Source organism: Winogradskyella psychrotolerans RS-3 (assembly GCF_000427335.1).
GTDB lineage: Bacteria > Bacteroidota > Bacteroidia > Flavobacteriales > Flavobacteriaceae > Winogradskyella > Winogradskyella psychrotolerans.
Map to the genome: position 1 here is coordinate 57,672 of NZ_ATMR01000176.1, position 89,321 is coordinate 146,992.

Annotated in this window: 70 protein-coding genes, 3 tRNA genes and 1 pseudogene (1 of these 74 only partly in view); 23 read left to right on the plus strand and 51 right to left on the minus strand. The window is 33.2% G+C overall.

Features of this window, described 5'->3' with window-relative positions:
- The 10 genes from ADIWIN_RS15960 to dnaK form a co-directional block, all read right to left on the minus strand.
- On the minus strand, positions 1–464 hold the 5' end (the start) of the coding sequence (locus ADIWIN_RS15960; protein WP_040757614.1) for a PAS domain-containing sensor histidine kinase. 5,638 nt of this gene lie to the left of the window's left edge; the window shows 464 of its 6,102 coding nt (coding positions 1–464); it begins with the start codon at positions 462–464; its stop codon lies off the left edge, out of view.
- A 385-nt stretch (positions 465–849) separates the two neighbouring features.
- Entirely contained in the window at positions 850–1,170 is a 321-nt protein-coding gene (locus ADIWIN_RS15965; protein WP_020894558.1) for a YtxH domain-containing protein, read from the minus strand.
- Between the two features lie 124 nt (positions 1,171–1,294).
- Positions 1,295–1,669 carry a VOC family protein gene (locus tag ADIWIN_RS15970; RefSeq protein ID WP_020894559.1) on the minus strand — a complete coding sequence of 125 codons (375 nt, stop codon included), beginning with the start codon at positions 1,667–1,669 and terminating at the stop codon, positions 1,295–1,297.
- A 46-nt stretch (positions 1,670–1,715) separates the two neighbouring features.
- Positions 1,716–2,468, minus strand: a complete 753-nt coding sequence (locus ADIWIN_RS15975) for a DNA alkylation repair protein (RefSeq protein ID WP_200859823.1) — start codon at positions 2,466–2,468, stop codon at positions 1,716–1,718.
- On the minus strand, positions 2,434–3,693 hold the full coding sequence (locus tag ADIWIN_RS15980) for an RNA polymerase sigma factor (protein ID WP_051155485.1): 1,260 nt from the start codon (positions 3,691–3,693) through the stop codon (positions 2,434–2,436). Before ADIWIN_RS15980 ends, ADIWIN_RS15975 begins: the two co-directional genes overlap by 35 nt.
- A gap of 6 nt (positions 3,694–3,699) precedes the next feature.
- A complete protein-coding gene (locus ADIWIN_RS15985; protein WP_020894562.1) occupies positions 3,700–4,047 on the minus strand; it encodes a YciI family protein in 348 nt (115 codons plus the stop codon).
- A 117-nt stretch (positions 4,048–4,164) separates the two neighbouring features.
- On the minus strand, positions 4,165–4,599 hold the full coding sequence (locus ADIWIN_RS15990; protein ID WP_020894563.1) for a hypothetical protein: 435 nt from the start codon (positions 4,597–4,599) through the stop codon (positions 4,165–4,167).
- Positions 4,599–5,546: an NAD(P)H-dependent flavin oxidoreductase gene (locus ADIWIN_RS15995; protein WP_020894564.1), complete on the minus strand. Its 948-nt coding sequence runs from the start codon at positions 5,544–5,546 to the stop codon at positions 4,599–4,601. The genes ADIWIN_RS15990 and ADIWIN_RS15995 overlap by 1 nt, the downstream gene beginning before the upstream one ends.
- A 203-nt stretch (positions 5,547–5,749) precedes the next feature.
- Entirely contained in the window at positions 5,750–6,979 is a 1,230-nt protein-coding gene (locus ADIWIN_RS16000) for a class I SAM-dependent rRNA methyltransferase (protein WP_020894565.1), read from the minus strand.
- 215 nt (positions 6,980–7,194) lie between these two features.
- A complete protein-coding gene (dnaK, locus tag ADIWIN_RS16005; protein WP_020894566.1) occupies positions 7,195–9,108 on the minus strand; it encodes a molecular chaperone DnaK in 1,914 nt (637 codons plus the stop codon).
- 249 nt (positions 9,109–9,357) lie between these two features.
- On the opposite strand from dnaK, the gene ADIWIN_RS19755 reads away from it, so the two are divergent.
- From ADIWIN_RS19755 to ADIWIN_RS16035, 6 genes are all read left to right on the plus strand, one after another.
- Positions 9,358–12,897, plus strand: a complete 3,540-nt coding sequence (locus tag ADIWIN_RS19755) for a choice-of-anchor I family protein (RefSeq protein ID WP_020894567.1) — start codon at positions 9,358–9,360, stop codon at positions 12,895–12,897.
- Positions 12,898–13,065: 168 nt separating this feature from the next.
- Entirely contained in the window at positions 13,066–13,602 is a 537-nt protein-coding gene (locus ADIWIN_RS16015; protein ID WP_020894568.1) for a hypothetical protein, read from the plus strand.
- A gap of 123 nt (positions 13,603–13,725) precedes the next feature.
- On the plus strand, positions 13,726–15,150 hold the full coding sequence (locus ADIWIN_RS16020) for an L-serine ammonia-lyase (protein WP_020894569.1): 1,425 nt from the start codon (positions 13,726–13,728) through the stop codon (positions 15,148–15,150).
- 4 nt (positions 15,151–15,154) lie between these two features.
- Positions 15,155–16,330: an SH3 domain-containing protein gene (locus tag ADIWIN_RS16025; protein ID WP_020894570.1), complete on the plus strand. Its 1,176-nt coding sequence runs from the start codon at positions 15,155–15,157 to the stop codon at positions 16,328–16,330.
- A gap of 247 nt (positions 16,331–16,577) precedes the next feature.
- Positions 16,578–17,396, plus strand: coding sequence for a 3-methyl-2-oxobutanoate hydroxymethyltransferase (gene panB / locus ADIWIN_RS16030; protein ID WP_040757616.1), 819 nt, complete (start codon positions 16,578–16,580; stop codon positions 17,394–17,396).
- Between the two features lie 83 nt (positions 17,397–17,479).
- Positions 17,480–18,190, plus strand: a complete 711-nt coding sequence (locus tag ADIWIN_RS16035; RefSeq protein ID WP_020894572.1) for an RluA family pseudouridine synthase — start codon at positions 17,480–17,482, stop codon at positions 18,188–18,190.
- Here the strand turns inward: ADIWIN_RS16035 and ADIWIN_RS16040 are convergent.
- From ADIWIN_RS16040 to tilS, 17 genes are all read right to left on the minus strand, one after another.
- Positions 18,187–18,993 (minus strand): sensor histidine kinase, encoded by an 807-nt coding sequence (locus ADIWIN_RS16040; protein WP_020894573.1) that lies wholly within the window; start codon positions 18,991–18,993, stop codon positions 18,187–18,189. The two genes, ADIWIN_RS16035 and ADIWIN_RS16040, sit on opposite strands and share 4 nt — an antisense overlap.
- Entirely contained in the window at positions 18,969–19,673 is a 705-nt protein-coding gene (locus tag ADIWIN_RS16045) for a hypothetical protein (RefSeq protein WP_020894574.1), read from the minus strand. The genes ADIWIN_RS16040 and ADIWIN_RS16045 overlap by 25 nt, the downstream gene beginning before the upstream one ends.
- Before the next feature lie 10 nt (positions 19,674–19,683).
- Positions 19,684–20,196, minus strand: coding sequence for a hypothetical protein (locus tag ADIWIN_RS16050; RefSeq protein WP_020894575.1), 513 nt, complete (start codon positions 20,194–20,196; stop codon positions 19,684–19,686).
- 85 nt (positions 20,197–20,281) lie between these two features.
- Positions 20,282–21,130 (minus strand): 5-oxoprolinase subunit C family protein, encoded by an 849-nt coding sequence (locus tag ADIWIN_RS16055; protein WP_040757617.1) that lies wholly within the window; start codon positions 21,128–21,130, stop codon positions 20,282–20,284.
- On the minus strand, positions 21,123–21,746 hold the full coding sequence (gene pxpB, locus ADIWIN_RS16060; RefSeq protein ID WP_051155486.1) for a 5-oxoprolinase subunit PxpB: 624 nt from the start codon (positions 21,744–21,746) through the stop codon (positions 21,123–21,125). Before pxpB ends, ADIWIN_RS16055 begins: the two co-directional genes overlap by 8 nt.
- A gap of 112 nt (positions 21,747–21,858) precedes the next feature.
- Positions 21,859–22,602, minus strand: coding sequence for a 5-oxoprolinase subunit PxpA (gene pxpA / locus ADIWIN_RS16065; RefSeq protein ID WP_020894578.1), 744 nt, complete (start codon positions 22,600–22,602; stop codon positions 21,859–21,861).
- A 1-nt stretch (position 22,603) separates the two neighbouring features.
- Positions 22,604–23,827 (minus strand): Nramp family divalent metal transporter, encoded by a 1,224-nt coding sequence (locus ADIWIN_RS16070; protein ID WP_020894579.1) that lies wholly within the window; start codon positions 23,825–23,827, stop codon positions 22,604–22,606.
- A complete protein-coding gene (locus tag ADIWIN_RS16075; protein WP_020894580.1) occupies positions 23,824–24,942 on the minus strand; it encodes a DUF2891 domain-containing protein in 1,119 nt (372 codons plus the stop codon). Before ADIWIN_RS16075 ends, ADIWIN_RS16070 begins: the two co-directional genes overlap by 4 nt.
- A gap of 89 nt (positions 24,943–25,031) precedes the next feature.
- Complete coding sequence (locus ADIWIN_RS16080) at positions 25,032–26,570, minus strand: YifB family Mg chelatase-like AAA ATPase (protein ID WP_020894581.1); 1,539 nt, start codon at positions 26,568–26,570, stop codon at positions 25,032–25,034.
- Between the two features lie 96 nt (positions 26,571–26,666).
- Positions 26,667–34,457: a T9SS-dependent choice-of-anchor J family protein gene (locus tag ADIWIN_RS16085; protein WP_040757618.1), complete on the minus strand. Its 7,791-nt coding sequence runs from the start codon at positions 34,455–34,457 to the stop codon at positions 26,667–26,669.
- A 228-nt stretch (positions 34,458–34,685) separates the two neighbouring features.
- Positions 34,686–35,540, minus strand: coding sequence for a T9SS type A sorting domain-containing protein (locus ADIWIN_RS16090; RefSeq protein WP_020894583.1), 855 nt, complete (start codon positions 35,538–35,540; stop codon positions 34,686–34,688).
- Positions 35,540–37,936: a leucine-rich repeat domain-containing protein gene (locus ADIWIN_RS16095; protein WP_020894584.1), complete on the minus strand. Its 2,397-nt coding sequence runs from the start codon at positions 37,934–37,936 to the stop codon at positions 35,540–35,542. The genes ADIWIN_RS16090 and ADIWIN_RS16095 overlap by 1 nt, the downstream gene beginning before the upstream one ends.
- Before the next feature lie 282 nt (positions 37,937–38,218).
- Positions 38,219–41,740, minus strand: coding sequence for a T9SS type A sorting domain-containing protein (locus ADIWIN_RS19760; RefSeq protein WP_020894585.1), 3,522 nt, complete (start codon positions 41,738–41,740; stop codon positions 38,219–38,221).
- Between the two features lie 24 nt (positions 41,741–41,764).
- Positions 41,765–42,733, minus strand: a complete 969-nt coding sequence (locus ADIWIN_RS16105) for a YheT family hydrolase (protein ID WP_020894586.1) — start codon at positions 42,731–42,733, stop codon at positions 41,765–41,767.
- Between the two features lie 182 nt (positions 42,734–42,915).
- Entirely contained in the window at positions 42,916–44,805 is a 1,890-nt protein-coding gene (locus tag ADIWIN_RS16110; RefSeq protein WP_020894587.1) for a CocE/NonD family hydrolase, read from the minus strand.
- A gap of 87 nt (positions 44,806–44,892) precedes the next feature.
- Entirely contained in the window at positions 44,893–46,515 is a 1,623-nt protein-coding gene (gene ade / locus ADIWIN_RS16115) for an adenine deaminase (protein WP_020894588.1), read from the minus strand.
- A gap of 87 nt (positions 46,516–46,602) precedes the next feature.
- Positions 46,603–47,919 carry a tRNA lysidine(34) synthetase TilS gene (tilS, locus tag ADIWIN_RS16120; RefSeq protein ID WP_020894589.1) on the minus strand — a complete coding sequence of 439 codons (1,317 nt, stop codon included), beginning with the start codon at positions 47,917–47,919 and terminating at the stop codon, positions 46,603–46,605.
- 183 nt (positions 47,920–48,102) lie between these two features.
- Between tilS and ADIWIN_RS16125 the strand changes: the two genes are divergently transcribed.
- Positions 48,103–48,792, plus strand: a complete 690-nt coding sequence (locus ADIWIN_RS16125) for a hypothetical protein (RefSeq protein ID WP_020894590.1) — start codon at positions 48,103–48,105, stop codon at positions 48,790–48,792.
- 136 nt (positions 48,793–48,928) lie between these two features.
- Here the strand turns inward: ADIWIN_RS16125 and ADIWIN_RS16130 are convergent, their stop codons facing one another.
- A complete protein-coding gene (locus tag ADIWIN_RS16130; protein WP_020894592.1) occupies positions 48,929–50,254 on the minus strand; it encodes an anthranilate synthase component I family protein in 1,326 nt (441 codons plus the stop codon).
- Between the two features lie 114 nt (positions 50,255–50,368).
- Between ADIWIN_RS16130 and ADIWIN_RS16135 the strand changes: the two genes are divergently transcribed.
- From ADIWIN_RS16135 to ADIWIN_RS16145, 3 genes are all read left to right on the plus strand, one after another.
- On the plus strand, positions 50,369–51,259 hold the full coding sequence (locus ADIWIN_RS16135; protein ID WP_040757631.1) for an aldose 1-epimerase family protein: 891 nt from the start codon (positions 50,369–50,371) through the stop codon (positions 51,257–51,259).
- A gap of 117 nt (positions 51,260–51,376) precedes the next feature.
- Complete coding sequence (locus tag ADIWIN_RS16140; protein WP_020894594.1) at positions 51,377–54,916, plus strand: TraB/GumN family protein; 3,540 nt, start codon at positions 51,377–51,379, stop codon at positions 54,914–54,916.
- Between the two features lie 40 nt (positions 54,917–54,956).
- Positions 54,957–56,306, plus strand: a complete 1,350-nt coding sequence (locus ADIWIN_RS16145) for a DEAD/DEAH box helicase (RefSeq protein ID WP_020894595.1) — start codon at positions 54,957–54,959, stop codon at positions 56,304–56,306.
- 6 nt (positions 56,307–56,312) lie between these two features.
- Here the strand turns inward: ADIWIN_RS16145 and ADIWIN_RS16150 are convergent, their stop codons facing one another.
- From ADIWIN_RS16150 to ADIWIN_RS16185, 9 genes are all read right to left on the minus strand, one after another.
- A complete protein-coding gene (locus ADIWIN_RS16150; RefSeq protein WP_040757619.1) occupies positions 56,313–56,783 on the minus strand; it encodes a hypothetical protein in 471 nt (156 codons plus the stop codon).
- 199 nt (positions 56,784–56,982) lie between these two features.
- Positions 56,983–58,680: a hypothetical protein gene (locus tag ADIWIN_RS16155; protein WP_020894597.1), complete on the minus strand. Its 1,698-nt coding sequence runs from the start codon at positions 58,678–58,680 to the stop codon at positions 56,983–56,985.
- A gap of 121 nt (positions 58,681–58,801) precedes the next feature.
- Positions 58,802–59,338, minus strand: coding sequence for a hypothetical protein (locus ADIWIN_RS16160; protein WP_020894598.1), 537 nt, complete (start codon positions 59,336–59,338; stop codon positions 58,802–58,804).
- Positions 59,339–59,477: 139 nt separating this feature from the next.
- Positions 59,478–60,536: a DUF6638 family protein gene (locus tag ADIWIN_RS16165; protein WP_020894599.1), complete on the minus strand. Its 1,059-nt coding sequence runs from the start codon at positions 60,534–60,536 to the stop codon at positions 59,478–59,480.
- Positions 60,491–60,712 carry a DUF6638 family protein gene (locus ADIWIN_RS21535; RefSeq protein WP_020894600.1) on the minus strand — a complete coding sequence of 74 codons (222 nt, stop codon included), beginning with the start codon at positions 60,710–60,712 and terminating at the stop codon, positions 60,491–60,493. The genes ADIWIN_RS16165 and ADIWIN_RS21535 overlap by 46 nt, the downstream gene beginning before the upstream one ends.
- Positions 60,713–60,860: 148 nt before the next feature.
- Positions 60,861–61,460 (minus strand): NUDIX domain-containing protein, encoded by a 600-nt coding sequence (locus tag ADIWIN_RS16170; protein WP_020894601.1) that lies wholly within the window; start codon positions 61,458–61,460, stop codon positions 60,861–60,863.
- Positions 61,461–61,535: 75 nt separating this feature from the next.
- Positions 61,536–63,491, minus strand: a complete 1,956-nt coding sequence (locus ADIWIN_RS16175; RefSeq protein WP_020894602.1) for an AAA family ATPase — start codon at positions 63,489–63,491, stop codon at positions 61,536–61,538.
- An 80-nt stretch (positions 63,492–63,571) separates the two neighbouring features.
- Complete coding sequence (locus ADIWIN_RS16180) at positions 63,572–64,618, minus strand: hypothetical protein (RefSeq protein WP_040757620.1); 1,047 nt, start codon at positions 64,616–64,618, stop codon at positions 63,572–63,574.
- Positions 64,619–64,761: 143 nt separating this feature from the next.
- Positions 64,762–66,111 (minus strand): coiled-coil domain-containing protein, encoded by a 1,350-nt coding sequence (locus ADIWIN_RS16185; RefSeq protein ID WP_020894604.1) that lies wholly within the window; start codon positions 66,109–66,111, stop codon positions 64,762–64,764.
- A gap of 318 nt (positions 66,112–66,429) precedes the next feature.
- On the opposite strand from ADIWIN_RS16185, the gene ADIWIN_RS20405 reads away from it, so the two are divergent.
- Complete coding sequence (locus ADIWIN_RS20405; protein ID WP_147298365.1) at positions 66,430–66,654, plus strand: hypothetical protein; 225 nt, start codon at positions 66,430–66,432, stop codon at positions 66,652–66,654.
- A gap of 230 nt (positions 66,655–66,884) precedes the next feature.
- Here the strand turns inward: ADIWIN_RS20405 and ettA are convergent, their stop codons facing one another.
- The 7 genes from ettA to ADIWIN_RS16220 all read right to left on the minus strand — a co-directional run bounded on the left by ettA (position 66,885) and on the right by ADIWIN_RS16220 (position 71,249).
- Positions 66,885–68,576: an energy-dependent translational throttle protein EttA gene (gene ettA / locus ADIWIN_RS16190; RefSeq protein ID WP_020894607.1), complete on the minus strand. Its 1,692-nt coding sequence runs from the start codon at positions 68,574–68,576 to the stop codon at positions 66,885–66,887.
- 50 nt (positions 68,577–68,626) lie between these two features.
- Positions 68,627–68,809 (minus strand): CAL67264 family membrane protein, encoded by a 183-nt coding sequence (locus ADIWIN_RS16195; protein WP_040757621.1) that lies wholly within the window; start codon positions 68,807–68,809, stop codon positions 68,627–68,629.
- 102 nt (positions 68,810–68,911) lie between these two features.
- Positions 68,912–69,637: a pirin family protein gene (locus ADIWIN_RS16200; RefSeq protein ID WP_020894609.1), complete on the minus strand. Its 726-nt coding sequence runs from the start codon at positions 69,635–69,637 to the stop codon at positions 68,912–68,914.
- 25 nt (positions 69,638–69,662) lie between these two features.
- A complete protein-coding gene (locus ADIWIN_RS16205; protein ID WP_020894610.1) occupies positions 69,663–70,100 on the minus strand; it encodes a MarR family winged helix-turn-helix transcriptional regulator in 438 nt (145 codons plus the stop codon).
- Between the two features lie 24 nt (positions 70,101–70,124).
- Positions 70,125–70,400, minus strand: coding sequence for a GNAT family N-acetyltransferase (locus ADIWIN_RS16210; RefSeq protein ID WP_020894611.1), 276 nt, complete (start codon positions 70,398–70,400; stop codon positions 70,125–70,127).
- Between the two features lie 2 nt (positions 70,401–70,402).
- Positions 70,403–70,933 (minus strand): NADPH-dependent FMN reductase, encoded by a 531-nt coding sequence (locus ADIWIN_RS16215; protein ID WP_020894612.1) that lies wholly within the window; start codon positions 70,931–70,933, stop codon positions 70,403–70,405.
- A 16-nt stretch (positions 70,934–70,949) separates the two neighbouring features.
- The gene (locus ADIWIN_RS16220) at positions 70,950–71,249 is read right to left on the minus strand and encodes a DoxX family protein (protein ID WP_051155487.1); all 300 of its coding nucleotides are present in this window, start codon (positions 71,247–71,249) and stop codon (positions 70,950–70,952) included.
- A 234-nt stretch (positions 71,250–71,483) separates the two neighbouring features.
- Between ADIWIN_RS16220 and ADIWIN_RS16225 the strand changes: the two genes are divergently transcribed.
- The gene (locus ADIWIN_RS16225; RefSeq protein ID WP_020894614.1) at positions 71,484–73,112 is read left to right on the plus strand and encodes an acyl-CoA carboxylase subunit beta; all 1,629 of its coding nucleotides are present in this window, start codon (positions 71,484–71,486) and stop codon (positions 73,110–73,112) included.
- A 71-nt stretch (positions 73,113–73,183) separates the two neighbouring features.
- On the opposite strand, the gene ADIWIN_RS16230 is transcribed toward ADIWIN_RS16225, so the two are convergent.
- The 6 genes from ADIWIN_RS16230 to ADIWIN_RS16255 form a co-directional block, all read right to left on the minus strand.
- Entirely contained in the window at positions 73,184–73,366 is a 183-nt protein-coding gene (locus ADIWIN_RS16230) for a hypothetical protein (RefSeq protein WP_020894615.1), read from the minus strand.
- Between the two features lie 101 nt (positions 73,367–73,467).
- Positions 73,468–73,830, minus strand: coding sequence for a methylglyoxal synthase (locus ADIWIN_RS16235; RefSeq protein ID WP_020894616.1), 363 nt, complete (start codon positions 73,828–73,830; stop codon positions 73,468–73,470).
- A gap of 1 nt (position 73,831) precedes the next feature.
- Positions 73,832–74,695, minus strand: coding sequence for a hypothetical protein (locus ADIWIN_RS16240; RefSeq protein ID WP_020894617.1), 864 nt, complete (start codon positions 74,693–74,695; stop codon positions 73,832–73,834).
- Between the two features lie 78 nt (positions 74,696–74,773).
- On the minus strand, positions 74,774–75,775 hold the full coding sequence (gene gap / locus ADIWIN_RS16245; RefSeq protein ID WP_020894618.1) for a type I glyceraldehyde-3-phosphate dehydrogenase: 1,002 nt from the start codon (positions 75,773–75,775) through the stop codon (positions 74,774–74,776).
- 26 nt (positions 75,776–75,801) lie between these two features.
- Positions 75,802–76,788, minus strand: coding sequence for a 6-phosphofructokinase (gene pfkA / locus ADIWIN_RS16250; protein WP_020894619.1), 987 nt, complete (start codon positions 76,786–76,788; stop codon positions 75,802–75,804).
- Between the two features lie 136 nt (positions 76,789–76,924).
- Positions 76,925–81,334: a translocation/assembly module TamB domain-containing protein gene (locus tag ADIWIN_RS16255; RefSeq protein ID WP_020894620.1), complete on the minus strand. Its 4,410-nt coding sequence runs from the start codon at positions 81,332–81,334 to the stop codon at positions 76,925–76,927.
- A gap of 165 nt (positions 81,335–81,499) precedes the next feature.
- Here ADIWIN_RS16255 and tsaD point away from each other — a divergent pair, with 165 nt between their 5' ends.
- The 8 genes and pseudogenes from tsaD to ADIWIN_RS16290 all read left to right on the plus strand — a co-directional run bounded on the left by tsaD (position 81,500) and on the right by ADIWIN_RS16290 (position 88,019).
- On the plus strand, positions 81,500–82,522 hold the full coding sequence (tsaD, locus tag ADIWIN_RS16260) for a tRNA (adenosine(37)-N6)-threonylcarbamoyltransferase complex transferase subunit TsaD (protein WP_020894621.1): 1,023 nt from the start codon (positions 81,500–81,502) through the stop codon (positions 82,520–82,522).
- 303 nt (positions 82,523–82,825) lie between these two features.
- Positions 82,826–83,458: a peptidylprolyl isomerase gene (locus tag ADIWIN_RS16265; protein WP_020894622.1), complete on the plus strand. Its 633-nt coding sequence runs from the start codon at positions 82,826–82,828 to the stop codon at positions 83,456–83,458.
- Complete coding sequence (locus ADIWIN_RS16270; RefSeq protein WP_020894623.1) at positions 83,458–84,165, plus strand: 16S rRNA (uracil(1498)-N(3))-methyltransferase; 708 nt, start codon at positions 83,458–83,460, stop codon at positions 84,163–84,165. Before ADIWIN_RS16265 ends, ADIWIN_RS16270 begins: the two co-directional genes overlap by 1 nt.
- On the plus strand, positions 84,165–84,806 hold the full coding sequence (locus ADIWIN_RS16275) for a DUF4159 domain-containing protein (protein ID WP_020894624.1): 642 nt from the start codon (positions 84,165–84,167) through the stop codon (positions 84,804–84,806). The genes ADIWIN_RS16270 and ADIWIN_RS16275 overlap by 1 nt, the downstream gene beginning before the upstream one ends.
- Positions 84,807–84,855: 49 nt before the next feature.
- A complete protein-coding gene (locus ADIWIN_RS20410; protein ID WP_152487282.1) occupies positions 84,856–85,056 on the plus strand; it encodes a hypothetical protein in 201 nt (66 codons plus the stop codon).
- A gap of 48 nt (positions 85,057–85,104) precedes the next feature.
- Positions 85,105–85,611, plus strand: a complete 507-nt coding sequence (locus ADIWIN_RS16280; protein ID WP_040757623.1) for a TrmH family RNA methyltransferase — start codon at positions 85,105–85,107, stop codon at positions 85,609–85,611.
- A gap of 131 nt (positions 85,612–85,742) precedes the next feature.
- Entirely contained in the window at positions 85,743–86,831 is a 1,089-nt protein-coding gene (locus ADIWIN_RS16285) for an AI-2E family transporter (protein WP_020894627.1), read from the plus strand.
- 7 nt (positions 86,832–86,838) lie between these two features.
- Positions 86,839–88,019, plus strand: a pseudogene (locus ADIWIN_RS16290) (THUMP-like domain-containing protein).
- 46 nt (positions 88,020–88,065) lie between these two features.
- On the opposite strand, the gene ADIWIN_RS16295 reads toward ADIWIN_RS16290, so the two are convergent.
- A complete protein-coding gene (locus ADIWIN_RS16295) occupies positions 88,066–88,662 on the minus strand; it encodes a hypothetical protein (RefSeq protein ID WP_020894630.1) in 597 nt (198 codons plus the stop codon).
- 223 nt (positions 88,663–88,885) lie between these two features.
- On the opposite strand from ADIWIN_RS16295, the gene ADIWIN_RS16300 reads away from it, so the two are divergent.
- From ADIWIN_RS16300 to ADIWIN_RS16310, 3 genes are all read left to right on the plus strand, one after another.
- Positions 88,886–88,974, plus strand: a tRNA-Ser gene (locus ADIWIN_RS16300).
- Positions 88,975–89,027: 53 nt separating this feature from the next.
- Positions 89,028–89,102: transfer RNA gene (locus tag ADIWIN_RS16305), tRNA-Pro, on the plus strand.
- Positions 89,103–89,136: 34 nt separating this feature from the next.
- A tRNA-Arg gene (locus tag ADIWIN_RS16310) sits at positions 89,137–89,210 on the plus strand.
- Positions 89,211–89,321: the final 111 nt, after the last annotated feature.

The window sequence follows — 89,321 nt, forward strand, 5'->3', positions numbered from 1 at the left end:
ATCGTTAAGAAATAAGGCAATTCTGCGTCTGCTATACTATTTACATCTTCGGCAATTAAATTTTTATTAGGATTATTTATAATATTCCTACTAGACGAAACTATTTTTTGTGATTGTCTACCCGTAACTTTAAGCAACGAGTCTAGTGCTTCACTTCCTTCTTGTTGTTTATTTACAGAATCTAAATAATGATGTGTGTTTTCAAATTCATCAACATAGTCTTTAAACGACCCTATTATTTCTGAACTGATCGTATCTCCATTAATACTTTCAAAAGAATAAACTAAGCTGTTCATACGTTCATTTAACATACACTGCTCAGATGCTTTATTAATTAATAAAGCTTCTCCTTTTTGATCATTAACGCTACTTTGAAGAATAAATAATATGGCTATAATGATTAATATAAATGTAGATATAAATAGTAAATACCTTTTTTTGATTGAATGTTCTAGTCTCTTCACAGTTTTTTAATAAATAAAATACGCCTGTCAAAATAAACAGAAACGTTTAAATACATTTGCTATAAAAAATATTTTAACTATAATATTTCCCGCATATATATTTAGACACATTCAATTCATTAAGAGTCACTTATAATAAAAAAAAGATGAATATGACTTGGGGTAATACAAATAGATAAAACGTTAAAATACAAAAATATTGTTAATTTATTTAAATGTCACACTTTAGTTAAGGTGAATTTATAAAAAAAGAACACCCTGAATAATGTTCTTAATTAATCCATTTTATAAAAGGGCAATAATAAATTTTCCCAAACCATTACATGAAAGATAATTGGAAGAGGATTAAATTTACACACAACCTAATGCTATTGAAATCAACACATTATATCGTCTTCTGTAGTGTTTTATTCTTTTCTTTTAAAATGGCTAATTGTTTTTCTAAAAATGAAATAGCCTGTTCTGTTTTATAACTCGATTTTGATGCAAAGTCTTCTAAATCTTGTTTAAATTTTTCTTTACCGGAAGCTGCAGCTTTAGACAAATCTTCTTTTACTTCTGTAAAATCACTAGTAATTTGATCTTTAATCTCTTTACCTTCTTTTTTAAGCTTATCTCTTGTAACACTTCCTTTTTCTGGTGCTAATAAAACTCCTGCCGCTGCTCCAATTAATGCTCCTAATACTATCGCTCCTTTATGAATCATAACTTTTTTATTTTAATTAAACGTGTTTAACTATATGTCTTAAAACCTACTAGTATGTTACAAACAAATTTAGTACCAAGTGTTTAGAGTAATAATAAAGATCTAAAATTTTAGTTTTTATTGATTATTTGACTTCAGTATTAAATTCGCCAAAATGCCAAAGTATGCCTGAAGGGTCGTGTAGGAAAAATTCATTTCCCCAATCATTACATACAATTTCTGAACATCTTACAGTAGCATACGTCTCAGTTATACCGCTTTTCTTTAGCTTTCCTAAATGATCTTGAACATTATCAACTTCAAGAAAAACCATGGTGTTATCTACCCAATCTTTTGCGTAATAATCTTGTAAATAAAAGGCGAACTCTCTAGTTTTAAAGACAGACATATTATGAGTAATGACAAATTCGTCAAATCCTAGATCGCGATAAAATTCTCTTGAAAGGTTGTAATCTTTAGAACCTATGAATGGTCTTATGGATTTTGGTTTTAATTTCATATATCTAAATTATAATTAATTTGATGATATTTAAATTTCATTAACCTTAGCCAACCGGAATTCTATAAATAGCTCGCGGATAATCAGACATTCTAACACCTTCTTTTTGCAATTCGGTTAAGGCATTTTTTGCAATCCATTGAGCTGATTTACTTTCTGATTTTAGAATTTCATTCGCGACTTCTATGGCTCTACGATTAAGATCAATATTTCGTTTACCTATATTTCTTAAAGTCCAATTAACTGCTTTTTTCACGTATACTCTGTCGTCATTGGCTTCGCGTTTTATAATTGCGAAAAACTGTTCAAACAAGTCGTTATCTGAAGTTTTATCTGCCATACAATAGGATGCTAAAGTGGCAAATGCTGCTCTTTTTTCAAATTCGGGCTCTCTCTGTGACCATTCTAATATTTTAGCTAATGCAAAATTGCTTTTTGAAAATAGCCCCATACAAAAGCTGTCGCAAATTTCCCAATTCTCAAAAGTCTTCACCCATTTTTCCATGAGGTCTTCTGTAACATCTTTGGGCTTAAATAGTTTGCTACATAATAGACGAGCTTCATAAATTCCGCTATCAAAAAGTTGTAAGGCCAATTTGTTATCCGTTCCAATTTCTTTGGCTATCACTTTTAAATCTTTGTGATATATACCTAACGAATTATTTGAGATAATCCCGAATTTCTTTGCCTTAAACTCCACTTTATCTTTGTCTTGCAAGTCATATAAGCATTCTATGATGTCATTATAGGTCATATAATCAATTTTATTTTTTAAAGTAATTGTAACTAAAGTATCCAAGTTGATTTTTTTTCAATAAATACGCTTTTTCTAAGGTATTAGTTACAGTATTTAAAGCCAAATCAAGTTGTAGAATAGCTTCATCAACATTATCGGTTTCTGCATAATAATCTGCTTTTGCAGCGTAATATAAATAGGCACGTTGCTCTAAATCTTCGGGTTCTAATTGTTTTAAATACGCATTTGCTATTTTATAATCCTTTGTCTGTATAGCAATAACGGCCATGGTTAGTAAGTGTGAAGGCATAGGTTGTAACGTATATAAAGCGTCGTACCAGTGTGAAATTTTATTCCAATTGGTGTCTTCAAATGTTTTAGCCTTTAGGTGTTCGGCAGCAATGGCAGCTTCATAATGATAACATGAAAAATATTCAGTTTCCACAGCTTTAAACATCATAGAATTGCCAAGTTCAATTAATGGCATATGCCATAAGGCTCTGTCTTGTTGTTTTAAATCTAGTACTTCATTATTGAGGTTTGTTTTGGCTTCTAATCTTGCCGAATGAAAACATAGTAAAGAAAAAAGCGCATAACACTCTGGCAGTTGAGTTTCTTTATGATTGAGCAATAATTGACATAAACGTAAGGATTCACCACATAAATCTTCTCGAATTAATTGGTCTTTACTATTTGAGTGAAACCCTTCATTAAAAATAAGGTATAACACTTCTAATACACTATCTAAGCGCTCTTGTAAGTTTTTACCTTGTGGTATATTGAATTGTAAATCGGCGTTTTTAATCGCCTTGCGAGCACGTAACAAACGTTTTTTAATCGTTTCTTCTTTGGTAAGTAATGCGGAAGCGATTTCTTTAATACTAAATCCGGAAACGGTTTTTAAGGCAAAAGAAATTCGGTCGCGAGGATCTAATTTAGGATGGCAAGCCGTAAATATCATTCTAAGTTGTGCATCTTCTATTTCTGAATCTAAAAACAACTCATTAATAGCAATAGCATCAGTACCTTGTGTAATATTGGGACTATTATTTTTTTGAGCTTTTAAAGTTCTAAAAATATCTAAAACTCTATTTTTAGCCGCTTTAGTTAACCAAGCTTCAGGATACTCTGGTTGTTCTTTTCTCCAGGACAAACTCGCTTTTATAAAGGTATCTTGCACAGCATCTTCAATAATATCGAGATGTTGCAATCCAAATATTCGTGTTAAAACAGAGACCATCTTTCCACTGTGATGGCGAAAAAGATGGTCTAATAGTTTTGGTTCCATTAACGATTATTGATCGAATACCATAATTTCACGAATTTCTACTGTATTCCCTAAATCATAATCCGGAAAATCTTTAGCAATCTCTTCAACCGCATCAAAATCCTTCGCTTTTATCAAATAAAAACCACCGACAATTTCTTTCACTTCCGCAGAAGTTAAATCGGTAACGGTTCTGTCTTTACCTGTAACACGTCTAATTTGAGGTGTTAATGCTTCACCTCCTTTTAAAATACCTGCTTTTTCCATTTTTGCTCCCCAAGCAAACCATTTTTCCATTCTGCTTTGTAAGTCTTCTGGTGACATGCCTAAATCAACATACTCTTTACCAACGAAAATCATCATAAAATCTTTCATAATTTTTTAAATTTAATAGTTATATCCTTATGACGTTTACCAAAAGATAAAAGAGGACAATTATTGAATAAAAAATTTAAAATAAAGATATAGACTTTTTTCTAAAATAGAAAAGTATTAATCGAAAGGTAAGGTATTAGGTGTGTAATAATATTGAAATTCTATAATTTCACCTGTATCTAAAGTATCGCGAGCCATAAGATAATAGCTTTCTCCAACATGATTACTAAAATACGATTTTGCGGCATGAAACGTAATAATATCACCCGGTTGGTAGTGCTTTACAGACTTAAAATCTTCGTCATTGTGGTAAGAGTCATCATTAACCTCCAAACTATAAGGACTAAAACGTAAGTTATCTTTATGCCAACGAACGGTACTAACCGCTTTTAATTTTTGTGGTATATTTAAAAACAACACATAAGGTTCTTCATTAGAAATGTCTTTTTTAGATTCATATAAAATGGAAAAAAGTATGCTTCCTATAAAAAGACAACCTAAAATCCCAATAATAATTATACTATATTTAAAGGTCTTTGAAGTTAGAGCCATTAATTAACTAATTTCTCTACAATAGCTTTTACTGGAAGAATCTCTGTGGTATGCTCTATACTTGGGCCAGCTACCCAAACCGTTTTGTAAGTCGCTTTTTTCGCTGCTTTCTCTGTCGCTTTCATCCCTATTGAAAAACGAATCATTTTCACCCATTTTTTTAAGCTCTTGTTTTTATTTAAAAGATTTTCAATCCACGTCGCTTTTGTGCCTATTTTTTGAACATAAGGTGTATTGATTACGGTACAAGGAGTGCCAGATATACGTTCTGTCATTATAATGTCTTTGGCACCATAATTTACACAAGCTTGTTTATAATCGTCCGTTACACCACCTTCTATTGATGCAATAAACGGACTACCAACGGAAACTCCTGCGGCACCATAGCTTAACATTTTATCGATGTCGGCTTTGCAGCCTACTCCACCTGCAGAAATTACAGGAATTGATAATTCTTTATTTAATAAACTCGTTAATTCTTCTGGTGATAAATTTCCTCTGTGTCCACCAGCTTCATTATTAACAGCTATTGCAGCATCAGCGCCTAATTGTTCTACTTTTTTGGCAAATCTCAAATCGGTAACATCACAAAACACTTTTATACCTACAGCATGTGCTTGTTTAATTGTTTCTTCAGGACTTCCTAAAGATGTAATTATAAAGTCACAACCTTCTTCGCAAATTACTTCTAATTGTCCTTTATATTTAACGTTAGATTTATTCACAATTAGATTAAATCCAAACGAACCACCTTCAACTTTATTAGCCTTAAGCGCTTTTAGAGCAGCTCTTAACTCGTCTAAAGTTCTGTAATTTAATGCTGGAATACAACCTGCAATTCCCGCTTTCATAGCTTCTGTTACCATAGCAACATTAGAGACTAAAAACATTGGTGCTTGAATAATTGGGTGCTTAATATCGAGTAATTCAGTTAGTTTGGTTTGCATAGTTTTTTGCTAATAAAATGAAAAACGTATTAATATAACTTGATTATATGATTACAAATATAAAGTAATTTATTATGCGTGCATAATAGTTGATTGCGAATTATAAAAAAGAACTGACTATTATTAAGATAACAATAAAATTAGCGCTATAAATTACAAAATCACAATCTGGAAGTCATACTATTAATTTACAAAGACTTGAATTATTCTAAAAATCGATAATAGCCACACTTTAAATAGGCTCCTTCAGGGAATGCTATAGGGTGATCACTATCGTGTTTGGTTTTTAGTTCTGTTTCAAAAAGTCTTGATTGAGAATTTAAGACTTGAGAGTTTAAGTCGAAAAAAGCTTGCGCCAATACTCTAGAGGAACACGATGCTAAAACTAAAAGGCCGTTTTTAGCCGTAAGCTTCTCACCTAGTTCGGCTAGTTGCGCATATTTCTTTTTCGCTAAATCAATCTCAGATTGTTGCTTAGCAAAACTTGGAGGATCGATTACTACAACATCAAAGGTTTTACCTTTTGCTATTAACGCTTTCATTTCTGCAAATGCATCACCTGAGATGGTTTTATGCTGACCTGTATAAGCATTTAACTTTCCATTTTCGCGAGCCATATCTAATGCTTGCTTACTTATATCTAAACTTGTAACATCGGTTGCACCCTTTGCTAAAGCGTGAACTGAAAATCCACCAGCATAAGAAAACACATCTAAAACTGATTTGCCTTTGCTTAATTCGCCTACTCGTCTTCTATTATCTCTATGATCTAAAAAATAGCCTGTTTTATGACCTTTTATAACGTTGGCAGAAAAATTGACACCATGCTCTACAAATTTCACGACTTCATTATCTAACGTACCGTAAATGACTTCTCCATCTTTTAAAGCATGTTTATCACTATGTTGTAAACTTCTACTTAAACGCATTACCATGGTTTCAGCCTTTGAAATTTGTTGTAAACTCTCTAGAATAGGTTTTAAATAAGGCAACCATATTTCAGAATATACTTTTACAACTAATACGGAATCATAAACATCAGCAATTAACCCAGGGAAACCATCATTTTCACCAAATAATAAGCGATAACTATTGGTGTTGGTTAGAAGTAATTCTGAACGTTTCTTAAAAGCCAATACAATTTTATGATGAAAAAAAGCAGCATTAACCTCAACTTTAATGTCAGCATTGTGGATAATTTTAATACGGATTGGAGAATCAGCATCATATAACCCTAAACCAACGACTTTGTTTTTATTCTTGCTAAAAATTATGGCTAAATCACCTGTTTCTGCTTCATCGTTTATTTTTACAATACTATTAGAAAACACCCAAGGATGTCCTTTTACAACGAATTGTTCTCCTTTAGCATTGAGTTTTACAGCTAATCGTTTAGGTACGTAATTAGAATGTATGTAATCTGAAAAAGACATGTTTATATTTTTGGCTTCGAAAGTACGAAACTAAATGACAATGTTTTTAATGAGAACTCAGGAATCTGACATTTTAAAACAAAAAAACGCAATCAAATTAATGATTGCGTTTTTTACTCTATAATATTAGTCTTTAGCTTCTTCAAGCTTCTGACTTTAATTTTTGTTGAGATCCCAAAACAACTTTTGCAAAAAAGCGAAAGTTGGTTCTCTGCTTACTTAACTTCTTCGAAGTCTACATCTTCAACATCACTACTATCATCAGCAGCTTGTCCTTTTGCACCTGCACCTGCGTCAGTTGGTCCACCTTCTGGTGCTCCACCTTCTGCTTGTGCTTTATACATTTCTTCACTTGCTACTTTCCATGCTTCGTTGATTTTATCTAAAGCTGGAGTGATCACTGCGATATCTTTTGTTTCGTATGCTGTTTTCAATTCTTCAAGCGCTGATTCAATTGGTGCTTTTTTATCATCAGATAATTTATCACCGAATTCTTTCAACTGACTTTCTGTTTGAAAAATCATTGCATCCGCTTCATTCAATTTATCAGCAGTTTCTTTTGCTTTCGCATCAGATTCAGCATTTGCCTCTGCATCAGCTTTCATCTTTTGAATTTCCTCTTCTGTTAATCCAGATGACGCTTCAATTCTGATATCTTGAGTTTTGTTTGTTGCTTTATCTGTAGCAGATACTTTAATGATACCATTGGCATCAATATCAAACGTTACTTCAATCTGAGGTGTTCCTCTTCTTGATGGTGGAATTCCGTCTAAGTGGAAACGACCAATCGTTTTGTTATCTGCTGCCATTGGACGTTCACCTTGTAATACGTGAATTTCTACTGATGGCTGATTGTCTGCTGCTGTTGAGAATACTTGCGATTTCTTAGTAGGAATCGTAGTGTTAGACTCAATTAACTTTGTCATTACATTACCCATAGTTTCAATACCTAATGATAATGGAGTAACGTCTAATAAAAGAACATCCTTTACATCACCAGATAAAACACCACCTTGGATCGCTGCACCTAAAGATACAACCTCATCAGGGTTAACACCTTTACTTGGAGCTTTTCCGAAGAACGTTTCAACTGCATTTACAACCGCAGGAATACGTGTAGAACCACCAACTAAAATAACTTGGTCAATATCGGATTTTGATAAACCTGCTGCTTTTAAAGCAGAAGCACATGGCTCAATAGTACGTTTGATTAAATCGTCAATTAACTGCTCAAATTTAGAACGTGTTAACGTACGTACTAAGTGTTTTGGTCCACTAGCTGTAGCTGTAACGTAAGGTAAGTTGATTTCTGTTTGTGCAGAAGAAGATAATTCAATCTTCGCTTTTTCAGCTGCTTCTTTTAAACGTTGTAAAGCCATTGGGTCTTTACGTAAATCCATAGACTCGTCAGCGATAAACTCTTCAGCTAACCAATCGATAATACGTTGATCAACATCATCACCACCTAAGTGTGTATCACCATCTGTAGATAATACTTCAAATACACCATCACCTAATTCTAAAATAGATACATCATGTGTTCCACCACCAAAATCAAATACTACGATTTTTTGGTCTACACCTTTTTTGTCCATTCCGTATGCTAATGCTGCAGCTGTTGGTTCGTTGATAATTCTACGAACTTTAAGACCTGCAATCTCACCAGCTTCCTTTGTAGCCTGACGTTGTGCATCGTTAAAATATGCTGGTACTGTAATTACAGCTTCTGTAACATCAGTTCCTAAATAATCTTCAGCAGTTTTCTTCATTTTCTGAAGCACCATTGCAGATAATTCTTGAGGTGTATATAAACGACCATCGATATCTACTCTTGGAGTATCGTTGTCACCTTTTACCACTTTATATGGTACACGCTCTGCTTCTTTTTTAGATTCAGAATACTTATTACCCATAAAACGCTTAATAGAATAAACCGTTTTTGTTGGGTTAGTAACTGCTTGTCTTTTTGCTGGATCTCCAACTTTAATTTCACCACCTTCTACGAAAGCGATAACAGAAGGTGTTGTTCTTTTACCTTCAGCGTTTGGGATTACAACTGGCTCATTCCCTTCCATTACAGAAACACAAGAGTTGGTTGTACCTAAATCAATTCCAATAATCTTACTCATAATAAATATATATGTTTTGTTGTGTTATAATTTTTTAGACTCGATAAGTATTAGTCAATGATTATGCCATGGCAAAAAATATGACATGATGTCACTTTAATAAATGGTTATCAGTTACAATGTCTCATAATACTTAAAAAATCTAGGGATAACATTCATAATAGTTTCTTCATCCTATCATAATACTGAGTATATAATAAAGAAACCTACGCTTGATAACTTTACAAGAACTAAAAACAACCAAAAATTATGAAACACATTTTACAATTATTTTTTATCTTTTTTACATGTATTGCTAGTGCTCAACTGAATACTGGCGACATGGCATTTACGGCTTTTCATGCCAATGATGATGACGATTTTGCTATGGTGACATTCGTTGACATACCAGCAAACAGTAGTATTTATTTTTCTGACAAAGAATGGACAGGCACCGCTTTTAATTCTGGTGAAGCTAATTATGAATGGCAAACAGGTACTGATATCATTACTGCTGGCTCAATTATTACCTTTTATACTATTAGTGCAACACCAAGCGTATCTCAAGGAACTATTGTTGGTTCTCCTGGAGGTATTTCTGCTTCATCGGAAGCTATCTTTGTATATCAAGGTACCGATATAGATACACCTATTACATTTATTACTGCTGTAGCAAATTCATCTTCTGCTTACGATGATGGTGTTGGCACTGGCTTAACTGGTACCGGACTCACAGAAGGCTCTACTGCCATAACATATGCTAACGGAACTTCATTAGCCCTTTACAATGGACCAAGAACCGGTTACACTGCTAATGGATATAGTGTTGCTTTAAATAATATGAGTAACTATAATTTTGAAGAGGCTGCTAGTTTACCTTTTAACACGACGCCGTTTGTAATCTCGACGACAGACACCAATCCTCCAAGTGTTGCTAACGTTTACTCAATAGACCAAACGACTGTAGAAATTATCTTTACAGAAGACGTAACTCAGGCTACAGCAGAAGCAATGGCTAATTATACTTTCAGTCCTGCATTAAGTGTGTCTTCAGTTGTTTATGACAATGTTACGCTAACAGCAACTGTGACACATTCAGGTTTAACTGAAGGTTTAGCTTATAATGTTACTATTAATAATCTTGAAGATGTATTTTCCAACACACAAACTACGGCTTATGTGAGTGACGATTTTTATTATAATGCATTAACTTCTGGTTTAATCATTACTGAAATCATGTATAATGCTCCTTCTGACGACTCTGATGCTTTAGAGTTTATAGAAATCTATAATAACAGTACAGCTTCTATTGATTTAGGTGGCATAACAGTTAACGATGAAGGTAATTTCAGTTTTACATTTCCTGAAATGTCAGTTGCTGCTAGTGAGATCGTATTGTTAGCTACTGACAAAATCACTGCTGATGCTTTTTATGGTGTGACGTTCTTAGACATGCCACAAGCTATTTCTAACGCCTTAGGAAATGGTGGTGAATTACTTGAAATTAAAAATTCTAATGGAGATGTCATATCTCAAGTAGAATATAGCGACGATGCTCCTTGGCCAACTTCTGCTGATGGCGACGGCCCTTCTTTAGAGTTATTAAATCCCGATGCGGACTTTAATGAAGGAACCAATTGGGCAGCTGCCACAAATTTAGTCGGTCAATCTATAGGGGACAATGTATTCGCTTCTCCTGGAAGCTATACTCCTGTGACTACTGTAACACCTCAAATTAGTTTTACTCAAAGTACGTATAGTATTAGTGAGGATGGAGTTTCTATTGATATCTCAATTGAATTATCTGGACCTACATCAGAAATTGTTTCTGTTGATATTAGTTTAGTCACTGAATTACTTACAGCTACTGAAACTGATGATTTCACTTTTGTAAACCAAACCATTAGTTTTCCTGCAAATTCAACAGAAGCTATTACACTTACTATTCCTGTTACAGATGATATACTTGCCGAAATGGATGAACTTTTTATTTTAAAGCTTTCAAATCCTAATAATGGAACGCTTGGCGCTTATGAAACTGTTGGTATTTATATTTTAGATAATGACACTACGGTTCCTGTTGCAACTGATTTACTAAATATTGAATATGTCACCAGTTATTTAGTAGATGCTGATGGATCTGCAGAAATTGTAGCGCATGACCCTGTTTCAGAACGTTTATTTGTATTGAACTCAACAGGACAAAAATTAGAGATTATAGATTTTACGGATATCAATGCTATATCTACTATTAGTACTATTGATTTATCTACTTATGGTGATCCAACAAGTGTTGCTTATATGAATAATATAGTCGCTCTTGGTATTTCAAAAGGGCCTTTAGAAGATGGTGTGGTTATTTTTTGTGATATTGATGGCACAATTACTTCTACTGTGACCGCAGGAAATCTTCCAGATATGGTTGGATTTACTCCAGATGGGATAAAACTTTTAGTCGCTAATGAAGGGCAACCAAATGATGATTATTCTGTAGATCCTGAAGGTAGTATTTCTGTTATTGATGTTACAGGTGGATTGGGTAATATTTCTCAAACTAACGTTACGCAAATAAACTTTAATTCTTTTGATACCCAAATTGAAACATTAAAAACTAATGGTGTTAGAATCTTTGGACCAAATGCTTCAGTGTCTCAAGATTTAGAACCAGAATACATTACATTCTCTGATGATTCTCAAACGGCTTATGTAACGCTTCAAGAAAACAATGCCGTTGGAGTTATTGATTTAGCAACAAACACAATTACCGCTATTCTTCCTTTAGGCTTAAAAGATCATGCTTTAGCAGGAAATACATTGGACACATCAGATAAAACAGATTTTGTATTCTTATCTAATTGGCCAGTAAAAGGGATGTACATGCCAGATGCTATGGCCTCTTATGAAGTTGCAGGAACGACTTATTTAGTAACCGCAAATGAAGGTGACGCTAGAGAGTATGATACTTTTGAAGAAGAAGTGAATGTGAGTGATTTAAACTTAGATCCAATTGTATTTCCGAACGCGGAATTCTTACAACTAGAAAGCAACTTAGGTCGTTTAACCGCTACAAATGCCAATGGCGATTTAGATAATGATGGAGATTTTGATGAAATTCATGTGTTTGGTTCTCGTTCTTTTAGCATTTGGAATGCAACTACAGGTGCTTTAGTTTATGATAGCGCTGATGATTTTGAACGCATCACAGCAAACGATCCTGTTTACGGATCACTTTTCAACGTAAGCAATAGCAATAATAACTTTAAAAACAGAAGTGACAATAAAGGTCCTGAGCCAGAAGGTGTCACGGTCACAGAAATTGATGGTCAATTTTATGCGTTTATAACTTTAGAACGTGTTGGTGGGTTTATGACTTATAATATTACCGACCCAGCAAATCCGGTATTTGAAAAATACATGAATAATAGAGATTTAGGCGACGATGAAGGTGGTGATTTAGCACCAGAAGGTATTATTTATGTGACGCCAGAAAACAGTCCTAATGATACAGGTTTAGTAATTATGGCTAATGAAGTCAGTTCTACATTAAGTTTCTATGCGCTTAATGCCACAGCCTTAAGTACATATGAATTTACGTTGCAATCTGAATCCTTAAAAATGTATCCTAATCCTTCAAAATCGAATCAAATGGTATATTTTAATAAAACGGTTTCAGTGACTTTATTTGATCTTCAAGGTCGTGAAATAGCATCTGAGGAAAATACAATGGATTTCAAACTACCAAGCTTAACTTCTGGCACTTATATTTTGAAAACAAAAAATGGAGAAAGCTTCAAGCTTTTAATTAAATAAATCTGCTAATTTATGTCCATGAAAAGCACCTTCAATTGAAGGTGCTTTTTTTGTTGTAATAATTTAGTCATTTATCATTTAGAAGTTAAATCTTAATAATATCTAAAAGGGCATGTTGTTTGATAACAAATAGCAATACATTAGTAATTAATTAAATTTTATATCATCATGAAAAAAATAACCTCTTTATTATTTGCACTTACTTTTTTATTAACCTCTTGTACTGGCGACCAAGGTCCTCCTGGTTTTGATGGTGCACCAGGTATACCAGCAGATGAATATGCTGCTCAGTCATTTGAGGTATCGCCAATTAATTTTCAATACGATAACGATACGGGTTTACAGGAAGCTATTGTAGCTTTGCCTTATGATATACTAGACAGCGATGTCGTTTTAGTTTATAGATTAGATGAAGTAGTAACTATTGATGGACAAGACACTGATGCATGGTCGCCGCTTCCTCAGAACTTCTTTCTTAACGACACTGATATAATTCAATACGTATTTAATCATACTTTTGCTGATGTTAAATTGTTAATAGATGGAAACTTTAATCTTTCAACTTTAGATGCTGGTTTTACTCAAAACCAAGTTTTTAGAATCGTTATTTTACCTGCAGATCCTGTTAATAGCCTTGATATTGATTTTACAAACTTAGACAGTGTCATAGAAGCATTTCATATAACAGAGTTTGAAACACTATAAACTTACTTTCAAAGAAAAACACAAAGCCTGAAGATTCAATTTTCAGGCTTTTTTATTTCGGAAATTGCCACCATTGAATTAACATCTACCTATATTTGTAATATAATTAAAACGATTTCGTAGATGGAGTGTATTTCAGTTTTCGACATGCTAAAAATTGGTGTAGGACCTTCAAGTTCTCACACTTTAGGACCTTGGAGAGCAGCCGAACGTTGGGTAAAAGAATTAAAAGATAAAAAGCGTTTTGATAAGGTCGAAAAAATTACTGTAGATCTCTACGGTTCTTTATCTTTAACAGGAAAAGGACATGCTACCGATTTCGCCGTCGTATTAGGCTTAACAGGCGCGGATCCTGAACGTATGCCAATTGAAGACATCAACACAATTATTGATGAGGTTAAAACTACCAATGTTCTAATGTTAAATAATGAAAGAGCGATTCCTTTCGACTTTAAAACCAATATCGTTTTTAACCGAAAATCGCTACCATTTCATTCCAACGGAATGATTTTTACAGCACTAATCAACGGTAGAAATTATAAGTACACCTACTACTCTATTGGTGGCGGTTTTGTGGTGCAAGAAGAACGGAAAGTCTCTAAAGCAAACAAGATAATATTCTACTGTACTTTTCCTTATCCTGTTGCTTATGGAACAGAATTACTGAAATTTTGCGAGCAATTACAGCTACCAATTTCTGGTGTGGTTCTAGAAAATGAAAAATCGATACGCGATGAAGCCTCTATTGATTTTGAATTAAAACGTATTTGGAATACCATGTTAGAATGTATGTACACAGGCTGTCACACTGAGGGTAATTTACCTGGAGGTCTTAATGTAAGACGACGTGCTTTTGATATGCATAAAAATATCATAGGTGATAATACTTATGAAAACCCACAAGAATGGCTAGAAACTATTAGAAAAACTGAAGTTAAATTCCGTCAGATTTTAAAATGGGTGAGTTGTTTTGCTTTGGCTGTCAATGAAGTTAATGCGTCTTTGGGTCGTGTGGTTACTGCTCCAACAAACGGAAGTGCAGGCGTTATTCCATCTGTATTAATGTATTATTTAGTGATTGAAAATCATGAAGCGGATTTTGAACATATTAAAAAGTTCCTTTTAGTCGCAAGTGAAATAGGAAGCATATTTAAAAAGAATGCCACTATTAGTGCTGCAATGGGAGGTTGCCAAGCCGAAATTGGAGTGTCCTCAGCCATGGCTGCAGGCGCATTAACAGAACTATTAGGCGGAACACCTGAACAAGTTTTAGTTGCTGCAGAAATTGCGATGGAACATCACTTAGGTTTAACTTGTGATCCTATTGGCGGTTTAGTTCAAATACCCTGTATAGAACGTAATTCTATGGGAGCGATAAAAGCTATTAATGCTGCAGAGTTAGCTTTAGATACAGATCCTAAAAATGTAAAAGTCCCTCTTGATAAAGTGGTACAAACGATGTGGGAAACTGCAAAAGATATGAGTTCTAAATATAAAGAAACCTCTGAAGGTGGTTTGGCCGTTGGAGTTCATTTAACGGATTGTTAACCTAATGAATTTAAAAATACTTTTTATATGTCTTTTTGTTTCAACTGTGATTCAAGCTCAAAATCACAAATATTTAAACGCTGATACACGCCTTTACAATGAAACTGACGAAAACGAAGGTTTCAAAGGATATTTTAAAGTCAATGCCCAGGTTGAAGTACTTTCTGCACAAATAACTGATTGGACTTTTGTAAGAGCCGATAATGATACTAAAGGTTATGTACAATCAAAATATCTTTCCGACAAGCCCATTTCAAGTCAAAATACAGTAGAAGACAATGATAATCCCATTTTAAATGGTGATAAGTATTACGGTGGACATCATTTATTTGTAACTGTAGCCTCTTTAAGGGCAAGAGGAAAACCAAGTTTGTCTGGTGAAATTAAAACCATCTTAACCATGGGTGAAGCTGTGCCAGTAAAATATATACCGATTGAAAAAGATGCATGGGTAAATATATCTAACAGCAGATATATTCAAAGAAAATATCTTAATGAGCGTCCAGATTATGATGCTTTAGCATTGACTTACGCCAATATAGAAAAACATAATTTTGATGAACGCTTAAAGATTGCTGAACGTTTAGTAGAGTTAGCTTGGAATAGCGGCTACGCCTATCTAAAATCCGCTTATCTTGTTTTACTCGATGTCGCTAAGGAGACTCATAATACAGCATTGATTAAATCTACACAAATGTACTTGACTTTAGCTGACGGTTTAGAACATCCATTACCTCCTGAAATTGTCACCGAATTTATAAAAAACGCCAATTTTAAAATAAAAGGCGTACAAATTAACAAGCTAATGGTTGACTTAAATACTGTTATTGACACTTACGGTCAACCTTTAAAAATAGAAAATATAAGTGATGAATGTGGAGTTAATTATAGCAATACATTTTACAATTATAAAAACATGACGTTATCTGTTAATCTTGAAGAAAACTTAGGCGAAATTGTCGAAATCATCTTAGATGAAAACAGCGCTTTTATAATGAATGAAAATTCTATTTTAGATCATACTATGACTGAAACTCGATTTATAGAATTATATTCTAAGTATATACACACTGACATACAAAATCTTCATACGTATGCTATTTCAAATGGTTACGGCGACTATAGTGTAGCTTTTAAAAATGGTAAAATCTATAGCGTTGCTATTTTTAATCTTTGCTAATTATTACTGTTGTCACATTTCCTGATGTTCACCAAGTAAATAATTTTTATATCGTCTTCAACTTTCAATAACTGAAAAGAATAGCTTCAAAATGATTTATTTTCTCAAGGTACTCATACTAAAAAAGTGTACAAGTGCTTACCATGTTATGTTTGTGACAAATTATGATTATGATATTATTTATAGCTTCAATTAATCAAAAGCTTAACAAATCTCATTATTTTTACCAACAACTAATATAAATACAATGTCAGTAGCTAAAAAAGAATATAAAAGGATCACAGTAAAGACTTTAGTCGATATGAAGTCGAAAGGAGAAAAGATATCAATGCTTACAGCCTATGATTACACCATGGCTAAAATCGTTGACGGTGCTGGTATTGATGTTATTTTAGTTGGTGATTCTGCTAGTAATGTTATGGCAGGACATGAAACAACGCTACCAATAACGTTAGATCAAATGATTTATCATGCCTCTTCTGTTGTTAGGGCTATTGAACGCGCTTTAGTTGTTGTTGATTTACCTTTTGGAAGTTACCAAAGTGATCCAAAAGAAGCTTTACGTTCTGCTATTAGAATAATGAAAGAATCTGGAGGCCATGCGGTAAAAATGGAAGGCGGTAAAGAAGTAAAAGAATCTATAAAGCGTATTCTAAATGCTGGAATTCCGGTAATGGGACATTTAGGCTTAACACCTCAATCCATATATAAATTTGGAACTTACACCGTAAGAGCGAAAGAAGACCAAGAGGCACAGCAATTAAAAGAAGATGCTTTAATGCTAGAAAAAGCAGGTTGTTTTGGAATTGTATTAGAGAAAATACCTGCTGCATTGGCAAAAGAAGTTGCCGAAAGTGTATCCATTCCTGTCATTGGCATTGGTGCTGGTGCTGGTGTTGACGGTCAGGTTTTAGTATTACACGATATGCTTGGTATGACACACGAATTTAATCCGCGATTTTTACGTCGTTATATGAATCTTTATGAAGAAATGACTAATGCTATAGGTCAATATGTTGCAGATGTAAAGTCTGAGGATTTCCCGAATGATGAGGAACAATACTAGTAAGCAGTAAGCAGTAAGCAGTAAGCAGTAAGCAGTAAGCAGTAAGCAGTAAGCAGTAAGCAAAATTAATTTTCCGTGAATTCGTGAGTCATAATTCTAACAAAATCCTTTCCAACAAAAACAACCTACAGGTTATCCACGAAGACAATCATATCATCATTGTTAACAAGCGTGCTGGTGATATTGTACAAGGTGATAAAACAGGTGATAAACCATTGAGCGAAGTGGTTAAATCACATTTAAAAGATAAATACAATAAGGATGGCAATGTTTACTTAGGAGTCGTTCACAGATTAGACAGACCTACCACTGGCATTGTAATGTTTGCAAAAACTAGTAAAGCATTACCTCGACTTAATAAATTGTTCGCAGAAAAAACAGCTAAAAAAACATATTGGGCTTTGGTGAAGAATCAACCACCTAAAACGAATGACACCTTAATTCATTGGTTAAAGAAGAATCCAAAAAACAATAAATCAACGGCGTATATTAAAGAAATTGAAGGTAGTAAAAAAGCTATTTTACATTATAAAATAATCCAAAAACTCGATAATTTCTTTTTATTGGAAATTGATTTAGAAACCGGACGACATCACCAAATTCGTGTGCAATTGGCTTCAATTGGTTGCCCTATAAAAGGGGATTTAAAATACGGCTTTGATCGCAGTAACAAAGATGCTAGTATTAGTTTACATGCTAGAACCTTAACATTTATGCATCCTGTAAAAAAAGAAAAAGTTTTCGTCACTGCACCTTTGCCCAATGATCCTCTTTGGGATGCTTGCAACACTTAAATTTCTCTATATGGATATTTCAAATTAAGGATGGTACCTTGTTTTAGTTGAGATTCTAATTGAAATTTAGCATTCAACAACTCAGCTCTTTTTTCCATATTAATAAGTCCTGAACCCTTCTCAGCATTCTCAATATCAAAACCACTTCCATTATCTTCTACTTTAATATTCAGAAATTGTGATTCATAATTTAATGACACTACTATGGTTTCAGCCTGCGCGTATTTTAAGGTATTTGAAAAAAATTCTTGAAGTATTCTAAATAAAATAATTTCATCTTTTTTGTTTTCAAAATCAACTTTCTCGCCTGTAATTGATAAACGTGTTGCTATCAGTCCTGATTTATTCAAGCGTGCCACCTCATTTTTAACCGTAGCATCAAAACCTAGATTAAAAATAACGTCACTATTCAGAGACTTAGATAAGGCTCTAACTTCCTCTAAAGAATCTTTTAAAGCACTTGCAGCATTCTCTACCTTGGATTTCGCTTCGTCTTTAACGACACTTGCAGCAGCATTCATTTGCATTGTTGCCAAAACCAACATTTGTCCGACATTATCATGCAGTTCTCTACCCAAATGTTTTAAGGTTTCTTCTTGTATTTCTTGTTGCGTTTTAACCAGTTCTTCTTCAAACTGCTGTTTTTGTTTCACTTTGTCTATAAGAAGTTGGTTTTTTCGTTTTTGAAACACCACAAAGAAAATAAAAACAACTGCAGATATTACAACTAATACACTAATCATATAAACCAACAGATAGCGTTCTGCATCTGAAGTTACTATTTGGTTTCTGGCTCGCAACATATTAAGGCTATAGTAAGGGTTAGGTAAAAAATAACATTAACAGATAAATAAATTTGATATTTTAAAATGATATAACTCCAATCTGCCGTTGAAAAATATATTTCATAAAACACCATTGGACCTAATAGTAAAATCCAAAATAAAAATGCGGCATTTATATAAAAGTAAATAGATTTATAAAAGTAAATAATCTTATCACTTTGAAGTATTTCTACTAAATACACACACACGCATACAAAAATAGCCCATAGACTTAAAGTCATTAAAAAAGGATCTAACATTAAAAATACCTTTTCAAAATTTATAACACTGTAGATAATAAACAAACTGGTGTAACTATAAAAAGCATATTTCACAGTTTTTTTATAAATTTTCTTTTTTACTATGTTGTAATTTATAAATGAAGTAAAAGCGACAATACCAAAAAACCAAAATATGGTAAACCACCAATAATTATTTTTAATGAGTGTACCTTCAATTAAATAATATAAATCCATATCGTATAGATACTCTGGATAACTCCCTAGTAAATCGACGAAAAAAGCATAAATCAAAAAAAAGATTAAATATTTAGCTACTGTTAATTTGAATTTTTTATAAAACAAAACACCCGTCAAGGCGGCTAAAAACTCTATTGAATGTGTAATTATGGAATAGTTTTCCTTTAGAAACTCATGCATTTATTCCTACCTATTGAGGATAATTAGCTCCGGGTGGTCTTCCATTTTTACCCATGTCCAATCCATCAGAATCTGGTAAATCAACAGCTCCCTTTTGCACAGAGACGAAACTCCCTTCTGAAGTATTCTCGTGACCTGTAGGCACAAAAAATAACGTGGTTAAGCCTTTTCCTTTAACTGTATCCGGATGAGCACCTAGGTACAAACGTAAACCGTCTAAGGTATAGCCATTGTCATTAGCTTGTTGTTTTGCATGAGCTAAATAATTTTCAATATCTTCTAAATTATACCAAGACGATCTGTTGTCTCCCGTTTCAGCCCCTTTAAATAACGAATCGTTAATAATCCTATAGCGCTCATTATAAGCTTGATCTAAAGTCTTAATTTCATCTGGCGAAATGACACCTACTGGTGGCTTAATTGTTGGTGGGTGTGTTGACATATCCTGGTTTTTCTTAGAATAAAAATACATGGCTAATACTCCCAGTAAAACACCTAGGATAAGTAATCCGAAATTTTTCATAATAAATGGTTGGTTAATTAATTATGACCGTAAATTATTGATTTTATTTAACATATAAAATTTAATCAATCGTTTTCGTAAGTCATTAATATTTTAATCTGATTTTCAAATGATTACCAGTGGTCTTTTGACTTAGAATATTTATTGATTTTTCAGTTAATTGTAGTACTCTAGGATAACCGCCTGTGGTTTGGCAATCGCGCATTAAAACAATGAGTTGACCTGACGGAGTAAGCTGCACAGTTCCCGGTAAGACTGGAGAGGTTAATATAGATTTTAAATCATTCTGAATTAAAGGTTGAAGCTGATAAGCCATACGATTGTTATATTTTGAAACTTCAAACGTGGTATTTAAAAGTAAATCCCTCTGGTCTTTAGAGAGTTTATTAAATTCCGGACCTTTCATAACACGCAAAGTATCCTCATCCAAATAGGACGCATCAAACTTTAACTTTGCATTTTTAGGAAGTATTAATTTTGAAGATTTCATTGTGTCTAAACAGTCATCCTTCTGGATTCGGAAATCATCCGTAATTCCTTTCAGCATACTTCTACTTCCTAAAACCATATCGGTTAAAAAGCCACCTTTTACTGCCATATAAGCTCTAAATCCTGTTTCTAAACGCCCAAAAGCAAGTGTGTCACCCTTATGCACAATAATAGATTTAAACATCGCAATCGCTTCACTATTTAACTTCGGACTCATATCAGCACCAGTAATAGCAATTGTAGTAGGTTCTAGAAATAACAAATCAGCTCCAGTCATCGTCATTTCCAAAACCGCAGCCGCTTTATCATTTCCAACAAGCTTATTTGCAAATTGACTAGAATATGAATCCATAGCACCAGATACAGGTACACCGAAACTGCGATGGCCTAATCTCCCTTGATCTTGAATCATGGAATAGAATCCTGGTTTTATTACCTTAATCATTTAATAATAACGTTTTGAAATCAAACTTTGGATTATTGATTTCGGACTTCATTTTTTGATGTTCTAATTTTGAAATTGGATGAAATTTCACACTATCACCTGCCTTAATAAAACATGGTGGATTGTGTTTAGGATTGAATAATTCGATGGGTGAATTTCCAATAATATGCCAACCCCCAGGACTGTCTTGTGGATAGATTCCGGTTTGTTTTCCACCGATACCAACGGACCCTTTTTTTATGTTGAGGTTTGGAGTTGTTTTCCTATCCAAATGTAACTCCGGAACGAGTCCTCCTAAGTATAAAAACCCAGGTAAAAATCCAATAAAAAAAACAGTATAAATAGTATTAAAATGCATCGTAATAATATCCTCTTTTGATCGATCTATCTCTTCAGAATAACTATCTAAATCCATAGCGAATTCATCCTCATAACAAACAGGAATCCTAAAGATTTTGGATTCTGTTTGTTTCGTGTTTTTCTGACTTGAGTATAGTTCTTCTAAGTCTAAAAACACATCATTGACATAATCAATATCTTTACTGTAAATAATTAAAATTGAGCTATATGAAGAAATCACATAAACTGATTGTTTAACATATTTAATTTCTATCATTTCTTTAAAAAAAGAAGATCTTCAAGTATATTTTCATCAATAACCGCCGGCCATTCCACCAAAATAGAATACTCATTATATTGCGAATACTGAAGCTGAAAACTCATAATTATTATTGAATTTTAATATTATTTTTCACCAAGTTATCGGACAAATATTTCAAAATTTCAAGCGCATTTCCAGTATCTCCATGCACACAAACTGTCGCTACTTTTATAGGCACTTCTACTCCATTTACGGACGTCACTTTTTGATGTTTTACCATGCTCAGAACATGGCTCAAAACAGCTTCTTTTTCATGTAAAATGGCATTACTATTTACCCTAGAAACTAGAGATAAATCACCGTTGTAATTTCGATCTGCAAAGGCTTCAAACTTCACTGTAATATTTTCACTTTTTGCCACTTCAGCTAATACTGAATTAAAAGGAGCATATAATTTAATTGGAGACGAAAGGCTCTTTATGACTTCAATAATAACTCGTGCTGTTTTTTCATCTTTAGCAGCCAAATTATATAATGCGCCATGAGGTTTTACATGATACAAATAAGCACCTTCATCATGCAAAACCGTCTGCAAAGTACTCAACTGATGCCTTAAGCTCACATACAAATCTGACGCAGAGAGCTGCATAATTTCTCTTCCAAAATTCAACGTATCAGGAAATGAAGGATGTGCTCCAATTTTCACATTATACTTTTTTGCCAGCCTAACGACTGCTTTCATGCTTTCTAAATCACCCGCATGTCCACCACAAGCTATATTACACGAGGACAATAAAGGCATTAAATCCAATTCATTACCGATGCCCTCACCAACATCTGCGTTAATATCTACACTAAATACCTCTTCCATTTTATATCACATTAAAAACGCTTAAAATTCCTTTGACCCCTAAGAAGATTGTAATAATTAAAATTATGACACCTAAAACATTCTGAAACTTCGAATTTACATAAGAGCCTAAGACAGAAGATTTATTCATTACCCAGAGTAAAAACCCTGCTATAATAGGCAATAGCAATCCATTAGATACTTGCGCAAATTTTATAATTTCAATAGATTTAAACCCAATACTCGAAAACACAACGCCCAATACCACAATCACCATCCAAACCGATTTAAACTTTTTAGATTTTAAATCCGCTTCCCAACCCAAACAGCCACTAGTTACAAATGCCGCAGCCAGCGGTGCTGTAATCGCACTTGTAATCCCTGCAGCGAACAAACCAATAGCCAAAAAGTATTTTGCAAAACTCCCGAATAATGGCTCTAAGCCCAACGCCAAGTCTGATGTATTTGTAATGGATTGTTTTTGAATAGCAGATGCCGCAATAATGATACACATGGATACCGTTCCTCCTAAAATCACAGCGACCAAAGTATCTTTCTTTGCTATTGGCAAATCACTCTTTGACTTCCATTTGGTTTTAGCTAAAGACGCATGTAGAAAGAGATTGTAAGGCACAACGGTTGTGCCGATTAAGGCTATAATTGTTAAAATACTACCTTCTGGTGCGACTGGAATCACTATTGCTTTTAAAATTTCTAAAAGATTGGGTTTTGTGAGAATCGCTGTAGTTATAAAAGCAAAACTCATCAGAATCACTAAGAACACAAAGGCTTTTTCTAATACTTTATAATTTCCGATATAAAGCAGAACAAAAGCAATTACACCAATAATTAAACTCATAATGTTGAGCTTAAGTTGACCTATTTCCCAAATCACATTCCCGACAATCGCTTCCATCCCTAAAGCGCCACCACTAATGTTCCCTGCTTCATAGGCCGCGTTCCCAATAACGATTGCACTGATAATTAGAAGAACAGCTATTCCTTTTACAATTGGATGTTTAATTTCTTCTCTAATAATTTCAGACAAGCCTTTTTGCGATACGATTCCTAATCGCGCCGCCATCTCTTGCAATATAACAGTCGCAAAAATAGACAACACCATTGCCCACAATAACGTGAAACCAAAATTGACTCCTGCCAATGTGCTAACCGTTACGGTTCCCGGACCAATAAATGCGGCTGCAACTAAAGGTCCTGGCCCAATATTTTTAAAAAATTTCTTCATTCGTTATCTATCGAATTCAACGCATAAATAGCGAAACTCCCTAACCAATGTCCTCCTTCGTAGCTATCTCCTACAATGCTTAGTAGTGAATAATCAATATGTTTATTAGCTACATTTTGAAGGTGCTTATACTCTGGCAAATCCTTAACGATATAATTAAGACTCCATGCTCTAGAAAAGTTAACCCCATCAAGATGCACCAGTTTTCCATCGGTTCTATCTGACACTTCACCAACAGCGATATCAAAATCTTCATTAATAAGCTCTGGCATAAAATCGTTTATCCAAACTTTAAACTCCTCCATAGACAATACACGTTTCATTAAAGCAGCCTCTTCCAAACATGGTGATAAAAAATCGAAACCGCTTGGTTCCCATTCTATAGGACAATCTTGATCATCTTCATAAAAATCCCTCGCTCTTTTTTCTATTAATACTTTTAACTCTATATGTTCAACAGCAACCGCATAATCATAAGCGAAACTCAACCCAAAAGCCGTGTTAGGGTGCTCACCAACTCTAATTGGATAATTTAACTTCGGTAAAAACTCCACGTATTTATCAACTATCAAATTCGTTAACGGCAGAAGATTAGCTTCTAATCGTCTCGCTACATCACTATCCCAAGTGTGTAATTCTTCTGCTAACTTTAACAACCAAGCCCAACCATAGGTCCGCTCAAAAGATTCATTATACTGACTATTAAAGTATAACAACTCTTGCGCTATGTTTTCTTTCGATATATTATGAAGCAATTTCTGCCCAATCTCAGCTCTATTTTCCAGATCAGGAAATTGCTTTAATAATGACACCAAACTCCAATGCCCATGAACCGCAGAATGCCAATCGAAACAGCCATAAAATGCTGGATGCAATTCTTTCGGCTCTTTTAAATCAGAAGCATTTGCTATGGTTTGATTCAGCTTATTTGGATACTCCGTATCCATACAATGTAGTGGTAATTTCGCTAATCTATTAGCTTGCTCTAAATTTAGAATTGACACATTAACCACCTCAACCTTTGTTACATCTTTTTCAGACGCAATCTGCTTATCTTCGCTATTTCTGCAATTAAAAACCAGCAGTAATACAATTAGAATGTATTGTTTTTTCATTTATATTATAAACTATTATTCTAAACTATTAAACTAAGTAAAGAGCCTTATACTGCTAAAAATCAAATAACAATAATTATTAAATAAAATCAACCTAACCAACCTTCTCTATCTAAACTTCGATACTGAATAGCCTCGCTAATATGAACACCCAAAACATCATCAGCACCTTCTAAATCAGCGATCGTTCTCCCTACTTTCAAAATTCTATCATAAGCTCTAGCTGATAAATTTAAACGCTCCATTGCTGATTTTAATAACTGCATGGAAGCCTCATCTAGTTTACAATACTTCCGGATTTGCTTGGTGTTCATCTGTGCATTGTAATGAATATTCGGTAAATCTTTAAAACGCTCCGTTTGGCGTTCTCTAGCTTTAGTCACGCGTTTTCTAATGTCTACTGAAGACTCACCATTACGCTCGTCTGCTAATTTTTCAAAAGGCACCGGAGTGACTTCAATATGAATATCGATACGATCTAATAAAGGTCCAGAGATTTTTCCCATATAACGTTGCATTTCTGCAGGAGATGATGTTATTGGAGAATCCGGATCATTAAAATAACCGCTCGGACTCGGGTTCATACTGGCCACTAGCATAAATGATGATGGATACGTGACTGTAAATTTCGCTCTGGAAATCGTCACTTCTCGATCCTCCAATGGTTGACGCATGACTTCTAATACTTCGCGCTTAAACTCTGGTAATTCGTCTAAGAATAGAACACCATTATGAGATAAGGAGATTTCACCCGGTTGTGGGTAACTTCCGCCGCCTACGAGCGCAACATTCGATATCGTGTGGTGAGGACTTCTAAAAGGCCGTTGTGCCATTAAACCCGTATGTTCTTTTACGCGACCAACAACCGAATGAATTTTAGTAGTCTCCAAAGCTTCGTGCAATGTCATTGGAGGCAAAATGCTTGGTAAACGCTTTGCTAACATGGTTTTCCCCGAACCTGGCGGACCAATTAAAATAATATTATGACCTCCTGCTGCGGCAATTTCCATACAACGCTTAATTGACTCTTGGCCTTTTACGTCTGAAAAATCGAATTCAGGGAAATCTAAATTTTTATAAAATTCTTCTCTTGTATTTATTATGGTTTGCTCTAAAGGCTCACCTTTATCGAAATGATTAATGACCTGCATTATGTTTTCGACACCAAAAACTTGTAAACCATCAACGATTGCGGCTTCTTTAGCATTCTGAATTGGCAATATAAACCCCTTAACCCCTTCTTCTCTTGCTTTTACAGCCATTGGTAAAGCCCCTTTAAAAGGCTGCAAACTTCCATCTAAGGACAGTTCTCCCATAATCAGATAATCCTCTAAATTTTCTGCTTTAATTTGATTTGTTGCCGCTAAAATTCCTAATGCCAAGGTTAAATCATAAGCAGATCCTTCCTTTCGTAAATCAGCAGGAGCCATGTTAATCGTAATTTTTTTACCTGGAATTCGGAAACCATTATTCTGAAGCGCAGCTGCAATACGATAATTACTTTCTTTAATGGCATTATCTGGAAGTCCAACTAAATGATAACCAACTCCTATATCTACGTTTACCTCAACTGTTATAACAGAAGCCTCAACACCAAAAACAGCACTTGCGAAAACTTTTTTAAGCATGAATGATTAGTTTTCTTAAATGTAAGAAAACCAACGCAATAAAAAAACCTTTCAAAATTTAATCTTGAAAGGTTTTCCTGCTGTAGATAATAAAATCTATTCTTTTAAAACCTTAATAATTCTTATAGCCTCACCAATTTTAACCTCAACAAAGTACATTGCAGATGGCAAATACGCCATATCTATTGTCGTATTTTCACTATTAACAAGTATAGTTTGCAACTGTCTTCCTGTGACATCCATTATTGATACATGATCTATTATTGTTGTGTTACTTAAAAATAACTGATCATTCACTGGGTTTGGACGGAATGAAAATTCAGAAAATAAATAATCGTTAGCGCTAAGCGTGCTTTCTTCTCCAAACGTAAGATTATCTAAATAAGCTTTATCATCACTATTTTTACCAAGTTGCTGTAAGGACACTCTTAAAGTATTTCCTGCATAAGACGAAAGATCTACTTCTACATTCTGATAATCATCTGCATTATTAGCGTTAAAGCTTTCTAGTTCATCTCCATTAATAACAACTCGAAATACAGATTCTGTATTTGAATTTAAGAACGTTTGTCTTAAATCGAAATTCATAAATAATTCTGAAACATTAGTTGCATCAATTTCAAAATTCACTTTAGAGATAAAGTTCTGATTTTCTAGCCAATTTGAATTTGCATCACCCGTGTTATACCATTCGGTATTATCCAAACCACCAGTCATCATAATCACATTTTCACCATTATCATTCGCAGGTCTACATAGTGTGTTTTCTGTTTCTTCCAAAATTAACCCTACAAGATTATCACCATCAAAATCATAACTTGTAACAGTACCATTTACCACCTCAACTCGTTCTTCATATTCACCTTCTAAACTAAAGGAATCAACTGAGATCGTACGAACTATAGAAGAATACCCAAAATCTAATAAAAATGAATAATCGCCATTTACGATTGGTGTAAATGTTGTTTCTATGGTGTAATAATTATAGAAACCATAACTAAATTCTGAAAAATAATTAATATAATTATCTAAAGCCTCCGTTGTATTTCCTTGACCTGTCCAAATTTTAACACTCTGAGAACTATAATCCCCTTGCTCTTTTCTTATTTTAAATGAAAGCGTATACGTTGTACCAGCTTGCATATTAAACATTGGAGTTATCATGTAAGCCTCAATACCATATTGGTCAAAAATAGCGTATAGATAATCTGTATCTCCATCACCAACTTGATAAGCACTTAAATTGGAATTACTAGACACCCAAACATCATCTCCCTGAAAACACTCTGGCAAGATACCTTGACCATAAGCATCCATGGTATCAAAATTTTCTACCCATGGCACACTTTCTACATTACAGGCTGTGGTGGCATTAATTGGCCCAACCCAGTCACTTGCTCCTGACGAATCACAATTTGTTCTGATATAAAACTCATAAGTGGTTTCAACATCTAAACCAGTAATCGTTATGTCATTGGTATTTGTACTCGCAATTGATCCTGTACCTGGCGAGAATCCTTCTATTCCATATTCAACATCGAATGTTGCTCCTAAATCTAAATTTTCCCAAGATATCGCAACACTTGTATCTGAAACCGATAAGAAATCTACACTTATAGGTTCTAAACACGCCGGTCTTTCTTTATATTCAATATCATCAAACATAACCATTGAATAATCGTTTTCTTCATTATGCTTTATAGCAATGTGATGTGCATCTCCTGTATATGACGCAAAATCGATTAAAAACTCTTTTCCAAATAGCGGAACCTCATCTGCCCAAATAGTCGTAAAAGACACAAATGTTTCACTATCTAATGGATTAGTCATAGTACCAATAATGATTCCCGATTGATTATAAGCTGATCCTGTAGTTTCATTTCTAACCCAAATTTTAAGAATTTTATTCGCATCTAAATCTGACAAAAACGGTGAAACTAAAACACCAGCTAAAGGTGGATCACTTGTACCACTCAAATTCACGAAACCTACATTTGGTGACGAGCTAGGACTAACAACAAGCCCCTCTGAATTATAAATTCCCGAAGCTTGCTTATCATTCCTTGTCCAACAAAAATTTGGAATAGGCTCATATATCGCATATTGATATGAAGCATCATATTGATCAAAATTTTCGTAAAACGGTGCTTGCTTTTCGCACGTAATCGTAAATGCATACGGCACACTCCAATCGCTATAACCTTGCTCTGTACTACAAAAAGCTCTAACACGATAATCGTAATTAGTTAACGAACTTAAACCACTAATTACAAATGGATTTGAATCTGCCTGTACAATCGTACCATCACCTATACTGAAATCTATAGGTCCATATTCAATTTCCCAATTTTGAGGTCCTTGCTGCGTGTTATTATCTTGCCATGTTAAAGTGATTTCGCCAGAATCGGTTTGTGTAGCTTCTAAATCAGTTGGTGTAACACATCCGATTTCGGTATACTCAAAATCATCAAAAAGAATAACTTGACGCTCATTTATTCCTGCCTGTCTAATTCCTATATATTCATCCTCTAAATAGAAATTTGCTAGATCGATCTCAAACTTTGTCCAAGTATCTTCGTTCTCATAAGCGTTTGTGATTGTATAATACGGTGTAAACGTTGTATAATCATCAGGATCTGACATCGTACCAATAATAACCTCTGAAGGAGTTGCATAAGCGCTAGAAAGTGGATACATCCAAAACGATATTCTTTTGTAATTATCTAAATCAATTAATCTTGGCGAGACTAAAATTGTCTGTTCTGAAACTTCTTCATGTAATGGATTATTGGTTTCATTTAAAAACCATATCGCCTGTTCTCCTGTATGCGCATCTGGTGTAGAAATTGCACTATTATTATAAACCCTTATCTGAGCTATTTCATCCCAATATGGTGATCCTACTTGCGGTAACAAACCTGTCCAACAATGTTCTAAATAGCCTAATGGATGATTTTCAAAACCTTCTTGATAACCAACCTCATAACCTTCACACTTTGTTTTAAAAGTTTGCTTTACGGACCACCCACTAAATGCACTTCCACAATTTACTCTTATATAGAAGTCATATTCCGTATCTTCTAAAAGATTAGAAATCGTTAAGAATGAACTATCATTAGCTGTAATAGTTGTCCCGTTTCCAATTTCAAAATCCGAAAAACCATATTCAATTTCCCAATCTGTAGGATTTGAATTTTCATAAGTCTCCCAACGCACATCTACAGCATCATAACGTTCATCTAAAACAACTGGATAAAGTGGCTCTGTACAGTCTGGAACGCTTTCAAATATAAAATCATCTAAGAAAAAATCGCTATTTGAACTCTCATTCTCTAGCCTAATTGCGATGTATGTATCACTTCCTGTAAAATTATCAAAATAAATAGTGTGTTCTTTCCATTGCGCTTGCGGTCTTCCGTCGTTTTTAAGCTCACTCATTTCTTCAGGTAGAACATCTCCAACTAAAGTAAATGTAGAAATGTCAGTTGGGTCTGTCATTGTACCGACCTCAATAGCTAATTGATTATAAGTTGACGCACTAAAACTAGCATCCGAAATAAGATTAAATCGTAATCGCTTAGTATTATCGATATTTAATATTTGTCTTGAAACAAGATATAAATCAGTTTCTCCTGTGTTATTATTGAATCTTAAAAACTGATTTCCGCTTACAGGTAATATTCCATATGTTTCAATTGGACTAATAAATGCATAACTATCACTAGAAATAACACTCCAACATGGACTTAATTCTCCTTCAAATTCAAAAGATTCAAAATAATCCCCTTCAATAGGAAGACATGCTGTAAAGAACGTCAGAACTTCTGTCCACTCTGAATACAACTCGTCATCATCACATTTAGCTCTTACTCTAATACCGTATTCAGTGCCTTCAAGAAGATTTTCTAACACATAACTATTAGACGTTACCACTATAAATTGTTCAGAATTATATGCATTTAATTGCTCAAACTCAAGTTCGTATTCTATATCTGATTCACCTGCCGTCCAACTGATTTCTGCACTATTGTCATAAATATTATCTAAAGTTAGCGCTGTAGGAACATTACATACAACAGATTGTAGATAAGCAAAATCATCAATAAGCACCTGATCACCGGAATAATAATTAGCTCGGCTTTGTCTAAAAGCTATAAATTGATCTGTACCATTATAATCCGTTAAGTATACGGTTCTCTTTTCCCAAACATCAGGTTCAACTTCTCCTGTAATGGTTTGCAACGCTTCAAAGGTCGAAGCATCATCAGGGTTACTCATGGTTCCAACAGTTAAACCTTCGTCGTAATTACTAATATAAAACTCAATCTTTTTATCGTTTGATAAATCTGTAAATAATGGTGACACCATCATAACTCCATAACTAGAATATGAACTGGTATCTCCCAAGTAAGCCGAGTAACCATCATCACCAAAGTTATTATCAATAACCATTTCGAAAGATGTTGTATAATGGTTTGAAGAAAACTCATAAGCTGTCCAACACTCATCTAACGATGAGCTATTAAAATCGTAAGTATACCCTGTAAAATAAGATTGACCACAACCTACATCTACTGTTACTTTATCTGACCAATCACTCGTACTATTTGCATCACAAATAGATCTCACATAAAAATCATACACAATATCTAATGGTAAATCTGTAACACTAAAAGGATTTGAATTTGCCTGAATCAATGTACCATCATCAAACCAAAACCCTTCTTCTCCATATAATATTTCCCATTGCGTAGCGGCACTTTCGTCACTCCAAGATAATTCAATTTCACCGTTAGAAATTGATGTATTCGCAAAATCACTTGGTGTTAGACAGGTTGGAATATCTGAATATTCAAAACGATCTAAATAAATAATAGAAGTCCCTCCTATTGGCTCATCTGCGATTTGCATTTTAAATGCTACATAATTATCTGTTCCAGAATAATCATCAAAATTGATTGTGAATTGCTTCCACTCTCTGTAAAGCATATCGGCACTTAAAATAGTTTCTTTTGCCGTAAAAGTGTTTTCATCTGCAGGATCAGTCATAGTACCTACAACAATATCAGCATTGCTATATCTTGGATGCAACCAAAACTTAACACGTTTAGTACCATTACTTAAATCACTAAACTCTGGTGACACTAAATACAGATTATCTGTCTGCTCATAGTTATTGAATTTAATAGTATTCCCACTTCCTCCAAGTGGATATTGATTAGAACCATCTACAATATTTGTATCATTTATTTCTGGATCTACAACCGGTAATCGCGACCAACAATTTGCAAACTCATTGCTATCAAAATCTTGACTATAATATCCTGAAAACAGACCACAATCAGTATGTAAATTGTAAATCTTAAACCAATCACTATAACTTCCACCACCACAATCTGATCTGATATAAATATCGTAAGTAGAATCTGGGTATAAATTATTAACGGTTGTATTTTCTCCTGTTCCACTAAGCATAGTACCTGAACCTAATTCAAAATCTACTAAACCATATTGAATCTCCCAATCTGTTACTCCCACAGTATTTGACCATTCTAAATCTACTGTAGTATCTGTTATTGCTATAACTTCTACATCAACAGGCTCTAAACAATTTGGAGTGTTTTGATATACAAATTCATCTATATAAAATTCAGCATAACTATCTACCTGAACCTGATTAAACGCTATAAAACGATCATTCCCTGTATAGTTTTCGAAATTTATAATAATTTGTTGCCATTCCCCTTCTATCAAATCTAATGATGAAATGGTTTGATAAGGTGTAAACGTAGACATATCGTTTTGGATCGATAAAGTACCAATAACCAAATTAGACTCTCCATCTACATTCTTTAACCAAAATTTGATACGCTTAGAACTATTTAATTCAGATAACTCAGGAGTAACAATAGCGCCGTCAACCGAATTTTCTATTTTAAGAGCACCAACAGATGCAGCTGTATTTCCATCTTGAGTTATATATCCACTTCCTAATACTTCCCAGCAATTATAGAATTCACCACCATAACCATCTTCAAAATCATAAGCGTAATCTGCAACAAGTGCTGGACATGCCGTTGTAAATTGACTTGAATACGACCACTCACTATTTTCATCATTACTACACTGCGATCTTATATAGAAATCATAAGTTGTCTCACTATCTAATCCTTGTAGTAAAAACGGTTTTGAGGTTGTATTAACTACCATACCCATACCTTGAGCAAACCCTTCAATACCATATTCAATGTCCCAACTTTCGGCATTACCTAAACTTGTCCAATCTATTAATGCTTCAGTAGCATAAGTTATTGTTTCAGAATCTAAAGGTGTTATACAACTTGGTGAATCTTGGTACGTAAAATCATCGATTAAAGATAATGCATAGCCTCCGCTTACTCTAAATGCAACATGATTTGCAGCACCTGTGTAATTTTCGAAATCAACATGAATTTCCCTCCATTGAGAACCAATACCTCCACTCATAGTAACATTTCGGTAAGGTTCGAACGTTGTTATATCATCAGGATCTAAAATTGTTCCTACGTTAAGCCCACTCGCTATTGGTGAATTCAACCAAAAAGACACACGCTTAGAACTATTAAAATCTGATAACTCTGGTGTGATTAAAAAAGCTTCATTATTAGATGAAACACGCATACCAACCGAATTATTACCTGTATTTGCTGTACCAACCGTTTTTACATAATAGTAATTTGATGAATAAAGTGGCGATTTCCTCCAGCAATCATCTATAAAAGGCTGTGTTGTTGTTTCAAAACTTTGTGTATAACCTATGACTGCAGCATCACAATCGTCAGGACTACAGGTTTCCGTAAAATAACTTGTTGATGGTTTTATGAAATTATCATTTGCATAAATGACATCATCTACACAAATGCCACCCAAAGACGATGCATTATTGATATTGAAATATGTAAAAATTGAATTATTACCATTCTTAGCATTTACCGATGCTATTTGAGAACCACTCAAATCTAACCATACTAAATTAGGGTTATTAGAAACATCTACTGTATTGACGTATAAATCATCAAGAGATAAATAGGCTAAATTTATATTATTACTGACATCTAGTTCCGTAATAAAATTATTAGTGACATAAAGATTAAATAAGTTAATATTATTTGAAACATCTACACTTGTAAGGTTTAAGTTTCTAAGATATAGTAGGCCTAAATCTGGCATGTTAGACACATTAATTTCAGATTGATTGGTATACCACAAAGAAATTTGTTGTAATAAATTATTATTTGAAAAATCTATAGTGTTTAGGCTATAACAATAAGTGGCGCTAAAGACCTCTAGATTAACATTATTAGTAATATCTAGATCTACAATAGAGGTGAAATTTAATTTAAGATTTTTCAGGGCAATATTAGCTGACAAATCGAGCTCGTAAACCGAATTTGCTGCAACATTTAAAATCTGAAGGTTAGGATTTAAACTTGTATTTAGTTCTGTAATATTATTACCATTACAAGCCAATTCTTGTAAATTAATATTCTGAGAAACATCTAAAATACTCAACTCATTAGCTGCAATATCTATTTTCTGTAAAGCAATATTATTTGATAAATCAACTGCTATTATTTCATTGTTATTACATAGCAACTCTACAATAGATACAAAACTCTCAATACCTGTAAGATCAGAAATTTCTAAAAAACCGAGATTAAGACTTCCGGCATAAGCTTCTGCTTCTGAAACCTGAATTTCTTGATCTCCATTGGTATCAATAACTGGATCGTGATTTAAAAGGGCGGTTTTAAAATTTACATCTGGAATATTTACATTCTGAGAAAAGGAGAATTGAGCAACTACAATACAGAAAAGCATTGACGTTGACAGCTTAAGTAGATTCATTAGGGTTGGTTTAAAATGGTATATTTAATTAATTTAAAGACTATTACAAGTTTTTTAGATTTGTAATATTTGATAATTCTCTTTATACATGAGTTTTAATTAGTGCTCTAACCTAAGTGTTTCGAACGATTGGATTCGGGATAATGTTAAATAAATGCCAAAATATAAAACAAAAAAACCTTTCAAAGTATTATTTTGAAAGGTTTTAATTATAACACATTAGATAATCTAGCTTTTAATAAATCTTCTAACCGTTTTATTTGTGCCAGATTTAATTTCTAAAAAGTAAACGCCTTTGGTTAAACTTGAAACATCTACGATGTATTCTAAATTAGATAATTCAATTGCTTTTAGCACTCTACCATTAATATCAACTATTGTTAATTGATCAATAATTTGATTCGACACAACCTCTAACACATTTTGTGCAGGATTAGGAAACAACCTTACAGATTGCTTATGGAATTGATTAATACTTAAAGGCGCTACAATTTCAGTACTTACCATATTGGTTATAATTGGCGCATTAAAATCAAAATAAATAGCCGCTTCACCTTCAATAATATCACCAACAACGACATCGTTTTTAGGCTTTATTCTAAACGCAATGTAGCCTTGCGACAGCTCTTCATCATCAGATTGTGCCAATAAATTAATGTTATCGTAAATAAACGCTACTTTATTTTCATTTGTGACTTCAACCGTATAATCGTGACTAGAAGCCAAAGGCTGTAATGTTTTCCAATCGAGTTTAGCGTCTAAGACATCTTCAATTCTTACATTGATTGCACTTGCTGTTCCTGTATTTTGAAAACGAATAATATAATCTAAGTAATTCCCTTTTTCTTCTTCAAAAATAGTTGAACCTTGTAACACACGTTTGTCATTAGGATCATACGAATTCACCACAATTTGTTCTAAAGTATAACTATTATCTTCTGGCGTGATATCTGAATTTACAGGAAGAATTTCTGATGTAAATACCAACACGTCATCACTATTTACAGTAGGTGGCATAAAGACATTAAACTCCAACTTGATTGTTCTTGACTCAAAAGGCGTTAAATCCGTAAAATCAAACATTATACTGTTTGTTGTTTGCGACGCAATAGTTTCATTAGCCGATAAAAACTAAGCATGGTGTCATCAAAAGCTACAGCTACTGAACCATCTAATTGCGTTGTTCCGATGTTACTAAAGATTAATTCATATGTAGCATCAAAGCCTGGTCTTGCAGGATTAACAGGCAACAACATCACATTAAGATCATCAACAATTTCATTGGCTTGAATACAAAAATCTATCAACTCTGTATTATTAAAATCCGTAAAGACCGTAGTTTGCGATTGAGGTCCAACGGTAAAATAATCTGGAAGACTAGATTCTAACGATGTGACATACGTATTAGACGATACATAATTAACGTACCCACCTTCAACACTTGTAAATGTTGCCGTAGTATCTACAACACTCTGAGACTGTATCATTAGATTTTTAATTTTAAAATCTGCTGCGTCACAACCATCATTATCAATGTCGTATTGCAATGTTCCTGTAACTTGATTTAAACAATCTTCTGTAAGAGTTATGTCTTGGTCTGTAAGTGCCTGAATTCTCAATGCTAATAAATTACCAACATCATCTACACATATAGTTTCTAAATTAGGAAGCCCTGGAAATGTTGTTGAATAGATCTGATCAATATTATCATTTCCTCCACTCTTAAAATTTACGTAAGTTAAGTTTGGATTATTACCGATAGAAAATATATTCATATTGGTACTATTACTTAAATCTAAATGTTCTATTAGTGTATTAGTACAGTTTAAAGTTCTAATATTAATATTTCTTAAATCTAATACCGTAAGAGGATTACCATAAACCGTTAATGCAGATAACGCTAAATTATTAGTAACATCTAACGCTGTTAAATCATTATTTCCAAGCCCTATCCCTGTTAATGCTGGCAAACCAGAAACATCTAATGAGACCAGATTATTACTTGTTAAACTAACTGATGTTAGATTTGGGTTATCACCCAAAATAACTTGTTCAGCACCAGCATAATTTGCACTCAAACGCTTTAAAGTCGAAACACTTGAAACATCAATAAGATCAATATTATTATAAGCGCAACTTAAGATTTCTAAGGCCGCAAAATCGGCAATACCTGTTAAGTCCGTAATATTAGAGCTTTCAATGTCCAATTCCGTAATAGTGTTTATTTTTGAAGTCGGAATTTCTCCATTTGAAGGACTTGTATCGTAACCCTGACTAATTAATTCTATTTCAAATTTTAGATCTGGTATTAATGTTACCTCTGATGCTGCAGCACATTCTGCTTCCGTTTCCACTAAAGTCACTGCACCACCTCTGTACCAGTTACCATAGTTTATATTGGCATTATCCACAAAAACGCAGTACAACTCCGGATTGTATTGAAGTCTCAAGGTCGTAAGAAGGTTATTATTTCCATTTCTCAAATAAGCGGTCTGCAATTGGTTGGCTTGAACTTTTAATGTGTTTAATTGCTGATTACTTTCAATATCTATAGTGGCTAGCTGATTATCATCTAGCTCTAAAATTTCTAAATTTGAATTTTGAGAAACATCAATTGTCGTAAATTGATTATCATTAAGTATTAAATCTGTTAAACCAGAAAGCAATGATGTGTCAATCGTTGATATTGGTGATTGCTGACATTCCAAATATGTAAGTGCTGTATTATTAGAACCAAAGACAAGGTTTGATACCAAGCCATAAGAACATCGCAATTCCGTTAATGCTATATTATTGGAAACATCTAAGGTAGAAAAACCACCACTTCCGCAATCTATAGTTTCTAACAATACATTATTAGAAAGGTCTAAACTGGTAAGTTGAGAAAGTGAATGCGCAACTATTGTTTTTAAAGCTGTGTTAGAACTTAAAACTAAAGTTGTAAATTGATTGATAGCACAGTTTAACTCTTCAAGTTGCGTGCAATTATTAACATTAAGAGTGGTCATCTGCATATTTGTACAGCTCAATATTCTAAGATTCACATTGCTCGATACATCTAAGCTAGCTAGATTATTACTACCTACATCAATAACCTCTAACGCTGTATTATTAGAAAAATCAACGGCAGTTAAATCATTGCTATTTAAATTAATATTCACCAAAGCAACATTGTTACTTAAATCCACTGTGGTTAACTCATTATCCTCCGCTTCTAATATTGTGGCATTTATAAAGAACTCAATCCCTGTAAGGTCAGAAATTCGTCCTGTACTTCCGCCATAACCACGTATTTTTAATCTCCCAGTTACAGCAGCTGCTTCAGATACAGAGATTTCATCATCGTTATTAGTATCTATAGTTGGCTGGTTCTGACTTACCAATTTAGCCTTGAAATTAGCATCAGGGAAATCGATTATCTGACTGAAGGCGGTTTGTGTAAAAAGCACACATAATAGAATTGTAGTTAGTTGTTTCATAGTAGGGATTTTGGGCGAAAATAGGAAAATATTAGTAAACTAAGTTTGGTTGACAAAATCTAAAGCACGTTGCTCATTACAATACGCCTTCCTTTTATTGATAAACATAACAAATCCTCCATGTTTTTGCACTTCTAAATAGAGATTAGAATGTTGCTTAGTCCACTCTACAGAAAACTAATGCCATAAAAAAAACCTTTCAAAATATAATCTTGAAAGGTTTTCTTTTTAGGTATAAGCTTCTTCTACTCTGAATATATTCGGAATGCTCTGAATAATTACTTAATTCTTTATAAACTTATTAGTAGATTTTGAATCACCAGATTGAATTTCCAAGAAATAAACTCCTTTGGTTAAGTTTGAAACATCTAAGCTGTATTCCAAATTAGACAATTTAATTTCTTTCAAAACTCTACCATTAATATCTACGACAGTCATAAAATCAATGATTTGGCTAGATGTGATTTCTAATTTATTTTTAACAGGATTAGGAAACACTTGAATCGTTTGCACATTAAACTCATTGACACTTAAAGATTCTACAATTTCCGTACTTACTGTATTTGTTATTATGGCAGGATTAAAATCGAAAAATATATCTGCTATTCCACTTATAATGTCCCCAACTTCTACATCACTTTTAGGCTTTATTTTGTAAGCGATGTAACCGTGAGAATTAGGCTCATCATTAGTGCTGTCTGCTAAGTTGATATTATTGAATATAAAACTCACATCGGTTTCGTCAATTATTTCCACACGACCTGTATGACTTAAACTTTCCAATTTGATGGTGGCCCAATCTAATTTATCATCTAAAATAGTTTCTACTCTTACATTTATCGCACTTGCTGTACCTGTATTTTGAAAACGGATTAAATAGTGTAAATATTTATCCGCATCATTAATAGAAATTTGGTCTCCTTCTAAAACTGTAATATCGTTTGGATCATAAGAACCTATAAGCGTTTGCTGTAAAGAGAATGTATTATCTTCTTCTGTTTCATCACCTGCAACAGGGCTTATTGTTGCCGTTGCAACTAGTTCATCTCCAATGTTTGTTGTTGGTGGTGCAAATACGTTGAACTCTAAATCTATTGTTCTTGTTTCAAAAGGATTTAGGTCTGTAAAATCGAAGGTTAATGTGTTTGCAGTTTGAGAAGCTACCGTTTCGCTTGCGTTTAAGAAATTTAATTTTGAATCGTCGAACTCAAAGGAGACTGAACCGCTTAGTTGGGTTGTGCCGATGTTGCTGTATACTATTTGGTAAGTAGTATTGAAGCCTGGTCTTGGGTCATCTTGCGATGGATATATACTAATGTTTAAATCATTATGAATACCTGAAGGTTCAATACAAAAATCTATAATCTCTGTATTCCCTATACCAACAAAATTTGAAGTTTGAGATATTGGGTTTGAGGTATAATAATAGGGGGTATTTTGAATTTCAGTTATATAATTGCCTTGTCCTGTAAACAATCTATAATCACCATTAATAGTTGTATACGTACCAATTGTTTCAGAATCACTTTCTGTGATTACCAATACATTGTTTAATAAAATAGAACCACAATCATTACCATTTACACTCAAACCAATGTTACCTTCTATTACATTTACTTCTGGGTTTAAATTATTTTTATACAAAATCACTTCATATTGTGATGTGGAAACCAAATCTAAATCGCCATCAGCATCAATATCTACAGTTATAATGGATGTAGGATTTGTAAGGTTACTGTCTATAATTTGTTTAGGACTAAAAGTTCCTAAACCATCTAAATTTTCATTCCAAGTAATTTCATTAACGTAATTACCACAAGAAACAATATCAAAATCGCCGTCTAAATCTAAATCACCACCACTAATAACTGCTCCTTGTGAATTATTAGTATCTATATTTTGTTCTAAATAATAATCATTATCATTATCTAAAGAATACCAGCCTTCGGCAAAAATAAGGTCTGATTGATTATCATTATCGAGATCATTTACAATGACGTTCTTTGAATCATAATCATTATATCTGTGACGACTTGTACCATTAGAAGAAAACCCACCGCTTCCATTATTATACATTACAGTTTCACCACTACTAACAGCATCCATATCCCCATCATCATCTAAATCTACCAAAAGCAACGAACTTGCATAATCGGAAATAAAAATATTAGTATCAGTATTTGCAAAATTACCTGCACCATCTAAATTCTCAAACCATCCTCCTTCGTTAAAAGATGTATATGCAATATCTAAGTCCCCATCACCATCTATATCACTTAGATTTACTGAACTATTTGTATTAGTCATAGCAGGTGAAACAAGGTGTTCAACTTCAAAACTCCCTAAACCATCTATATTTTCTATCCAAAAAATTTGAGAATAGGCAGTATTACTTTGTAAAGTTGACACCAAAACTAGATCATTATCACCATCACCATCAATATCGCCAGCAGAAATGATAGAAGATTGATTGATTGAGGTAGAGCCCCTTGAGGTAATAAATTTTTGGGTAGCAAAATCACCTAATCCATCTTGATTTTCATACCAACCAGTAATTCTATAGCTTGTAGATACTAAATCTAAATCAAAATCGCCATCAATATCAACGGCAATAACTGAATTAACATCTTGACCAGCGGACTTTGTAATATACTTAGCCTCACTAAAAGAGCCCTGAGAATCGGTGTTTTCATACCACTCAACCGAATTTAAACTTATATTAAAAGAACCTAAAAGTACATCAATATCTGAATCACCGTCAAAATCATCTGCAAAGACAGAGATTGGCTTAGATACGTTTGAAGAAATGATTTGCTCCACACCGAAATCACCTAATCCATCTAGGTTTTCGAACCAAATTAATTTATTATCATCATAAGCAGCAACAAGTAAATCTAAGTCATTATCAGAATCAAAATCAACTGTATATATAGATTTTACCATATTCAAATTATCGGATATAATATTTTCTTGACTAAAATTTCCGAAGCCTAGATTTTCTTGCCAAACCACAGAGGTATTAGTCGATGAAAAGATATCTTCATCCCCATCCCCATCAATATCAGAAATATGCAATTCGTTACGTGATGTACTATTAATAACTGTACCTGCTGAGAAACTGGATCCATTATTTATATTCTCATACCATACTACGTGATCTGATAAAGAAATCGATAAAACATCTAAATCTCCATCGTTATCTATATCAGATACCTCAACTCCTTTTGCATAATCAGCATAAGAATCTATTAATTGTTCGTTACCGAAACTTCCTAATCCATCAGTATTTTCATACCAAGCGATATCATCGTCATCAAAAGAAGACGACAATACATCTAAATCTCCATCATTATCTATATCAGCGGAAATAATTTTATTAACACCACTAGCAGAATTACTTATTAAAATTTCAGGTCCAAAATTCCCTAGTCCATCAAGGTTTTTAAACCAAACAATTTTATCTGTATAGGTGACACTTGGATCTGAAGCAGCAAGTATATCTAAATCCCCATCACCATCAATATCAGCAACATTCACAAATGTGGCATCATAAACAGTATGACTTATCTTATGAGGAAAAAATTCACCTAATCCATTTACATTTTCAAACCAAAGAATTTGATTGTCTTCTGAAGACGATAAAACATCAATATCACCATCACCATCTATATCAGCTGATAAAACAGAGGTAACTCGCCTTCCTTTATGGCTTTTATCAATAACTACATTTCTTTCAAACCCAATCTGCCCAAAACCAAACTGCAAGCAAAAAACTAAAATAACCGTACTGTAAAACTGTTTCATATAATTAATTTAAAAAATTACAAATTAACCCTTTCCAACTTCAATAACAAACTCCAAAGCACGCTGTTCATTATAATAAGCCTTTCCTTTTTGAATAAATCCAACATGCCCTCCATATTTAGGCATTTCTAAAAGGACATTAGAATTCTGTTTCGCTTCTTTTACGGGATAACATTCTGCAGATAAAAAGGAATCGTTAAGCGCATTAATTATTAAAGACGGTACTTTTATATTTGGCAAGAATTGCAAGCAACTGGCTTTCTCATAATAATCAAAAGCGTCCTTAAAACCATGCGCTTTTGACGTATAGACATCGTCAAAATCTATTAAAGTTTTAATTGAATCAAAATCCGCAACTGATATGTTATTAGGGAATTGCTCTAATTTTGGTTTCAACTTATCCTTTAAATGCGCTAAGAATCGAATCGCGTAATGTTTATTTTTCAAACTTAATAATTCTCCACAAGAGCCTTTTAAATCACAAGGTGTAGACACCGCAATAACCGCCTTTAGTTCCGTTGGAAGTTCCCTTCCTTCACCCACATATTTCAAAACCATATTAGCACCTAAGCTAATCCCTTTTATATAGATTTCATCATATTGCCCTTTTGACAATACATGCTTTACCGTAGCATCTAAATCTTCAGTTGCACCAGAATGGTAACTCCGAAACAAGAGATTAGGTTCACCACCACAACCTCTAAAATTAACCGCAACAGCATCGACACCATTGTTATTAAAGTGTTTTGCTGTTCCTGTAATATATGGACGTTGCGCATTACCCTCTAAACCATGTAAGAGAATAATGATTCTATTCGATTTTTGTTGCGCATAACTCCAATCTAAATCTAAGAAGTCGGTATCCGGAAGTGTTATACGTTCTCTAGTCTGATCTACTCCTTCAACTTTTCGAGCTAGTCCAGAAAAAACAGTTGATACAAAGCTTTTCTTAGCCCAGAATGGTGGTTTGTAGGTTGATTCTAATATTGGCATTTTCGGTATTCTGTATTTAGTTTTTTAATCGGATGATTATGTTAAACGTCAGTTCGAGTGTTCCGACTTTTTAGTCGGGATGTATCGAGAACTTTTTAAAGCATTAATTACTAACGACTTCTCGATACAATTTTTCATGCTTCGAAATCACTCGAAGTGACCACTGCAATGTAATTGTTATATTATTTAAACACAGTAAACTCTATAGACGAATCATTAAAGACTTTATGTGTTTGCTTTTGAAAATCCGCTTCCTTGGCTTCAAATATGTTATCGACATACGTCTGTGGATTCGCATCTATGTAAGGAAAGAACGTACTCTGAACTTGCACCTGAATCTTGTGTCCTTTTTTAAAGGTATGAAACACATCTTGCAACTTTAGATTTACCTTTGTTTTTTCATTTGGCACAAAAGGTTCTGGCTCAGACATACTATTTCTAAAACGTCCTCTTAGGACTTCACTGCGCACCATCATATGATAATTACTTAGTTTTAAATGATCTTGAACATCCTCTGTGTTTTTAGTATCTGCAGGAAACACATCAACCACTTTTACAATCCAATCTGCTGCTGTTCCTGTTGTAGACACGTATAACTTTGTTAAAATATCTCCAGCAAGTGTAACGTCATCTTCTAAGACTTCAGTTTCAAACGTGAGCACATCTGGTCGTCTTGAGGCGAAACGCTGATCGTCTGTCATGAATTTTCTTGGCGTAAACCCGACCTTAATATCTTCCGTGTATGGTACAGGTTTTTTAGGATCACTTATAAATTCTGACGCTCCATACATTTTATTAGGTCGTTGCGTTAAACGCTCATAAGGCTGCATGTAATAACTTTCCTTCGTTGCATTTTCAGGAGGCCAAACGTTAAAGGACTGCCATTCTTTGGTTCCTGTATTAAACATTTGAGCTTCAGCTAAATTAGTTTGTCCATTAGCTTCACCTTTTAAGAAATGATTAAAGAATTTGGTTTCAATATTTTTCTGAAAATGATCTGAAATGCTATCTCCAAAATGAATATTACCAACAACTTGTCTTTCGCTATTTCTAGCCCAATCTCCATGACTCCAAGGTCCAAAAACAACAGTATTATAATTATCGCTATTTTCTTCAATGCTTTTATACGTATTAAAAGGCCCATATAAATCTTCCGCATCAAACAAACCACCAACAATCATCGTCGCTGGTTTGATATCTTTTAAATGTTGAATAATCCCTCTACTCTTCCAGAACTCATCATAAGTAACATGGGTTTTTATTTGCTCCATAAACACATTAGTACTATCATAAAATTTATTCAATTTACTTAAAGGTGTATGATCTAAGAAAAATTGATGTTGATCTTCTGTTCCCATATCTGGAAATGCATACCAAGCTTCAGTTGTTGGCTCTTGTTTCATAGCACCAAATAAAGCTGTTGCTCTCCAATAACTTAACAAAAACGCACCATTATGAATAAAATCATCGAAAAAGAAATCTCCAATACAAGCTTGTGGAGACACTGCTTTTAAAGCCGGATGAGAATCTAACAAAGAATACGTGGCATAAAAACCAGGATATGAAATGCCGTAAGTCCCAACATTACCATTATTATTTTCAACATTATTTACCAACCACTCGATAGTATCATAAGTATCACTTGCTTCATCAGTTTGAGTTCCTGTTTTATTAGGAATATAAGCACGCATATTATCATAGATACCTTCACTGTTCCAACGTCCACGCACATCTTGATAGACCATAATATTACCTTCTTCCATAAGGTATTTATTTGGGCCAATTTTAGATTTGAATTCATCTTCCCCATACGGTTGGCAACTGTAAGGAGTACGCATCATTAGCATCGGATAAGTCTTAGACGTATCCTTTGGCGAATAAATAGTGGTATGCAACTTTATTCCGTCGCGCATTGCTATCACCACTTCTTTCTTTGTATAATGGTCTTGCGGATTATAAACCGCCTCAACTGCAAGTTCCGAAATCGCTTTAACAGAAGATGTTTCAGCGGGCTTGCAACTTGAAAGTGTTATAAAAATTAATAGGAAAAGCGTAATTCTTTGGAATATCATTGTCGTTAAATTTTGAAAAGTTTAAAGATAAGCAGTTAAAATTTTATACCTACAAGGTTTTTAAAACCTCGCAGGATAGATTGGATTTTAAGCGACTTCAACTGAAGTAAACTCGAACTTCCCTCCATCAAAAAGTCCTTTATCACTTAATTTTAATGCCGGAATCACCAATAAGGCCATAAACGACAAACTCATATAAGGAGCATGAAGCTTGCTTCCTAATTGCTTCGCCATTTTATCTAATTCGGAATACTGCTTTCCTATAACATCAGCGCTTTTATCACTCATAATTCCTGCCACAGGAAGTGCTACTACTTTCTCTTCTGAATCTGAAACTGCACAAATACCACCTTCATTTTCTATTAACAAATTGACAGCTTTACAAATAGCCTCATCTGAAACACCAACAGCAATAATATTGTGTGAATCGTGACCAACAGAACTCGCAATTGCACCTTCCTTTAGTCCATAGTTTTTAATAAATGCAATAGCTGGTGTATCATTTTGATAACGATTAACAACAACCATTTTTAAAATATCGGTTTCGGTATTAGATACTAGATTACCATCCTCAATCGTTGAACCTTCAATAATTTCATTGGTTACTAACTCTCCATCTAAACATTCAATAACTCTAATTTGTTTTGAATTTGATTCGAATCTAAAATCTGAAACTTCCTTTTTATCGGTATTAAAATTGTTTAAATTTTCAAAATCAACATGTTTGATTTTTGACACTCCATTATCATAAACCAGCTCACCATTGATATACGTTTGAAGCGTTTTAAAGTCTTTTAAATCGTCGACAACAATACAATCGGCATTATCACCGACATTCAGCAATCCTACATCTAAATTGTAGTGCTTCACCGGATTCACACAAGCAGCTTGTAATACTTTAAAGACATCATTACCTTTAGCAACAGCTCTTGCACAAACTTCGTTTATATGTCCTAATAGTAAATCATCTGGATGCTTATCATCACTACAAAACATCATGTTTTCGTAATGCTCGTCTAATAAATCGATAAGCGCATTAAAATTTTTAGCAGCACTACCCTCACGGATAATAACCTTCATGCCTTTTTGAAGCTTTTCTAAACCTTCATCATAGGTGAAACATTCATGATCTGTAGAAATCCCTGCTGAAATATATTTAGTTAAATCGTCACCTCGCAATCCTGGTGCATGGCCATCAACTGGTTTATTGTAATGTTTTGCCCATTCGATTTTCTTCAACACTTCTGCATCATCATAAATGACTCCGGGATAATTCATCATTTCAGCCAAATACTTAATATCATGATTCGCCATTAAGGTTTTAATATCATCAGAATCAATCACTGCTCCTGCCGATTCAAAACTCGTCGCGGGCACACAAGAAGGTGCTCCGAAATTGAATTTAAAAGGGGTTTTCTTTCCGTTTTCAATCATAAATTCCACACCTTTTACACCAAGTACATTGGCAATTTCGTGTGGATCTGAAACCGTAGAAACGGTACCATGATTTACAGCAATCTTCGCAAATTCACTTGGCACCAACATTGAACTTTCAATATGAATATGCGCATCTACAAAACCGGGTAAGATGAAATGATTTTCTTCGCAATCCTTTTCTACGATAGATTCAATTTTACCATTTTTAATAGTCACTTCCCCTTTGTAGATGTTTCGATTTTGAATATCTACGATGTTTCCTTTTAATATCAAATTGTCTATTTTATTTTATTATAAAATCACTTAAAATTAAAAAATATAAAACTATTAAACAATTAATTGTTAATTGTTTACATCAATTTACCGAATCTCAACTTTAAGTCTGTTTTTTGTATTGTTTGTCACTTTAAATCGTTCGTCAGCACGTTTACCTACGACCCAAACGACCTTATTATCGGATGTTAATAACCATGTGTTTTCTTTTTCAACCAAAGACTGTTTTTCATCTTTAAGGTATTTACTCAGCTTCTTTTTACCGGTCATTCCAGAGGGTTGAAAAACATCTCCTTCTTTCCATAATCTTAATTCTAATGGAAATTTTAAGAGGTCTCTATCAATGAAAATTGTGTTTTTTGAAACCTCAAAAAGGCCTTCAACGTTATCAAAAGAAAGCTTACCTATCGGTGTTTCTATTTCTTTATTATTTTCATTGATTAATAGAGATTCTTCACTTCGCTCAGAATGACAAAAATCTGTTAGGATTAAAAACTCGCGATGCTTAATCAAACGATGTGAATTCGATTTTACTAATTTACCGGATTGTGCATCTAATAAATCAACAATATCATCCCATTCTGTAAAACCATAGCCCTTAAACAGTTCAAACAAATACGCTTTAGGGTTAGTAACTGACTTGAATTCTGAAATTTTATAGGTTATTCCCGACTCATCATTACTTACAATAGCTCTCTTTGCAAAATCATTTAAATTATCTTCAATGAGACCTGCTGTATCATTAAGATTAGAGATGGTACTTTGAAAGCTGTCTAATAATTGCGGGTTGATTTCTTTTAGAATCGGAACAACTTCGTGTCTCAATTTATTTCTTAAATACTTTCTTGAAGCATTACTTGCATCTTCTCTCCACAAAATGTTTTCCTGATTTACAAAGGCTTCAATTTGTACTCTTGAGAACGGCAACAAGGGTCTTACAACATTATCATTAATCATCGGGATTCCGGTTAAACCGTTTAATCCTGTTCCTCTTGTAAAGTTGATAAGAAAGGTTTCCAAATTGTCATCTGCATGATGCGCTGTTAAAATATAATCGAATTTTAACTGTTCTGCTAATTCTTTAAACCAATCGTAACGCAATTCGCGCGCAGCCATTTGAATAGACCGTTTATGCTCTTTTGCATAGGCTTCTGTATCAAAATTCTGAATAAAAACTTCGGCATCTAATTCTTCGGCCAACTCTAGAACGAAGTCTTCATCCTTATTGCTTTCCTCTGCTCTTAAGTTGAAATTACAATGGGCTAGCGAAAAATTAAGATTAAGACGCTTACATAAATGCGCTAATACAACGCTATCTATTCCACCAGAAATAGCAATTATAAACTTTCCTTCTTTTAAAAATGAAAGATTCCTATGGATATGTATTTGAAAATCGTTTTGCACATTTCAAAGGTATTGAAATTTATGGTTTCTAAAACCGACTCTTTAATGTTGTTGTAGGAAGATTCAAAAAGCGATATTGCCTTAATGATAATCTACATATTTAAACGGATGTTAAAATGACTTTTATCATATTGATGTGTTTTCTTTTTAATTAACTTTAAAAGAATTTAAAATTATTAGGTCATGAGTGTAACAGAAAAATTAACATCAGAAACAACACGAAATACCTTTGAAAAAAAGATACTTTCTGCATTGCCACATTTACACCCTTATGTAAAACATAGAATTTATATCGCTGAAACCACTGGTATTCTACCTAAAAATATGTTTTCGTCTAATGGACTAATAGACGAAAGTGTTATAGTTTTATACAGTGAAGACTTTGATGTTGATGCTGATACAGAAGCTGTAAAACTAGAGTTATTTAGAATTGTAGATAACTATATGAATGTGTTGTTTAAAAACGAAGCGTTCCATAAAAACACGATCAGTACAGATGATATTCTTAAAAAGGAATTAGATAAACTGAGTGAAGACTATACTATTGACGGTGATTTCGATTTTATTCTAAATACTGAGCTTAACGATATTTCTTATCATCAAGATCAAGAGCATGCCTTGCATTTATATTCGGATAAAGAAACTTCCATTTTAAAAGCCTTTGATATTAAGGATTTATCTATATCTAAGTCTCCGAGAGTGTTTGGGCAACTTTACAATTGGCTACCGTTTAATGTCTCTAATATTGTAGATTTATACATTATAGGTAAACTCGATTTTGAATCTATTGCTAAGATTAAAAAGATTGAACAGAAACGGGTTGAGGCGATTTTTGATAAGGTTAAGCGTACATTTAGACGGCATATTGAGTGATGGTTGTTGGTTGTTGGTTGTTGGTTGTTGGTTGTTGGTTGTTGGTTGTTGGGATACTAACACTAATTTATTTTACAATAGAGGAAAGCTTCAAAATAAATATAATTAAGCTAAAACCTGAGACTGTGACTAAAAACTACCCTTCAAGGGCTTCACGCATTGCTTTTGCTTTAATTAAACATTCCTCATATTCTTTAAGAGGGTCACTTTTTGAAGTGATGGCTCCTCCAACGGAATATGAAATGTATTTTTTTGATTCATTATAGAGAATACTTCTAATAATCACATTAAAATCGAAATCACCTTTTGGTGTGAAATAACCCACTGAACCAGAATATAAACCGCGTTTTGTTTCTTCGAGATTTTCAATTATTTTCATGGCTGAAATTTTTGGAACACCTGTCATGCTTCCCATCGGAAATGTAGATTTTATAATATCTACGACATTTCTTTCTGGTTCCACTTTAGACTGAACCGTTGAAATCATTTGATGCACTTGTAAAAACGAATACACTTTACAAAGCTCCTTCACCTCTACACTACCTTTTATAGCGGTGTGCGATAAATCGTTTCGAACCAAATCGACAATCATTATATTCTCACTTCGTTCTTTTGGATCTAGCGATAAGTCTTCTGCGAGTTTTAAGTCTTCCTTCTTATCGCCTGATCGCTTCGCCGTCCCTTTAATGGGTTGCGAAATAATTGTTGTTCCATTCTTTTTAATATAACGCTCAGGCGATGCAGACATCATATATTTATCTTCAAATTTTAAAAAACTGGCAAAAGGTGGCTTTGAAATAGCATTCAGTTTATTAAAAGTTTCGAATGGATTTATTTCGCTGTCTTCTGCATAAAACTCTTGACAAAAATTAGCTTCGTAAATATCACCGCGTTGAATATGAGATAACATTTTAGTTGCTTTCTCAAAATATGAGTCTTTGTGGATTCTTAGTTTTATTTTGATGTCGTTTAATGAACTTCTACTCACTTCGACTTCGCTCAGTGACCGACGCTCAGAATGACGTTCTACGTCATTTAATATAGCTTTTAAATCATCCTCAATCTCATCATCAACCATTTTGAGATATTTTATTTCAACCTGGTTATCTTTAATAAAAAATAGCTTCTTCGGCTGAAAGAAATACAAATCAGGAAAATTTAAGCCATCAAAATTATTAGATTTTAAGGGTTCTGTCGTGTTTTTTAAATCGTAGGTGAGATAACCGAAGATCCAGTCGTTTGTTAATGTCTGATATTCCTTTAAACGTTCAAACGCATCAAAATAATCGGTGCGTATTGTTGTAAACGCATCGACTGCCAACACAGCATCGTAACTACTATATTGATCCTTGTGGTTATTAGAATCTAACCAAACGATATCATCAAATTGCTGACTCCAAAGCAATAAATTTTGCTTAAAGGTCTCACTGTTTTTTAGTTGATGAATGTGTGTTGTTCTCAATAGAAATATAATTGCTGCAATTTACCGAAATTAAAATTTGGTAGGAAATAAATTTGAATCCAAAGCAATTTCATGGGTTCTATAAGAATTGTATATTTCAAAAAAATAAAATCAATGTATAGTTTAAAGAATGATCTCTTAGAGGTTAATATAAAACCTAAAGGCGCCGAGTTATGTAATATTACTTCAGCAAAGCATAAAACCGAATTTATGTGGCAAGCTAATCCTGAGTTTTGGGGAAGTCACGCGCCAAACCTATTCCCTATAATCGGTTGCATGAAAGATGATACATACATCTACAATGACAAAACGTATCATATGCCAAAGCATGGTTTTGCAAGACATAACGATAATTTCTCGATTAAAAATCAGTCAGATTCTAGTATTACGTTTTCATTAGTTTCAAATGAAGAATTGTATACTTACTATCCTTTCTTGTTTGAATTTGAAATCACTTATACACTTTCAAAAAACATCTTAACTATTACTCATAAGGTTACCAATTTAGACGACAAAGCACTTTATTTTTCTTTAGGTGGTCATCCTGCTTTTAATTGTCCGCTTTCGAAGGATGAAAATTATACCGATTACTTTTTAGAATTTGAACAACCTGAAAACAGTCAATCTCACCTATTAAATATGACTAATGGTTTGTTAACGGACACTACGAAACCCGCATTTACAGCAGGAAACAGAATACAGTTACGACCAGACTTATTTAATGAAGACGCTTTAGTTTTTAAGGATTTGAAATCGAGAATAGTTAGTTTAAAGCACAAAACCAAAGGAAAAATCTTAACTGTAAATTTCGAAGATTTTAAACACTTAGGAATTTGGGCAAAACCAAACGCTCCTTATGTTTGTATTGAGCCTTGGTTAGGTTTTGCTGATAACGAGACTACAGACCAAAAATTAGAAACTAAAGAAGAAGTTCTAAAATTGGATGCTGGTTCTACTTTTAATGCGAGCTACAGCATAGAAATAGACCAAAATCACTTATTATAAATCGTTTAGACTACTTTGAATTGAATTATAGATTGCTGTTTTAATTTTATTGAAGTAAAATGCCCTATAATTTAAAAAGTATATTACTTTGCTTTAACAAAATGTTAACACCATCCTATGAGCTACCAAATCCTAAAAAACAATGTCTTATTTCTCCTTTTTATAATCCTATCGCTTTTATCTCAATTTACATTTGCTCAAGACAATGATGCGTATAGTTTATTATGGAAAATTGAAGGCAACAACTTAGATTCCCCTTCTTACTTATTTGGAACCATGCATATTGACGATGCTAGAGTTTTCAACTTTAGCGATGCTGTAATGCCAGCCATTGAAAGTACAGAATATTTTGCTTTAGAAGTTAATGCAGATTCTTTAATAACTGCTATTATGAATAAGACATATGACATCACTGCAAACGATTACTATAAAAATCTACTAAAACCTAAGGATTATAAGCGTTTATTAAAACGATTTGAAGACGTTAATGAATACTCTTTAATAGACTCTGAAATTATGAGTCCAGATCAAGTATTAAGCTTGCTCATACCTGATATTGATAAAGATGACGACAAGTCAACTTTTGTAGATCTATATCTTTTAGGTCAGGCTCGCACCATGAATAAATCGATTACAGGATTAGAAGATGTAGAGGATCAAATGAACTATTTTGATAATCTTTCTGACGAACAGAAAACAGAAGAAATTTTAAGTCATTTAAGTATTGATGTCGATAGCATTAATAGAACTAAGGAAATGATGACTAAAGTTTATGCGACAGGTGATTTAAATAAAATTGCTGCTTTTGTAGGTCAATACGACTTTATTGACGACACTATGATTTCTAGAAATAAGGTTATGAGTACTAGCATTATAGATATCATGAAAAAAGGGAGTCTATTTGCTGGTGTAGGAGCTGCTCACTTAGTTGGAAAAGGCAATGTTATTGAATTATTACAAAAAGAAGGCTTTAAAGTCAGTGTTGTTGAAGCTAAATTCACAGGAGTTGCAGACACTTATAAAATTGACTCATCAAAAGGCATTTGGTACAATTATACAGATAATGATTTAGGATTTCGGCTAGAACTACCAAAAGCACCCAATATTAAGCAAGATTACGACAAGTTTACAATCTATGGTTACGGAGACATATCTACTGAAACGAGCTACCTTTTTATGGGATTCGATATAGGTTATACCTTAGCACAACCTCAGATAGACACTTTCTTAGAAACTATGGTCTCTAATATTATTGAAAAAAGAGAAGGAGTCGTTATTCATCGTGAAGAACTTACTGACTCAGATCTAAATGGGTATGATATTACCGCTGAATTACCTGATGATAACATGATAAAAGCAAGATTTATCACAAAAAATAATCATTTCTATTATTTCTCAGTCGAAACATCACAAGATCAAATCGACGAAAATTATATTAAGCGTTACTTTAATTCAATTAAGGTTGAAGGAGTTGAACCAAAACCTGAAACTAAAGGTTGGCGAGAGTTTAAAAGCGAAAAGGGCGCTTTTTCACTTCAAATTCCAGTTGACGCCAAAGAGGTATCTAGAGAACACCCTAATCCTATTGATCTAGAAGGAGAGCCTTATTTTCTTAACCTCTATATGGCAACTGATACTGATAATTCAAACAATTATTTAATTCGCTATAACGACCAACCTTTGGGCTATTTTCTCCAGAATCTTGAAATAGCATTTAAAGAAACTGAAACTACCCTAACTCAAACCTCTACACTATTAGCAGAACCAAAAATTATTTACTTAGATGGTATCGAAGGCCGCGAATATGAAATAAACATTAAAGACAAATTCCATTCTATTGTACGTGTTTATTTTAGAGGTAATAGAACTTACCTTTTATTAAAGCAAAAACTTAATGAAACGGAAAAAGTAAGCGTTAACGACGAATTTTTTAATAGTTTCACCTTACTTCCATATCAAGACACAGATCTTACCGATTACGAATCACCAAATAAAGGTTTTAAAATAAAACTGTTTGAAAAGGTAAAAGAAGTCATTGACACATTGGATGCTACGGATTCTAATGTTCTCGATTCTTATGATTACACTTCATTAAACCCAAATTCTGGAAGCATTTACCAATATGGCTATAATAATATCGGCAAATATTTTAGAATAACTAGCCATAAAAAACTTCTTGAAGACTATAAGAATGCCTTAATTGAGTATAACGATAGTATCATAAGTGAAAAAATCGTAGTTAAAAATGGGGATTCATTAATACAATTTTCAGTTAAAAATAAATTATTCAAAAATACGAGTCGCCAAGTAGTGAATCAATTTTGGTATAATAATTACAGACTGCATATTTCTAAAGCAATAGTTACTGACGAAGAATTAAAAAGTGGTATTGTAGAAAAAGTTTTCTCTTCCATAATCGCACAACCAATAACATCAGATATCGACATTTACGAATCTAAAGCGAAGTACATTCTTGAAGATTTAAAATCTAAGGATACAATAGTCTATAATGGAGCTCTAAAAGCATTTGATTATTATGAATTTGATAAAGATGATTTGCCCGTTTTAAGCAAAGCACTTAATCATTCTTATTCAGAAGAACATAACGATGTCATAAAATCTAATATTATCTATGAATTCAGTTTAATAAATGAAGAATCATCTTTAGATATTCTTGAAACGTTATATAATAAACCCACCACATCAGATAATCTAAAAACGGATATACTCATTACCATACCTGCTATTGAGTCCGAAAAATCTCTAGTACTTTATAATAAATTATTGTTTTCAAATCCACCGACTGCAGACAACTCTTATGACTATAGCTTGCTTCAACCGTTTAACGACTCACTGAACTACACGCTAGAAAATTATAATAAACTACTCACACTTCTACCTCTAACGCAATATAGAAAAGACATTATTTATTTATCTACGGATCTCTATAATTCTGATTTAGACACTAATAATATTGTAAAATCTCATTATAATAAAATTTTAGAATATCTACCTTCAGACTCAGAACTGTTTTTTAATCAATCTAAAACTGAACTAGAAGAAGATGAAGATTATACCTACTACAATATAATGGCTGCCTATTTGCAAAGTCTTAATACTGTAAAATATGATGACAGCATTAGTAATACCATTACATCGACACTTTTAAATAGAGATGATGATAAATGGTTAAGGTTATTAGCCATTACCGCTAGAATTTTTAATGAGTATACTATTTCAGATGAAATTTTAAATCAATATTTAGAAGATAAATATTACAGATTTGAAATCATGGAAGCTTTTCATAAAATCAATAAGTTAGAAGACATAGATGAAAAATTCCTTAAGGAGAAGGAATTTGCAAAGCTATCCTTTTACAATTACGCTGGAGAAGACGGCGGTTATCCGGATGAAATCACGTTTTTGAAAAAAATTAATAGAAATAACGTAACGTTTTATGCGGTAAAATTTAACTATATAGAAGAGGAACCTAATGAAACCTTTTCATATATAGGTATTGTTGGTCCTATTAACAAATTATCTCAAAACGAAGCGTTTAAAATGTATGATTCCTCTAGCTATTGGGATGAATATGATGAGGATTGGGAAACAAAAATAGAACCTCTAATCACAGATTTTTTAGAGTTCACTAAATAGTTATGTATTTACAACTATCTTTGCACCTTAAAACAGAAACGTGACTTTTAACGACCTTAATTTAAATACACCTTTATATAACGCTTTAGACGATTTAGGATTTGACACTCCTACTCCTATACAAGCAGAATCTTTTAATGTAGTAGCTGCTGGTAAAGATGTGGTTGGTATTGCACAAACTGGTACTGGTAAGACACTTGCCTACATGTTACCGATATTAAGAAATTTGAAATTTTCGCAACAAGAAAATCCTAGAGTTTTGATTTTAGTACCAACACGTGAATTAGTGGTTCAAGTTGTTAGTGAAATTGAAAAATTCTCTAAATACATTAACAATCGTGTTTTAGGTGTTTACGGTGGTACTAACATTAATACGCAAAAACAAGCTGTTGCACAAGGACAAGACATCATTGTTGCCACTCCTGGTAGACTTTATGATTTAGCAGTGAGCCGTGTTTTACAGTTAAAGTCCATTCAAAAATTAGTAATTGATGAAGTTGATGTAATGTTAGACTTAGGTTTTAGACATCAACTACTTAATATTTTCGATATTTTACCTCCGCGTCGTCAAAACATTATGTATTCGGCTACGATGACTAAAGATGTTGATGATTTAATTACTGACTTTTTTAAAAGTCCAACAAAAATATCAATCGCAGTTTCTGGTACTCCTTTAGAAAACATAAAACAAGAACGTTTTAATGTTCCTAATTTTTATACCAAAGTTAATCTGTTAGAACATTTGCTTCGCGATAAAGACGAATTCTCAAGAGTCTTAATTTTTGTGGCTTATAAGAAAATGGCAGATCGTCTTTTTGATCAATTGGAAGAATTGTTTCCGAATGAAACCTGTGTCATACACTCTAACAAAACCCAAAACTACAGGTTGCGCAGTATTGAGCAATTTAGAGAAGGTGAAAACCGCTTATTAGTTGCCACAGATGTTATGGCAAGAGGTTTGGATATAGAAGGTGTATCTCATGTTATTAATTTTGACACACCAGATTATCCTGAAAATTATATGCACAGAATTGGTAGAACTGGTCGTGCTGAAAAAGAAGGACATACTATTTTATTCTCGACTGAAAGCGAACAAGAAGGCTTAGAACGCATTGAAGAATTAATGCAAATGAAAATTGAAACCCTTGAGATTCCTGAAGATGTTACAATTTCAACTGAATTAATCGAAGAAGAGCGTCCGCAAATACGAGAGCGAAACAACCCGATTAAGCGTCGTGATGAAGATGCTCCTGGACCAGCGTTTCATGAAAAATCTGAAAAGAACTCTAAAGAAAACTTAGGTGGTTCTTACAAATTCAAAATTGCAGCAAAATATAAGAAGCCGAAAACTAGAGGTGATAAAAATTATAATCAACGGAATAAGAAATAAGCGCTTCTACTCTAGTTTTAATAAGTCGTCGCAATGCCTATCATAATCTAAACAAAGAATTCCTAAAGTATCTAAAAGTAACTGATTCAACTCTTTGTCTTTAGGCTTAATAGCATATGCTAATTTAAATTCTGAGTAGGCGCCTGAAATTCTGCCTTTATTTAAGCGCTGTTTTCCTGATTTAATCAAAAAATTAAAAGCATCCCTATCTTTCTTTATAGCCCAAGCCAATTCTTGCTTATGTTGCAACCTAGAATGGTCTAACCAACTTGGAATATATAATGTAATAACCAACACCATAACAAGGAACAATATTATTCCAAAATTATAACTTCCTTTATTATTTGAGTATTGAAGTTTAAATTTTCTACTATAGGTTGGGATCGCAGTAAATGAGCCCTTTCGTTGCATAGAAAATGGCTTACGAGGACGCATCCCATAAATCCATTTTTGCAAACCCAAACCCATGTAACCCATAATATTACCTTTATATTATAGGTCTGATATTTGAAGGTTTTGTTACAGTTTTTTTAATAGATTATGAAATAATAACAGAATGTTAAATAAGTCGTTTGAGTAAAACAATTATTTATCAAATTGAAATATCATTAATAAAAAAGACCTGTTAGATTTTTAAAATCTGACAGGTCTGAAATTATTTTATAACTTTAAAATGTTACTGTCCACTAACAGCCTTCAAAGAATCTAGTTGACGTTGTAAAGTATTAATCTTATCGGTATTATCTTCAATCCTCGGAATAGACATTAATGAATCCATTTGTTGTTCCATAATGTCTTCATCTTTTGGTTTTTCGTTATAAAAATAACCAATACCTTCACTCGCTCTCCAAGCTTCGTTTAATTGATTATAAACTTCTTCATCCCATGTACTCGGATGCTTTACATCTATCCAAATAACATCTCTGTATTCACTGTCTATCAACACTAAATCTGGTGTTGCAGAACCGTCAAATTGCTGGGCATCCGTTGAGCTAATTGATGATATTGTTCCTAGGAAGAACATACGCTTTCTGCCTGCAATATCTTTTATATAAGGTCTAAATTCTACTGGTGTACTTGCCGTCCAATCGTATTCTTTTTTAGATTCTTTTACTTTTAATGGCATCGCAGAAACACCTGCATAACCTTGCTTTTTAGTCGCATGATCATAATAATATAATTTATCAGTTCCATCAGCAGGCACAAACACACTATAACTTAAACTGGTACGCTCATCTCCCACTGGCTCTAAGCCAAACCAATGATACAATCCACTGTAAGCATCACTATTTGAACCCGAAAAATTGAAGTCAGTAACATAAGGTTGTTGATTTTGATCTTTAGGCATCACAGGAATTTTCACAGCCGTTTTCATGTTCCAAGGTAAAGGATCACTAAAGCCTCCTAAGAATTTTAACGATTCTGCTTCAAGTTGAGACACCTTTTCAGATAAGGTATTTTGTTTCATTAAGAACGGATAATTTTTAATGTCATCTGGACTTACATACGTTCCTTTTCCAATTAAAATCCGCTCCATATAATCGTTAAAATCGTGTTCTCCGTTTTCAATAATCATCACACCGCCAAAACTTGGATACGGAAAAAAGAAACCTTTCCATTTAATTAAACTCACCACTTGCACCCATTCACCATTATCATTTTTCATATAAAAGGTATCACTAGGCTCGTGATTAAATAGCATCCAAGGATTAAAGCGCTGCACTACGGCATTGTAAGTGTTTCTACTAAATTTTAATGACTCACCAATTGAAAACGTCACATCAATACGATTCTCATTAGAAAATCTAGGAAATGGAGTGGTACTACTTACCGAAAAGACTTCTTCCGTATTATCGCTAATACGTTGCATAACGTACTTTTCACTCGGTTGAATGGCCATGGTCCATTTATTCTGACCATCTACCCTTACTAAATGTGGTAAGGACACATCTTTAGTTTCACCAACACTTTCATTGGCCATCGAAAAAACATTCCTTAACGGCTGAATACGTTCATTTTGGGTTAATGGCAATTCGTTTATTTCAACTTTATCTATACTATTGAAAACATTATACGTTTTCATATAGTCGTACATTTTATAGTGCCAACCCACAACATACAATAATCCAAAGAAGATAATGAGTAACGCTAAAACGGCTAATCGACTTCCTACTTTAGCTGATTTTCTGAATTTACGTAAGCCGAAAAACAGAAGTAATACACTTACCGATATAATAAAAATATACTTTCTTAGAAATAATAAAACAGGTTGATAGTCATCCCTAAAAAAGAATAATAACACTAATAATAGCAATACTACGAAAACAGTGATTCGTTTTTGTTTGCCTCCTTTGTTCCAATAGTTTTTTATCATGATTTTCTGTCATTCCTGCGAAGGCAGGAATCTATATTTATTAAACGTTTCTTGTAGATTCCGCATCAAGTGCGGAATGACAAGCTATTTTTTCAAACCCTAAATTAATCTAAGCTTATTATTACATAAGACCCTTATCTTTCAAACGGTCACGTGCACTTGGTTTTTCTACTTCAGGTTCTGTTTTAATTTCTTTCTTTGCTTCCTCAACCACTTTAGGTTCTCTGGTTCTTAGATCCTCTATAAAATCTTTACCTTTTTCAACTACATCATCAAATTTATCTTCTAAAGATTCACTTTGCTCTTCAATAACTTCAGACGATTTAATTACAAAACCAGCAATGTAAGTTCCTAAAAGCGTTCCAACGGCAAAAGATGCAAATGCAGAAACGCCATTGTAACTACTAAAAACAGCAATCGGTGTTAAAAACTCCACGATTAAAGCGGATACCAGAACCAAACTGACCACAAAAATAATACGTGGTAAAAGCGATTGTTTGTAAACAAATCCTTTTGGATTATCAGGACTCATTTGTAGCTCTTTACTATTGACTATTTTATTTAAAAAGCGATATGTAGTATTGCTATTAGATTCTCTCCAATACAGAAAGATTCCGAATAAAATGGCGGCTATAAATATAACGAGTTCAATTCCCATGGTTGTAAAAGTTAGAAGTTGGAAGCAGTTAAGATTGAAGCACGAAGCTTGAAGCTAGAAGTTTGCTGACAACTTGAATTAATATTTTCTTTGCGTCTTTGCGAGCAAAAAAATGCTCTACTAAATTAGTCTAAAATTATTAAATATTGTTACGGATTCTTTCAATTACCCAATCCTTAAAAGAATCATCCCAAGTCAAATAATTTATATAAAACTGCTCTTTGTCATACCAATACAAGAATAATACATCCATTGGAGCAATGTTAATGAGTAACTTATGAATTAAATCGCGATGCTCAGAAGACAACGATGAATGTGGCTGATGCAAGGCAAAATAAAAGGCCTGATCTACAATATCTTCAATTTTATAGGCATTACTATGTTCTAACTTTTCAAGATATATTTCGACACTCATTACTTGCTTTCTGGCATTGATGTCTATTTTGTTTAAATAACTTTTAAATAATACATTGTCATTTAAAATATCCTTAATAGGATGTTCAGTCTCTTTTAAAAACTGAGCTAATTCAAACTTCTTAACGCGATCGTAATTTGGTGTTTTTACTAACGTCTCCAAATCACATTCAATTATTAAATGATCCTTTAGCTTATCTACTAATTCTGGTTGATCAATATGATAAATCAGCACATCGTGAATGGTATCTTTTATCGCTTCCTTATAATGTTCTTTACTTTCAAAAATGACTATCGGTTTTATAAAATCACGAAGTAAATACACTCCGTCAAAAGCCCTTGTGTAAAACGAATCTGTTCTAAATTGTAAGGGATGTAAGCTTAAGTCTCTATCTCTTAAATCGCCAAATATCTTTGCAGAATCTAGTAATTGTTGATGAATGCCTTCATCTATAAAGTTATTACCATTTTTAAATTTATCAACGAGATGTAACTGATCTTTTTGAACCTGTTCTAAGTTATCTATAAGCTTGAATGTGATATTGATTTTATCATACTTCAACACATCTAAAGGCTCATAAAACACATCGATATTCTGATCAAAATTTATACAAATAGCAGAATCTCTAGTAATATCATTAATTTTTTGACCATGCGTTCTAAAAACATGTTGCATCATTTCCTTATCAAAAGAATGAAACGGTAGATACACAGGTTTCCCTTTTTGCAATGGTGAAATTATAATCCCATGTGGATTTGCATCACCATGATTAAGGTAATGCATGTTTTTCTTTCTTCAGCAATATCAGGACTCCAACCCATGCCATCAATAAAAAATGAGGTCAACTTCGTTTCTGAAAACCCCAAAGTTTTCAAGCACTTGTTGTAACGCTCAACTAGTTTTCCGCTTATGGGAATAAGTTCGCTTCTGTATAGGTTAGCTTGTTTTAGTTTATTCATCTTGTTGCTGTCTTTCGGCTTCGCTCAAGATAAACTTCAGCGGTAATCTCATTAATTATAATTAAATCTCTCAAAAAATCATTAATAGGTTTTAAAACTATTTCCCACTAAACACCATTGGTTTTATTTGACCTTCTTTTTTGTCTCATTAGATTCCTTTGTACTCAGGAATTAGAATTTTATTAATCTGAGCATATTGCAATAACATAATCGTTTTTGCATCTATAATCTCTTCTTTTTTAATCATTTCTAAAGCTTCTGAAAACGGAATTTCAAGAATTTCAATGTCTTCATCTTCACTTTCTAATCCGCCACCTTTACTAACTTTCATGCCCTCATCATATTCTGCAACAAATAAGAACATCTTTTCCGTTAAAGCGCCTGGTGATGTATATGCTGTTAAAACTAGCTTTGCATCACTTATTCTATAACCAACCTCTTCTTCTGTTTCTCTAATTATAGTTTCTAAAGGCTTATCATTATTATCTATAGCTCCTGCACAGGCTTCAATTGACATACCCTCACTACTATTATTCTCATAAGCTGGCATACGGAATTGTTTAGTAAGAATAACCGTTTGTTTTTCTACATTGTATAGTAATATTGCAGCACCATTTCCACGATTATAACATTCGCGTGATAAACGTTTCCATTCCCCATTTTTAAATTGATAATCGTAATCGATTCTATCTAATCTTGCCCATTCTTTTGAAAGGGTTGTTTTAGTTATGTTCTTTAGGTTATTCATAAGATTTATCGTCGCTCGTTATTCACTGTGTCGGAATGACATAGACTTCACACTTTTTACTTTACACTTTTAAATTTAATTCCCAAACTGCGCTCTAGCTTCACTATCTATATTCATCTGATTCACTCTCGCATCCACTTTTCGTTTAAAGTCTGTATCTGCTATGGTTGCTACATTATCTAAATAGCGAATCACTTCTTGTCGTCTTATATCTGAAAAGTTTAAACCTTTCATATTCGATTTCATTAATTCTTGAAGCATTTTGAACTTCGTTTCATAATCCTTTTTAAAATACGTTTCAGGATTCTCAAACCAATCTTGTTCTAAATCGAAATCCGTAAGACGTAATGAAATTGCAGATTGAATATTTCTAACATCTCTTGAAGAGAAAAACGGAAATATCTTCTGAATCTCTTTATACAAAGCCGCATAAAACATATGGTCATTGTTTTTGTGAAGCTTTTCTACTTTATTAAACGTATCGTGAACACGTTCTTCTGAAGGGTGATCGACCGCATTCAAAATTTCGCCCATACTGTTTGCTAAACCCTGATCTGATAAGTATTTATAAACTTCAGGATCTTTCATATTTACAAAATCTGGCATAGTATCTCTTAACTTCTTCCACCAGATGTAATCTTGATCCACAAAATCGTGCTCTGAGCGTGCTCCATCAATTTTAAATCGACCTTGTACACGAGAAATCACCGCTTTATCTAGCATTTCTGGTAGGTTGGTAAATAAACCAATTGAACTGTTTCCATAATTCACAGCATAAGCACCTTCTGTATATCTTAAAAATACACCAATCACTTCTTTTACACCTGCTGAAACTCCTTGAGCGGTTCGTTCTTGCAAATTATTTTCGGCATCATCAATTGGTGCGAAAATTAATTTGGTAGGATCTTGCAGAGGCTTCATCCACTCTACCATTTTTTCGGCAGAACCACCTTGAAATGTAGATATCAGCGTATCTGGCATTGGATGAAATAAAAATGGAATATCTAAATTATCAGAATGTTCTTTTAATCGGGTGGCGATGGCAGCAATTAACATACTTTTTCCTGTTCCCGGAATTCCATAACCCATAAAAACAGGCATAAATCCACCTAATTCTTGAAATGGATTTTTCTTTGCTTCAATATCATAACTTAACAAACGTTCAGTTAATCGACGACCAAAATGTTTAGCATCTTTGTTACCTACTATTTGTTCGAACTGTATTTTATTGAATTCAATACTCTTTGCTGTCCCTTGAAAAACATTTTCCCAACCGGAAACTGCAAAGTCTGAGTTTTCAAGTTTATACGTTCGGTCCGAAACGGTTTCCGTATATTCTAAACTGCTTTTACGTAGTTGAATTTCTGCAATTAAAGCTTCAAAATAAACCACTGTAAAATCTATAACATCTTTATCTGACTTTATAATTTCAGGATGACCTAAATACTTGTCGTAATAAAACAACTGACACGAAATTCCTTTTAGAGGAGTCAATAAAGACACTTCCGGAATACCTGCAAACTTCTGCTTCATCACCGATAAATCATCTGAAGCATGCGGTTTTAAATCATGTAAAATCTTATAAGCCGTGGCGAACAACATAAATGCCGTTGATGTATGCATTTTGCTTTCGTACTCTCGCCTTCCTGAACTATCTAATGCTGATTTATTCTCACTTAAACTCGATAAACCCGAAGCATCATAATACGAATCTTTAATCCATATGCCCAAAGTCAATCCTTCTTGTACAGCATACAACGTTTGATTTAAGAAAATAGGAAGTGCAACCGATTCTGGTAACAAACGCTTTTTTAAAGCCAAAATGGTTTTTGAAACTGAAGTGACATTGACGTTGCTTCCGTTATTGGCTCTAGACAAATACAATAAAATAGATTCGTCTTTAGCGTCGTTATCTTTGTTTTTAGCGCGTTGACCTTGTTCCCATTGAATAGATTTTAAGTATGATGTTGCTTCATCGCGAAGCATATCTAATTCATTTTGTTTTATAGGGAAAGTTGAGTTGTGTTCCATTGATTGAGTTATAAGTGAAAAGTGAAAAGTGAAAAGTTTTCTTACTCGAATCTTCGAGCTTCAGACTCCAAACTTTCATCTTATTTATCGATTTTTAATTCCGAAATTTGAACTGGCGACATTGCCAACTTATTCATAATCTCAGGTGTTTTATTATATAGCATTTGTATGATTCTGTGCGGTGCAAAGACATAACGCTGTCTATACATAGCGTCCCAACGTTGATAGGTTTGTTTACTAAAAAAGCCACCTTCTTTAAATTCGCTAGCCGATTTTAATTCATCTATTTTAAATGAAATCGCATACGATTCTAATGGAATCTCCTTATTTGCTATACTTTGTAAAATGGCATGTGTCACTTTATTTTCGTCTTTAGCAAATATGTTATGAATTGGCCCTAAGTCTACACGTTTTATGAGCTTTGGAAATACTTTTGGCAGACGTTTATCAATACCATACGCCATCGTATCTAAAGACATTTCACGGTCTGCAATAGATTTTAAGGCACTATAAATTTCATTGCGCTCCTTTAGAGGATCTTTACCGTCGTAATCAAAATACATGTAGCAAATAAATGGTCTGTTGTGAGACACATCATAAAAACTCCAACTCACCAAATGTTCTGCAACAGAACCTTCTGGTGCTGCTATAATTTTACCTTGAACAAAACGATTAAAAATATATTCTTTTTTGGCAGACGTATAATACACTATTGAAGCTGCTTGAAAGAGCTTACGCTTAGCAATAGGTTCTTTCTTTCGCATTAAAGTGTCTAAAAACTCGTCTTTTAAAGTATCTACATCTGTGAGTTTGCCTAAATAATCTTCTCGTAATGCTAAATCATTAAATAAGTAACGGAATTCTAAATAATTAGGAAAACTAGAGTCCGTTAAATCGACCTTCATGTTTTCTTCATCGTCATACATGTATTTTACACGCATGGCTTCAATAGAATACAATAATAAATCGCTGTATTGCTTAAAAAGAAGCACTTCTTGTTGGTTCAGAATTTGTTTTTGTTGAACAGCAACAATGAGTTCTTTCAGCGAGAAATCTATCATTTTGTGATAGAATACATATTGCTCTTTGGAATCTAGTATTGCTGAATCTAGTGGTGTTACAATCATTTTAGTAGGCAGTTGGCAGTATTCAGTGTCCCAAGAATACCTGAAAAATATTATTTAAAAAAGATATTGAATATATAGTTTTAGCCACAGTATTCAGTCTCGATTTGACTGCCAACTGAATACTGATAACTAACAACTATTTATTATCCTAACAAATCATCATCTCCAGCTTCTGGCTTTGGTTCACCTGCTGGCTCTCCTCCTCCATCACCTCCTGAAGGCGCGTTTGCATCTGCGGCATAGTAATCTTCGAAAATCTCTTTCATATCAATTCCATAACGCTCAGCAAAATTCTTTTGAATAGACTTATCTTTTTCACGAATTTCTTGTAGAGCTTCAGCATAACTACCATAAACACCCTGCATCACTTTTTCGTGTACTGGAATATTATCCATCATTTCTTGACGCGCTTTAGCACTTGCTGTGTGCATCGCTGCTAAAGTGACTCCTATATGTTCATCCGTTTTAACACCTAAATGTTCTAAGATTGCTGCAAATTCTTGATCTGTACGTGCTTTTAAAGCCACTACATAACCATCGTAATACTTTAAACGCTCGTCTGTATCAGACTTTAATTTTGCACGGTGCGTTTGTAAATTACTACGTAAAGATGTTAATACTTTAATAGTAAGGTTATGCTTGTGTACGAAACTATCTTTTGAAGCTGCTAATGTTGTATAAGCATTTTTAAGACCTTCTAACTCTTCAACTTTTTGCTCTAAAGTGGTTACTTTACTTAAAGCATCAGAATAATCTGTTGATTGTTTGTCTGAAACTTCTTCTAAAGCTTGCCGTGCTTGTTTTAATAACGCATATTCCGTTTCTAGCTTATCTTCTACTTCTTTTTTCTTTTGAAGTGCTTTTGTGTGATTGTTAGAGGCTTCTACGATCGCTGTTTTAAGGCTTTCTTCAACTTCTTTAATTTCAATTTCTCTGTCTTTTAGACGCTTAATCGCTGCTTGACTCTTAAATGATAATTCATTTAATAAGGTTTGAACATCTGCCGTTTCAATACGTTGCTGAAACATTGCTTTTGCTTCATTATCTGCAGCATCACGTGTTTTTTGAGCATTCTTAAGTTCTGCTTCGGCATCATTTATTTTGCTTTTGCGCCCCCAAAGGTTATTCCACCATGTGTCTGGTTTGTTATTTGCATCCTCAAGTTCAACTTTAGCACGTTCTAAACGTTTGATAGCATCATCAATGATTTTCTGCTCAGCACCATTTAAGGCCGAAAAACCTTCGAACATAATACCAACTTCATCTTGGTAATCTGTTAAGTCCTTAATGGCATCTAATAACGTAGATCTATCTTTTTCTGCCATATCCACAACATTATCTAATGTTGCATTTAATATTTTCTGACGACTTTCTGGGTCATCTTCTTGAGCAAGCTTTGACTTCATTTGGTCAATGGCTTTTCCCCAATTTACATCGACTTTTTCAGCTTTCTCTTGTGAATTGGTTTCTAATAAATCAAAATCATCAGGCATATAGTGTAGTGTTATTAAAGTTGAACATCATTCTGTTAAGCAATTTCGGTAATTTTTTAAGACTACAAAAACTTTAGTTGCTAAAATATAGGTAGCAGTTTTTTAATATTTGTTACAGAAAATTGAAATAAAATTGAATTTCTTAATAATTTAATAACATCATATTCACCTTAAAAACACTGTGGTTAAACGGACTTATACAACAGTTAATCGGTGTGTTTGTGAACTAATAGTTTGTAAATAATTTACTATTAAGTATTTAACATTAACTTTTTTTATATATTAGCACTGTAGAACCCAAATCTAAAACGACTAATAATGCATAAGAACCTGCTTTCAAAGGCTTTGATTGTGACGACTACACAGCTTACGATGATCTTAATAGCCGTAGCATCTATTTTTCTCGTTTTTATTTTAATAGCCATCATTAAGATGTATAAGTTAAAATCGGAAAACAAAAAATTAATGCAAACCAATGCTTATAAAGATTATGAAGAATCTGGTGAAGATTTACATAGCGGGCATCTTTATGGTGATAATTAAATAATGAATTATAATGAATTTAATAGCGATTACTCTTATTCTAGATGGCTCTTCTCAACGAATGATAAGTATTTTGGGAATTGGGTTTGTTACAATGACAATTTTATGGGCTTTACAATATTTAAAATCCAGAAAATTGAAAGAAAAAATAAAACAGTTAGAAAATAAGAAAACATAAAAAAAAGAGCCAGCAATTTGCTGGCTCTTTTTTGTTTCAATAGTCGGTAAATTTACCTTACCAACTTTCTATACTTAATTCGTTTTGGCATTAAATCACCACCCAAACGTTTCTTCTTATTTTCTTCATATTCACTAAATCCTCCTTCAAAGAAATAGACTTGAGAGTCCCCTTCGAAAGCTAAAATGTGCGTACAAATTCTATCTAAAAACCACCTATCGTGACTAATCACAACAGCACAACCTGCAAAGTTCTCTAAACCTTCTTCTAAAGCTCTTAATGTATTAACATCTAAATCGTTAGTTGGCTCATCTAAAAGTAATACATTACCTTCTTCTTTAAGTGTCATAGCTAGATGTAAACGGTTACGCTCACCACCAGAAAGTAATTTTACTTTCTTGTTTTGCTCACCACCAGAGAAGTTAAATCGGCTTAAATAGGCTCTAGAATTTACTTCCTTACCCCCCATCATTACCAATTCTTGCTCATCACTAAAGTTTTGCCAAATTGTTTTTTCAGGATCAATATTTGAATGCTTCTGATCAACGTATGCAATCTTCGCCGTTTCTCCGACTTTAAATTCACCTTTATCTGATGCTTCCTCTCCCATTATCATTCTGAAAATAGTTGTTTTACCAGCACCATTTGGTCCAATAATACCAACAATACCAGCTTGAGGCAAATTGAAATTTAGATTATCGTAGAGTAATTTATCATCATACCCCTTAGCAACACCAATAGCTTCAATAACATTTGTACCTAAACGTGGTCCATTAGGAATATAGATTTCTAATTTTTCGTCAAGCTGCTTTTGATCTTGACTCATTAGTTTATCATAGTTCTTCAAACGTGCTTTTTGCTTTGTTTGACGACCTTTTGCTCCTTGACGTACCCAATCTAGCTCACGCTCTAATGTCTTTTGACGCTTAGAAGCTGTTTTACTTTCTTGTGCCATACGTGTAGATTTTTGATCTAACCAAGATGAATAGTTTCCTTTCCATGGAATTCCTTCACCTCTATCGAGTTCTAAAATCCAACCAGCCACATTATCTAAGAAATATCTATCGTGCGTTACAGCGATAACAGTTCCTTTATATTGTGCTAAATGATGCTCTAACCAATGTACAGATTCTGCGTCTAAGTGGTTAGTAGGCTCATCTAAAAGTAAAACATCAGGTTCTTGTAATAACAATCGGCATAATGCCACACGACGACGTTCACCACCAGAAAGTACACCAATTTTCTTATCACCATCTGGAGTTCTTAAAGCATCCATTGCGATTTCTAGTTTGGTATCTAATTCCCATGCATTGGCAGCGTCAATCTGATCTTGTAATTCTGCCTGACGGTTCATTAGCTTTTCCATTTTATCTGGATTACTGTACACCTCTTCTAAACCAAATTGATCATTGATACTGTTATATTCATCAAGAATTGCTACAGTTTCAGCAGCACCTTCTCTTACGATTTCCATAACCGTTTTATCATCGTCTAATTTTGGTTCTTGCTCTAAATAACCAACAGAATAACCAGGTTGAAAAACCACATCTCCTTGATAATTATTATCAACTCCAGCGATAATTTTTAATAATGTAGACTTACCAGAACCATTTAGACCTAGAATACCAATCTTAGCACCATAAAAGAAACTTAAATATATATTTTTTAAAACAGGAGTATTTGCTCCAGGAAAGGTCTTTGTTAGACCTGACATTGCGAAAATCACTTTTTTATCGTCACTCATAATTGTTACTTATTTATTATAAAGTTAAACCATTGAACCTCACAAATTAATTATACACGTCCTTTTAGTGCATTAAAAACCCATGCAATACAGAAAAAACCACCACCAACAGCAGCAAATCCCCAACCTGCAACATCATCATATCTAAATGCTCCAAGAGCAATTAATCCTAATCCTACAAAGACCATAATCCATGTTGCCCAAGCTAATACCGTATTTTTATTCATTGCCATAATCAATCTTAGTTTTAATCGTTAGTTAGTTTACAAATATCGCATTTTAAATAAAAAAAGCATCACTATTTGTGATGCTTCTAATGTAAATTGTTTCAACAACTAAAAATTAATCATAGGAACTTCTATAAATAATAACTCGCTATCCTCTTTAGCTAAAATATTGAGGCTATCCGTTTCCGAAATCCCTATAGCATCTCTAGATTCTAAAACATCTCCCTCGATTTCAACATTACCAGAAATCAGCATCATATAAACACCATGACCCCCTCCTTTTAGTTGATATGTGAATGCTTTATCTTCTGACAAATCTAGTCGCGAAAGCTTAGCATCTTGATGAATTTTAAGACTTTCTACATCAGCATCTTCAAAAGACGTTACTATGGTTTGAAGCTGTCCTTTTCGATCTTCAGACTTAAATGTTTTTTGACTGTAACGCGGCTCAACATTTCGTTTTTGTGGAATCACCCAAATTTGGAATAGGCTTAAATGCTCATCTACAGATCCATTAATTTCAGAATGCTGAACTCCGGTTCCTGCCGACATCACTTGCACTTCACCTGGATGAACAGCTTGCCAATCGTCGTTCATATTATCACGATGCTTTAACACTCCTTTTAGTGGTATGGTTATAATCTCCATATTATCGTGAGGATGTGTTCCAAACCCCATTTTTGGACCAATAACATCATCATTTAAGACTCTTAATGCACCGAAATGCACGCGTTCAGGATTATTCCAACTTGCAAAACTAAAGGAATGATTTGCTTGTAACCATCCATGATCCGCAAATCCTCTACTGTCTGCTTTATGTATTACTTTTTTCATGATTATTTCCTTTTATTTAATTCTACTAGCGCATTTTATCCAATAAATTACTTAATTGTTCCGCTTCAGCTTCACTTAAATTTTTAATTAACTCTTTATTCATATCACTCGGAATTGTGTTTAGCAAATCCAAACCTTGCTTAGTGATTTCAATTTTAACCACACGCCTATCGTGTTCTGATGGTAACCGTTTAATTAAATTTTTAGCACATAGTTTATCCATTAATCGTGTTGCATTAGGTGAACGTTCTAACATTCGATCCTTAATAGTCTGTACTTTTAAAGGCTCATTTGCTCCTCTTAAAATTCTTAGAATATTATACTGCTGTTGTGAGATCCCAAAGTCCTTAAAAGATTCACTTTGACGGCTCGTAATCCAATTGGCTGTATAAATGATATTCAGAAGCGCCTTTACTTTAAAGTTTTCGAATTTTGAATTAATATCTTTCGATAAATCTCCCATATTTTAATAGTCTTAAAATTCTATTTAGGCTTTGATGTCATCATATTTATCTGTCTCACCAAATACTTTGGCAACATAAGGGCAACTCGCCCTTGCTTTTAATTTATTCTCTCTCGCGTAATCTGCAATTGCTTCAATTAATTGTAAACCGAGATCTTGACCTCTGTAGTTAACATCAATCTCTGTATGATTAATATCGATGAGTCCGTCTTTAACATTAGCATACGTGATTTCACCAATCTCCTTATCATTATCTAGTAGATAAAATCTATTTTTTGATTCTTCGTATTTTAATTCCATAATTATAGACTGTTTTTAAATAGTTTTACTTTATTTAATAATTCTGAATTTAAGGCTTCGCTTGTAATCTTACCGTCAGAAAAGTTATCATGAAATGAAGGTAGCGAAAATTGCGCTACAATATTCGCATCGTGTCTAGGAAAACGATCAGAAGCCATTTCTAAAACAGAAGCTCCACCTCTAGCGCCAGGAGACGTTGCCATAAGTAATAAAGGTTTGTTTAAAAATGTCTTTTGTTCTACTCTAGAAGCCCAGTCAAATATGTTTTTAAAAGCAGTACTATACGCACCGTTATGTTCTGCTAAAGAGATTACAAAACCATCTGCTCCCTTTAAATGATTAACAAAATCTATAGCTTGCTTTGGAAAACCTTGAGTTTGTTCTCTATCGGAACTGTATATTGGCATTTCAAAATCGTTTAAATCTAATACCGTTGCACTAACACCTTCTACTAATTGTGATGTATAAGTGGCTAATTGTTTATTTATTGAGGTACTACTATTACTTCCTGCAAATACTATTATATGTTTCATTCTTTATTATTTAGGTTTAATTGATTTTTTTATAAAAGATATAAGACGTTATCAGTAAAATAAAGGCTACTACTGCTGTCATCTGTCCGCCGTCACCAATCATATAATGAGCGAAAAAAGCTAAAATGAAAGCAAAAAAGAAACCTGAATATGTACATTCCTTTAAAGTTTTTAATCCTGGTGACCAAAGCACCACCAACCCAAGTAATTTAACCACTGCATACGGATAAATTATATAGGCTGGGTATCTAAAATTTGTAAATGCGATGATCATATCGTCATGTTTAAAAAAGTACATGCTAATAGAGAACACCATTAACAAAGTTAATAAGCCTGTGGCTGCGTAGTAGATAATCTTATTTTTTTTATTTCTGATTTGTTTTAGTTATACAAATTTACAATAAAATTAATTAGTTTCCAAGGAAAATAACCCCATGTAATATTATTTTACAAACCATTCACTTTCCAAACATCTTTTCGTTTTGTAAATTCGTGCAAAACAAAAATTAAGTTTTAACAAATAGCACACCCACTATTTTGGGCAAAACATATGGATATTAAATTCAACAAAAACGAAGACCATAATAAGCTTCTTCTTTCCGATCTAAAAAAACGCTTAGTAAAAGTAAAACTAGGTGGCGGAGAAAAAAGTATTGAGAAACATAAAGCTAAAGGTAAAATGACTGCACGCGAGCGTGTAAACTATTTATTAGATCCCAAAGCTAAATCTATAGAGATAGGTGCCTTTGCAGGAGAAGGTATGTATGAGCAATATGGAGGCTGTCCTTCTGGAGGTGTCGTTGTAAAAATGGGTTATATTAAAGGAAAGCAATGTATTGTTGTTGCCAATGATGCAACTGTGAAAGCCGGAGCTTGGTTTCCTATTACAGGAAAAAAGAATTTGCGTGCCCAGGAAATCGCTATCGAAAACCGTTTACCTATTATTTATTTGGTTGATAGCGCAGGTGTTTTTCTACCGATGCAAGATGAAATTTTCCCAGACAAAGAACACTTTGGACGAATTTTTAGAAATAATGCCATAATGAGCAGCATGGGCATTACCCAAATTGCTGCTATCATGGGAAGTTGTGTCGCCGGAGGTGCTTACTTACCTATTATGAGCGATGAGGCTATAATTGTCGATAAAACCGGAAGTATTTTCTTAGCGGGAAGCTATTTAGTAAAAGCTGCAATAGGAGAAACTATAGATAATGAAACTTTAGGAGGAGCTACAACGCACTGTGAAATTTCTGGAGTTACAGATTATAAAGCAAAAGATGATAAAGATGCTTTAGATAAAATTAAAAACATCGTTGATAAGATCGGAGATTTTGACAAGGCTGGATACAATAGAGCTGAATCTAAAAAACCGAAAGAGAATCCGGATGACATCTATGGAATTCTTCCAAAAAGTCGTGCTGACCAATACGATATGAAAGAGATTATAAAGCGTTTGGTTGATAACTCTGAGTTTGATGAATACAAACAAGATTATGGCAAAACCATTATCACGGCTTATGCTCGGATTGAAGGCTGGGCAGTTGGTATTGTTGCTAATCAACGAAAATTAGTAAAAAACGCAAAAGGTGAAATGCAATTTGGAGGTGTTATTTATAATGACTCAGCAGATAAAGCCACGCGTTTTATAGCGAATTGCAATCAGAAGAAAATCCCTTTGGTTTTTCTACAAGACGTTACAGGTTTTATGGTTGGTAGTAAATCGGAACACTCTGGAATCATTAAAGATGGTGCCAAAATGGTAAATGCGGTTAGTAATTCTGTAGTTCCAAAATTCACGATTATTTTAGGTAATAGTTACGGAGCAGGTAATTATGCCATGTGTGGAAAAGCTTATGATCCAAGATTAATTGCGGCATGGCCAAGTGCTGAATTAGCTGTGATGAGTGGTAATTCTGCCGCAAAAGTTTTATTGCAAATTGAAACCGCTTCGCTTAAGAAGAGAGGAGAAAAAATTACTAAGGAAAAAGAGGACGAATTATTCAATAAGATTAAATCGAGATATGATAATCAAGTATCTCCTTATTATGCGGCGTCTCGCATATGGACCGATGGAGTAATTGACCCTTTAGACACAAGAACATGGATTTCTATGGGAATAGAAGCTGCTAACCACGCTCCTATTGAAAAACCTTTTAATATGGGAGTTTTGCAAGTTTAAACTCACAAGTAAATATGATATATAAAAAAAGAGCGCAAATTGCGCTCTTTTTTTCATATCATAAAATGCTATTAAAGGGATAACCCTTCACGTTTAGCTTTCTTTTCTTCTCTTACTTCTTTAAAACGTTCCATTGCTGAACCAAAAATCCAATATGGTACTACAAAGGTTAAAAGGAAAATCAATAACCAAAATCCTATAGTTAATATGGTTAAAAATGCTAAAAATCCTAAATATTGATCAAAGTCGAACATAATTCTTGTGTAGTTTTCGTTTTGTTAGTACAAAGATATAACCAAAATATAAATTTTACAACAGCCTTGCATAGTTTTATTAACACGTTATTAAATAAATACTATAAAGACTTCATTAATAACTCTGCTGTAGCCGGATTTGTAGCCAATGGTACATTGTGTACATCACATAATCTCATTAACATAAGAATATCTGGTTCATGCGGATGGCGATCTAATGGATCTCTAAAAAAAAGAACCATATTACATTTCCCTTCTGCTACTCTTGCTGCTATTTGAGCATCACCACCTAAAGGACCAGATAATAAAGCATTAACATTAAAACCTGCTTTAGATACTTTTTCTCCAGTTGTTCCTGTAGAAATTAAATTAATATTTTTATGATGTAAAACGTTGCTATGTTCATTTAAAAATTGAACCATTTCCGCTTTTTTACCATCATGAGCTATTATAGCTATTTCCATATTACAAGTTTTTCACGTGATAGTCTACTAAGCCTTCAATTGGTCGTCTCACAAAATTACCGAGTTTAAAGCCATATTCATCTGCGACTTGCTTAATTTCTTGCTGTCCGAAAAAGGCAATAGAACCTGCAAAGTGGACAGGAACACCTGCATTTAATTCCTCTTTAAATTGAAGAATCATATTTTCTGCAAACAGACGAATGCCTTTAGTTATAATATTACTAATGTATTCTGAATCTTTATTTATAAACATAAATTCCGCATGGTCTGCTAAATATGCACTTGGATTAGTTTGCTTGTAAAGATTGTACTTAATAAAATCAGCATCTAAATTGTGCTTATGAGCAAACGCCACACTAATGGTATCTGGCATTTTATTAAAGTAGTAATCTCTAATTAATTGTTTACCAAAATAGTTTCCGCTAGCATCGTCCATTAGTATAAATCCTAAACTTGCTACACGTTGGTGTAAATCTTTACCATCATAATAGCTACAATTAGAACCTGTTCCTAATATACAAACTACAGCAGCTTCATCATTAGAATTAATACATGCTCTAACTGCAGCATACGTATCTTCTCTAACTTCTACTGTTGCGTTAACAAAATACAATTCTAAAATTGACTTTAACAACAATGTTGGTTTTTCTGTTCCACAACCAGCTCCATAAAAGTACACATGCGTAACATCGCTCGCAATAGCCATTAATTCCTTACTCTTACGAATTATTTTACTTAGTTTTTTCTCAGCTACAATCGCTGGATTTAAACCTTTGGTTCTTATTTTATCAACAGCTTGTTTGCCATTAGAGTCAATTGCAATCCAATCGCATTTTGTAGAACCTCCATCTGTAATTAAAATCATAATAATCTATATAATTAAAAATTCCGTAGCCTATGAAAACTCATAATTCTACGGAATTTTCAGAATTAATAATATGTATTATAGGCTATTTGCCTTTTGAGCTAAATCAATTAATTTATTTGAATATCCAAACTCATTATCATACCAAGATATTAATTTGAAGAATTTAGAATTTAATTCAATTGAAGCATCAGCATCAAAAACACTAGTTCTTACTTCACCTACGAAATCTTGAGATACTACAGCATCTTCAGTATATCCTAAAACACCTTTCATTGATCCTTCAGCTGCTTTTTTCATTGCTGCTTTAATCTCTGCTAAAGTTGTGTCTTTTTTAGTTTTTACAGTTAAATCAACAACTGAAACATCTATAGTTGGTACTCTAAATGCCATACCTGTAAGTTTTCCGTCTAATTCAGGAATTACTTTACCTACTGCTTTTGCAGCTCCTGTAGAACTTGGAATAATGTTATTAAGAGCAGAACGACCTAAACGGTAATTTTTAGGTGATGGTGCATCTACTGTAAATTGTGTAGAAGTTGCTGCGTGAATCGTTGTCATTAAAGCTTCTTCAATTCCGAAGTTATCTTCAATTACTTTAGCGATAGGTGCTAAACAGTTTGTTGTACAAGACGCGTTAGAAACGATAGTATCGCTAGCTTTTAACGTATTATCATTTACACCCATTACAAACATTGGTGCATCTTTACTTGGTGCAGAAATTACTACTTTTTTAGCACCACCATCAATATGATACTGAGCTGTTTCTAAAGTTGTAAAAATACCTGTACATTCTGCAACAACTGTTGCTCCTGCTTCATCCCACTTTAAATTTTTAGGATCTCTTTCTGCTGTAACACGAATTGTTTTTCCGTCAACTACTAAATGTCCATCTTTTACTTCAACAGTTCCATCAAATCTTCCGTGAACTGAATCATATTTTAATAAATATGCTAAATGCTCTACATCTAATAAATCATTAATTGCTACAACATCAACGTCATTACGTTTTACGGTTGCTCTAAAAACTATTCTTCCTATTCTACCGAATCCGTTGATTCCTAATTTTAAATTTGCCATTTCTCTATTTTTATTTTTATTCGTTATTAAACTGTCATTATATCCGAAACTCTTAAGAGTTCCATGTTAATTTTAGATTTTCCTTTTACAGCTTGGTCAAATGGTGTTAAATCCATCATATCGTTTTTAATACCAACCATATAATTACTCTTACCAATTAAAAGACTTTCTACTGCTTTCACTCCCATTCTACTTGCCAAAACACGATCGAAACACGATGGTGAACCACCACGTTGCATATGTCCTAAAACAGAAACTCGTACTTCGTACTCAGACATGTTTTCTTCAACATAATCTTTAAGTTCAAAAACACTTTTACCTATTTTATCACCTTCTGCAACCACAACGATACTCGATGATTTACCAGATGCTTTACTTCGTCTTAGTGATTCTAGCAAACGATCTAATCCTAAATCTTCTTCAGGAATTAAAATTTCTTCTGCACCAGCACCTACTCCAACGTTTAAAGCAATATGACCAACATCGCGACCCATAACTTCAATAAAGAATAATCGGTTATGTGAACTTGCTGTATCTCTAATTTTATCTATAACTTCTACAACGGTATTTAAAGCCGTATCGTAACCAAGTGTGTGTGTTGTTCCAAAAATATCGTTATCTATAGTACCAGGAATTCCCATTACTGGAAAATCGAACTCTTGATTAAAAACCATAGCACCAGTAAAACTACCATCTCCACCAATAACTACAAAAGCATCAATACCTGCTTTTTTTAATTGATCGTAGGCTACTTGTCTTCCTTCTTTAGTTCTAAACTCTTTTGAACGTGCAGATTTTAATATTGTACCACCTTTATTAATGATACCTTTTACACTACGTGCATCCATTTCAACAAAATCTCCATCAATCATCCCTTCATAACCTCTATAAATGCCATAGCATTTAATATCATGAAAAGCACAAGTTCTTACTACAGATCTTATTGCAGCGTTCATTCCTGGAGCATCTCCTCCTGAAGTTAAAACACCTATTTTTTTTATTGTATGTAGCATTATCTTATTTATTTACAGTAAAATTAAGAAACTTAATATATAAAAAAGTGACTATTATCATAAAATAATTAGTGATAAATCAATTCAAACGTTTTCGTTAATAAGTATTTAATAAGTATGAAAGAATTTGCGAAGTTTAAGACTTGTTTTTTGTCTTTTCTTCCTTCATAGTCATATAATTTGGCAGTAAATCATTGTCCTCGTTCTTCTTTTTTTCCTTCTCTTTGCTTTCATTTTTATCTTTTTTATTTTTACCCGAAAAGATAATTTGAAGTAATTCTTTGAACGAATCAAACTCTACATTATAAGACAAACCGACACCTTGGGTATAGCCAATTTCTTCACCAAAGTTCCTAATACTATTTTCTCTATTGAATACTTTAGCTCTTAATGTACCATCATCATTTAGCAATAAATCTATTTGTACATCTCCGCTTATCACAGTTTGACTGGCACTTCCAAACGGAACACCAACCTTACCGTTTACTAATATTTTATCGCTTATTTTGGTTTGAAGCGTTAAACCAAATTTATTGTTTGTTTGTAATTCTGGTGTGTCTTGACCTAATTCAAAATCAATACCGATGTCTAGATTTCCATTATTTGTACCAAAAAGATTATTTACAATTCCTGTTAATCGTTCTGAGATAGTACCTGTAAAATTGGCCCCTCCTAAGCTACTTGAAAACCCTCCTGTTGCTAAAAATATCAAGGCTTGATTATCGCGCTCGTCTTTAGAAGACAACCTATACTCTAACTCAGATTTAACCGTTGAACTTACATTAGGAAATCTAAAATCGAACTGAGGATCTGGTTGTTCTAATTTACCTGTTAAATGAATTTCGACTTCGACATCGATACTCTGATTTATAGGATTATCTAATAAAACGGAAGGGTTAGCATTACCTTCGTATACGGCTTTTAAGTTTAACTCGGCATTTAAAGGGTCACCTTCCCATACAATACTTCCTCCTTGTTCAACCTTAAATTTCTTTTCTACGAAGCCGCCGTATTTAAAATTATAAAACCCTTCATAAACGACAAAATCCCCCCACATATTAAAGGTTCCATTGGTGTTTATTAAAAAATTTAAACCACCTACTCCACGTCCTTTTATAGTGCTTCCTGCTTCTTTATCTATTACGATTTCTATTACTGCATTTTCGTTGACATTTAAATCAAAATCTAAGACTAAACCTTTAACTTCAATTTGCTCTGAAATCTCTCCTTTAATTCTGGCTGCTTTTTCTTCAGGACTTAAAAAATGAATAAATGAGTTGTCTCCAAAACTTTCAGAATCATTAAGCGGAATAAAAAACTCTGTTCCTGCTTCGGTTCGTCCATTTATAACTTTAATGGTGAGTTGGTCTGTAGGCCCTTTTATTTCTGCCTTCCCCGAAATAAATCCTGTACCATAATATAATTCGTCTTCAGATTCTTCTGTGTTTAACACTAAAAGTCGGTCGGTATCTAATTCTAATCCTAGTTTCCAATCTGAGAAGTTATTGTGTGCAATAAAGCCATTTAAACTTCCTTTTGAAAAGTATTTAGAATCTGTCATGGAGACATCATTAAAAATAAACTGCTGACCTCTTAACGACACTTTTGAATCGAAATCAAAACCATAATCAACGTTGAGATACGGAATGGACATACCTGCTCTATCGAGCAATAGCTCCCCATAAATAGCGGGTTTATTTAAGCTTCCTGTTACATTGGCATAACCAGAAACCAAACCTCTTATATTGTTAATAACCCCTTCTCCTAGTGGATTTAAAGGATCTAACAGAAACTCTTCAAACTTAACATTTAAGTCAATAACAGGATTCTTCTCTGAGACATCTATGGTACCTTTTGCGTCTAATGATTTTAAATTATCATTAACCAAAGTAACATCAACATTATAATTAGTGATAGAATTATTCCCTTCTATTTTAGCTTTAAGATTTCCTAAGTCGTAATCATTTACAAAAAAACCACTGACTTCCACATTTGATTTTGGTAAATAAACTCCTGCATTTTGCACCACATCTAGATTACCGTTTACAATACCTCGTAGAGCCAAACTATCAATTCGGGGTGTTATTTTCACCAATTGCACATCTTTAAAATCTACATTGAAGTTCTTATTAATGGAGTCTTTTACTTGGCCTGAAACTAATATTTCTTCATCTTCATGCGTAATTCGTATTGGAAAAATATCAAAAGCTTTAAAATCTCTATCAAAAGTTACTTTATTTAAGGTATCCTTTTCCGAATTTAAAAGCCAATCGAACCCTTTAAATTTTACTTCAGATTTTCTTAATCCTACGACCGATTTGTTTGACTTGTCTATTGTATAAAACAGACTTAGATTAAAATCATCTGCATTATTTGTTCCACCTTTAAATTCAGACTTAATCAATAAAGTATCGCGCTTGGTAACATTAATGAGACTAAATTGAGAGGCGTTATAGATGCCTGCACTAAGACTATCAATTTCGATAAAAGTGTTAAATAGAGGGTTGCTATTATCTATACTGACATTGATGTTATTAGCAAAGTAGTCTTTAAATTTTATTTCTGGCGAATTAAATGTGAGCTCAAACCCTTTTTCATCAGTTTCTATCCGCCCTTCAATAAACGTGTTTTTACCTAAAATGAGATCTTTAAAAAATACCGTTGCGATTTTAGAATATATGTTGAACCTAAAATTGATATACTGATCTTTTTCTACAACATTCGGCACAAAATTGGTGTAAATACTTCCAACAGAATTCTCAACTAAACCTAATATATCTTTGGTTTTAAACTGACCTGTAATTTTCCCATCAATAATATCTGGTGAATTTATAGCTAAGGTTCGTTCATTATTATCAAAAGAAGAGACAATATCAAAATCTTGAAAACTGTAATCACTATCTTGATTTTTATACGTTGTATTCTTAATATTAATGGCACCAACAGCATTATCTATAGTTGTACCTGTAGCAGACATCGTTACTAAACCTCTAAATTCTGAAATACTATCTCGTGTTACAAAATTTAATTCGCTAAGGTTAGCATAACCAACATTGGCTTTAAAGTCGAATTTTTTAAGGTCTTCAGAAAAATCTGCTAATCCATTAAAATCGAGTTGTAAATTAAGATCTTCAATTTTCACAATTCCGTTAAAAATACTATTTCCAAGATTACCAGAAAGTTTTATATCCCTATACGTATAACCATTATAGTCTAACACAAATACATCTCCTTTTACATCTGTCCTTAAATTTTTAATTGTAAAACCTTTTCCATCAACGTCAAGATTTAAAGACGCATTTTTAACAAGAGGATCATTAATAAGTTCACCTATATTAAATTTATCCAATACAATATTTCCTACGTAATTGGCATTATCTATATTATCAATATTTGTAAGCAGTAAATTAGACTTTATAAATCCCAAATCTGTGTCTATTTCTAAATCTGCTTCAACACGTTTGGCTGTAATAAATGATGTTCCCTTTATTTTAAAATTACCAACCTTAGAAATAACACTAGGAATAGAGTTTCCTAGTAGCCTTGGCAATAAAGCTGTTAAGTCTCTATAATTTGAAGCTAAATTTTGAAAATTTCCTTGTAAAGCAAAACTATCATCCTCTTTACTAAATAAATTTTTAAACGTAATATCTCCAATAATTCTGGTGTTAGTCGTTGTGCTTATATTGAGATTTTTAGCTTCAAGATTATTTAACGTCCCTGATAAATCAGCATTAAACGCCGCATGTTGGTCTGTACCAAACTCATCAAAAAATACGTTTAATTCTGTTAGTGAAATATCAGAACCCTTAAAACTTGCGACTACATTTACTTTGTCTGTAAAATGCTTAAAATCTTCTCGGTTGTAATCAAATCTTAATTCACCTATTATTTCAGATTCTTCTGTCTTAATATTAAGATCACCAAAACTCATGTGATCTAAGGTGTACTCAAAATTTGCCATTAAGTTCTTAACGGCAATACCTCTACTATCTCTAAAACTGAATTTATTAATTCGAGATCTTACCTCAGGACCATTTATTAAGAAGTTGGTGGTGTTTGCATTGAGTTCTGTAAACTCAAATATTTTTGGTGTTTCTAAGTTTTCATCAACTAATCTAAAAATTCCATTTTCAATGGAAACATCACTCGAAGAAAACAAAAACTCACTAGGACCAACTCTGGGATTGTCGTCATCAAACTTTGCCACAAAGACATCTAAATTGGTATCCTCTTCTCCTTTATAGGTTTTTAAGTTAAACATGACATCTTGGAGATCAATATCACCAAAGTTGAGTTTGCTATTTAATAAATTTTGAAAGCTAATTATGGAACTATTTAATTCTCCGACACTAATAAGTGTATCCTTCTTGTAATCTCTTATTAATATCTCTTTTAGTTCAATATCGCCATTAAGCTGAAGTCCAACACGGCCAATATTTATATTTGTTTTAAAATCATTATTAATTCTATCTGTAGCATATCTCCCTAACTTCGTTTGCACAGCAGGAATAGATAACACTAAAAACAAAATAAAAAAAAGCAACACTATAATTGCTACAATTTTTCCTATTATTTTGAATATCCGTTTGATAGAATTTATGAGATTTACTTTATGATTTCTTATTACCTTTGCCCATACAATACGTTGTTAAGTAAGGAAATGGACTTTAACTGGTAAAATTAACAATTATTGTGCCCAATATCGACTATGAAAAAAGAAAATATTTATATACTAGGAATTGAGTCGTCTTGCGATGACACAAGTGCTGCAATACTATGTAACGACCAAATTCTAAGCAATGTTGTAGCAGACCAAAAAATACATTCAGAATACGGAGGTGTTGTACCAGAATTAGCATCGCGGGCACACCAACAAAACATTGTCCCTGTGGTACACCAAGCTATTGAAAAAGCAGGAATTAAAAAGGAGCAATTATGTGCCGTAGCTTTTACAAAAGGTCCTGGATTAATGGGGTCTTTATTAGTCGGAACTTCTTTTGCCAAATCACTTGCTTATGGTTTGGATATTCCATTGATTGATGTCAACCACATGCAAGCGCATATTTTAGCCCATTTTATAGACGAAGAAGATCATAAAAAACCTCCTTTTCCTTTTTTAGCTATGACCATTTCTGGTGGACATACACAGATTGTAAAAGTGAATAGCCATTTTGATATGGAAGTTATAGGTGAAACTATTGATGATGCTGTTGGTGAAGCTTATGATAAAAGCGGAAAAGTTTTAGGTTTAGGGTATCCTGCTGGACCAGAAATTGACAGACGTGCACAACTTGGAAACCCAAAAGCCTATCAATTTACAAAACCAAAAGTTGATGGTCTAAATTTTAGTTTTTCGGGATTAAAAACCAACATTCTCTATTTTGTGCAACGCGAAGTCAAAGCGAATCCTAACTTTATTGAAGAAAACCTGAATGACATCTGTGCTTCTATTCAATATACTATCATCGGTATTTTAATGGCTAAATTGAAATTAGCCGTAAAGCAGACTGGCATTACACACATTGCAATTGGTGGAGGAGTTTCTGCGAATTCAGGCATTAGAAAAGCACTTAAAGATGCTGAACAAAAATTTGGATGGACGAGTTATATTCCAAAGTTTGAATACACTACCGATAATGCTGCCATGATCGCTATTGTTGGGTATTTGAAATATTTAGAGAAAGATTTTTCGGATTTTGATGTCATGGCTACGGCACGATTGAAAATATGATTTTTGAGTTTGTATTCTTAAAAAGATTATTAACCAGTTAGCTTTTATTATCCTGCTACTTCTGAGTATCTCAGTGAAAAAGTTGTACACAGAGATTCTCAGAAAAAATGAGATTTACGGGGAGAGAAGTCTTCATTCATGTCTAATTTTTAGCTCTACAAGAGTTTTGCACATTACAAAATAGTTTCTTTTTCAAAATTGTTAAAACATCTGTTAACATTCTTACAGTCTTTACTTCAATTATAACCTAAAATTTAGTTGCTTTGCAGTACCCCAAAATCTAACTAAATTCAAATCTAAATTATGAAGCGTTTATTTACACTTTTACTTTTAATTCCTTTATTCAGTTTTTCTCAAGAGTCTTTTGAAAAACAACTCGATTCAATTTCAACGTCAGAGGAAGCAACGGCGTTTTTAAAAGAAAACAAACCTAAACAAGGTAAATTATCTATATATAATAAAGAAAAACATAAAACCAGATTAGCCGACGACCTGTTTAATCTTTCTAAAGGAGGAAAAAAAGTGACAAGAACCGACTTTAAAAAAACCTTTTATAAAGTTGTGGATAAATCTGATGTGGACCATTTTAAATTTAACATTATTGTAATTGATGCCTCTAAAACGTCAGAAGAAGAAGCCAAATTAAAACGAGAGAAAGTCTTTGCATTATACCAACAAGGCTATAAGTTTAAAGATTTAGCAAAGCACCACTCTTCTGGAAATACAGCAAAAACAAAAGGTGATACTGGATGGATAAAAGCTGGTGATATGCCTCTCGCTTTTGATGCTGTGGCAATACATGAAAATCATGACATCGGTGATATTTTTCCTATCGACGATGTTGAAAATAAAAAATATTATTTAGTTCTTAAAACCGAAAACAGAACACCAATTGAAGAGATTACAGTCTTAAAATTCACCGAAGATATTGAGTAATGCAGTTATTTTACAATCCAAATATTTCTGAAAACGATACCAGCTTTAGTTTTGATAAAGATGAAAGCAAACATATCGCAAAAGTTTTACGCAAAACCATTGGTGACACGTTGCATATCACCAATGGGAATGGTTGGTTGTTTACTGCAGAAATTACACTAGCAGATCAAAAACATTGTACGGTTGCAATAACTTCTAAAAGTTTACAAGCTAAAAGAAATTACAATTTACATTTGGCTGTTGCTCCAACAAAAATGAACGACAGGTACGAGTGGTTTTTAGAAAAAGCAACGGAGATGGGTGTAGAAACCATCACGCCTATTATTTGCGATCATAGCGAACGGAAAGTGGTGAAGACCGAACGTTTTGAAAAAATCATTCAGTCTGCCATGAAACAATCGTTGCAATGTTATTTGCCGACACTAAATCCGCCAATGGCTTTTAAAGATTTTATTGATCAAGATTTCACTGATCAGATCTTTATTGCACATTGTGAAGAAACAGACAAAAAGTCGTTAAAATCACAATTAAAAACGGCTGTAGATTGTACTATATTAATTGGCCCAGAAGGTGACTTTAGCGTTAAAGAAATTGAAATGGCCTTGCTGCACCATTTTATTCCTGTAACTTTGGGTGAGACACGCTTAAGGACAGAAACGGCTGCCATTGCAGCTTGCCATTCTATGGCATTTTTAAATGAACTTTAATGAAAGTATTTATTTCTTTTTTATTTTCTCTCTTTTCATTGTTCTTGTTTTCACAAGACGTAGCCATTCTTAAATATAAAGGAGGAGGCGATTGGTACAGCAATCCAACGGCTTTGCCGAATTTAGTAAAATATTGTAACGATAATATTGATACTAATATTAATGAAAGTATTCAAACTGTAGAAGTAGGAAGTATAGATATTTATCAGTTCCCTTTTTTACATATGACAGGTCATGGCAATGTATTCTTTAGTGATGATGATGCCGAAAATTTAAGGAATTATCTCCTTTCTGGTGGGTTTCTTCATATTGATGACAATTATGGAATGGAACCTTATATTACCAAGGAACTCAAAAAAATATTTCCAAATAATGAATTAATTGAAATCCCAAAGGATCACAAAATATTTAGTTCTGCTTTTGAATTTCCGAATGGTTTACCTAAAATTCATGAGCATGATGGTAAAGCGCCCCAAGCTTTTGGGATTTTTGAAGATAATAGATTAGTATTACTTTTTACACTTGAAAGTGATTTAGGCGATGGTTGGGAAGACCAAGAAGTTCATAATGATCCGGAAGACGTCAGAGAGAAAGCACTTAAAATGGGAGCTAATATTGTGAAGTATGTTTTTGAGAATTGATTATCATTTAGAATAAAGATAAAATAGCAAGAACAAAGACTAAATAGGTATGAAGAGGTTTTCAATAAAATATAAAATAACAGCTGCTTTATTAGTTTTAGCTTTTACGTTTCAATCTATGGAATCTATAAATAATCATACTTATAAAATTGGTGTTGATAGTTACCATTATATTTATACCTGTTTTGGATTTATACCATCTCATTTAGCTTGGACTTGTAATGCTCAATTCTGTAGCGAAATATTATAATTAGTTAACAGCGAAACTTCGTTCTTCATGCTTCTATCTTCTAATTTTATGCAACTCAACCACTACAATTCCAATTTCAAAAAACAAATATTTCCTATCACAGTAATTTGCGATAATGTTACCAATGCTCCAAATATTGGAAGTCTATTCAGAATTGCAGATGCTTTTGGTATTGAAAAACTCATTTTTTGTGGTGTAGATATTCCATTAGGTAAACGAATGACAAAAACCTCGCGCTCTACTGAAAAGTACGTTAATCACAGTTTAGAAGACAATATTGAAACACAAATCAAAACTTTAAAGGCAAATAACTACTATTTAATTGCTTTAGAAATTTCAGAAAACAGCCAGCCCATAACCGAATTTAAACTTCAAACCAGCCAACCTATTGCTTTAATTTTAGGTGATGAAAATTTTGGTGTATCTGAGGCTATTTTAGAACAAGTAGATGCTATCGTCCATATTAATATGTTTGGTAATAACAGCAGTATGAATGTTGTGCAGGCCACTAGTATTGCACTTTATGAAATCACAAAACAATTGAATGCTGTTTAAATGAGTGAATTTTATCTCAACATCTTTCCCTATATTTATCGCATGAAACGCGACTATTAAACGTGTTTTAACTAAGCACATTATTAATAGCGAACAACATGTGTCCTATTAAAAACAATAAACACAAACACATGAATTCAAAAACCATAGCCAACGGTATTTTAAGAGCATTAGGGGTTATTCTAGCCGTAATTCTTGTATTATATTTCTTATTTAAAATTCAATCTGTTATTGTTTACATCGCTCTTGCTGTAGTTATTTCACTAATAGGACGACCAATTATACTATTTTTAAGAGAGCGATTAAAGTTTAACAATACCATTGCTGTTGTAACCACAATGGTATTGCTTTTAGGACTCTTTATTGGACTCATAGGCCTTTTTATTCCATTGATTATTGAACAGGGTAAAAATTTATCCTTGTTAAATATTGATGAATTACAAGGCAATATTGAAAATCTTTATGACCAAATTATCACCTATTTTCAATTCAACCATATTGATATTGAACAATCCATTGAAGATTCGCATTTACTTTCAAAACTCGATTTTGCAATTATACCTAACTTTTTAAATAGCTTTATAAGTGGTTTGGGCAGTTTCAGCATTGGTTTGTTTTCCGTACTTTTTATTTCATTCTTCTTTTTAAAGGATAGTAAGCTGTTTGAAGATGGCTTAATGACTTTTATTCCAAGCGGAAATGAAGAACGTTCTAAACGTTCTATTACTACCATTAAAGACTTATTATCCCGATATTTTGTTGGGCTTATATTTCAAATATTAATCTTATTTGTTATTTACACTATTGTTTTATTAGTGTTTGGTATTGATAATGCTATTGTTATTGCATTTTTATGTGCACTTCTCAATCTTGTACCTTATGTTGGGCCATTAGTTAGTGGCTTTTTAATGCTTTTACTAAGTATGTCTAGCAACTTAGGAGAAAGCTTTAGCGAGGTAATTTTACCGAAAACAACCTATGTAATGATTGGTTTTATTTTCGCACAATTGGTAGACAATTTCTTTAGTCAGCCGTACATTTTTTCTAAAAGTGTAAAATCTCATCCACTAGAGATTTTCTTAATCATCATCATCTCAGGTATACTCTTTGGTGTTGTTGGTATGATTGTAGCCATACCTACTTACACCGCTTTAAAAGTAATTTTGAAAGAATTTTTATCGGATTACAACATTGTTCAAAAGCTTACTAAAAACCTATAGTTATAAATTGAATAAGACACTATTAAATATTGAAATTCAAAACTTTATACAGAAGAATATAAATTCAGATACTTCTGATTTATTACTGAAAGGTATTCCGTTTGAAACTATCGATTCAAAATTAATCATAGAACAAATTGAAGCAAAAAAACGATGTCAAAAGAAATTACCAACTTGGTTTCAAGCTGAAAATATATACTACCCTAATAAACTCAATATTGAACAAACCTCTTCAGAAACTACCGCTAAGTATAAAGCAAATTTAATCACTGGAGATAGCCTAATTGACTTAACGGGAGGCTTTGGAGTTGATGCTTATTTTTTTTCAAAACGTATTAAACAGGTCACACATTGTGAAATCAATTTAGAACTTTCAGAAATTGTAAATCATAACATAAAAATTCTTAATACTACTAATATTAAATGCTTAAATGAAAGTGGTATTGAAGTCTTAAAACATGCTGATAAACCTTTCGATTGGATTTATATTGACCCTTCTCGTCGCGATGATTCTAAACAAAAGTTTTTTTACTCTCAGATTGTGAGCCCAACATAAAAATACATCAAGAATTATTTATGAAACACTCCAAAAATGTGATGATTAAAACGTCTCCATTATTGGATTTATCAGCGACACTTTCTGATTTGAATTATGTAAAAGAGATTCATGTTGTAGCCGTTAACAATGAAGTTAAAGAATTATTATGGCTATTACAGCGTAATTTTAACGGTGACGTTTTAATTAAAACGGTGAATTTACAAAAAGATGCTTCTCAGAATTTTAATTTTAGTTTCAACGATGAGCCTGAAGCTATAGCAACCTATAATGAACCACTCACCTATTTGTATGAACCTAATGCTGCTGTTTTAAAATCGGGTAGTTTTAATTCGGTTAGTACGCTTCTTAATGTAGACAAGCTGCACAAGCATTCGCATTTATATACATCGCAAACGTTAATAGATTTTCCAGGTCGGCGATTTATAATTGAAAAAATATTACCATTCAACAAAAAAACATTTTCAAAAGAAAAAATCTCGAAAGCCAATATCACCACGCGAAACTTTCCACTTTCAGTCAATGATATTCGTAAAAAATTAAAAGTCAAGGATGGTGGAAATACCTACCTCTTTTTCTCTACTGATTGCAATGATTCTAAAATTATTATCGTTTGCTCTAAAGCAGATTAATAATTTCAAGCAATATTAGTTGATCAACTATACCATTCCAATGTAACTAAGACAGAAATCCGTCTTGAACAACTACCATATCATTTCCCCAAAGTTTAACCAAGAATGAAATATCAACAGGAAAGAATGAAGACGATCCATCAGAATTATATTTCACAGGACATTCTAATCGGTTGTTATCTATTATTCGACATTTATTCTGGCCATTATCAGAAATAAATATAGCGCCAGAATCCAACTTTTCATATACTTTTTTTAAGTCGATAATGGCATATTTAAAAAATTCTGAAGATTTACTTACTTCTTTTTTAGAGCAATTTAAAATACCATAAGTAAAATAATGCGCCTTCATTTTAAAATATTCAGATTCTTTACGATCCTCATGTTTGTTTTTATCGCGTCTATAACGAATTGTAAAATCGTTGAAGGTTTTATATTTTTCTTCTCTAAAACGTTCTTGTACACTTTTTATAGCATTTCCATTTCTAAAAATGTAATCAATACCGTCCGTCATGTCAATAAATTTAGCGTAGCTCTTTTTTAACCTAACCTCCTGCCAATCAATGCGTTTATAAATATTAGGTAGTGCAATATGTTTATGCACGTAATCTGTAAACGCTCTATCTTTTTTATAACTAGACATTTAACACTTTAGAATTTATAAATGGTCACTTTAATAAAACAAACACTAAATAGATATAAGAAATTTCAACACAATTCTTATATCTCTCTGATAAATATACACTTAAATATGTGATGTAAAATATTCCTATAATTTTTAAAAAAACTCAAAAAAATTGTTGCGTTTTTTAAAATGTTAAGCTACATTTGCATCCGCATTTAAAGAGAATGTTCTTATGCTTATTGGAGAGGTGCCTGAGTGGCCGAAAGGAGCGGTTTGCTAAATCGTCGTAGGTGGAAACACTTACCCAGGGTTCGAATCCCTGTCTCTCCGCAAAATTTTACTGCAGCATATGCGACTGTTAGTAATATTAATGATAACCAATTCGGGGTGTAGCGTAGCCCGGTTATCGCGCCACGTTTGGGACGTGGAGGCCGCAGGTTCGAATCCTGCCACCCCGACTTTTATTGAATTTTTAGAGTTTTACTCTGGAATGGTCGCATAGCTCAGCTGGATAGAGCACCTGCCTTCTAAGCAGGCGGTCCTAGGTTCGAATCCTAGTGCGATCACAAAAAGCCTTAACATTTATGTTGAGGCTTTTTTGTGTTTTATTATGTGTTTTTTTACCTGTTTTAAGGTATCAAGACTAAAAGTTGTGTTTAAGCAAAAAAAAAGCCTGA

Bases quoted from the DNA above. Each gene is read 5' to 3' on its own strand.
- ADIWIN_RS20405 (WP_147298365.1), top strand. From the start codon at position 66,430: ATGCATAAGAACCTGCTTTCAAAGGCTTTGATTGTGACGACTACACAG.
- ADIWIN_RS16265 (WP_020894622.1), top strand. From the start codon at position 82,826: ATGAAGCGTTTATTTACACTTTTACTTTTAATTCCTTTATTCAGTTTT.
- ADIWIN_RS16045 (WP_020894574.1), bottom strand. From the start codon at position 19,673: ATGCATGAGTTTCTAAAGGAAAACTATTCCATAATTACACATTCAATA.
- ADIWIN_RS16070 (WP_020894579.1), bottom strand. From the start codon at position 23,827: ATGAAGAAATTTTTTAAAAATATTGGGCCAGGACCTTTAGTTGCAGCC.
- ADIWIN_RS16295 (WP_020894630.1), bottom strand. From the start codon at position 88,662: ATGTCTAGTTATAAAAAAGATAGAGCGTTTACAGATTACGTGCATAAA.
- ADIWIN_RS16155 (WP_020894597.1), bottom strand. From the start codon at position 58,680: ATGATAAAAAACTATTGGAACAAAGGAGGCAAACAAAAACGAATCACT.
- tsaD (WP_020894621.1), top strand. From the start codon at position 81,500: ATGAAAAAAGAAAATATTTATATACTAGGAATTGAGTCGTCTTGCGAT.
- ADIWIN_RS16195 (WP_040757621.1), bottom strand. From the start codon at position 68,809: ATGGCAATGAATAAAAATACGGTATTAGCTTGGGCAACATGGATTATG.
- ADIWIN_RS16215 (WP_020894612.1), bottom strand. From the start codon at position 70,933: ATGAAACATATAATAGTATTTGCAGGAAGTAATAGTAGTACCTCAATA.
- ADIWIN_RS16270 (WP_020894623.1), top strand. From the start codon at position 83,458: ATGCAGTTATTTTACAATCCAAATATTTCTGAAAACGATACCAGCTTT.
- ADIWIN_RS16020 (WP_020894569.1), top strand. From the start codon at position 13,726: ATGGAGTGTATTTCAGTTTTCGACATGCTAAAAATTGGTGTAGGACCT.
- ADIWIN_RS16095 (WP_020894584.1), bottom strand. From the start codon at position 37,936: ATGAAACAACTAACTACAATTCTATTATGTGTGCTTTTTACACAAACC.
- ADIWIN_RS16150 (WP_040757619.1), bottom strand. From the start codon at position 56,783: ATGGGTTACATGGGTTTGGGTTTGCAAAAATGGATTTATGGGATGCGT.
- ADIWIN_RS16285 (WP_020894627.1), top strand. From the start codon at position 85,743: ATGAATTCAAAAACCATAGCCAACGGTATTTTAAGAGCATTAGGGGTT.
- ADIWIN_RS16125 (WP_020894590.1), top strand. From the start codon at position 48,103: ATGAGTGTAACAGAAAAATTAACATCAGAAACAACACGAAATACCTTT.
- ADIWIN_RS19755 (WP_020894567.1), top strand. From the start codon at position 9,358: ATGAAACACATTTTACAATTATTTTTTATCTTTTTTACATGTATTGCT.
- ADIWIN_RS16235 (WP_020894616.1), bottom strand. From the start codon at position 73,830: ATGGAAATAGCTATAATAGCTCATGATGGTAAAAAAGCGGAAATGGTT.
- ADIWIN_RS15995 (WP_020894564.1), bottom strand. From the start codon at position 5,546: ATGCAAACCAAACTAACTGAATTACTCGATATTAAGCACCCAATTATT.
- ADIWIN_RS16160 (WP_020894598.1), bottom strand. From the start codon at position 59,338: ATGGGAATTGAACTCGTTATATTTATAGCCGCCATTTTATTCGGAATC.
- ADIWIN_RS16230 (WP_020894615.1), bottom strand. From the start codon at position 73,366: ATGTTCGACTTTGATCAATATTTAGGATTTTTAGCATTTTTAACCATA.
- ADIWIN_RS16210 (WP_020894611.1), bottom strand. From the start codon at position 70,400: ATGGAATTAAAATACGAAGAATCAAAAAATAGATTTTATCTACTAGAT.
- ADIWIN_RS16110 (WP_020894587.1), bottom strand. From the start codon at position 44,805: ATGATATTCCAAAGAATTACGCTTTTCCTATTAATTTTTATAACACTT.
- dnaK (WP_020894566.1), bottom strand. From the start codon at position 9,108: ATGAGTAAGATTATTGGAATTGATTTAGGTACAACCAACTCTTGTGTT.
- ADIWIN_RS16075 (WP_020894580.1), bottom strand. From the start codon at position 24,942: ATGAAAAAACAATACATTCTAATTGTATTACTGCTGGTTTTTAATTGC.
- ADIWIN_RS16105 (WP_020894586.1), bottom strand. From the start codon at position 42,733: ATGCCAATATTAGAATCAACCTACAAACCACCATTCTGGGCTAAGAAA.
- ADIWIN_RS16080 (WP_020894581.1), bottom strand. From the start codon at position 26,570: ATGCTTAAAAAAGTTTTCGCAAGTGCTGTTTTTGGTGTTGAGGCTTCT.
- ADIWIN_RS16205 (WP_020894610.1), bottom strand. From the start codon at position 70,100: ATGGGAGATTTATCGAAAGATATTAATTCAAAATTCGAAAACTTTAAA.
- panB (WP_040757616.1), top strand. From the start codon at position 16,578: ATGTCAGTAGCTAAAAAAGAATATAAAAGGATCACAGTAAAGACTTTA.
- pfkA (WP_020894619.1), bottom strand. From the start codon at position 76,788: ATGCTACATACAATAAAAAAAATAGGTGTTTTAACTTCAGGAGGAGAT.
- ettA (WP_020894607.1), bottom strand. From the start codon at position 68,576: ATGAGTGACGATAAAAAAGTGATTTTCGCAATGTCAGGTCTAACAAAG.
- ADIWIN_RS21535 (WP_020894600.1), bottom strand. From the start codon at position 60,712: ATGAATAAACTAAAACAAGCTAACCTATACAGAAGCGAACTTATTCCC.
- ADIWIN_RS16090 (WP_020894583.1), bottom strand. From the start codon at position 35,540: ATGTTTGATTTTACGGATTTAACGCCTTTTGAGTCAAGAACAATCAAG.
- ADIWIN_RS16175 (WP_020894602.1), bottom strand. From the start codon at position 63,491: ATGGAACACAACTCAACTTTCCCTATAAAACAAAATGAATTAGATATG.
- ADIWIN_RS15990 (WP_020894563.1), bottom strand. From the start codon at position 4,599: ATGGCTCTAACTTCAAAGACCTTTAAATATAGTATAATTATTATTGGG.
- pxpA (WP_020894578.1), bottom strand. From the start codon at position 22,602: ATGGAAGAGGTATTTAGTGTAGATATTAACGCAGATGTTGGTGAGGGC.
- ADIWIN_RS16135 (WP_040757631.1), top strand. From the start codon at position 50,369: ATGTATAGTTTAAAGAATGATCTCTTAGAGGTTAATATAAAACCTAAA.
- ADIWIN_RS16200 (WP_020894609.1), bottom strand. From the start codon at position 69,637: ATGAAAAAAGTAATACATAAAGCAGACAGTAGAGGATTTGCGGATCAT.
- ADIWIN_RS16185 (WP_020894604.1), bottom strand. From the start codon at position 66,111: ATGCCTGATGATTTTGATTTATTAGAAACCAATTCACAAGAGAAAGCT.
- ADIWIN_RS16000 (WP_020894565.1), bottom strand. From the start codon at position 6,979: ATGTCTTTTTCAGATTACATACATTCTAATTACGTACCTAAACGATTA.
- ADIWIN_RS16050 (WP_020894575.1), bottom strand. From the start codon at position 20,196: ATGAAAAATTTCGGATTACTTATCCTAGGTGTTTTACTGGGAGTATTA.
- ADIWIN_RS19760 (WP_020894585.1), bottom strand. From the start codon at position 41,740: ATGAAACAGTTTTACAGTACGGTTATTTTAGTTTTTTGCTTGCAGTTT.
- ADIWIN_RS16225 (WP_020894614.1), top strand. From the start codon at position 71,484: ATGGATATTAAATTCAACAAAAACGAAGACCATAATAAGCTTCTTCTT.
- pxpB (WP_051155486.1), bottom strand. From the start codon at position 21,746: ATGATAGAAATTAAATATGTTAAACAATCAGTTTATGTGATTTCTTCA.
- ADIWIN_RS15980 (WP_051155485.1), bottom strand. From the start codon at position 3,693: ATGGAACCAAAACTATTAGACCATCTTTTTCGCCATCACAGTGGAAAG.
- ADIWIN_RS16055 (WP_040757617.1), bottom strand. From the start codon at position 21,130: ATGATTAAGGTAATAAAACCAGGATTCTATTCCATGATTCAAGATCAA.
- ADIWIN_RS16220 (WP_051155487.1), bottom strand. From the start codon at position 71,249: ATGGTGTTCTCTATTAGCATGTACTTTTTTAAACATGACGATATGATC.
- ADIWIN_RS16275 (WP_020894624.1), top strand. From the start codon at position 84,165: ATGAAAGTATTTATTTCTTTTTTATTTTCTCTCTTTTCATTGTTCTTG.
- ADIWIN_RS15970 (WP_020894559.1), bottom strand. From the start codon at position 1,669: ATGAAATTAAAACCAAAATCCATAAGACCATTCATAGGTTCTAAAGAT.
- ADIWIN_RS15965 (WP_020894558.1), bottom strand. From the start codon at position 1,170: ATGATTCATAAAGGAGCGATAGTATTAGGAGCATTAATTGGAGCAGCG.
- ADIWIN_RS15985 (WP_020894562.1), bottom strand. From the start codon at position 4,047: ATGAAAGATTTTATGATGATTTTCGTTGGTAAAGAGTATGTTGATTTA.
- ADIWIN_RS16085 (WP_040757618.1), bottom strand. From the start codon at position 34,457: ATGAATCTACTTAAGCTGTCAACGTCAATGCTTTTCTGTATTGTAGTT.
- ADIWIN_RS16040 (WP_020894573.1), bottom strand. From the start codon at position 18,993: ATGTTGCGAGCCAGAAACCAAATAGTAACTTCAGATGCAGAACGCTAT.
- ADIWIN_RS16140 (WP_020894594.1), top strand. From the start codon at position 51,377: ATGAGCTACCAAATCCTAAAAAACAATGTCTTATTTCTCCTTTTTATA.
- ADIWIN_RS16025 (WP_020894570.1), top strand. From the start codon at position 15,155: ATGAATTTAAAAATACTTTTTATATGTCTTTTTGTTTCAACTGTGATT.
- ADIWIN_RS16165 (WP_020894599.1), bottom strand. From the start codon at position 60,536: ATGCATTACCTTAATCATGGTGATGCAAATCCACATGGGATTATAATT.
- gap (WP_020894618.1), bottom strand. From the start codon at position 75,775: ATGGCAAATTTAAAATTAGGAATCAACGGATTCGGTAGAATAGGAAGA.
- ADIWIN_RS20410 (WP_152487282.1), top strand. From the start codon at position 84,856: ATGAAGAGGTTTTCAATAAAATATAAAATAACAGCTGCTTTATTAGTT.
- ADIWIN_RS16280 (WP_040757623.1), top strand. From the start codon at position 85,105: ATGCAACTCAACCACTACAATTCCAATTTCAAAAAACAAATATTTCCT.
- ADIWIN_RS16180 (WP_040757620.1), bottom strand. From the start codon at position 64,618: ATGATTGTAACACCACTAGATTCAGCAATACTAGATTCCAAAGAGCAA.
- ADIWIN_RS16170 (WP_020894601.1), bottom strand. From the start codon at position 61,460: ATGAATAACCTAAAGAACATAACTAAAACAACCCTTTCAAAAGAATGG.
- ADIWIN_RS16240 (WP_020894617.1), bottom strand. From the start codon at position 74,695: ATGATTTTAATTACAGATGGAGGTTCTACAAAATGCGATTGGATTGCA.
- ADIWIN_RS16015 (WP_020894568.1), top strand. From the start codon at position 13,066: ATGAAAAAAATAACCTCTTTATTATTTGCACTTACTTTTTTATTAACC.